Source organism: Microbacterium sp. MMO-35 (assembly GCF_037147555.1).
Classification (GTDB): Bacteria; Actinomycetota; Actinomycetes; order Actinomycetales; family Microbacteriaceae; genus Microbacterium.
This window is the reverse complement of the sequence record NZ_JBBCVH010000005.1, coordinates 1-112510: the sequence shown is the minus strand read 5'-3', so window position 1 is coordinate 112510 and position 112510 is coordinate 1. Positions and strand designations below refer to the sequence as shown.

Annotated in this window: 110 protein-coding genes and 1 pseudogene; 54 read left to right on the top strand and 57 right to left on the bottom strand. The window is 71.3% G+C overall.

What is annotated here, in order from left to right:
• Window positions 1–283 precede the first annotated feature (283 nt).
• Both WFJ01_RS12135 and WFJ01_RS12130 read right to left on the bottom strand, forming a co-directional pair.
• The gene (locus WFJ01_RS12135; protein ID WP_336629157.1) at window positions 284–853 is read right to left on the bottom strand and encodes a hypothetical protein; all 570 of its coding nucleotides are present in this window, start codon (window positions 851–853) and stop codon (window positions 284–286) included.
• Between the two features lie 247 nt (window positions 854–1100).
• Window positions 1101–1685: a TetR/AcrR family transcriptional regulator gene (locus tag WFJ01_RS12130; RefSeq protein WP_336629156.1), complete on the bottom strand. Its 585-nt coding sequence runs from the start codon at window positions 1683–1685 to the stop codon at window positions 1101–1103.
• Between the two features lie 103 nt (window positions 1686–1788).
• On the opposite strand from WFJ01_RS12130, the gene WFJ01_RS12125 reads away from it, so the two are divergent.
• Complete coding sequence (locus WFJ01_RS12125; protein WP_336629155.1) at window positions 1789–2784, top strand: SDR family NAD(P)-dependent oxidoreductase; 996 nt, start codon at window positions 1789–1791, stop codon at window positions 2782–2784.
• Between the two features lie 203 nt (window positions 2785–2987).
• Here WFJ01_RS12125 and WFJ01_RS12120 read toward each other — a convergent pair whose 3' ends face one another.
• The gene (locus WFJ01_RS12120; protein ID WP_336629154.1) at window positions 2988–4589 is read right to left on the bottom strand and encodes an APC family permease; all 1602 of its coding nucleotides are present in this window, start codon (window positions 4587–4589) and stop codon (window positions 2988–2990) included.
• A gap of 356 nt (window positions 4590–4945) precedes the next feature.
• On the opposite strand from WFJ01_RS12120, the gene purL reads away from it, so the two are divergent.
• From purL to WFJ01_RS12030, 18 genes are all read left to right on the top strand, one after another.
• Window positions 4946–7273: a phosphoribosylformylglycinamidine synthase subunit PurL gene (gene purL / locus WFJ01_RS12115; RefSeq protein WP_295033576.1), complete on the top strand. Its 2328-nt coding sequence runs from the start codon at window positions 4946–4948 to the stop codon at window positions 7271–7273.
• An 18-nt stretch (window positions 7274–7291) separates the two neighbouring features.
• On the top strand, window positions 7292–7438 hold the full coding sequence (locus tag WFJ01_RS12110; protein ID WP_251448067.1) for a hypothetical protein: 147 nt from the start codon (window positions 7292–7294) through the stop codon (window positions 7436–7438).
• Window positions 7439–7752: 314 nt separating this feature from the next.
• A complete protein-coding gene (locus WFJ01_RS12105; protein WP_336629153.1) occupies window positions 7753–8772 on the top strand; it encodes a LacI family DNA-binding transcriptional regulator in 1020 nt (339 codons plus the stop codon).
• A gap of 139 nt (window positions 8773–8911) precedes the next feature.
• Entirely contained in the window at window positions 8912–10285 is a 1374-nt protein-coding gene (locus tag WFJ01_RS12100) for an APC family permease (protein ID WP_295033581.1), read from the top strand.
• Between the two features lie 2 nt (window positions 10286–10287).
• Window positions 10288–11889, top strand: a complete 1602-nt coding sequence (locus WFJ01_RS12095) for an amidohydrolase (RefSeq protein WP_336629152.1) — start codon at window positions 10288–10290, stop codon at window positions 11887–11889.
• Window positions 11890–11920: 31 nt separating this feature from the next.
• The gene (locus tag WFJ01_RS12090; RefSeq protein WP_336629151.1) at window positions 11921–12271 is read left to right on the top strand and encodes a TraR/DksA family transcriptional regulator; all 351 of its coding nucleotides are present in this window, start codon (window positions 11921–11923) and stop codon (window positions 12269–12271) included.
• 144 nt (window positions 12272–12415) lie between these two features.
• The gene (locus tag WFJ01_RS12085; RefSeq protein ID WP_251448057.1) at window positions 12416–12862 is read left to right on the top strand and encodes an Asp23/Gls24 family envelope stress response protein; all 447 of its coding nucleotides are present in this window, start codon (window positions 12416–12418) and stop codon (window positions 12860–12862) included.
• Window positions 12859–13050, top strand: a complete 192-nt coding sequence (locus WFJ01_RS12080; protein WP_336629150.1) for a hypothetical protein — start codon at window positions 12859–12861, stop codon at window positions 13048–13050. The genes WFJ01_RS12085 and WFJ01_RS12080 overlap by 4 nt, the downstream gene beginning before the upstream one ends.
• Window positions 13047–13391: a hypothetical protein gene (locus tag WFJ01_RS12075; protein ID WP_336629149.1), complete on the top strand. Its 345-nt coding sequence runs from the start codon at window positions 13047–13049 to the stop codon at window positions 13389–13391. The genes WFJ01_RS12080 and WFJ01_RS12075 overlap by 4 nt, the downstream gene beginning before the upstream one ends.
• Complete coding sequence (locus WFJ01_RS12070) at window positions 13388–13957, top strand: hypothetical protein (RefSeq protein WP_336629148.1); 570 nt, start codon at window positions 13388–13390, stop codon at window positions 13955–13957. Before WFJ01_RS12075 ends, WFJ01_RS12070 begins: the two co-directional genes overlap by 4 nt.
• Window positions 13954–14565 carry a hypothetical protein gene (locus WFJ01_RS12065; protein WP_336629147.1) on the top strand — a complete coding sequence of 204 codons (612 nt, stop codon included), beginning with the start codon at window positions 13954–13956 and terminating at the stop codon, window positions 14563–14565. The genes WFJ01_RS12070 and WFJ01_RS12065 overlap by 4 nt, the downstream gene beginning before the upstream one ends.
• 82 nt (window positions 14566–14647) lie before the next feature.
• Window positions 14648–14887 (top strand): CsbD family protein, encoded by a 240-nt coding sequence (locus WFJ01_RS12060; RefSeq protein ID WP_336629146.1) that lies wholly within the window; start codon window positions 14648–14650, stop codon window positions 14885–14887.
• A 204-nt stretch (window positions 14888–15091) separates the two neighbouring features.
• A complete protein-coding gene (locus WFJ01_RS12055) occupies window positions 15092–15667 on the top strand; it encodes an RNA polymerase sigma factor (protein ID WP_292888229.1) in 576 nt (191 codons plus the stop codon).
• Window positions 15664–16284: a hypothetical protein gene (locus WFJ01_RS12050; RefSeq protein WP_292888232.1), complete on the top strand. Its 621-nt coding sequence runs from the start codon at window positions 15664–15666 to the stop codon at window positions 16282–16284. The genes WFJ01_RS12055 and WFJ01_RS12050 overlap by 4 nt, the downstream gene beginning before the upstream one ends.
• A complete protein-coding gene (locus WFJ01_RS12045; RefSeq protein ID WP_251448033.1) occupies window positions 16281–16631 on the top strand; it encodes a hypothetical protein in 351 nt (116 codons plus the stop codon). The genes WFJ01_RS12050 and WFJ01_RS12045 overlap by 4 nt, the downstream gene beginning before the upstream one ends.
• A gap of 128 nt (window positions 16632–16759) precedes the next feature.
• Window positions 16760–17458: an SGNH/GDSL hydrolase family protein gene (locus WFJ01_RS12040; RefSeq protein WP_292888235.1), complete on the top strand. Its 699-nt coding sequence runs from the start codon at window positions 16760–16762 to the stop codon at window positions 17456–17458.
• A 110-nt stretch (window positions 17459–17568) separates the two neighbouring features.
• Window positions 17569–18450 carry a hypothetical protein gene (locus WFJ01_RS12035; protein WP_336629145.1) on the top strand — a complete coding sequence of 294 codons (882 nt, stop codon included), beginning with the start codon at window positions 17569–17571 and terminating at the stop codon, window positions 18448–18450.
• Window positions 18451–18454: 4 nt separating this feature from the next.
• A complete protein-coding gene (locus WFJ01_RS12030; protein WP_336629144.1) occupies window positions 18455–19450 on the top strand; it encodes a Gfo/Idh/MocA family protein in 996 nt (331 codons plus the stop codon).
• A gap of 63 nt (window positions 19451–19513) precedes the next feature.
• Here WFJ01_RS12030 and WFJ01_RS12025 read toward each other — a convergent pair whose 3' ends face one another.
• The 3 genes from WFJ01_RS12025 to WFJ01_RS12015 all read right to left on the bottom strand — a co-directional run bounded on the left by WFJ01_RS12025 (window position 19514) and on the right by WFJ01_RS12015 (window position 23600).
• Window positions 19514–19756, bottom strand: coding sequence for a hypothetical protein (locus tag WFJ01_RS12025; protein WP_292888244.1), 243 nt, complete (start codon window positions 19754–19756; stop codon window positions 19514–19516).
• Between the two features lie 172 nt (window positions 19757–19928).
• The gene (locus tag WFJ01_RS12020; protein ID WP_336629143.1) at window positions 19929–20876 is read right to left on the bottom strand and encodes a histidine phosphatase family protein; all 948 of its coding nucleotides are present in this window, start codon (window positions 20874–20876) and stop codon (window positions 19929–19931) included.
• Between the two features lie 81 nt (window positions 20877–20957).
• Window positions 20958–23600, bottom strand: a complete 2643-nt coding sequence (locus tag WFJ01_RS12015) for a glycoside hydrolase family 3 protein (RefSeq protein ID WP_336629142.1) — start codon at window positions 23598–23600, stop codon at window positions 20958–20960.
• Between the two features lie 158 nt (window positions 23601–23758).
• Between WFJ01_RS12015 and WFJ01_RS12010 the strand changes: the two genes are divergently transcribed.
• Window positions 23759–26041 carry a glycoside hydrolase family 3 N-terminal domain-containing protein gene (locus WFJ01_RS12010; protein WP_336629141.1) on the top strand — a complete coding sequence of 761 codons (2283 nt, stop codon included), beginning with the start codon at window positions 23759–23761 and terminating at the stop codon, window positions 26039–26041.
• A 43-nt stretch (window positions 26042–26084) separates the two neighbouring features.
• On the opposite strand, the gene WFJ01_RS12005 is transcribed toward WFJ01_RS12010, so the two are convergent.
• The 13 genes from WFJ01_RS12005 to WFJ01_RS11945 form a co-directional block, all read right to left on the bottom strand.
• Window positions 26085–26666, bottom strand: coding sequence for a TetR/AcrR family transcriptional regulator (locus tag WFJ01_RS12005; RefSeq protein ID WP_251444330.1), 582 nt, complete (start codon window positions 26664–26666; stop codon window positions 26085–26087).
• Between the two features lie 10 nt (window positions 26667–26676).
• The gene (locus WFJ01_RS12000) at window positions 26677–27294 is read right to left on the bottom strand and encodes a TetR/AcrR family transcriptional regulator (RefSeq protein WP_251444328.1); all 618 of its coding nucleotides are present in this window, start codon (window positions 27292–27294) and stop codon (window positions 26677–26679) included.
• Between the two features lie 79 nt (window positions 27295–27373).
• Window positions 27374–28723 (bottom strand): MFS transporter, encoded by a 1350-nt coding sequence (locus tag WFJ01_RS11995; RefSeq protein WP_251444327.1) that lies wholly within the window; start codon window positions 28721–28723, stop codon window positions 27374–27376.
• 139 nt (window positions 28724–28862) lie between these two features.
• Entirely contained in the window at window positions 28863–31025 is a 2163-nt protein-coding gene (locus WFJ01_RS11990; RefSeq protein WP_336629140.1) for a CapA family protein, read from the bottom strand.
• Window positions 31022–32062, bottom strand: a complete 1041-nt coding sequence (locus WFJ01_RS11985; protein WP_336629139.1) for a D-alanine--D-alanine ligase family protein — start codon at window positions 32060–32062, stop codon at window positions 31022–31024. Before WFJ01_RS11985 ends, WFJ01_RS11990 begins: the two co-directional genes overlap by 4 nt.
• Window positions 31951–33207: an alanine racemase gene (alr, locus tag WFJ01_RS11980; RefSeq protein ID WP_336629138.1), complete on the bottom strand. Its 1257-nt coding sequence runs from the start codon at window positions 33205–33207 to the stop codon at window positions 31951–31953. Before alr ends, WFJ01_RS11985 begins: the two co-directional genes overlap by 112 nt.
• A gap of 133 nt (window positions 33208–33340) precedes the next feature.
• Complete coding sequence (locus WFJ01_RS11975; RefSeq protein ID WP_336629137.1) at window positions 33341–34834, bottom strand: lipase maturation factor family protein; 1494 nt, start codon at window positions 34832–34834, stop codon at window positions 33341–33343.
• A gap of 141 nt (window positions 34835–34975) precedes the next feature.
• A complete protein-coding gene (locus WFJ01_RS11970) occupies window positions 34976–35584 on the bottom strand; it encodes a DUF305 domain-containing protein (RefSeq protein WP_336629136.1) in 609 nt (202 codons plus the stop codon).
• Window positions 35585–35691: 107 nt separating this feature from the next.
• The gene (locus WFJ01_RS11965; protein ID WP_336629135.1) at window positions 35692–36180 is read right to left on the bottom strand and encodes a hypothetical protein; all 489 of its coding nucleotides are present in this window, start codon (window positions 36178–36180) and stop codon (window positions 35692–35694) included.
• Window positions 36181–36300: 120 nt separating this feature from the next.
• Window positions 36301–37230 carry a glycine betaine ABC transporter substrate-binding protein gene (locus WFJ01_RS11960; protein ID WP_336629134.1) on the bottom strand — a complete coding sequence of 310 codons (930 nt, stop codon included), beginning with the start codon at window positions 37228–37230 and terminating at the stop codon, window positions 36301–36303.
• Entirely contained in the window at window positions 37223–38170 is a 948-nt protein-coding gene (locus WFJ01_RS11955) for an ABC transporter permease (RefSeq protein WP_336629133.1), read from the bottom strand. Before WFJ01_RS11955 ends, WFJ01_RS11960 begins: the two co-directional genes overlap by 8 nt.
• A complete protein-coding gene (locus tag WFJ01_RS11950) occupies window positions 38167–39489 on the bottom strand; it encodes a quaternary amine ABC transporter ATP-binding protein (protein ID WP_336629132.1) in 1323 nt (440 codons plus the stop codon). Before WFJ01_RS11950 ends, WFJ01_RS11955 begins: the two co-directional genes overlap by 4 nt.
• 326 nt (window positions 39490–39815) lie before the next feature.
• Complete coding sequence (locus WFJ01_RS11945; RefSeq protein WP_336629131.1) at window positions 39816–40967, bottom strand: class I SAM-dependent methyltransferase; 1152 nt, start codon at window positions 40965–40967, stop codon at window positions 39816–39818.
• 143 nt (window positions 40968–41110) lie between these two features.
• Between WFJ01_RS11945 and WFJ01_RS11940 the strand changes: the two genes are divergently transcribed.
• The 3 genes from WFJ01_RS11940 (at window position 41111) to WFJ01_RS11930 (ending at window position 44317) form a co-directional block, all read left to right on the top strand.
• Window positions 41111–43135, top strand: a complete 2025-nt coding sequence (locus WFJ01_RS11940; RefSeq protein ID WP_336629130.1) for a DUF5107 domain-containing protein — start codon at window positions 41111–41113, stop codon at window positions 43133–43135.
• 241 nt (window positions 43136–43376) lie between these two features.
• Window positions 43377–43910: an NUDIX hydrolase gene (locus tag WFJ01_RS11935; protein WP_336629286.1), complete on the top strand. Its 534-nt coding sequence runs from the start codon at window positions 43377–43379 to the stop codon at window positions 43908–43910.
• The gene (locus tag WFJ01_RS11930) at window positions 43907–44317 is read left to right on the top strand and encodes a hypothetical protein (RefSeq protein ID WP_336629129.1); all 411 of its coding nucleotides are present in this window, start codon (window positions 43907–43909) and stop codon (window positions 44315–44317) included. Before WFJ01_RS11935 ends, WFJ01_RS11930 begins: the two co-directional genes overlap by 4 nt.
• A gap of 153 nt (window positions 44318–44470) precedes the next feature.
• On the opposite strand, the gene WFJ01_RS11925 is transcribed toward WFJ01_RS11930, so the two are convergent.
• The 3 genes from WFJ01_RS11925 to WFJ01_RS11915 form a co-directional block, all read right to left on the bottom strand.
• On the bottom strand, window positions 44471–45121 hold the full coding sequence (locus WFJ01_RS11925) for a hypothetical protein (RefSeq protein ID WP_336629128.1): 651 nt from the start codon (window positions 45119–45121) through the stop codon (window positions 44471–44473).
• Between the two features lie 312 nt (window positions 45122–45433).
• Entirely contained in the window at window positions 45434–46420 is a 987-nt protein-coding gene (locus WFJ01_RS11920) for a hypothetical protein (protein WP_336629127.1), read from the bottom strand.
• 378 nt (window positions 46421–46798) lie between these two features.
• A complete protein-coding gene (locus tag WFJ01_RS11915) occupies window positions 46799–47821 on the bottom strand; it encodes a hypothetical protein (protein ID WP_336629126.1) in 1023 nt (340 codons plus the stop codon).
• Window positions 47822–48510: 689 nt separating this feature from the next.
• On the opposite strand from WFJ01_RS11915, the gene WFJ01_RS11910 reads away from it, so the two are divergent.
• The gene (locus WFJ01_RS11910; RefSeq protein ID WP_336629125.1) at window positions 48511–51063 is read left to right on the top strand and encodes a helix-turn-helix transcriptional regulator; all 2553 of its coding nucleotides are present in this window, start codon (window positions 48511–48513) and stop codon (window positions 51061–51063) included.
• Window positions 51064–51417: 354 nt separating this feature from the next.
• Here the strand turns inward: WFJ01_RS11910 and WFJ01_RS11905 are convergent, their stop codons facing one another.
• On the bottom strand, window positions 51418–52155 hold the full coding sequence (locus tag WFJ01_RS11905; protein WP_336629124.1) for a M15 family metallopeptidase: 738 nt from the start codon (window positions 52153–52155) through the stop codon (window positions 51418–51420).
• A gap of 256 nt (window positions 52156–52411) precedes the next feature.
• Between WFJ01_RS11905 and WFJ01_RS11900 the strand changes: the two genes are divergently transcribed.
• Complete coding sequence (locus tag WFJ01_RS11900) at window positions 52412–53134, top strand: response regulator transcription factor (protein ID WP_336629123.1); 723 nt, start codon at window positions 52412–52414, stop codon at window positions 53132–53134.
• Window positions 53127–54260, top strand: coding sequence for a sensor histidine kinase (locus tag WFJ01_RS11895; RefSeq protein WP_336629122.1), 1134 nt, complete (start codon window positions 53127–53129; stop codon window positions 54258–54260). Before WFJ01_RS11900 ends, WFJ01_RS11895 begins: the two co-directional genes overlap by 8 nt.
• Before the next feature lie 9 nt (window positions 54261–54269).
• Here WFJ01_RS11895 and WFJ01_RS11890 read toward each other — a convergent pair whose 3' ends face one another.
• The gene (locus WFJ01_RS11890) at window positions 54270–55124 is read right to left on the bottom strand and encodes a helix-turn-helix transcriptional regulator (protein WP_336629121.1); all 855 of its coding nucleotides are present in this window, start codon (window positions 55122–55124) and stop codon (window positions 54270–54272) included.
• 101 nt (window positions 55125–55225) lie between these two features.
• Here WFJ01_RS11890 and WFJ01_RS11885 point away from each other — a divergent pair, with 101 nt between their 5' ends.
• The 4 genes from WFJ01_RS11885 (at window position 55226) to WFJ01_RS11870 (ending at window position 58193) form a co-directional block, all read left to right on the top strand.
• Window positions 55226–55987, top strand: coding sequence for an SDR family oxidoreductase (locus WFJ01_RS11885; protein WP_295033989.1), 762 nt, complete (start codon window positions 55226–55228; stop codon window positions 55985–55987).
• 168 nt (window positions 55988–56155) lie between these two features.
• On the top strand, window positions 56156–56554 hold the full coding sequence (locus tag WFJ01_RS11880; protein WP_251444268.1) for a GntR family transcriptional regulator: 399 nt from the start codon (window positions 56156–56158) through the stop codon (window positions 56552–56554).
• Window positions 56551–57507 carry an ABC transporter ATP-binding protein gene (locus WFJ01_RS11875; protein WP_251444255.1) on the top strand — a complete coding sequence of 319 codons (957 nt, stop codon included), beginning with the start codon at window positions 56551–56553 and terminating at the stop codon, window positions 57505–57507. Before WFJ01_RS11880 ends, WFJ01_RS11875 begins: the two co-directional genes overlap by 4 nt.
• Complete coding sequence (locus tag WFJ01_RS11870; RefSeq protein WP_251444252.1) at window positions 57507–58193, top strand: hypothetical protein; 687 nt, start codon at window positions 57507–57509, stop codon at window positions 58191–58193. Before WFJ01_RS11875 ends, WFJ01_RS11870 begins: the two co-directional genes overlap by 1 nt.
• A 28-nt stretch (window positions 58194–58221) precedes the next feature.
• On the opposite strand, the gene WFJ01_RS11865 is transcribed toward WFJ01_RS11870, so the two are convergent.
• Complete coding sequence (locus tag WFJ01_RS11865; protein ID WP_251444249.1) at window positions 58222–58854, bottom strand: TetR/AcrR family transcriptional regulator; 633 nt, start codon at window positions 58852–58854, stop codon at window positions 58222–58224.
• Window positions 58855–58936: 82 nt separating this feature from the next.
• On the opposite strand from WFJ01_RS11865, the gene WFJ01_RS11860 reads away from it, so the two are divergent.
• Window positions 58937–59215 (top strand): DUF1905 domain-containing protein, encoded by a 279-nt coding sequence (locus tag WFJ01_RS11860; RefSeq protein ID WP_292882019.1) that lies wholly within the window; start codon window positions 58937–58939, stop codon window positions 59213–59215.
• Window positions 59212–59997 carry an alpha/beta fold hydrolase gene (locus tag WFJ01_RS11855; protein WP_336629120.1) on the top strand — a complete coding sequence of 262 codons (786 nt, stop codon included), beginning with the start codon at window positions 59212–59214 and terminating at the stop codon, window positions 59995–59997. The genes WFJ01_RS11860 and WFJ01_RS11855 overlap by 4 nt, the downstream gene beginning before the upstream one ends.
• 48 nt (window positions 59998–60045) lie before the next feature.
• On the opposite strand, the gene WFJ01_RS11850 is transcribed toward WFJ01_RS11855, so the two are convergent.
• From WFJ01_RS11850 to WFJ01_RS11825, 6 genes are all read right to left on the bottom strand, one after another.
• Window positions 60046–60822, bottom strand: coding sequence for a DeoR/GlpR family DNA-binding transcription regulator (locus WFJ01_RS11850; protein ID WP_336629119.1), 777 nt, complete (start codon window positions 60820–60822; stop codon window positions 60046–60048).
• Window positions 60819–61688, bottom strand: a complete 870-nt coding sequence (locus WFJ01_RS11845; protein ID WP_336629118.1) for a class II fructose-bisphosphate aldolase — start codon at window positions 61686–61688, stop codon at window positions 60819–60821. The genes WFJ01_RS11850 and WFJ01_RS11845 overlap by 4 nt, the downstream gene beginning before the upstream one ends.
• A complete protein-coding gene (locus WFJ01_RS11840; RefSeq protein WP_336629117.1) occupies window positions 61685–62686 on the bottom strand; it encodes a 1-phosphofructokinase family hexose kinase in 1002 nt (333 codons plus the stop codon). The genes WFJ01_RS11845 and WFJ01_RS11840 overlap by 4 nt, the downstream gene beginning before the upstream one ends.
• Window positions 62683–63702: an ROK family protein gene (locus WFJ01_RS11835; RefSeq protein ID WP_336629116.1), complete on the bottom strand. Its 1020-nt coding sequence runs from the start codon at window positions 63700–63702 to the stop codon at window positions 62683–62685. Before WFJ01_RS11835 ends, WFJ01_RS11840 begins: the two co-directional genes overlap by 4 nt.
• Before the next feature lie 9 nt (window positions 63703–63711).
• Complete coding sequence (locus tag WFJ01_RS11830) at window positions 63712–64626, bottom strand: SIS domain-containing protein (RefSeq protein ID WP_336629115.1); 915 nt, start codon at window positions 64624–64626, stop codon at window positions 63712–63714.
• 231 nt (window positions 64627–64857) lie between these two features.
• On the bottom strand, window positions 64858–65154 hold the full coding sequence (locus WFJ01_RS11825; protein ID WP_251444214.1) for a chorismate mutase: 297 nt from the start codon (window positions 65152–65154) through the stop codon (window positions 64858–64860).
• Window positions 65155–65229: 75 nt separating this feature from the next.
• On the opposite strand from WFJ01_RS11825, the gene WFJ01_RS11820 reads away from it, so the two are divergent.
• A complete protein-coding gene (locus tag WFJ01_RS11820; RefSeq protein ID WP_336629114.1) occupies window positions 65230–66474 on the top strand; it encodes an AI-2E family transporter in 1245 nt (414 codons plus the stop codon).
• Between the two features lie 51 nt (window positions 66475–66525).
• On the opposite strand, the gene WFJ01_RS11815 is transcribed toward WFJ01_RS11820, so the two are convergent.
• Window positions 66526–66867 (bottom strand): ArsR/SmtB family transcription factor, encoded by a 342-nt coding sequence (locus WFJ01_RS11815; RefSeq protein WP_251444207.1) that lies wholly within the window; start codon window positions 66865–66867, stop codon window positions 66526–66528.
• 97 nt (window positions 66868–66964) lie between these two features.
• Between WFJ01_RS11815 and WFJ01_RS11810 the strand changes: the two genes are divergently transcribed.
• From WFJ01_RS11810 to WFJ01_RS11800, 3 genes are all read left to right on the top strand, one after another.
• The gene (locus WFJ01_RS11810; protein WP_336629113.1) at window positions 66965–68263 is read left to right on the top strand and encodes an NAD(P)-binding domain-containing protein; all 1299 of its coding nucleotides are present in this window, start codon (window positions 66965–66967) and stop codon (window positions 68261–68263) included.
• 21 nt (window positions 68264–68284) lie between these two features.
• Entirely contained in the window at window positions 68285–68695 is a 411-nt protein-coding gene (locus tag WFJ01_RS11805; RefSeq protein WP_336629112.1) for an arsenate reductase ArsC, read from the top strand.
• Window positions 68696–68878: 183 nt separating this feature from the next.
• Entirely contained in the window at window positions 68879–69502 is a 624-nt protein-coding gene (locus WFJ01_RS11800) for a histidine phosphatase family protein (RefSeq protein ID WP_292882049.1), read from the top strand.
• A gap of 157 nt (window positions 69503–69659) precedes the next feature.
• Here WFJ01_RS11800 and WFJ01_RS11795 read toward each other — a convergent pair whose 3' ends face one another.
• The gene (locus tag WFJ01_RS11795) at window positions 69660–71063 is read right to left on the bottom strand and encodes an aspartate aminotransferase family protein (RefSeq protein ID WP_292882052.1); all 1404 of its coding nucleotides are present in this window, start codon (window positions 71061–71063) and stop codon (window positions 69660–69662) included.
• Between the two features lie 18 nt (window positions 71064–71081).
• A complete protein-coding gene (locus tag WFJ01_RS11790; protein WP_292882055.1) occupies window positions 71082–72581 on the bottom strand; it encodes a CoA-acylating methylmalonate-semialdehyde dehydrogenase in 1500 nt (499 codons plus the stop codon).
• Window positions 72582–72671: 90 nt separating this feature from the next.
• On the opposite strand from WFJ01_RS11790, the gene WFJ01_RS11785 reads away from it, so the two are divergent.
• Entirely contained in the window at window positions 72672–74351 is a 1680-nt protein-coding gene (locus WFJ01_RS11785) for a PucR family transcriptional regulator (RefSeq protein WP_336629111.1), read from the top strand.
• A gap of 182 nt (window positions 74352–74533) precedes the next feature.
• Here the strand turns inward: WFJ01_RS11785 and WFJ01_RS11780 are convergent, their stop codons facing one another.
• From WFJ01_RS11780 to WFJ01_RS11765, 4 genes are all read right to left on the bottom strand, one after another.
• On the bottom strand, window positions 74534–74959 hold the full coding sequence (locus WFJ01_RS11780) for a VOC family protein (protein ID WP_251444186.1): 426 nt from the start codon (window positions 74957–74959) through the stop codon (window positions 74534–74536).
• Window positions 74960–75092: 133 nt separating this feature from the next.
• Window positions 75093–75437, bottom strand: a complete 345-nt coding sequence (locus WFJ01_RS11775) for a cupin domain-containing protein (RefSeq protein ID WP_292882062.1) — start codon at window positions 75435–75437, stop codon at window positions 75093–75095.
• A complete protein-coding gene (locus WFJ01_RS11770; protein ID WP_336629110.1) occupies window positions 75434–76828 on the bottom strand; it encodes an NAD(P)/FAD-dependent oxidoreductase in 1395 nt (464 codons plus the stop codon). Before WFJ01_RS11770 ends, WFJ01_RS11775 begins: the two co-directional genes overlap by 4 nt.
• Before the next feature lie 107 nt (window positions 76829–76935).
• Window positions 76936–77403: an Lrp/AsnC family transcriptional regulator gene (locus WFJ01_RS11765; protein WP_251444178.1), complete on the bottom strand. Its 468-nt coding sequence runs from the start codon at window positions 77401–77403 to the stop codon at window positions 76936–76938.
• A gap of 100 nt (window positions 77404–77503) precedes the next feature.
• Between WFJ01_RS11765 and WFJ01_RS11760 the strand changes: the two genes are divergently transcribed.
• Window positions 77504–78952: an aminobutyraldehyde dehydrogenase gene (locus WFJ01_RS11760; RefSeq protein WP_336629109.1), complete on the top strand. Its 1449-nt coding sequence runs from the start codon at window positions 77504–77506 to the stop codon at window positions 78950–78952.
• 244 nt (window positions 78953–79196) lie between these two features.
• Window positions 79197–79967 (top strand): alpha/beta hydrolase, encoded by a 771-nt coding sequence (locus WFJ01_RS11755; RefSeq protein WP_336629108.1) that lies wholly within the window; start codon window positions 79197–79199, stop codon window positions 79965–79967.
• Window positions 79968–80064: 97 nt separating this feature from the next.
• Here WFJ01_RS11755 and WFJ01_RS11750 read toward each other — a convergent pair whose 3' ends face one another.
• The 13 genes and pseudogenes from WFJ01_RS11750 to WFJ01_RS11690 all read right to left on the bottom strand — a co-directional run bounded on the left by WFJ01_RS11750 (window position 80065) and on the right by WFJ01_RS11690 (window position 91926).
• Window positions 80065–80766 carry a type 1 glutamine amidotransferase domain-containing protein gene (locus tag WFJ01_RS11750; RefSeq protein WP_292882076.1) on the bottom strand — a complete coding sequence of 234 codons (702 nt, stop codon included), beginning with the start codon at window positions 80764–80766 and terminating at the stop codon, window positions 80065–80067.
• Between the two features lie 89 nt (window positions 80767–80855).
• Window positions 80856–81725 (bottom strand): LysR family transcriptional regulator, encoded by an 870-nt coding sequence (locus WFJ01_RS11745; protein ID WP_336629107.1) that lies wholly within the window; start codon window positions 81723–81725, stop codon window positions 80856–80858.
• 102 nt (window positions 81726–81827) lie between these two features.
• Window positions 81828–82745, bottom strand: a complete 918-nt coding sequence (locus tag WFJ01_RS11740; protein ID WP_251444163.1) for an ABC transporter substrate-binding protein — start codon at window positions 82743–82745, stop codon at window positions 81828–81830.
• A gap of 52 nt (window positions 82746–82797) precedes the next feature.
• Window positions 82798–83526, bottom strand: a complete 729-nt coding sequence (locus WFJ01_RS11735; RefSeq protein ID WP_336629106.1) for an ABC transporter permease — start codon at window positions 83524–83526, stop codon at window positions 82798–82800.
• Entirely contained in the window at window positions 83523–84245 is a 723-nt protein-coding gene (locus WFJ01_RS11730; protein WP_251444157.1) for an ABC transporter permease, read from the bottom strand. Before WFJ01_RS11730 ends, WFJ01_RS11735 begins: the two co-directional genes overlap by 4 nt.
• A gap of 1 nt (window position 84246) precedes the next feature.
• Window positions 84247–85113 (bottom strand): ABC transporter ATP-binding protein, encoded by an 867-nt coding sequence (locus tag WFJ01_RS11725; protein ID WP_251444154.1) that lies wholly within the window; start codon window positions 85111–85113, stop codon window positions 84247–84249.
• 13 nt (window positions 85114–85126) lie between these two features.
• Window positions 85127–85459: a DUF427 domain-containing protein gene (locus tag WFJ01_RS11720; RefSeq protein WP_292882092.1), complete on the bottom strand. Its 333-nt coding sequence runs from the start codon at window positions 85457–85459 to the stop codon at window positions 85127–85129.
• Between the two features lie 138 nt (window positions 85460–85597).
• Window positions 85598–87016, bottom strand: coding sequence for a dihydrolipoyl dehydrogenase family protein (locus WFJ01_RS11715; RefSeq protein WP_336629105.1), 1419 nt, complete (start codon window positions 87014–87016; stop codon window positions 85598–85600).
• Window positions 87017–87105: 89 nt separating this feature from the next.
• A complete protein-coding gene (locus WFJ01_RS11710) occupies window positions 87106–87723 on the bottom strand; it encodes a hypothetical protein (protein ID WP_336629104.1) in 618 nt (205 codons plus the stop codon).
• A 38-nt stretch (window positions 87724–87761) separates the two neighbouring features.
• Window positions 87762–89030: a hypothetical protein gene (locus tag WFJ01_RS11705; protein ID WP_336629103.1), complete on the bottom strand. Its 1269-nt coding sequence runs from the start codon at window positions 89028–89030 to the stop codon at window positions 87762–87764.
• 143 nt (window positions 89031–89173) lie between these two features.
• A pseudogene (locus WFJ01_RS11700) lies at window positions 89174–89353 on the bottom strand (hypothetical protein); the annotation flags it as partial.
• Window positions 89354–89391: 38 nt separating this feature from the next.
• Window positions 89392–90519: a lactonase family protein gene (locus WFJ01_RS11695; RefSeq protein ID WP_336629102.1), complete on the bottom strand. Its 1128-nt coding sequence runs from the start codon at window positions 90517–90519 to the stop codon at window positions 89392–89394.
• 120 nt (window positions 90520–90639) lie between these two features.
• On the bottom strand, window positions 90640–91926 hold the full coding sequence (locus WFJ01_RS11690; protein WP_251444130.1) for an adenylosuccinate synthase: 1287 nt from the start codon (window positions 91924–91926) through the stop codon (window positions 90640–90642).
• Between the two features lie 189 nt (window positions 91927–92115).
• On the opposite strand from WFJ01_RS11690, the gene WFJ01_RS11685 reads away from it, so the two are divergent.
• From WFJ01_RS11685 to WFJ01_RS11670, 4 genes are all read left to right on the top strand, one after another.
• Window positions 92116–92574, top strand: coding sequence for a nucleotidyltransferase domain-containing protein (locus tag WFJ01_RS11685; RefSeq protein WP_336629101.1), 459 nt, complete (start codon window positions 92116–92118; stop codon window positions 92572–92574).
• Complete coding sequence (locus WFJ01_RS11680) at window positions 92571–92915, top strand: HepT-like ribonuclease domain-containing protein (protein ID WP_295034284.1); 345 nt, start codon at window positions 92571–92573, stop codon at window positions 92913–92915. The genes WFJ01_RS11685 and WFJ01_RS11680 overlap by 4 nt, the downstream gene beginning before the upstream one ends.
• Window positions 92916–93199: 284 nt before the next feature.
• On the top strand, window positions 93200–94105 hold the full coding sequence (locus tag WFJ01_RS11675; RefSeq protein ID WP_336629100.1) for a hypothetical protein: 906 nt from the start codon (window positions 93200–93202) through the stop codon (window positions 94103–94105).
• A gap of 88 nt (window positions 94106–94193) precedes the next feature.
• The gene (locus tag WFJ01_RS11670) at window positions 94194–95156 is read left to right on the top strand and encodes a DMT family transporter (RefSeq protein ID WP_336629099.1); all 963 of its coding nucleotides are present in this window, start codon (window positions 94194–94196) and stop codon (window positions 95154–95156) included.
• On the opposite strand, the gene WFJ01_RS11665 is transcribed toward WFJ01_RS11670, so the two are convergent.
• Together WFJ01_RS11665 and WFJ01_RS11660 are read right to left on the bottom strand one after the other, a co-directional pair.
• Window positions 95153–96460 (bottom strand): acyltransferase family protein, encoded by a 1308-nt coding sequence (locus WFJ01_RS11665; protein ID WP_336629098.1) that lies wholly within the window; start codon window positions 96458–96460, stop codon window positions 95153–95155. The two genes, WFJ01_RS11670 and WFJ01_RS11665, sit on opposite strands and share 4 nt — an antisense overlap.
• Before the next feature lie 72 nt (window positions 96461–96532).
• The gene (locus WFJ01_RS11660) at window positions 96533–97483 is read right to left on the bottom strand and encodes an NAD-dependent epimerase/dehydratase family protein (protein WP_336629097.1); all 951 of its coding nucleotides are present in this window, start codon (window positions 97481–97483) and stop codon (window positions 96533–96535) included.
• A gap of 68 nt (window positions 97484–97551) precedes the next feature.
• On the opposite strand from WFJ01_RS11660, the gene WFJ01_RS11655 reads away from it, so the two are divergent.
• The 3 genes from WFJ01_RS11655 to WFJ01_RS11645 all read left to right on the top strand — a co-directional run bounded on the left by WFJ01_RS11655 (window position 97552) and on the right by WFJ01_RS11645 (window position 99369).
• Window positions 97552–98163, top strand: a complete 612-nt coding sequence (locus tag WFJ01_RS11655) for a TetR/AcrR family transcriptional regulator (RefSeq protein ID WP_336629096.1) — start codon at window positions 97552–97554, stop codon at window positions 98161–98163.
• 42 nt (window positions 98164–98205) lie between these two features.
• The gene (locus tag WFJ01_RS11650) at window positions 98206–98889 is read left to right on the top strand and encodes a type 1 glutamine amidotransferase domain-containing protein (protein WP_336629095.1); all 684 of its coding nucleotides are present in this window, start codon (window positions 98206–98208) and stop codon (window positions 98887–98889) included.
• Between the two features lie 117 nt (window positions 98890–99006).
• Window positions 99007–99369, top strand: a complete 363-nt coding sequence (locus WFJ01_RS11645; RefSeq protein WP_251444107.1) for a DUF4190 domain-containing protein — start codon at window positions 99007–99009, stop codon at window positions 99367–99369.
• Window positions 99370–99379: 10 nt separating this feature from the next.
• Here WFJ01_RS11645 and WFJ01_RS11640 read toward each other — a convergent pair whose 3' ends face one another.
• Window positions 99380–100051 carry a response regulator transcription factor gene (locus WFJ01_RS11640; RefSeq protein WP_336629094.1) on the bottom strand — a complete coding sequence of 224 codons (672 nt, stop codon included), beginning with the start codon at window positions 100049–100051 and terminating at the stop codon, window positions 99380–99382.
• Window positions 100048–101298 (bottom strand): histidine kinase, encoded by a 1251-nt coding sequence (locus WFJ01_RS11635; RefSeq protein WP_336629093.1) that lies wholly within the window; start codon window positions 101296–101298, stop codon window positions 100048–100050. The genes WFJ01_RS11640 and WFJ01_RS11635 overlap by 4 nt, the downstream gene beginning before the upstream one ends.
• A 671-nt stretch (window positions 101299–101969) precedes the next feature.
• Here WFJ01_RS11635 and WFJ01_RS11630 point away from each other — a divergent pair.
• Genes WFJ01_RS11630 through WFJ01_RS11600 form a run of 7 tightly spaced genes read left to right on the top strand, consistent with a single transcriptional unit; the run spans window position 101970 to window position 108513 of the window.
• Window positions 101970–102935 (top strand): AAA family ATPase, encoded by a 966-nt coding sequence (locus WFJ01_RS11630; RefSeq protein ID WP_251444364.1) that lies wholly within the window; start codon window positions 101970–101972, stop codon window positions 102933–102935.
• 31 nt (window positions 102936–102966) lie between these two features.
• A complete protein-coding gene (locus WFJ01_RS11625; RefSeq protein WP_336629092.1) occupies window positions 102967–103923 on the top strand; it encodes a DUF58 domain-containing protein in 957 nt (318 codons plus the stop codon).
• Window positions 103907–104398, top strand: coding sequence for a hypothetical protein (locus tag WFJ01_RS11620; protein WP_295034294.1), 492 nt, complete (start codon window positions 103907–103909; stop codon window positions 104396–104398). The genes WFJ01_RS11625 and WFJ01_RS11620 overlap by 17 nt, the downstream gene beginning before the upstream one ends.
• Complete coding sequence (locus WFJ01_RS11615) at window positions 104389–105375, top strand: VWA domain-containing protein (RefSeq protein WP_295034293.1); 987 nt, start codon at window positions 104389–104391, stop codon at window positions 105373–105375. The genes WFJ01_RS11620 and WFJ01_RS11615 overlap by 10 nt, the downstream gene beginning before the upstream one ends.
• Window positions 105372–106481 (top strand): vWA domain-containing protein, encoded by a 1110-nt coding sequence (locus tag WFJ01_RS11610; RefSeq protein WP_336629091.1) that lies wholly within the window; start codon window positions 105372–105374, stop codon window positions 106479–106481. The genes WFJ01_RS11615 and WFJ01_RS11610 overlap by 4 nt, the downstream gene beginning before the upstream one ends.
• On the top strand, window positions 106478–107350 hold the full coding sequence (locus WFJ01_RS11605) for a hypothetical protein (RefSeq protein ID WP_336629090.1): 873 nt from the start codon (window positions 106478–106480) through the stop codon (window positions 107348–107350). Before WFJ01_RS11610 ends, WFJ01_RS11605 begins: the two co-directional genes overlap by 4 nt.
• A complete protein-coding gene (locus WFJ01_RS11600; RefSeq protein ID WP_336629089.1) occupies window positions 107344–108513 on the top strand; it encodes a hypothetical protein in 1170 nt (389 codons plus the stop codon). The genes WFJ01_RS11605 and WFJ01_RS11600 overlap by 7 nt, the downstream gene beginning before the upstream one ends.
• Before the next feature lie 39 nt (window positions 108514–108552).
• Here WFJ01_RS11600 and WFJ01_RS11595 read toward each other — a convergent pair whose 3' ends face one another.
• Together WFJ01_RS11595 and WFJ01_RS11590 are read right to left on the bottom strand one after the other, a co-directional pair.
• Window positions 108553–109038 (bottom strand): hypothetical protein, encoded by a 486-nt coding sequence (locus tag WFJ01_RS11595; protein ID WP_336629088.1) that lies wholly within the window; start codon window positions 109036–109038, stop codon window positions 108553–108555.
• 728 nt (window positions 109039–109766) lie between these two features.
• A complete protein-coding gene (locus WFJ01_RS11590; RefSeq protein WP_336629087.1) occupies window positions 109767–110990 on the bottom strand; it encodes an RHS repeat-associated core domain-containing protein in 1224 nt (407 codons plus the stop codon).
• 209 nt (window positions 110991–111199) lie between these two features.
• Between WFJ01_RS11590 and WFJ01_RS11585 the strand changes: the two genes are divergently transcribed.
• The gene (locus WFJ01_RS11585) at window positions 111200–111952 is read left to right on the top strand and encodes a Pr6Pr family membrane protein (RefSeq protein ID WP_336629086.1); all 753 of its coding nucleotides are present in this window, start codon (window positions 111200–111202) and stop codon (window positions 111950–111952) included.
• The last annotated feature ends 558 nt before the right edge of the window (window positions 111953–112510 follow it).

Below are 112510 nucleotides of genomic sequence, written 5' to 3'. Positions count from 1 at the left end.
AAGGCGCTGGGTGGCCCCGGCGTCGCCAGGCAGATCTCCTGCGGAGTCGGGGCGCCGCCTCCGGATGCTCCTGGATCGCTGGAACCGCCGTTCGGACCGTTGCCTCCTTCACCTTCGGTCTGGCTATCCGTGATGGTGATGCCGCCTTGATCGGGACAACCGATTACCAACCCAACCTGCCCGCAGCCCATTGGGTGCACACCCGCCACTGCCCCCGAGGGATCGCCGTTGCCCGCGGCGGCAATAGCGAATACGACCAATCCGATCACCACCGACCGAGTTGTCAACATTTCATGTCCAAGCTCTTCGATTCCACGATCACCAGGCCATCCCCAGAGCGCGTGAACTTGACCTCGAGAAGGCCCACTTCCTGCCGGGCACTGGGCGTCACATCAGCTCCCGATGAATCGACGACTCTCGCATCCTTCACATCGAGACAGACTCTTGCCGATACTCGCGATGTCGCGCGCTCGAAACTCGTCCCAGTGAAGGAAATGACTCGGATCGAACCCACAACAACCAGCTTCTTCGTCTCAAGTTGGCGCTGAACCGTGATTTCGTCCTCGAGAGCCGCTCCAGCAAGGTATTGCTGTGGATCTGCATCGGCCTTCCCGTCACGACGTTCATTGCTTGCGTCTGTGTAGTCCCGGTACACCTGCTCCGCCGCTGTGAACGCCTCTGCCTCGCTTGCGAAAAGCGGTGTCGGCGTGGGCTGCGGGGCGGGGTCGGGGGTACAGCCGGCCAGGCCGATCGCGGCGCTGATGAGTACCGCTGCGACGCCCGCGCGTAGCGTCCCAGCCAAAGGGCCTGCGCGTCCGGCCGAGGTTGCGAGAGCTGTGCTCCGAGGTTTCATGCCCACAAGGTAGCCGGATCCGTCGCACGACCTCGGAAGTTATCCACAGGCCGTCATTGCGGAACGGCGTCGCGTTTCGTCCCGCTTCGCTCGCTCAACGACCCCGAAGCTCACCCTCTCAAGCGCCCCCGAAACTCACCCGCTCGAACGACCCCGAAGCTCACCCGTTCGACGACCCGGGGAAAGCGATGCGTTCGACAGCCCCGGGGAAGGCGATGCGCTCAACGTCCGGGGGAAGGCGGTGCGCTCAATGTCCCGGGGTCGGCGCCGCGATTCCTCGCATCACGAGGTCGACGAGCGCATCGACGCGGTCTTCCGTGAGGGGGCGTCCGAGCAGCGCCGCGTACGACGTCGCCGCGACGAACTGGTCGGCGACGACCGCCGCGTCCACGTCCGCGCGCACCGCACCGTCCTCCTGCCCGTGCGCCACGCGGGCGACGATCCACGACACGATCGGATCCGCGAACCGGTGGTTCAAGGCCTCGCCGAGCTGCGGATCCGTGGCGGTCACCGCGATGAGCGCCCGCGCGAGCTCCACGTTCTCGGCGCGGGCGAGATGCTCCGCCGCCGTGGCGAACCATGCGCGAAGGTCGGCGCCGAGGTCGTCCGAGAACGGCAGCATCGCGTCGGCCCCCGGCAGCGCTCCCTCGAGCAGCGCCTCACCCAGGATCGCGGCCTTCGACGGCCACCACCGGTAGATCGTCTGCTTCGAGACCCCGGCCTCCGCGGCCAGGCCCTCGATGGTCACCGCGTCATAGCCGTCTGCGGCGAGCGCGCGACGCATCGCCGCCAGGACGGACTGGCGGGCGTTCTCGCTGCGGGGACGGGGCACCCTCCGAGGGTAGCGAGGTGTACGCTCAGGAATAAGTGGACGCACCGTTGCGAAACCCGATCGCACCCTGGATCCGGATCCACGGCGAACGAAGGAGACACCCATGGCCCTGACCGCGAATTCCTCCATCGGCGACTGGCTGGCCGACCCGACCGGCGGCGAGCTGATCCGCGGGCTGCTCGCACAGTCCGGTGCGAGCGCCGACTCGCTCGCCCCCGTGCTCGGCCTGCCCCTGCAGCAGCTCGTCGTGATGAGCCAGGGCGCGATGCCGCAGTCGGTCGTCGACGACCTCGTGCGCGCCGCGAACGGCGGCGAGATCCCCGAGGACACCGCCGCCACAGGCTGGACCGAGCAGGTCACCCCCGGCCGCTTCTCCGGGAAGACGGTGATCGTCACGGGTGCCGCATCGGGCATCGGCAAGGCCACGGCATCCCGCATCGCGCGCGAAGGCGGCCGCGTCGTCGCCTGCGACATCGCGGCCGAGAAGCTCGACGCCCTGGCCGCCGAGATCCCGGGCATCGTGACCGTGGCCGGCGACCTCACCCAGCAGGACGCGATCGATCGCGTCATCGCCGCGGCCGGCGACCGCATCGACGGCCTCGCCAACGTCGCGGGCATCAACGACGACTTCTCGCCCGCCGGCGAGACCCCCGACGCCGTCTGGGACCGCGTGATCGCGATCAACCTCACCGCGCCGTTCAAGCTCATGCGCGCGGTCCTGCCGCTCATGGAGGCGGCGGGACGCGGATCCATCCTCAACGTCTCGAGCGAGGCCGGCCTGCGCGGCAACGCGTCGGGCAACGCCTACACGGCCAGCAAGCACGGCATCATCGGCGTCACGAAGTCGGCGGCGTTCATGTACGGGCCCAAGGGGATCCGCGTGAACTCGGTCGCCCCCGGCGGCGTCGCGACCGGGATCCCGATGCCGCCCCACATGTCCGAGTACGGATCCGGCCGGCTCGCACCGTTCCAGCAGGCGATCCCCACGGTGGCGACGGCCGAGCACCTCGCCGCGTCGATCACGTTCCTGCTCTCGGACGACGCCGTGAACATCAACGGCGCGATCCTCGCCTCCGACGGCGGCTGGTCGGTGCAATAAGGCAGATCTGCCGGGATCAGCCCTGGCAGAGTCCGGTGTCACGATCAGCACATCGCGTGACGATCAGCACATGTTCTGGCCTGATCCCTGTGCTGATCGTCGCATCGTGTGCTGATCGCGACACCGCCCACCGCCCGCGGCGAAGCGCCGCGGCGGCTGACGAGCGCTGGACCCGCCCGAGGATCCGCGCTCGTGCGCCAGGCTCAGCTGCCGAGACCGTCGTCGAACACCTGCAGCGCCGACGTGTCGTTCGTCGCGTCGGTGCGCGCCAGGCGCTTGCCGCGGAAGAATTCGGGCGACACCTTCGCCTGCACGAACATGAGGATCACGCCGAGCCCGAGCACGGTCACGCCGATGATGCCGACCAACCCCACCCCGCCGATGTTGCTGCCGGATCCCGCCTCCGGATCCATGGCGTCGATCGTCGTCTTCACGAAGACGATGAGCAGCAGGATCCCGCCGATGCCGGGCAGCACGATCTTCATGAGGATCGACCCGAAGCCCTCGCGGAACGCCGACTTGCGGAAGTACCAGGGGCTCGCGAGCGCGGTGACGCCGTAGTAGAAGCAGACCATCATGCCGAGCGCAGTGATCGTGTCCCACAGGACGTCCTCGCTGATGAAGCGCATCACGGCGTAGAACACCGAGGCGACGATCGACGAGAGCAGCAGCGCCACGTGCGGCGACTTGTACTTCGGGTGCACCTTCTTCAGCGACGGCGGCAGCGCCCCGTAGTGCGACATCGCGAGCAGGGTGCGCGCGGGCGAGATGGCCGTCGAGTTGATCGACGCCATCGCGCTGACGAGGATCGCGAGCGAGAGCAGGATCGCCGCCGGTCCCATGACCGGGTGGGCGAGCGCGGCGAAGACGTTCTCGATGATGTCGGGGTTGCCGAGGCCGGTCGGGCCGTCGCCGAGGCCCGCGAAGGCGACCGTCGCAGTCGCGGTGCCGACGTAGAGGACCACGAGGATCGCGACGAGGATCATCGCCGCCTTGCTCTCGGTCGAGAGGCGTCCCTTCGAGGGCTTGGTCTCCTCACCCATGGTGAGCACCGTGTCCCAGCCCCAGTAGACGAAGATCGACACCGCGATGCCGGCGGCGAAGGCGCTGAAGCTCGACACCTCGAACGGGTTGAACCAGCTCAGCTCCGGAAGCTTCGCCTCCTTGTTGGCCGGGTCGGCGGCGCCCACGAACATCGCGACGACGAACCACACCATGACCGCCATCTGGAAGATCACGGTGATGTACTGGAACACCTTGGTCGAGGTCATGCCCCGGTACGAGATGAGCGTCGCGAGCGCCATGAACGCGAGGCACACGGCGATGTTGATGAACTTGTTCGCCGCGAGATCCGCGATCGACGGATCCCCGACGAGGATGCTGATCGACTGGAACAGGAACTCCACGGCGATGCCCGCGAGGTTCGAGAGCACGAGCACGGTCGCGGCGATGAGGCCCCAGCCGGCCATCCACCCGATCCACGGCCCGAACGCCCGGGTCGCCCAGGTGAACGACGTGCCGGAGTCGGGCATCGCCGAGTTCAGGGCACGGTAGCCGAGCGCCACGAGCAGCATGGGGATGAAGCCCATGAGGAAGATCGCGGGGGTCTGATACCCCACTTCGCTCGCCGCCGGTCCGACGGCGGCGGTCAGCGTGTACGCCGGCGCACAGGTCGAGATCCCGATCACGAGTGCACCGAGCACGCCGACCGTGCCGGTCGGCAGGCCCTTCTTGCTGATGCCGGTCACCGAATCGAGCGTCCGCGTCGCCGGATCCGGCGCTCCCTGGTCATACTTCACACTCATGCGAGTCCTGCTTCCTGCGCTCCGTCGCGCACCCCAAGTCGGCACGATGCACTGACGGTGCCGCCCCCCGATTCTATGCTTCGGCTGAATCCGGCGTCACGGGGTGCGGGATCCCGTCGCCTCCTTCGGGGTCACGATCTGCACAGCGCGCGACGATCTGCACAGGTTTCGACCGGATCCCGTGTGCTGATCGTCACGACCTGTACTGATCGTCACGCCCCCGCCGGAACCAGAACCCGGGCGCCCGTCGCACCCGCACGCATCGGCTCGACCGGGGCCCGAACCCCGGCGGATCCGGATCCCCCGCCGCCGGTAGACTGGACCCTGCCCCGCCTCCCCTCGCTCCAGGAGCCCGCGTGACCACCCCGAACACCCCCACCACCCACGTCCCCGACTCCGTCGCCAACGCCGCGGCGACGCCGGAGAAGGAGCAGCCGTACGCGGCGCTCGGCCTCAAGGACGACGAGTACGCGCGGATCCGGGAGATCCTGGGCCGCCGCCCCACGAGCGGCGAGCTGGCGATGTACTCCGTGATGTGGAGCGAGCACTGCTCCTACAAGTCGAGCAAGAACTACCTGCGCCGGTTCGGGCAGAAGGTCTCCGACGAGATGAAGAAGCGCCTCATGGTCGGCATGGGGCAGAACGCGGGCGTCATCGACGTCGGCGAGGGCTGGGCCGTCACGTTCAAGGCAGAGTCGCACAACCACCCCTCCTTCATCGAGCCGTTCCAGGGCGCCGCGACCGGCGTCGGCGGCATCGTGCGCGACATCATCTCGATGGGCGCCCGCCCGGTCGCCGTGATGGACGCGCTGCGCTTCGGCGCGATCGACGACCCCGACACGGCCCGCGTCGTGCACGGCGTCACCGCCGGCATCAGCTTCTACGGCAACTGCCTCGGCCTGCCGAACATCGGCGGCGAGACCGTGTTCGACGCGGTCTATCAGGCGAACCCGCTCGTGAACGCGCTCGCGGTGGGCGTGCTGCGCCACGAGGACCTCAAGCTCGCGAACGCCACCGGCGTCGGCAACAAGGTCGTGCTCTTCGGCGCCCGCACCGGCGGCGACGGCATCGGCGGGGCATCGATCCTCGCCTCCGACTCCTTCGATTCGACCGGCCCGACCAAGCGCCCGGCCGTGCAGGTCGGCGACCCGTTCGCCGAGAAGGTGCTCATCGAGTGCTGCCTCGAGCTCTACCGCGAAGAGCTCGTCGAGGCGATCCAGGACCTCGGCGCCGCGGGCATCTCCTGCGCCACCTCCGAACTGGCCGCGAACGGCAACTCCGGCATGCACGTGTCTCTCGACAACGTGCTGCTGCGCGACCCCACCCTGACCGCTGAGGAGATCCTCATGTCGGAGTCGCAGGAGCGCATGATGGCGATCGTCGCCCCGGAGAAGCTCGACGCGTTCCTCGCCGTCGTGAACAAGTGGGACGTCGAGACCTCGGTCCTCGGCGAGGTCACCGGCGACGGCCGCCTCATCATCGACTGGCAGGGCGAGCGCATCGTCGACGTGGATCCCTCCACGGTCGCCGTGGACGGCCCCGTCTACGACCGCCCCGTCGCCTACCCGAGCTGGATCGACGCGCTGCAGGCCGATGCGGCCGAGCTGCTCCCCCGCGACAACGACCCGGAGGCGCTGAAGCAGCAGTTCCTGGCGCTGCTGGAGAGCCCGAACCTCGCCGACACCCGCTGGATCACCAACCAGTACGACTATTACGTGCTCGGCAACACCGCCCTCGCCTTCCCCGACGACGCCGGCATGATCCGCGTCGACGAGGAGTCGGGCCTCGGCTTCTCGATCTCGACCGACGCGAACGGCCGCTACAGTCAGCTCGACCCCTACGCGGGTGCGCAGCTGGCGCTGGCCGAGGCCTACCGCAACGTCGCCGTCACCGGCGCCGAGCCGACCGCCATCACCGACTGCCTGAACTTCGGATCCCCGGAGAACCCCGAGGTCATGTGGCAGTTCGGCCAGACCGTCGACGGCCTCGCCGACGGCTGCTTCGAGCTCGGCACGCCGGTCACGGGCGGCAACGTCTCGTTCTACAACCAGACCGGCGACGTGCCCATCCACCCGACCCCGCTCGTCGGCGTGCTCGGCATCATCGACGACGTCTCCCGCCGGATCCCGTCCGGCTGGCAGGACGAGGGCCAGAACATCTACCTGCTTGGCACCACCTCGACCGAGCTCTCCGGATCCGCCTGGGCCGACGTCATCCACGGCCACCTCGGTGGCCTGCCGCCCAAGGTCGACCTCGCCGGCGAGAAGCGCCTGGCGGGCCTGATCGGCGCGGCGCGCGACGAGTGGCTGATCTCCTCGGCCCACGACCTGAGCGAGGGCGGCCTCGGCCAGGCCCTCGCCGAGGGCGTCATGCGCTTCGGCGTCGGCGCCCGCGTGTGGCTGACGGAGCTCATGGAGCGCGACGGCGTGGACGCGGCGACCGCGCTCTTCTCCGAGTCGGCCGGCCGCGTGATCGTGACCGTGCCGCGCGAGGACGACGTGAAGTTCCAGGGTCTGTGCGAGGGCCGGGGCTACCCGGTGCTGCGCATCGGCGTGACGGACAGCGCCCCGCAGCTCGAGGTGCAGGACGTCTTCACGATCTCCGTCGACGAGCTGCGCGCCACGGCGCAGGCGACCCTGCCGGCCGCGTTCGGTCCGACCGTCACGGAGCCGGTCGGCGCCTGACGGCCCGCGAGGACGCTCATGAACAGCACTCCCGAGGAGACCGAGGACCTCTCGATCTACAGCGCACGGCGGCAGCGCCGGATCCGCATCACGGCCTGGGTCGTGATCGTCGCCCTCATCCTGGTCGGCGGCGGATCCACCGTGCTCACGGTGCTGCTGGGCTGAGCCCGTCGGCGCCGCTCACCGGGCACCGCGCCTCGGGCGCCGCTCACCGGGCACCGCGCCTCGCGCGCCGTTCTGCAGGGAGGCTCGGCCGTTCTGCAGGGAGGCCTCGCCCTTCGACCGGGCGTCCGAGCCGGAAACAGGGGGGCCGCGGGCGGATCCGGTCCGCTCCCGGCAGACCCCACCCTGCAGAACAGCACCGGGTCCCTGCAGAACGTCCTCCCCGCGCCGGAGACGAGGGCGGCATCGCAGGCCGAGGGCCGAGGTCGCGCCGGCGCCGAGGGCCGCACCCGCCCGCACGGGGTAGGTTCGAGATCATGCGACCCGACCGAGCGGTGACCCTGCAGGACATCGCCGACCGGCTCGGCGTGTCCCGCTCGACCGCGTCGTTCGCGATCACCGGGCGCGGGCGCGTGTCGGAGGAGACGCGCCGCCGCGTGCACGAGGTCGCCCAGGAGCTCGGCTACCGGCCCAACACAGTCGCCCGTCATCTCAAGGGATCGCGGACCGGCATGCTCGCCCTGCGCCTGCCCCCGGACAGCACCACGATGTCGTACTACATGGAGGCGACCTTCGGGATCGTCGAGGAGGCGAACCGCGCCGGCATGACGGTCGTCATGCTGCCCACCGAGCAGAGCGCCGACCGCGCCGACCAGCTCGTCGCCGATGCGGTGATCCTGCTCGACCCGGATCTCAACGACCCCGGCGTGCACGCGCTGCTCGCCGGGCGCCTTCCGGTGGTCACCGGCGAGCCGACCCCGGACGGCCTCCCGGAGCCCCGCGCCTGGGTCACCAGCGAGCACGCGCCCGCGGTGCGCGCGCTCATGGACCACCTCCTCGAACGCGGCATGCGCCGGCCCGCGATGCTCTTCCCCGAGCTGCGCGGCTACTGGGCCCTCACCGTACGCGACGCCTTCGAGGACTGGTGCGCCGACCACGGCATCCGCCCCCGCATCACCGAGCTGGAGCACCCCGCCCCGCCGGAGGTCATCCACGCGGCCGTCTCCGAGCTCGTCGCGACGGACGACGAGGATCCGGTCGATGCGATCGTGACGGTCTCCGACGGCACCGTGCTCAGCGTCGTCACCAGCGCCCAGCAGCTCGGCCGGACGGTGGGCGAGGACCTGCTCGTCGCCGCCCTGGTCGACACCGAGGTGCTCTCCCTCACCAGGCCCTCCATCACCGCGATCGACCTGCACCCGCGCGAATTCGGGCGGCGCTGCACCCTCGCCGCCCTCGCCGTGCTCGACTCCGAGGGCGCCGCCGAGACCGCACCGCGGCACGACGTCGTGCCGATCACCGTGCACTACCGCGACTCCACCCGCGGGCACGCCTGACGACCCCCGAGGCATCAGCCGGACCTGATTCCCGAAGATCCTCTTGTTTTGCTTTATCGATATTGCTACTCTTCAAGCACCTTGACCCTCTGACCCTGGCGGCCGACGGCGATGTCGCGTCCGCTCTTCAGGAGCCCTCATGTCAACGTCCGACGAATCCCTGGCCTCACCGACCGAACTCACCGCGCAGGTCACGGAGGGCCGCTTCAAGCGCGTGCTCGGCGTGCCGTCGCTCGTGCTGTTCGGCCTCGTCTACATGGTGCCGCTGACGGCGTTCACGACCTACGGCATCGTCACCCAGCTCACCGGCGGGCGGGTCGCGGCGACCTACATCATCACGCTCGTCGCGATGGTGTTCACGGCGCGGTCCTACGCGCGGATGTCGGTCGCATACCCGTACTCGGGATCCGCCTACGTCTACACGCAGCAGTCGTTCGGCGGTGCCATCGGCTTCCTCGCCGGCTGGGCTCTGCTGCTCGACTACCTGTTCCTGCCGATGATCAACTACCTCATCATCGGCCTGTACATGGGCAGCAGCTTCCCGGGCGTCCCGACCTGGGTCTGGATCGTCGCGGCCATCGCCGTCGTCACCGTGCTCAACGTCGTCGGCATCGTCTCGGTCGCCCGCGCGAACTTCGTCATCATCGCCGTGCAGACCGTGTTCATCGTCGCGTTCATCGCCCTCTCCCTCGGTGCGGCGGCGGGGCACGGCGTCGACCCGCTCGTCCCGTTCACCGGAGACGGCACGGTCGCCGGCTTCCTCCCCCTGTTCCAGGGCGCGGCGATCCTGTGCCTGTCGTTCCTCGGCTTCGACTCCGTCTCGACCCTCGCGGAGGAGGCGAAGGACTCCCGCCGCACCGTTCCCCGCGCGATCATGATCGTCACGGTCGTCGCCGGCCTGCTGTTCATCCTGCTCACCTACGTCGCCCAGATCGCCTACCCGTCGAACCGGTTCACCTCCGCGGACACCGCGAGCATCGAGGTCGTCGCGTCCCTCGGCCAGCAGTGGCTGTCCACCCTGTTCATCGCGGGCTTCATCGCGGGCAGCATCGGATCCGCCCTCACCTCGCAGGCATCCGTGGCGCGGATCCTGTTCGCGATGGGACGCGACGGCGTGCTGCCCCGCGCCGTGTTCGGCCGCCTGAACAAGCGCTTCGGCACCCCGGTGATCCCGATCCTCATCGTCTCGGTCGTCTCCCTCTACGCGCTCTTCGCCGATCTGCTCACCGTGTCGAACATGATCAGCTTCGGGGCCCTCATCGCGTTCTCCTGCGTGAACCTGGCGACGATCAAGCACTACTTCATCGACCGCGGCGAGCGCCGCGGATGGCAGGCCGTGCGCAACCTGGTGCTGCCCGGCATCGGGTTCGCGCTCACGGTCTGGCTGTGGACGAACCTCTCCGGCATGACCTTCGTCGTCGGCCTCTCCTGGCTCGCGATCGGGTTCGTGCTGCTGCTCGTCGTCACCCGGTTCTTCCGCCGCCCCACCCCGACCCTCGACCTGAAGGAGTGACGGTGATCGACACGATCGTCATCGGAGCGCGGGTGCGCTCGCTCGACCCCGGGACCGCCGAAGGAGCCGACGCCGTCGCGATCGCGGACGGACGGATCGCCGCCGTCGGGCCCCGATCCGAGATCCTTGCCCTCGCCGGATCCGGGACCGAGCTCATCACCCACGCGAGCGCGACGATCGTCCCCGGCCTCGTCGACGCGCACAGCCACCCGATCTACAGCCTCGGGATCGTCCGCGGACTGGCGCTGACCGGCGTGCACACCTATGCCGAGCTCGTCGCCGCCCTCAAACGAGGTCGCGAAGAGCAGGCCGGGCAGGAGTGGTTCCTCGCCTGGGGGCTGGATCCGAGCGCGTTCGAGGGACGCCCGATCGGCAACGCCGCGCTGCACGAGGTGCTCGGCGCCGACCGCCCGGCCTACATCAAGATGTTCGACGCGCATTCCGGCATCGCCTCGGCGTCGGCCCTGGCCCGCGCGGGGATCGACGCTCCGGTGACGCATCCCGACGGATCGGGCGCGGCGGGGGATGAGCACGGCGTCCTCACCGGCCATCTGATCGAGTTCCCGACGATGGAGATCGTGGAGGGGGCGCTCCCCGCCCTGGGATTCGAGGACCGGGTCGCCCAGCTGCGCGGCCTGCTCACCGACATGGCGGCCGTGGGCATCACCGCCGCGCACGTCATGGACCTGCAGGACGACGACGGGCTCGATCTGCTCGCCGCGATCGAGGCCTCGGGCGACCTGCCGGTGCGCCTGCGGATCTCGCCCTGGGTGACGCCCGAGACGACGGATGCCGAGGTCGACGCGCTCATCGCCCTGCAGGGCCGCGGCGGCCGTCGCTACCGGATCGAGGGCGTGAAGTTCTTCATCGACGGCACGGTCGAGGGCGGCACCGCCTGGCTGGCATCCCCCGACGCCGAGGGCGAGGGGCTGGCGTCCGCCTGGGCGCCCGCCGAGGCCTACGCCGCACGGGTGCGGCAGTTCGACCATGCCGGCGTTCCGACGGCGACCCATGCGATCGGGGAGCAGGGGATCCGGTTCGTCGCGGAGACGCTCGCCGCGCTGCCGCCCGGCGGCGTCCCCCACCGCATCGAGCACATCGAGTCGGTCGAGGACGACGTCATCGCGCTCATCGGCACGAGCGGCATCGTGGCGAGCATGCAGCCCACGCACTGCACGCACCATGTGCGCGGCGACGGCTCGGACGACTGGTCGCGGCGCCTCGGTCCGGAGCGGGCCGCGCGCGCCTGGCTGACCGCCGACGTGCGCCGCAGCGGGGCCGTCCTCGCCCTGGGATCCGACTGGCCGGTCGCCGCCTTCGATCCGTGGGAGATCATGGCGGACGCGCAGGGGCGCCGCTCCGTGGCGACTCCGGGATCCGCGCCCGTGCGGGCGGATCAGGCGCTCAGCGCCGCCGAGGCCCTGGAGGGGTACACGACGCACGCGCATCGCGCCGCCGGATCCGACGGCGGCCGGCTCGTCCCGGGCGCTCCCGCGGACCTCGTCGTCGTCGACCGCGACCCGCTGACCGTCTCCCCGGAGGAGCTGCTCGAGGCGCGCGTGCTGCTCACCCTCGTCGACGGGCGGCCGACCGGCGGACACTGACCGGCGGACGCCGCGCGCCTAGGCTGACGCCATGACCGCCGACACCCGCGCCCTGCTGCAGCGGCTCCATGCCGAGGCCGTGGCGCAGGTCGGCGCGGCCGATGCCGCGCTTCAGGCGCTCCTGCACGACCGGGAGGGATCCCATGACGACGACGAGCACGACCCCGAAGGCGTGACGCTGTCGTCCGAGTGGTCCCGTCTCTCCGGCCTCGCCGACGCCGCGACGGCCAAGCTTCGACAGGTCGACGACGCGCTCGTCCGCCTGGACGCCGGCGACTACGGCGTCTGCCTGTCGTGCGGCAGGCCGATCCCCGCGGCCCGGCTCGAGGTGCGTCCCTTCGCGGAGCACTGCGTCTCGTGCGCCGAGAGGCTCGGACGCTGACCCGCCCCCGCGTCCGGATCCCGCCCGGATCCTGTCCGGATCCCGCTTTGCGGAGTTCTCCGAACTTTTTTGTGACGAATCCGTCCCGGCCACCGTCAATGAGGTGACGTCGCAGAAGGCGGCACGACCGAAGGGGAAGAGCACATGGCGAACGACATCACCACCGGCAAGCAGACCGCGCAGACCGCCACGGGACAGACCGTCGCCGGGCAGACCGGCAAGACCACGATCGAGGACGCGGTCGTCGCGAAGATCGCCGGCATCGCGGCCCGTGAGGTCCCCGGCGTGCACGCGCTCGGCGGCGGGGCCGCCCGGGTGGTGGGCGCCATCCGTGACGCGCTGAACTCCACCGATCTCGCCCAGGGCATCGGCGTGGAGGTCGGCGAGCGCCAGGTCGCCGTCGACGTCACGCTCGTCGCCGAGTACCCGGTCTCCCTGCAGGACCTGGCGTCCTCGGTCCGCACGGCTGTCTACACCGCGATGCAGGAGCTCGTGGGCCTGGAGGTCACCGAGGTCAACGTCACCGTGAACGACGTGCACATCCCGTCCGACGACGAGGACGACGAGGCTCAGGAGGCGCGAGTCCGGTGAACGCGAGCATCATCGGCGCCGCCGTGGGGGCGGTGCTGGCGCTGACCTGGGTCGCCTTCGGCTTCTGGGCCTTCCTGTTCGTCGGTCTCGCGATGTTCGCGGGCGTCGGGATCGCCCGGCTCGTCCGCGGCGACATCGACCTGCACGGACTGGTCCAGGCGCTGCGCGGGCGACGCACCTCGTCATGAGCGCGGGGGCGGCGTCCGCGCCGGCACCGGTCCAGCGCGGACGCACGATCCTCACCGCCCGTGCGCTGCACCGCCTCGGGGTGGGCATCGTCGCGGACGCGTCCGGTGCGGATCCCCGCGAGATCGCGCTGCGCTGGACCGATGCGAACGGAGGGCTGCACGCCGCCGTGACGCTGCCGCTGGCGGTGCGCGACGAGCGAGGGCGCACGCTCGAGGAGCGGGGGGCCGAGCTGCGGTCCTCCCTGGTGGGCGGCATGCGGGAACGGGCGGGGCGACGGGTGGACGGAGTGGATCTGCGATTCTCCGGCGTGCGCCGCGAGAAGACGAGGAGAGTGCGATGAACGAGCGGGAGAGGACCGTGGGCCGGCGCCTGCTGCGCCGTGAGCTCCGTGCCGCGCGTACGACCCCCGCGGTCGTCGTCGCCGTGGTGCTGCTGGCGGCCGCCGCCGCGCTGGCCGTCCTGGCCGTGTGGGCCGGGGTCGACGTGACGGCCGCATCGACGATCGGCACCGGCGCCGCGGGTGTGCGGACGGCCTGGGCCGAGCCGTCGTGGCGCGCAGCGATCGCTGCGGGGGCGGCGGTCGTGGGCCTCGTGCTCGTGGTCCTCGCCCTCGCGCCCGGGCATCGCCGCCGGCACGGACGCGTGGCGGAACGGGTGGAGCTCGTCGTCGACGACGGCCTGCTGGCCGACGCCGCGGCCCACGCCGTCGCCGAGCGCTGTGCGCTTCCGGCGTCCCAGGTGTCGGCGACCGTGACCGCGCGCCGGGTGCTCGTGCGCATCCGCCCCGTGAGCGGCGTGCCCGTCGACCGGACGGGTGCGGCCGACGCCGCGGGGCGCGCACTGGGCCGACTGGGCTTCACGGCCCGGCCGGACGTGACGGTCGCGGCAGAGGGGATCGTCGCATGATCTCCTCGACCAGGATCCTGAACCGCGCGCTGCTGCTGCTGGTCGGCCTGGCCGCGCTCGTCGGCGCCGTGCTCGCGGCCCGCCCGCTCCTGCCGGCCGCGCTCGTCACCCCGTGGTGGCAGCCCGCACTGCACCTGATGGACGACGCGGCGGAGGCCGTGGGGTCGTGGCGGATCGCCCTGCCCGGCGGATCCCTGAACGGGACGCAGATCGCGGTCGTGGGCCTCGGCCTCCTCCTCGTGGTCGCGCTGCTCGCGTTCCTCGGGACGCGTCGCCGTCGCCGCGCCCGCACGGTGCTGCGGTTCGCGGACGACGCGGGCAGCACAGCCGTCGACGAGACGATCGCGGACGCGGTGCTCACGGATCCGCTCCGCCGGCGCGCCGACGTGCTCTCCACGCGCACGCGGGCGTACCGCGTCGCGGGAGCGACGGCCCTGCGGGTCTCGGTCGTCCCGCGCTCCGGTGCGGACCTGACCGCGCTGCTGACGGAGGCGCAGAGCGCAGTGGCCGAGTGGGACGCACTGAGCGGCGCGCGGGCGCCGATCGTCGTGCACCTCGCGGACCGGGGCGGTTTCGATCGGCTCCGCTCCTCCGTCCGAGCACGATGAGCACCCGCGCACAGAGACCATCCCGCACAGAGACATCACGACGACCGGCGCCGGACGCGCCGGGTTGAGGAAAGGAACGAGCATGAGTCTGAAGGACAAGGCCGAGGCGAAGGGCCAGCAGATCGCCGGCAAGGCGGAGGAGGCCCTGGGAGAGGCCGCCGGAAACGACGAGATCGCCGATCGCGGCCGTGAGCACCAGGCGGAGGGGCGCCTGAAGGAGGCGGTCGAGGACGTCAAGGAGACGGTCGCGGACGCCGCGGAGAAGGTCAAGGACGCGGCGCAGGACGTCGCGGACAAGGCGGGCCGGTTCTTCAAGAAGTGACCGGCGTCGCCCCGGCCGGAGCCGGCGAACCGAACGAAGAACCGGGGGTCCCTCGGCTTCCTCGTCGTCGGACGGCATCGGGACGGGTGACACGTCGACGCCGTTCCCGCCTCCGCGCGGGACGGCAGGCGATCATGGGGTCCGTGCTGCGGTGCGGCCCCCATGTTCGCGACAGGAACGACCGCCTCGAAGGGAGAGTGATCCATGACCGGCCATGAGGGGAGACCGGCCCTCGACGACGCGGACGACCGCACCATCGCGGGTCGCGCCTCCGACGGGGACGTGGAGGCCTTCGCCGTGCTCGTGCGGCGCTACACCCCGCTCCTGCGCGCCTATGCGCGCCGGATCCTCAGCGGGACCGCGAGCGTGGACGACATCGTCCAGGACAGCTTCATCACGGCATGGCAGCGCCTGCCGGAGCTGGACGACCCGGGACGGGTGCGCGGCTGGCTCATGCGGATCGTCAGCAGGAAGGCGATCGACGAGGTCCGCGCCACACGACCGCACCTGGACCTGGACGGCGTGGAGGGCCTCGAGCTGCCCTCCCGCCCCGGCGACGGCCCCGCGCAGCGCACCGAGCGGCGGGCCGAGCTGACCGCGCTCGCCGACGCGCTGCAGGAGCTGCCCGACGCCCAGCGCGAGTGCTGGGTGCTGCGCGAGATCGGCGGCTGCTCGTACGACGAGATCGCCGAGCAGCTGGAACAGCCGGTGAGCACGGTGCGCGGCCTGCTCGCCCGCGCACGCAAGCACATCATCGTGCGGATGGAGGAGTGGCGATGACCCGCGACGACAGCACAGGATCGCATCCCCTCGGCTTCGAGCCCGAGGATCTCGACGGCCACACCATGGACGAGCTGGCCGACTACCTCGACGCCGGCCGCCGGCCCGCCGACCCCTCGATCGACTCCTCGCCGGGGTGCCGGATCGCCCTCGACGCGCTCGAACGGCTGCGCCGCCTCGGCCCCGCGCTCCTCGACCGGGACACCGCGGCCGAGCCGCAGGCGGACGAGAGCTGGGTCGCCTCGATCATCGGCGGCATCGCCCGGGACGCCAGGGCGGGCCGCCGCATCCCCTTCCCGGTCTCCGAGCCGGAGGACGACCTCGGCATCACGGAGGGCGCCGTGCGCGGACTCGTGCGCTCGGCCGGCGACGCGATCCCCGGCGTCCTCATCGGCCGGTGCCGCCTCGACGGCGACGTGACCGTGCCCGGATCCCCGATCCGGATCGAGGCGGAGGTCAGCGTCCCTTACGGCCGGCCCCTCGCCCCCCTGGCCGAGCGCCTGCGCGCCGAGATCGGCGATCGGCTGCGCGGTCACACCGAGCTGAACATCACCGAGGTCGACATCATCGTGCACGATGTGAGAGACCTGCCGACGGGCGGAGGCGACGAGCGATGACCGAAGACGAAGCCGCCGAGCTGGCGGCGCGCATCGAGCGCGACCTGCTCGCCGAGCCCGGGGTGGCCGTGCTGTACCCCGCGTCCGGCGGCGTCCTGCTGCGCGAGGCGGCGGCGAAGCTCGTCGGCGCCGATGACACGGGCCCCCGCGTCGTGGTCCGCACGGGCGAGCCGGTGCAGGTCGACGTCTCCCTCGGCGTCGACCGCAGCCGCCCGGCCGGCGAGACCGCCCGTGCGGCGCAGCGCATCATCCGGAGCACCGCGTCCGCCGCCGTGCGGATCCGCGTCACGGTCGCCCACGTGGATGCCTCCCCCTCTGCCGGAGCTGACACCCCTCACCCGAGGTGACGATCAGCACAGGATGTCTCGATCGGCACACGAACCGCCGGTGCCGCCTGTGCTGATCGTCGCATCGTGTGCCGATCGCAACAGCGCGGGCGGCGTCGGGCACCGTGACGGACCACCAGAATGGATCCATGACCGCCGACGCCGACGTCCTCGCCCGCGCCCTCGCCGCCGACGCCCCGCTCACCTGGGTGCTGACCGGCGACTCCATCACGCACGGGCTCGTGCACACCCAGGGCGGGCGCACCTACGCCGAGCACCTGCACGAGGTCGTGCGCGGTGAGCTCGGCCGCGTGCACGACGCACTCATCGACACGGCGATCAGCGGCTGGCGGATCGTGCAGCTGCTCGACGACTTCGACCGCCGGGTCGCGACGTGGCGCCCGCAGGTCGTGACGGTCATGATCGGCACGAACGACTGCTCCGACGAGGGCGTGTTCCCGGTCATCTCGCCCGCGGAGTTCGCCGCCTCGCTCACCGCGTTCGTACGCCGGGTGCGCACGCTCGGCGCGATCCCGGTGCTGCTGACGCCGCCCGCCGTCGACGTGCCGAACGCCCCCGAACGCGGCCGGATCGCGGAGTTCGCGCAGGCGACGCGCGACGTCGCCGCGGCCGAGGACACGATCCTCGTCGACGTGTTCGCCCGCTTCGCCGCCCTCGGCAACGGCGGCGTGCCGTGGGGGCTGATGAACGACCCGTTCCACCCCAACGCCACCGGCCACGCCGCCCTCGCCCTCGAGCTCGCCACCGTGCTCGGGCTGGATCCGGTCGACTCGCGCGTGCTGCCGAAGCTGCGCGCCGACGTCGCCGCGGGCCGGCTGAACCCCTAGGCCGCGTGCACCGTCGCGGACCGTCGACGGGAGTCGGATCTGACGAGACCGCTGAGACCCGGCGTCCGTCGATGACGGCGCGGATCCGAGCGGCATAGGCTGAGGGCATCATGGATCCTCTGCAGCAGGTCCTCCAGTGGCTCGGCCACTACTGGTGGATCATCTTCCCCGTCATGGGCATCGCCGGCGGAATCGCGCGACGGTGGGAGATCGGCGCGCGTCGCCGGCACGAGCGCCGCATGGAGACCCTGCGCCTCAAGGGCGAACTCAAGGCCGCACAGTTCGCCGCCCGGGGCGGCGTCGCCCCGCAGCTGTCGCCGCGCCGGGCCGCCGCACAGCAGGAGAACTCCGCGAAGGAGCTGCTGCAGCGGCTGTTCGCCGAGCACGACGAGATCACCGCGCGCTGGCTGGACTATGAGCTCGACGTCGCCAAGATGATCGCGTTCCCCGCGATGAGCGACGGTCGTCAGCCGCTGACGGCGGCGTTCCTGCGCGCAAAGAAGACCGCGGACGCCCTGCGCCCCTCGTCCGCGGACGCCAAGGTCACCGAACAGCAGGTCTCCGAGTACCTCGACGCGGTCGGCGCCTACGCGGTCGCCTTCGAGGTCGCGGAGAAGGACGCGCGGCGCCTGCGCGACTCCACCTTCACCGAGGACGAGCGCAAGCGTCTCGAACGCGCCCAGCACATGCTGAAGGTCGCCGTCGATCAGTCGGCGACCCCGGCCGAGCGCCAGACGGCCTACCGACGCGTTCGCGAGGAGCTCGACGGGCTCATCGACCTCTCCGACGCCGCGGTGGAGAACCTCGAGAAGAAGGTGGCCCTGCAGCTCGAACAGGGCCATGCCGCAGCCCCCGCCGCCTCGGCCGAGGGGACCGCGACGGATCCGGTCGCGCAGGAGGATCCCGCCCCGCTCCCGGAACCGCTGCCGGTGCGGGAGCCGCGCACGGATCCGCTCCGGCAGGCCGCCCCGCTGCCGCGCCAGGAGCCCTGAGCCGATGGCGGAGCAGGCCCCGCTGCGCGTCGGCCTCATCGGCGCCGGCGGGATCGCCGCCGCGCACCTCGATGCCTGGCAGGCGCTCGGCGCCGACTGCGTGATCTCGTCGCGCTCCCGGCCCGAGGCACTCGCGGCGCGGTTCGGCGTGGCGATCGCCGAGGACGCCGAGGCGCTCATCGACCGCGTCGACGTCGTGGGGATCCTGACCCCCACTCCCACGCACCTCGATCTGGCCCTGCGCGCGATCGCCCGCGGCCGCCACGTCGTGTGCGAGAAGCCGCTCGCGACGGGCGCCGCCACGGCCCGGACGATCGCCGATGCCGCGGCCGACGCCGGGGTGCGGCTGTTCCCCGCGCATGTGGTGCGCTACTTCGCGGCGTACCGGCGGATCCAGGAGCAGGTCGCCACCGGGACGATCGGAGCGCTGCGCTCGCTGCGGCTGAGCCGTGCCGGCGCGGGCCCGACCACGGCGTGGTTCTACGACGAGGGCGCGGGCGGAGGTCTCATCCGGGACCTGCTCATCCACGACATCGACCAGGCGCTGTGGCTCGCCGGCCCCGTGGCGTCCGTGGTCGCCCGGCAGGATCCGCCGAGCGTCGACGGCCGCCTGTCGGCCCCGGTGACGGCGTCCGTCGAGCTGCGCCATGGGACCGGGGTGACGACCCGGATCAACGGCGGCTGGCTGGGCGAGGGCGCGCCCGTCCGGACCACGATCGAGGCGACGGGGTCGGCCGGGGTGCTCGCGCACGACAGCGCCGCGGCGGAGGCGCCCGCTCGCGCCGATGCCTCCGGTGCGGACGGCGCCGACGCCGGGTACCTTCCGCCGCAGACGGAGGACCACCCCTACCGCGCCCAGATCGCCGACTTCGCGGAGGCGATCCGCACGGGGCGGCCCGCGCGGGTGACCCCGGCCGACGGCATCGCCGCAGTGGCCGTGGTGGACGCGGCCTACGCGTCGATCGCCGCGGGCGGCGCCGCCGTGCCCGTCCCGGCGTAGGGCGGGCCCGTCCCGGCATAGGCCGCGCCCGTCCCGGTGCAGGGCGCAGCGGCGGTCAGGGGATCAGGATCCGTACGGGGTCCGGTAGTCGAACCACCAGCCGCCGCGGAACGGATAGCAGGAGCGGTGCACCTTCGTCCACGACGAGTTGTAGGTCCGCTCCGCCGCCTTGCACTTCGCATAGGTGCCGTAGGGCCCCATCGAGGTGACGGAGTACGCGTTCGCCGGGATGACCGTCCCGAGCACCAGCGCGCCCGACAGCGCACCCGCGAGAACCAGCTTCCTGCCGAGTCCGAGCTTCTTCATGATCTCCTCCGATCGTCCGGGCGGACGCGTTCCACGTCCTGCGCCGAGCCTCCCGCATGGCGTCCGCGCCGCCAATGGGGAGAACTCCCCATCCTCATCGGCGGCACCGCGCGGTCCCGGATCCGGGCGCAGCGCGGGAGCGGATCCCGCGCTGCGCCCGTGCCGCGTGCGCTCAGGGCTGCGGGTAGTAGGCCTTGCTGCCGACGGGGCCGTCGATCGTGAAGGATCCGTTCTTGTAGATCACCTTCGTCACGCCGAGGTTCGGCACGCCGGCCGGCGGCATCGTCGGGGCGGCGCCCGTCGTGTCGCGCATGTCCGGGGCGCCCGCGAAGCACGAGATCGAGAGGCCGCTGGAGACGACGAACACGGTCTTGTCGTTCTTGTTCACGGCCTTGGTGGCGATCTCGGTGAGGGCGTCGGTCATGCGCGCGTCGACATCCGAGCAGTCCTCGGCCGGCAGACCCAGCTCCGGGGCGTCGGCGACGGCCTTGATCGCCGTCATCATCCCGTACAGGCCGTGCTGGGCGATCGCGATGCCCTGCATCGTCTGCCACCCGCCGTTCTGCCCGTTGGCGTCGGCCGGGGCGAGCGGGGCCGCGTCATGGTCGATCGTGTAGCCGAGGTGCTCGGTCGCGGCCGTCCACAGCTCCTTGTTCTCCTTGCCCTCGTACTTGCCGAAGTTCACCTCGCGCAGCCGGGCGTCCTGGGTCACGGTCAGCTTCGACTGCCCCGCGCCCTGCAGCGCATAGGTCGCGGTCTCGAAGTGCCGCTTCCCGTCGGCCGAGTAGGCGGCGGCGAACCGGCCGACGGCGGCGGCGAGGTTCTTCCCCACGGCGGCGGCGAGCGGACGCCCCTCGTCGAGCTTGCCGACCGGCGCCGTCGCGATCGGCTTCGTGCCGACGAGCAGCGGCGAGTCCGACCAGCCCTGCACCGTGTCGGTCTGGTTCAGGATGGTGCGGCCGTGCCGGGTCAGGTAGATCGTGACGACGCGGTCCGGCTTGCTGTTGCCGGCTCCGACGGCGGTCGACGGCTGCGCGGCCGCTGCCGAGACGGCCGTGAGAGTGGTCGCCGCGAGCAGCGCGGCGGTGACGGCCGCGGTGCGGATGATGCTCTTCTTCATTCTTCTTCTCCTTGAGGGTGGAGGATCCGGGCGCGACGGTGCACCCGGATCCCGTTCGGGGGTCTTGCGCGGATCGGCGGCTCAGAGGGCGAGCGGCGCGCTCACACGGATGTCACGGGATGAGGCTCCGACCCGGATCTCGGCGGTGCCGGCCGCCGGCGCCCAGCCGTGCGCGTCGACGTCGTAGTAAGAGACGGTCCTCCGGGGGATGCGCACGGTGACGCGCTCGGAGCCGCCGGCGTCCACCCGCACCTTCGCGAACCCGGCGAGCTGCTGCGGCGGCATCGGCACGGGGGCGACGACGTCGCCCGCATAGACCTGGACGACGACCGCTCCCGGGCGCCCGCCGGTGTTGCGCACGGTCACGGTCGCGGTGCCCGCCTCATCGCCGTCCGACGGCACGACGACGAGATCCTCGAACTCCCACGTCGTGTAGCCCAGGCCGTGCCCGAACGGGAAGGCGGGCTCCAGGTCGTGCGCATCGAACGCGCGATACCCGACGAGCACCCCCTCGTCGTAGTGCACCCGGCCGTCCACCCCCGGATAGGTGCGGGCGTCGCGGGCGGGCGTCTGCGAGAGGGCGACCGGAAGGGTCAGCGGCAGCCGTCCGCCGGGCTCCGCAGCACCGGTGAGCACCCGTGCGAGCGCATCGCCCTGCGCCTGCCCCGGATACCACGCCTGCAGCAGCGCGGCCGGGTCCGCTCCCCACCCCGTGACGTCGACGGGCGCACCGGTCATCAGCACGACGACGGTGCGCGGGTTCGCCGCGAGCACCGCGCGGATCAGGTCGTTCTGGCCGCACGGCAGCTGCATGCTCGGGCGGTCGTCGGCCTCCGCCTCATAGCTGCGCACGACGACCACGGCGACGTCGGCGGCGGCCGCGGCCTCGGCCGCGCGCGCCACGTCGGGCGAGAAGACCCCGGCCGGCGGCACCCAGCCGAGCCGCAGCTTCGCCCCGAGCAGGAACCCCTGGGAGGGGTGGTCGGCGGCATAGGACATCCGGATCCCGTAGGCGCGCCCGGCCTGCAGCCGCACGACGACCTCGTCGACCGAGACGTCGGGCTGCCCGCCGTCTCCGCCCCAGCCGTACGGGCGGGGCTCGTCCTCGGCGGGGCTCTCGGCGACGGCCTCCGCCGCCACGAGGTCGATCAGGGCGTCCGTGTCGGCGACGACCTCGGCGGATCCCGATGCCGCCACCACCCTGCCGTCGAGCTCGAACGTGTACGAGCCGAGCGTCGTGATGACGAAGCGGTAGGAGCCCGTGACCGGCACCGTCAGGGTTCCGGTGTAGCGCGCCGACATCTGCGCGTTCAGCTCCGTCGGGAGCTTCTCGTACCGGGCCGACGCGGCGTTGAAGCCGGGGAAGTTGTGGAAGCCGTGCATCAGCTCGACCTGGCCGTCGATCCGGGACACCAGCGGTTCGCCGTCGAACGAGGGGTTCGCCCAGTACTCGGCGTGCAGGCCGACCTCGCCCGAGGGCGCGCGGAAGAAGCTCGAGCCGATGGGGTCGGCCCCGGGCAGCAGCGCACCGGGGGTGACCGGATCACTGCCGTGCTCCACGACGATGTCGACCTCGTCGCCGAGCGCGCGACGGAGCCCGTCGAGGGGCGACACGCCACGGGTCGGGTTCACCTGGGAGCTGCCGCCGCCCTGCGCGCTCCAGGCGTCGACGTCGGGGCCGATCAGCGCGACCCGGCGCACGCCGCGAAGCGGCAGGATCCCGTCGTTGCGCAGCAGCACCATGCCGTCCTCGGCGATCGCCTGGGCGACGTCGTGGTGCTGATCGACGGCGAACTCGGCGACCCCCACGGGGTTCTCCGCCTGCCCCATCCCGATCAGGGGACGCAGGATGTTGCGCACCTTCTCGTCGACGACGGCCTCGCTCACGCGTCCGTCGTGCACCGCGGCCAGCAGCTGGCCGCCCCAGAAGCCCTCGTTCGGCTGCTCCTGGTCGAGTCCCGCGTTCGCCGCCTCCGCCGTGGAGTGGTTGGCGCCGTAGTCGCTCATGATCCAGCCCCGGAACCCGAAGTCGTCGCGCAGGATGTCGCGCAGAAGCTGCGGATGCTCGCACGCGTAGTCGCCGTTGAGGCGGTTGAACGAGCCCATCATCGAGGCGACCCCGCCCTCGCGGACGAGCGCCTCGAACGGCGGCAGATACAGCTCGTGCATGGTGCGCTCGTCGATCACCGCGTCGACGCTCGACCGGTGGTCCTCCTGGTTGTTGATCGCGTAGTGCTTGGCGCAGGCCTGCACGCCCTGGTCCTGGATGCCGCGCACAACGGCGACGCCGATCGCCGACTGCAGCAGTGGGTCCTCCCCGAACGACTCGAACGTGCGCCCTCCGACGGGCACCCGGGCGATGTCGACGGCCGGTCCCAGTGAGACGTTGTGGTCGGTCGCCCGGCATTCCACCCCGATGACCGTGCCGTAGGCGGACGCCTGCGCCGGATCCCAGGTGGCGGCGAGGGCGATCGGCGCCGGCAGCGACGTGGCCTTGCCCCCGTGCACGTCGCCCTTGTTGATCCGCACCCCGGCCGGTCCGTCCGCCATCTGGATGTCCGGGATCCCGAGCCGCTGCACTCCTTCGGCGAAGAAGCCGAAGTTCCAGTTCAGGTCGCCCGTGACGAACGCGACCTTCTCCTCGAGCGAGAGCTGCGCGAGGATCCCCTCGACGCGCTCGTCGGTGGCTGCGGAGTCCCAGTCGGCGCCGGACTTCTCAGACATGTCACCCTCCATCGGGCCTGGCGCATCGCCTCGTTGCGATGCGCGAATGGCACCGAGTCTGGCGTCAATACCTAAACGAGTCAAGTATTCGATCGCGATGAGTCGAACAATCCCTTAATTGCTTAGGTTTTCGATTCGGCTATGCCAGGATGAGCGCCATGACCGCGCCCCTGCCGTTTCAGGACCCTTCGCTGCCGACTGCCGTGCGGGTGGCTGATCTTCTGGGTCGGTTGTCGGTGGAGGAGAAGGTGGGTCAGATGTTGCAGCTGGATGCGCGGGATGATCTGGCTGATCATGTGCTGCGTCGTCATGCGGGGTCGGTGTTGCATACGTCGCCGGAGCGGATCGTGGAGGCGAACCGGTTGACGGCGCTGACGCGGTGGCGGATCCCGTTGCTGGTCGGGGAGGACTGCATTCACGGGCATTCGTTCTGGCCCGGGGCGACGATCTATCCGACCCAGTTGGGGATGGCCGCGTCGTGGGATCCGGTCCTGGTGGAGCGGGTCGCGCGGGCGACGGCGGAGGAGGTGTCGGCGACGGGGATCCATTGGACGTTCTCGCCGGTGTTGTGCATCGCCCGGGATCTGCGGTGGGGGCGGGTCAGTGAGACGTTCGGGGAGGACCCGTTCCTGATCGGGGAACTCGCGAGCGCGATGGTCCGCGGGTATCAGGGGGAGGGTTTGGGGGATCCGACGGCGGTCCTGGCGACGGCGAAGCATTTCGCGGGGTACTCGGAGACGCAGGGCGGGCGGGACGCGTCGGAGGCGGATATCTCACGCCGCAAGCTCCGGTCGTGGTTCCTGCCGCCGTTCGAGCGGGTCGCGCGGGAGGGGTGTCGCACGTTCATGCTCGGGTATCAGAGCACGGACGGGGTCCCGATCACGGTGAACGACTGGCTCCTCTCGGACGTGCTGCGCGGGGAGTGGGGGTACACGGGCACGTTGATCACGGACTGGGACAACGTGGGCCGGATGGTGTGGGAGCAGAAGGTGCAACCCGACTACGCCCACGCCGCGGCCGCCGCGGTCACCGCGGGCAACGACATGGTGATGACGACCCCGCACTTCTACGAAGGGGCATTGGAGGCCGTGCAGCGGGGGATGCTGTCCCCGGACGCGTTCGACACCGCCGTGACCCGCATCCTCACCCTCAAGTTCGACCTCGGCCTCTTCGAGAACCCCCGACTCCCCTCCGAACAGCTGCCCGCGATCGTCGGATCCCCCGCCCACGCCGAACTGAACCTCGACATCGCCCGCCGCTCCCTCGTGCTGCTGCGCAACGAGGGCGAGCTGCTGCCGCTCGCCGGCGGGTTCGCAGCGGATCGGGCGGGCCGGTCGTCGGGCGGAGACCCCGCCCCGCGACGGATCGCCGTGCTGGGCCCGCTCGCGGACGACGCGCAGACGCAGCTCGGCGACTGGGCGGGCGGATCCGGACAGGCGGATTGGATCGACGGGCAGCCCCGCGAGATGATCACGACCGTGCTCGACGGGATCCGCCGGCACGCCCCGGAGAACTGGAGCGTCACGCATGCGCGCGGCGCCGACATCCTCACGCTCGCTCCCGACCCGGCCGGCGCCGCCTTCCCCGACGGGCAGCCCCGCCCGCCGGTGGTGTCACCCGCCGCCGTCGACGAGCGCCTCCTCGGCGACGCCGTGACGGATGCGACGCGCGCGGACGTCACCGTGGTCGTCGTCGGCGACCGGATCGAACTCGTCGGCGAGGGCCGCTCGACCGCGACCCTCGAGCTCATCGGCGCCCAGAACGCCCTCCTCGACGCGGTGGCCGCGACCGGGACGCCGATGGTCGTGGTGCTGATGGCGTCGAAGCCGCTCGTGCTGCCGCCGTCGGCGCGGAACGCGGAGGCGATCGTCTGGGCGGCGAACCCCGGCATGCAGGGCGGCCGTGCCGTGGCCGAGCTGCTCCTCGGACTCATCGAGCCGCAGGGCCGGCTGCCGATCTCGTTCGCCGCGCACGCCGGTCAGCAGCCGACCTACTACAACCAGATCCGCGGACAGCACGGCGACCGGTACGCCGACCTCACGCAGGATCCCCCGTTCGTGTTCGGCGAGGGCCTGTCGTACACCTGGGTCGAGTACGAGGATCTCGTGCTCGACGCCGAGGAGCTCGCACGCGACGGCGTGCTCGGCGCGGAGATCACGCTGCGCAACGTGGGCACCCGGCCGGTGCGCGAGACCGTCCAGGTGTACGTGAGCGACCTGATCACCTCCGCCAGCTGGACGGATCAGGAACTGAAGGCCTTCCGCCAGATCGACCTCGAGCCCGGCGAGGCGCGGCGGATCCGCATCGAGCTCCCGGTCGCCGACCTCACGATCGTCGACGCCACGGGCCGGCGCGTGGTCGAACCCGGCGAGTTCGAGCTGCGGATCGCCCGCTCCAGTCGCGACGTCTGGGCGCAGCGCGCCCGTTTCGCCGTGCGGTGACGCCCGATCCGGCGACGCACGGCGCCGGTGCGGGGAACGCCGATCAGGCGGCGTGCGAGACCGCGACGATGCCCTCCCAGAGGCGGCGCAGGCGGGCCACCATGTCGACCGCGTGGTCGTTGAGCCACTGCAGCTGCAGGCCGTCGGCGGCCGCCACCAGCAGGTCGACCGCGGCCGAGACGTCGACCGCGGGGCCGATCGTCCCAGAGTCCTGGGCGCGATGGATGACCCCGGAGAGCCCGTCGCGCAGCCACGCGTACCGCTCGAGGAAGAAGGCGTGCGCGGGATGCTCGGGGATGCTCGCCTCGGCGGAGAACTCCACGTACAGCCTCACCAGCCCGGGCACTTCGGCGTTGTGCGCGATGACGGCGAAGAAGCCCTCGATGGTCGGATCCGGCGCGAAGAACATCTCGTGGTCGCGGATGTCCCGCGCGCGCAGCACCTCTTGATACAGCTCCTCGCGCGAGGCGAAGTGATGCATGAGCCCGGCCTGGGTGAGACCGACGCGCTCGGCGATCTCACGGTTCGACGCCTTCCGGCATCCCTTCACCGCCACCACTTCGAGCGCGACGGAGAGGATCTCCTCGCGCTTCGCCGCCCCCTTGGCATACGGGCCCCGCTTCACGCATGCCAGACTACGTGTTCGCGCCCCGGTCCTCGTCGAAGGACGCCGCGCAGAGTGCGCGCCACAGCTGCCGAAGACGACCAGCCATGTCGACCTCCCTGTCCAGCAGCCACTGCACCTGCAGGCCGTCGGCTGCCACGATCATCTGTTCGGCGATGTCGGGGGCGCACGCCGCCGATCCCATCTCCCCGGACTCCTGGGCGATCCGCACGTCGCCGGTCAGCGCCTCCCGCAGAGCGGCATACCGCTGCCGGAAGAACGCGCGCGAGGGGTGCCGAGGATCTCCCGCGACCTCGGCGGAGTACTCCGCGAACAGCTGCACGAGCCCCGGCACCTGCTGGTTGTGCTCGATCACGGCGATGAATCCCGCGATGCCGACCGGTGCGCGCGCGAACAGCTCCTCGTCGTGCTCGTCACGGGCCTGGATGATCGCGCAGAACAGCTCGTCGCGGGAGCGGAAGTGGTGCATGAGCCCCGCCTGGGTCAGTCCGACCCGGCGGGCGATGTCGCCGATCAGCGCACCGCGGCCGCCGCACTCGGAGATCACCTCCAGCGCGGCATCCAGGATCTCGGAACGTCGCAGCACGCCCTTCGCGTACGAACCGCGCGCCCGCGTCTGCTCGGTCATGGCCTCCCCCTTGCCTCGTCCCGGTCGCCGACGACGAACGGGCCGAGGGACATCGATGTCCCTCGGCCCTGTCGTCGCGCTACTTCACCTTCTTGATCGGGAAGATGACGACCGCGCCTATGAGTCCTGCGACCGCGCAGAGTGTGAACCACACGGTGTAGTTCGATCCGTTGGCCCCGCCCGTGCCCAGCAGCACGAAGCCTCCGATCATCGGCGCGAGGGTCTGCGGCAGCGCGTTCGCGATGTTGAGCACGCCGAGGTCCTTGCCGGAGTCGTCCGGGTTCGGGAGGACGTCGATCACGAGGGCGAGGTCGACCCCGACGTAGATGCCGTACGCCGCCCCGAGGAACAGCTCGAGGATGTAGTAGGACGGGATGTCCTGGACGAAGATCAACGCGAAGGTGCCGACCGCGAAGAGCGCCGTCGCCACCCAGACGAAGACCTTGCGCTTGCCGATCTTGTCGGAGAGCATGCCCGCGAGCCAGGCGGTGACCACCAGCGCCCCCGTGTACACCAGGGTGGTGTTCGCGATCAGGAGCCCGATCTCCTGTTCCGGGACCTTGAGGTGGTTGATCAGATACCCGAAGCGGAACGCGGTGAAGCCGAAGGACGCGAACGTGATGAGGAACCGCGACCACCATGCCAGCGCGAAGTCGGGCTCCTTCACCGGGCTGACCCAGATGGTCTGCAGGATCTCCCCGAAGCTCATCCGCGGAGGACGCACCGGGAGCACCTTGTCTGGCAGCACGAAGGCGAAGACGATCATCGCCCCGATCGCGAGGATGGACGGGATGACGAAGACGATGAAGAGGTTGAAGGAGAACCAGCCGGCGACGTAGACGCCGCCCACGATGCCGGCGTTCTGCGCGATGCCGAGCGCCGCCGTGATCTTTCCTCGCTGGAACTTCGGCACCTGATCGGCGAGAGTGGCGACGAACGGCGCGAGGGTCATGTTGGCACCGAGCTGCGCGATCGCCCAGCCGACGGTCGCGATGAGGAGGCTCGTGCCGGTCGCCATGAAGACGAAGCCGATCGTCATGATGATCGTGCCGAGCACGATCCAGATCCGGCGTCGGCCCCATCGGCTGGTCGTGCGATCGGAGACACGGCCGAAGATGACGTTGGCGAGCGTCGCGAAGAGGGCTCCCACGCCGCCGAGGATCGCCTGGGCGGAGTTCAGGCCGGCGCCCGTGTTCTCCACGGCGCCGATGTGCTGGAGATCGAGGATCTTCAGCCCGATCCCGACGATCGCCGGGCCCAGCAGGGCCACGAAGAAGATGAACTGGGCGACGATCAGCCAGAAGACGAAACTCTTCTTCGCGGGCTCCGTCGGCTCCTGAAACCAGTGGTGCTCATGCGAGCCCAACGTCCTGCTCGCCGCGGTCATCCCGGATGGATTGCCCGCAGCGGATCCGCTGACAGAACTCATACCTGCCTCCTTTGGCCGGTCGAGGAGGAGAGCGGACGCCACACTGCGCCGCCAGGGAGCTCCGTCCCTCGTGCGTGAAAACCTATACGCTTCAGGTTTCCGCCGCAAGAAGATTTCCGCCGCACGGGGTCGCCGGGTCTCACGGCATCGTGATCACGCCGTCCGCACCGACCGTCACCGCGTTCGCCCCGAAGTCCCGGCGTCCGCGCTGGTCCATGAGCTGCGCGGCCCCTCCCGCGGGATCGGGCAGCGGGATGCCGTCCGCATAGTCGAACCGGACCGACCGCACCTGACCGGCGACCACGGTCCCGTCCGCACGCATCCGGATCGAGAGGTACGCGCCGTAGCGCGTCGCCGGATCCTTGCCGAACACGCCTCCGCCGCCGAAGTTGCCGAGGCTGTAGGCGATGAGGCGGCCGTGGTACCACTCCATCCCCCGGAGCACGTGAGGGCCGTGCCCGAGGACGAGGTCGGCCCCGGCGTCGACCGCCGCGTGGGCGAAGGCGACCGGATCCCCGCGATCCTCGCCGTACATGGACTCCCTGCCCGGGGTGACCACGTCGGCGTTCGGCCCCTCCGCCCCCATGTGCGCCTGCACGATCACGATGTCGGCCCGCGCGGCAGCGGCACGGACGACCGAACGCACGTGCCGGAGGTCGGTGACGCGAGTGAAGTCCTCGTAGGGCGCGAAGCCGATCATCGCCACGGTGACCTCTCCGATCCGCGAGAGGACGATCTCGTCGCGACCCCCCACGGCGCTGATCCCCGCGGCGGCGAGAGTCGCCCGGGTGTCGTCGTAGCCGGCCTGTCCGAAATCACAGCTGTGGTTGTTCGCGAGGTTGAGGATGTCGAAGCCGCGGAGGCCGGCGACCGAGGCGGGATCGCTGCGGAAGGCGAGGCAGTCCGGATCCTTCCCGCACTTGTCGTACCCCGTGTCGGGCGAGATCGCCTGTTCGAGGTTGCCCGTCACGATGTCCTCGGTGAACCAGGGGCGCATCCCGTCGAGATGGCCGGCCCCGCCATCGGAGGGCACCGAACGACTCGCGTCGTAGAGCAGGATGTCCCCGGTCGCGCCGATGCTCACCTCGCCGGCGTGCTGCGCGGGCCGGTACGGGGTCGTCGACGCAGGGGCGGGCAGCGCGACCGCCCCGGTCGCGGCGATGCCGACGGCCACGAGCCCCAGCACCGCGACGGGTGTGCGCCACGGGAGGCGACGGGACGGCGACTCCGCGACGCGGTGCCCCGAGCCGCTTCTCGCGGAGGGGCGACGCCTGGGCAGGTCGAACAGCCACGACAGCCTGTCGCGCGTGATCAGCGCGCCGATCCCGACGCTGACGGCGATGACCGCGGCCGTGAGGACGACGGGCAGCAGCACGGCCGCGGCCAGCTGCACCGGCCGTCCCGCGTCCGACACCGGCTGCGCCACGAGGGCATCGGCGAGCGCGAGCACGGGCATGTGGATCACGTAGATCTGCAGCGTGCGCGTGCCGAGCCGGGCCAGACCGCGCCCGAGCCGGGGCACCCTCGCCAGTAGCGGCGCCCAGGCGATCCCCGCCCCGACGCCGAGGAGGGCGAGCGCCGGCCACACCCCGGGAACATGCTCCACGCCGGTCGCCCGCACCACCGCGAAGGCGCCGAGGTAGAGCACCGCCCCCGCGCTCGCGAGCAGAGGGCGGCGGCGGGCGGCGAACCCGATGATCCGCCGCGAGAAGGTCGTGCCGATGAGGAAGAAGAGCAGGTTGGCGAGCAGCGATCCACGGTTGCTCACGACGTCGACGAGTCCCGCGCCCACGGCGATCGTCAGTGCGGCGGCAGCGGCCAAGGGGATCCAGGACGGCAGGCGACGCAGCCCCTTCGCGACGAGGAAGTAGAGGGCGAGCGCGTAGAGGTACCAGGCGTTCGGCGGGCTGATCGCGATCGCCTCGACGAACTCCGCGACGGATCTCGGGATCAGAGTCGGGAAGTCGGGGAACGCCCACATCGTCACCATGTGGATGAGCGTCCAGAGGAGGTACAGATACAGGAAGCGCACGACCCTGCTGCGGAAGACCGAGGCCCAGGGCCGGGCCACGGCGTTCGCGGCGAAGCAGCCGGAGATGAGGAAGAACAGGGGCATCCGCACCGGGTAGGTGATGTCGGCGATGAGCCCCCAGGCGCCGGGGATCGGGATCCCCAGCCTCCAGTCGATCGTGAGGTAGCTCTTCATCACGACGTGCCAGAACACGACGAGGACGATCAACAGCCCCTTGGCGGTGTCCGCCCAGTCGAGCCGGGCTCGGGGCGCCGGCCCGACAGCCGTCACGCGGCGGGTCCTGACTCGCTCGGCGCGGCGGAGCGCCGCGCCGTTTCCTGCTCCTCATCCTGAGCCGGCGGTTGTGCGGCGTCCAGGAGCTCGGCGATCAACCCGGTGTAGTCGAGACCCATCGCCGCGTACATCAGCGGCACCTGGGAGAGCTCGGTCATCCCCGGCGTCGTGTTCACCTCGTTGAGCACCGGGCCTTCGGCGGTGAGGAAGAAGTCGAAGCGCGCGACCCCGGCGCACCCCAGCGCGTCGTAGAGCCGCGTCGCCGCCGAGCGGACGGCCGCCTCGTCGGCGGCACCGATCGGCGCGGGCACCGTGAAGCGCGCGCTGCCGTCGTACTTCTCCGTGGCCCCGAACACGTCCCCGGGCGCCACGGAGATCTCGAGCGTGGCGCCGACGCGCAGCCCTCCGCGCCGGTCACGGAAGACGGCGACGTCGATCTCCCGGCCGGTGACGTACTCCTCGATCAGCACCGGGTCCCCGAAGGCTCTCGCTCGGTCGACGGCGTCGACGACCCCATCGTGATCCGCGACGACGAAGACCCCGTTGCTGGATCCGCCGCTCGCGGGCTTCACGACGAAGGGCGGAGTGAGACCGTCGGTCACCACATCGGGTCCGGATCCGGATCCGGATCCGATGAGACGCGCGCTCGCCGTCGCGATCCCGAGCGACGCGGCGAGCAGCTTCGTGGCGTGCTTGTCCATCCCCAGGGCGCCGGCACGGACCGGAGATCCCGCGAAGGGGACTCCGCACAGCTCGAGCAGCCCCGCGATCGAGCCGTCTTCCCCGCGGGCTCCGTGCAGCACGGGGAACGCGGCGTCGCAGCCGGTGAGGAGCTCGACCGCGCGATGGGCGGGCAACGCGGCGTCCTGCTCGTCCCGCCAGGTGCCGTCCTCGCCGATGGTGAGCGGGACGGCGGTGTGCCTCAGCGCGCGGACAGCGCGCGTGACGCCGGCCGCGGACGCGAGGGAGACCGCGTGCTCGTCATTCGCGCCGCCTCCGATGACGGCGATCCGGCGGCGGGTGTGCTGAGGCATCGTGGCTCTCCTGGTGGGGGCGTGGGACGGGGGGATGCGTCGAGGGTGCGACGGATGCGGGAGGCGCGGGCGCCGACGCCGGTCACGATCTCGTGCTCGATCGTGCGCGCCCAGGCGGCCCACTCGGCGACAGTCGGCTCCCCGTCCCGGCCGGGACCGAAGACCGTGACGCGCTCGCCGGGCCGCAGCAGCAGGTCGCCGGTGTCGACGACCACCATGTCCATCGAGAACCTGCCCACCAGCGGTCGTCGCTCGCCACGCACCAGCACCTCTGCCCTCCCCGAGGCCGCGCGCGGGAGCCCGTCGGCGTAGCCGAGCGGCAGCAGCGCCAGGCACGTGCGGGATGGGGTGACGAAGTCGTGGCCGTAGCCGACGCCGGTGCCCGCCGGGGCCTCACGGGAGGACACGACCGTCGAGGTCAGCGTCAGCGCCGGCCGCAGGTCGTCGGTGGTGCGGGACGGATCGATGCCGAAGAGGCCGGCACCGATGCGATGCAGGTCGTACCCGGCCGCCGTGCCGGTGAGCGTCGCGGCCGTGGCGGCGAGGTGCAGGAGATGCGGGCGCAGGCCGCGCCGACGTGCGGTCCGGATCGCGTTCTCGAACACCAGGCGCTCGCGCACGTTCTGCTCGTTCCGCGGGTCGTCGGCACAGGACAGGTGTCCCATCACGCCCACCACACTCAGGGCCCCCACGGCCTCCTGCGCGCGTGCGAAGGCGCACAGCGTCGCCCACTCGCGCGGCGGGCAGCCGTCGCGGCCCGTGCCGACGTCGATGTGCAGATGAAGACGGGCCCGGATCCCCGTCGCACGCGCTGCCCCGGCGATCACGGAGAGCAGCTCGAGGTGCGGGACCGCGAGATCGATGCGCGCGCGCAGCGCCGACTCGACGTCGGCGTCGGGCGTGTTGAGCCAGCTCAGGATCGGAGCGTCGACGCCCGCTCGACGCAGCGCGAGCGCCTCTTCGATGCTGGTCACGCCGATCGATCCCGCACCCGACTCGAGCACCGAGGAGGCGATGTCCCCGTGCCCGAACGCGTCCGCCTTGAGGACCGCCATCAGCCGTCCACCGGTCAGGGCATGGAAGCGCGCGGTGTTGTCGCGGAGCGCATCCTCGTGGACGACGAGTTCCGAAGCGGGCGATCGCATGGTTCGAGTCAACCGACGCCGGGGTTGCCGGGGCGTATGCGGTTATCGATATGCGGACGATATGCGCACGCCCCCGGACGGCCGTGTGCCTCCGGTGCCGTCGGCGCCGGGAGCGGGAGCACGCGCCCCGCTGTTAGTCCTCGCCCAGCGACATCGGCCTCGCCACGACCCGGCGGCGGTCGCGCACCCACACCCGACCGCTCTCGCGGTGCTCGGCACGGGTGGTGAACCGGTAACGATAGGCGACGGCGCGCACCTGCGCGGGCCGGGCGCCGTCGAACGGATCGTGCCGCAGCAACCGGAGCGTCGGCGGATCCGCCTCGAGCAGTCGCACCAGCAGCATCGCGAACCAGTCCTCGTACAGGCGCCCCAGCGGCAGGAACCACATCAGCCAGTCCAGACGCAGATGGTAGGGCGCGAACTGCGCAGGGACCCGGTGCAGATCCCCGGGCTTGCCCTTGAATCCGTACTCGCGCCACTGCCCGCCGACCGGATCCGGATCCGCGTCGGGCAGCATCGTGCCCTCGACGACGATCTCGATCCGCTCCTTGGTGACCGTGCCGAACGCGCCAAAGGCGTTCGCGAGCTGCCAGCGGTTGAACGAGGCGTTCATCGCCTGCCGACGCGAGAACAGGTTGCGCACCGCGGGAACCGAGAGCCACACGTACAGCGCTCCGACGCCGGTCGTCACGACGACCCAGGGCAGCCATTGCCCGCCGATGATCCACGGCGGCGCGGTGACCGCATGGCGCGGGGAGCCCGAGGGGATCCCGACGGCCGAGAACGCGAGCACGATCGTCGCCCAGTTCAGCCACGCGAAGTTGCCGGTGGACACGAGCCACAACTGGGTCGCGATCACGACGCCGGCGCCCGCGGCCCCGATGATCGCGGGGACGGGGCCCGGGATCCAGAGTCCGAGGATCGGCGCGAGCAGCAGCCACGGGGCGGCAAGCTGGGCGACGTGGTTGCCGACCACCTCGAGCCGGTGGAACCACCGCGGCAACAGGTGCGCCTGCCGGCTGAGCGGGCCGGGCATGGGCTGGGTCTCGTGGTGGTACATGAGCGCGGTGAGGTCGCGCCACTCACTCCCCCCGCGGATCTTGATCATGCCGGCGCCGAATTCGAGCCGGATCACGAGCCACCAGAACAGCACGATCACGACCGTCGGTGGCGGCTCGGAGGCGGATCCGAGGAACGCGGCGAGGAACCCCGCCTCGAGCAGCAGCATCTCCCAGCCGAAGCCGTAGAAGGTCTGCCCTATCGACGAGATCGACATGTACCCGAGCCACAGCAGCAGGAAGCACGCCATCGGCACCCAGGGCGGCGCCAGCTGCGGGAGGCCCACCACGAGCGTCGCCGACAGCACGATCCCTGCGACGCACAGTGCGACGAGCCGCCGATCGGTGTACCGGATGCGCAGGAACAGGGTCGGGCGCAGCAGCCGTCGGGCGCGAGCGGAGTTCCCCGCCCAGGCGAGCAGCTCGGGCGCGGGCAGCAGCCCGTGCTCGCCGAGCAGCGCGCGGAACTGGTTCAGCGTGCTGACGAACGCGACGAGGTAGAGCGCTGCGATGCCCCGCTGGAGCACCTCCCGCGCGAAACCGAAGTCGACCGCCGCGAAGCCGTCCATACCGGAAGGCTACGCGCGGCCCGCGGATCCGGACAGGCCGACGACATCCGCCCACCGTGGCTCGCCGGTCGCGGCGTGCGGCGATCCGTCCGGATTCGACGCAGACCGCGACCAGCGAGCAGGGCGGCCCGGCGGCGGACGTCAGAGCTGCGCCAGGAGCTCCTTCATCTCGGCGATCTCCGCGGTCTGCGCGGTGATCACCGTGGCCGCGAGGGCGAGGGCGAGGGGGTCCTGGCCGTCCGCCGTCTCGGTGCGGGCCATGGCGACCGCGCCCTCGTGGTGCACGATCATCTGCTGCAGGAACAGCTTCCCGGCCTCGCCGCCCGGCGCCGTCTCGAGCGCCGCCATGTCGGTCTCGCTCATCATGCCGTCGCCGTGGCCCATGGATCCGGGCGCCGCCGACGGCACTCCCCAGTCGGCGAGCCAGCCCCGCATGGTGGCGATCTCAGGAGCCTGCGCGGCCTTGATCCTGGTGGCGAGATCGGTGACGCGGGCGTCGACGCCGGTCTTGGCGAGGAGCATGTCGCTCATGTCGATCGCCTGCTGGTGGTGGTCGATCATCATGGTCGCGAACATCGCGTCAGCGTCGTTCGCGGATCCCTGGGTCGTCCCGGCCCCGGGAGCGGTCGCGCCGTGCGACATCCCGGACATCCCGGAGTGATCGGTCGAGGGAGCGCAGGCGGTGAGGGCGACCCCGGCGAGGGCGATGGTGCCGATCGCGAGGGCGCGGGGGAGGGTGCGGATGGTCATGGTCTCTCTGCTTTCGTCGTCGATGGCGCGCCTCGCCGGACGGCGGGCGCGGAGTCGCTCGGGGGCGTCCGCCGGATCAGGGATCTCGGGGGCGCACCGGCGTCGACTCATCTGCGACTGATGCAGAGCAGGGAGATGCTCGGAGGGCGCGGATCCGCCGGGTCGTTCGCCGCGGAGGCGACGACTGGCGCGGCGGGCGCAGGCCGGAGGTCCTCCGCGGGCGGCCCCGGCACCGCGGCGGGAGCGACCGGGGCGAGCACGCACGATGACGCCATCGCGGCGTGCTCGGCGCAGTCCGCGCAGCCATGCGCGGGGGCGGCGAGCGCGGGGTGATCCGCGGACGCGGCGCTGCTCCCGGACGACGGCTGCGCGGGCGCGGCGACCGCCGGATGCTGCGCCTCGTCTGCGGCGAGTCCGACGGGGACGGCGCCGGCCATCGGCACGTGGTGCGGGGAGGTCTCCCCCGCCGCCATCGGCGCCCCGTGACCGGCGAGCACGTGCATGCCAAGCAGGCCGGCGATCACCGCGGCGACGATGAGCAGGATCCGCAGCGACCACGCCGGCGACGTGCCGCGGTCCTGGATCCCATACCCCACGGGGGTAGAGCATACCCGCTCGACTCCCGTGGGGTATGGGATCCCGGACTGTGCGACGTCGTTTCGCCTCGGTCGGCCGCTCCGCGCCCGTCCTCGCTCAACGACCCCGAAAGTGCCGGCTCACTTCTGCATCCAGTCGAACTGGCCGCCGTACTTCTGGATCCAGGCGTCGATCGCCTGCGGCTCCTTGCCCTCGCCGAACTGGTTCACGACCATGTCCTCGAGCGACCCGTACTGCGCGTCGTCGAGCGTGATCTGCCCGATCAGCTTCGCCGCGTCCGGGTGCTTCTCGGCGAAGCCCTTCGCGCCGAGGAAGTGCAGCCCCTCGGGCTTGCCCATCGCGCCCTTCGGATCCTTGAGGTCCTTCACGGGGAACGCGCTGTTGGCCCAGAACGGACGCCACAGGGTGACCGCGATGTCCTGCTTCTTGTCGGTCGCCGATTTCAGTTCGGTGAGCATCGCCGCGGTCGACGACGTGACCAGCTGGTACTCGCCGTCGAGGCCGTACTCGGGCATCATCTTCTGGGTCTGACCGGTCAGGCCCGCCCCGGGCTCGATGCCGATGATCTTGCCGTCGAACCGGGATCCCGCGCCCTTGAGCTGATCGATCGAGTCGATGTCGGTGTAGGTCGGCACGGCGATCGTGAGACGGGCGTTGTCGTAGTAGGTGCCGAGGTCGTCGATCGAGCCCTGGTACTTGTCCCGGTACGCCTTCTGGGTGACCTCGGGCCAGGCCGACGGGAAGACGTCCACATCGCCCTGCGACAGCCCCGCGTACAGCGGGCCGGCATCGGAGAGCGTCTGCATCTTCACGGCGTAGCCGAGCTTGCCGAGCTGGTCCTGCAGCAGATACGCGGTGCTCAGTCCGTCGGTCCAGCTGGGCAGGAACCCGATGGTGATCGTGCCCTTGTCGCCCTTGCCCGCGTCGTTCGCCGGGGCCTTGCCCGCCATCTCCAGCGTGCCGCCGGCGCCGTCGCTCGCGCATCCGGCGAGGGCGAGCACGGCCGCGACGCCGAGCGCCGCGAGAGTGGTGATCCTGCTCTTACGCATGCTGCAGCTCCTTCTCCTCGGCGGGTGCTTCCGGGCTCTGGGCGACCACGACCGTCGATGCGGCCTGGCGACGCGCGGCGCGACGACGCGCCAGCATCCCGAGCAGCGAGTCGGGGTGCTCGCCGAGCGACCCGAGCGACGCGGTGACCCGGTCGAGGAAGACCGCGATCAGCACGACGCCGAGACCGGCCTCGACGCCCTTGGCGATGTTGACCGTCGAGATCGCCTCGACCACGAGCTTGCCGAGACCGTCGGCCCCGGCCATGCCCGCGATGACCGCCATCGACAGCGCGAGCATGATGACCTGGTTGACGCCGGCGAGGATCGTCGGCATCGCCAGCGGCAGCTGGATCCCGCGCAGGATCTGGGCCGGTGTGGCGCCGAACGACTGCCCGGCCTCGACCGTCTCGGAGTCCACTCCGCGGATGCCGAGCTCGGTGAAGCGCACGCCCGGGGGCAGGGCGAAGATGACCGTGGCCACGAAGCCCGGCACGACTCCGATGCTGAAGAACACGATCGCGGGGATCAGGTAGACGAAGGCGGGCATCGTCTGCATGAAGTCGAGCACGGGCTTGAGCACCGCACGGACGGTGGCGTTGCGCGCCGACCAGATCCCCAGGGGGATCGCGATCAGCACGGTGACGAGACCCGCGACGAGCACGAGCGCGAGAGTCTGCATCGCGGGGACCCACAGGCCCATCGCGACGATCACCCCGAACGAGAGCACGGTGCCGATCGCCAGCTTCCACGAGCGCACGAGCCAGGCGATGAGCGCGGCGACGATGATGACGACGTAGAACCAGGGCATCAGCAGCAGGAAGCTCAGACCGTCGACGAGGAACGACACGACGGTCGAGACCACGTGCAGCAGGCCGTCGAGGTTGGCCTTGATCCAGTCCACCGCGACGGCGACCCAGGATCCGATGGGAAGGACGTTCATCGGGTGACCTCCTCGGTCGGCGCTTCCGGCGTGGTCGGCGAGGCTCCGGCGGCGGGGGCGGTCCACCCGTCGTCGAGCACGGCGTCGACCTCCGCCTGCGGCAGCGGCAGCACCGGCAGGTTGATCTCGCCCGTGGCGCCGGCACCGGGGCCGAGGGCAGCGAGCAGGGTGATGCGCGGGATGACGCCGACGAGGCGCCCCTCCGCGTCGGCCACGGCGAGCGGCAGCGGCGACTCCACGGCGGGGATGAACAGGTTCATCAGGATCTCGTCCTCGTCGACCACCTGGGCCGCGGGCTTGAGCACCGAGGTGATCCTGCTCTCGCCGCGACGGATCAGCTTGACGACGTCGCGGTCGGTGACGATGCCGACGAGCTTGCGATCGCGGCCGACGACGTAGGTCGCGGACATGAACGCATCGCGCATCTGCTTGAGCGCGGTGCGCGGTCCGGCGTTCTCGGAGACCACCGGACGCGGGCGCTCCATGACGTTCGCGGCGGTGAGCACGCGGGCGCGATCGACGTCCTGCACGAACTGCTCGACGTAGCTGTTCGCGGGGTCGGTGAGGATGTCCTCCGGCGTGCCGATCTGCACGATGCGGCCGTCGCGCATCACCGCGATCCGGTCGCCGAGGAACATCGCCTCGTTCAGATCGTGCGTGATGAACACGATGGTCTTCTGCAGCTTCTGCTGCAGTTCGAGCAGCTGCTCCTGCATCTCGCGGCGGATGAGCGGATCCAGTGCGCTGAACGCCTCGTCCATCAGCAGGATGTCGGTATCGGCGGCGAGCGCACGGGCGATGCCGACGCGCTGCTGCATCCCGCCGGAGAGCTCGGACGGCAGCTTCTCCCCCTGCCCGTCGAGGCCGACGAGGGTGAGGATCTCCGCGGCCTTGGCGAGACGCTCGGCCTTGCCGACGCCCTTGAGCTCGAGCGGGTACGCGACGTTCGCGGCCACGGTGCGGTGCGGCAGCAGGGCGAAGTGCTGGAACACCATCGACACGCGGTCGCGGCGGATCTCGCGCAGCCGCGAGGCCGGGATGCCGGTGATCGGGTCGCCGGCGACGAGGACGGAGCCGTCCGTCGCCTCGTGCAGCCCGTTGAGCATGCGGATGATGGTGGACTTGCCGGATCCGGACAGTCCCATGATGACGAAGATCTCACCGCGGTTGACGGTGAAGCTCGCGTCGATGACGGCGGCGGTGCCGGCGTCGGCGACCTCGGATCGGCTCTCCCCGGCCTTCAGCCTGCGGATGGCCTGGTTCGGGTTCCTCCCGAACACCTTGAACAGATGACGCGCTTCCAGAGCGGTTTCGGACACGTTTCCCCCGCGGCCTCACCCCGGTGGGGAGGCCTGCATCGGTCTCGCCCGGGTGATGATCACAGGGCCGTTTCGAAGGGAGCCATGCCGGCGGCGCAGGAGGAGGATTTCGGATCCTCGACAGAGATCATCGACCGTACGCCCACGCCTCTTCGTGCACAGCAGAATCGAAAGAAGGACGCGGCCGCGGACTGGTCTTGGGGCCATAAGGCCCGCATTCCAACGTAACGACATCCTGATCCGGAGGCAAATCCGCGGCCGACGACCGAGGGTCGGGGGTCGCGTCCGGACCCATCGATGCCCCGTCGGGCACGGCCGCAGGGCGGTCAGCGCCGGACCGACCTCGTCACCGTGAACTTCGAGGTGCGGACGAGCTGCACGGTCTCGCCGACCGCCGCCGACAGCGCCCGGCGATGGTCGAGGTGGGAGTTGAACACGGTCCACACCTCGCCGCGCGGACGCAGCATCCGCGCGGCCGCGTCGATGAGGCGACGCCCGGCCCCCTCGTGCACACTCGCACCCAGGTGGAACGGCGGATTCAGCAGCACGAGATCCACGGAGCCGTCCGGGATCCCGGATCCGGCGTCGTCGAGCGTCACGGTCACGCGATCGGCCACGCCGTTCGCCGCCATCGTGGCGCGCGCCGAGCGCACCGCGGCCGCCGACCGGTCGGTGGCGACGACCCGCGCCCCGGGGAGCGCGAGGGCCAGCGACGCGGCGAGCGCGCCCGTGCCGCAGCCGAGATCGACGGCCGTGAAACCGTCACCGCGGTCGAGGGCGACGAGCTCCGCCGTGCGGTCGCGCATCACGTCGAGCAGCACCCGGGTGCCGATGTCCACTCGGTCGGCGGCGAACGCCCCGCCGTGCGCGCACAGGGTGAGCCCGAACTCGGGGTGGGTCCTCGACATCGGGAAGGGAACATCCTGCGACACCGGACGCGGTTCGGACGCGACGATCAGGCGCGACTTGCGCTCGCCCCGCTGCGGCTGCACCCGCGCGAAGAACCGTGCGAGCACCTCGTTCTGCGCCAGGGTCATGTGCTTCACCCGGCCGCCGGCGAGCAGCACCGCATCGGGCGCCGCCCAGCGCGCGACCGCGTCGGCGATCTCCTCGAGCTCGGCGAGCCCCTTGGGCAGCTGCAGGAGCACCAGCCGCGCGCCGTTCAGCAGCTCCGCGTCGAGCTCGTGCGGCGCGAAGCCGCTCAGCCCGAGCGCATCGGCGTTGCGGGCAAGGGCGCGGCGCCCGGTGACTGGATCCTGGTGCACGCGCACGCCGTCGAGACCGGCCGCGACGAGCGGGAGCGTGAGCGCGCCGTACCCGTCGCCGATCACGGCGACCGCGGATCCGTCGATGCCTCGGTGCGCGGCGTCCGCCAGGGCCGCGGCGACGAGCAGCTCATCCGTCGCGTCCCAGGCCTGAAGGTTCGGCGCCTCGACGTCGGGGAACCGGCGCAGGCGCGCAAACGGGAACTCGGGCACCCGCCCAGCGTACGCGGGCCCCTCCGAGTCGTCTCCCTGAGCACGGTCAATAGGTCGTGCTCAGGGAGACGACTCGGAGGGGCGGAGCGGTCCGGATCCGATTCCTTCCCCGCGCACAGCCCCGACGGGGATACTGGATCCTGATGAGCGCAACGTTGACCGTCACCCAGGTCGTCCTCCCCACCGCCCCCGTCGGATCCCCCAATCCCCTCCCCGCGATCGCCGCCATGCCCCAGGCGCCCTACGAGGCCGCCACCGACGGGCTGCCCGCCGAGATGGCGGCGAACATCCGGTACGGACAGGTCTCCACGATCCACCCGTATCTGATCCAGGACGGCTACGACCGCGACCGCACCCCGGCGCCGATGCGCGTCGCGGTGCTCGAGAACGATCAGGTGCGCGCCGAGTTCGCCCTCGACCTGGGCGGGCGCCTCGTGCGCCTCCTCGACAAGACGACGGGCCGCGATCTGGTGTATCGCAACGCCGTGCTGCAGCCCGCCAACCTGGCCCTGCGCGACGCCTGGTTCTCGGGCGGGGCCGAGTGGAACATCGGCATGCGCGGGCACTGGCCGCTCACCGCCGATCCGCTCTACGCCGCCGAGATCACCGGTGCCGACGGCGAGCCGATCCTGCGCCTGTGGGAGTACGAGCGGGTGCGCGGACTGATCCTGCAGATCGACGCGACCCTCGAGGGCGCGGCCCTGCACGTGCGCGTGCGGGTACGCAACCCGCGCGATCGCGAGACCGGGATGTACTGGTGGACCAACATCGCCGTCGCCCAGACGGCGCAGAGCCGCGTGTTCGCCCCCGCGGCCCACGCGTACATGACGGGCTACGACGGCACCCTCGGGCGGGTCGACCTGAACGCGGCCGACCCGCGCTTCCCCGCCACCGCGCCCGCCGCGGCGGATTACTTCTTCGACCTCGCGCCGGGACTGGCGACGGCGGAGGTCGGCGGCGCCCCTGCGGCGCGCCCCTGGATCGTCGCCGTCGACGGCGACGGCTCCGGCCTCGCGCACGTCTCGACCGCGCCCCTCATCGGGCGCAAGCTCTTCGTCTGGGGCGATACCCCGGGCGGGCGACGCTGGTGCGACTGGCTGGGCGGCGAGACCGGCGCCTACTTCGAGATCCAGGCCGGGCTCGCGGCCACGCAGTACGAGCACCTGCGGATGCCGGGCGGCGCGACCTGGGAGTGGACCGAGACGTTCCTGCCGCTCCAGCTCTCGGATCCGCGCCTCGACGGCGACTGGGACGAGTCCGTCGCCGAGGTGGGCGGACAGGTGCTGCGCGCCGCCGACGCCATCGGATCCGCCGGCGTCGCGCGGCTCGAGGCCGCCGCCGACATCGCACCGGACGCGCTGCTCTCGGTCGGGTCGCCGTGGGGCGCGCTCGAGCACGAGCTCGCCGCTCGCAGCGGTTCCGCCTTCGCCGCCCCCGCCGGGGTGCGCTTCGTGCGCGACGGCGAGGAGGGCGCGTACTGGGCCGCGCTGCTCGACGCCTCTGCGGCACGGGCCGAAGCCGGTGGCACGGCGCCCGACGGATCGGGAGGCCACGGGAGCATCGTCGAGCCCGACCCGCTGGAGGCCCCCGCGTCCTACGTCACGGGCGACGAGTGGGATCATCTGCTCGCCGAGGCGCCCTCCACCTGGCTGACCCACTACCACCGCGCCGTCGCCGCGCACGCCCGCGACGAGCACGGCACCGCGATCTCGCACTACGAGGCGTCGCTGCGGCATCGGCGCAGCCCCTGGGCGCTGCGCGGGCTCGGGATGGCGCTGCGCCAGTCGGACGGCGGCACCGCCGCGCAGGCGCAGGGCATCAACCGGCTCGCCGAGGCGCGCGACCTCGCGCCCGACCTCGCACCGCTGACGCTCGAGCTCGCCGAGGCCCTGCTCGCCGACGGGCGGGCCGAGGAAGCAAGCACGCTCCTCACGACGCTGCCGGCCGAGCTGCGCGCCCTCGGGCGCTTCAAGGTCGTCGAGATCCGCGCCGCCCTCGCCCTCGGGGATACGGAGACCGCGGGCCGGATCCTCGAGGAGCAGTTCGACGTGCCGAACCTCCGCGAGGGCGAGCTGAGCATGTCGGCGCTGTGGCACGAGGCGTTCCCCGGTCGCCCCGTGCCGTCCTGGTACGACTTCGAGATGGCGCCGGAGGGCGCGGAGGGCTGATCGCCGGCACGGCTCGCCGTGAACGATCCTGCGGGAGGGCGCACCGGAGACGGGGCAGGTAGCCGAATACGTGGTTCTGCGGATCGCGATCGACTCGCACACGAGAGAACGTGGTTCTGACTCCGTGCGCCTCGCCCTGGGACGTCGCACGGAAGTCACGGACTCCGGGGGGAGCGAGAGGGGCGGCAGCCTTCCTCTCGGGCGTCGAAGAACACGAGCATAAGAGGTCAGCAGCGTGCACATGGAGAGCGTCGTCGACGACATCCGGGGGCTTCCGGCTTCGGCGGAGCGGGACGCGTTCCTCGCCTTCCTCAGGGAGACGGGCGCCGCCGCCCTCTGGCGAGACGACGGCGGGCAGCATCTGACCGGCTCCTGCTTCGTCTTCTCTCCGGATCTGGCTCGCGTTCTGCTGTGCTTCCATCGCAAGGGCCGGTTCTGGGTGCAGTTCGGCGGCCATCTCGAACCTCGCGACGCGACGATCGCCGACACGGCGCTCCGCGAGGCGCGCGAGGAGTCCGGGATCGAGGATCTGCAGTTGTGGTCGACGGAGATCGTCGACCTGGACCGGCACGAGCTGCACGGCGGGTTCCGATGCTCCGCCCACTGGGACATCGCCTTCGCGGCGATCGCGGACCCCGACGCAGCCCTCGTGGTCAGCGACGAGAGCGAGGACCTCGCCTGGTTCGCCGTCGGCTCGCTGCCGCGGGACACGCCGGAGGGGCTCGCGACGCGGCTGCGCGCCGCCGCTCGGGCGATCGCGCGGCGCAGATCATGACGGGCTCCACAGACGGTGATCGCCTGTCCGGGCAATCCGGGCGCCCGGACACAGAACACGCCGCAGAACCCGTGCCTCACGAAACGCCACGTGCGTCCTGGCGGTTCGGTATCGCTTGCCTGGCCTGCCTGCTGCTCTGGGGCGTCGACATGTGCCTCGGTGATCTGACGGCAGTCAGGGGCGACGCGCTCAGCAACGTTGCGGGCAAACCGATCGCGACCGCGGCACTGTTCGGGATGATCGGCTGCTACTTCGCGATGATCGTGTGCAGCTGGCGCGTGAAAGCACTGAAGGTCCGGAACTACACGATGCTCGTGCTCGGGTTGGTCGCGGTCCTCAACCCGATCAGCGCTCTCGTCCTGTACGGGGTGATGCTCTGCGGCTGGGCCGGATGCGTCATGTCCTGAGGTCTCGGGATGCCCCGCCCGGCCAGCGGCCCCGGCCGCCAGGACGTCGTTGACCGCTGCGCCCGTGCGATCCGCGGAGCGCCGGCGCGGTGCACTGCGTCCCCGGCGACCCGGACGTCGGATGCCTCGCGATGACACCGTCCCACCGGCCCATCAGTCGACCAGGCCGTCTTCGTGGGCTCGACGGGCGAGGTCGAGGCGGGTCTTCGCCGGCCGGCCGATGGCGACGTACTTCTCTTTCACGCGGCTCAGATACTTGCGGGCCGTGTCGGGCCGGACACCGATCGTGGCGGCGATCTCATCGATCGAATGCCCGACGGCATAGAACTCGAGCACCTTCGTCTCCTGCTCCGAGAGGCGGGGCGCGGTCGGAGCCATCCGCAGCGCCGCCAGAGCCCGGTCGGTCATCGCAGGCTCGCCCGCGAGCACCCGCCCGACGGCGCGCACCAACTCGACCTCCTCGTCGACCTTCGACACCACACCATCCACGCCCTCGTCCAGGATCCGCTGGGTCGCCCCGCGCGGATGCAATGACGACATCAGCAGCACCCGCACACCGGCTTCGCGCAGCGCGCAGACCGCCGCGCGATCCCGCGCCCCCAGTCCCGGCCCGAGCAGCTCCGTGACGAGCAGATGCGGCCACCCGGAGCGTTCCCGCCCACGCATCCACGCCATGAGGGCGAGCACCGACTCCCCGGCGAACACCACATCGAGACCTGCGTCGCGGTGCAGCAGCTGTGCCGTGCGATTGCGTTGCAGCACGTGGGGCTCGACGACCGCCACCCGCCGGGCCCTCGCGCTCATGAGCGCTCTCCTAGGTCACTATGCGCGCGACGAACAGCTGTTCTGTCGGCGGCGGCACTCGTACTTCCGGCGTGAACGGGCTTTTCTCTCGGCGAAGTCAGGGCGATGAGATCTGGGTCGCCTGTGGCGATCGCGATGCCGATCACCACAAGAAGGAGCAGCCCGTAGGCGATCGCTCCGATGAGGAGTTCCACGATTCCCGCCCTCGATCTTCTTCGCACCCAGACCCGAGAACTCTTCGGGACAGTTGCTTCGTCGGAAGTCCCGCGCCACTGCACCGGTCACAGGTTCGTGGCGCGGGATCGGTGATGGTCACGACCAGCGGACGGTCACCGACCCGTGTCCCCTCGAGCCCGTGGTGATGGTGCTGGTCAGAGTCACGATCGCGCCGGCCGTTCGCACGAAGTTGGATCCGGCGCCACCTCCGCCGCCGGCACCACTGGTCAACTGCACGTCCCAGACGACGCCGCCGCCACCGCCACCCGCGTATCCGCCGCCTCCACCACCACCGCTTGCCCCGTTGTCGGCGGCGGCGGGCTTCGCTCCGTTGCCTCCTGCGCCGCCCGTGGTGCCGCTGGTCGTGGTGCCTGCGGTGCCGTTCTTGTTCTCGAGCAACCCTGTGGCGATTCCCCCGGCACCCGCGGACGCGCCGCTCGCGGCGCGGCCACCGCCTCCGAACGCGCCGCCGCCCCGTGAAGCGTCGGTCCCCGCAGTCGGTGTCAGGCCACCGAGGCCTCCGACACCGGCGACCGCGCTCTGGCCGCCCGCCTGTGAGTTGCCGTCGCCGCCACCACCGCCCGCGACGACGAGCAGCTGCCCACCCGTGGTGATCGCCGATCCCGCGCCGCCGTACCCGCCATCGACGAGCCAGGTCCCGCTGCTGTTCATGTTGTAGCGGTTGGCGCCCAGGCCACCGCTCCCGAAGCCCGCGGGGGCGACATTGACCTTCGTGGATCCGCGATCCCAGCCCCTCTGCCCGGCGACCAGCTGCAGCACCAGAGGATTGCCCGTCGGCGCGATGGTCCCGGTGATCAGTGCCCCTGCCGCCGCATAGTTCCAGCCGCCGCCTCCACCTCCGAGTACGGAGAACTCGATCTTCGTCGCGCAGGCGGGGATGGTGACCGTCTGAGTGGCGGACGCGGCGTCGGTCGCGGTGATCGTCACCGACCCCGGAGCGCACGACTTCGACGCCGCTCGCGCCGGCGCCGCCGTGGCAGCGGCGATGACGGGCACCGACCACGCCGCACCCTTCACCAGGGTGCGACGCGAAAGCGTTCGGTCATTGTCAGGATTTGCCATCTAGATCTCGTTCCTATCTCAATAAGTGGGAGGATCTCTCGCTCCCGCCGGCAAGCAAGGGCGCGGAGCCCTCAGTTCCGATCAGGGAGGGAAAACAGACGCGCATCGCCCATCGTGTGGAGTGTCGGGCCACGGGGCGGACGCAGGCCAGGAGCGATTCTGACCCGGGCGGTGGCGCAGAAGATCCTGCGCAGGCGCACTTCAGTACCGAACGTGTCGTGCTTCAGTGTCCGGAGTCGCCCGCACGGGGAAGAGGTGCCACGAAGTGCGTGCCGAGCCACCGCCGAGGACGTCGTTTCGCGCTCAGATCTGCTGCACGGATAGGAGATCCCGCGCCACTGCGCCGGCCACGGCTCAGTGGCGCGGGATCGGTGATGCTCACGACCAGCTGACAGTGACCGAGCCTTGTCCCCTCGAGCCCGTTGTGATGGCGCTGGTCAGCGGCACGACCGCGCCAGTAGTGCGCACGAAGTTGGATCCAGCACCACCGCCTCCACCACCACCGGTGTTCGACACTGCGTAAAAGACCACCCCGCCGCCGCCACCGCCGGCGTATCCGCCGCCACCACCACCACCGCTTGCCCCATTGTCGGCGTCAGTGGGCTTCGCACCCTGACCCCCTGCGCCGCCAGTCGTACCGCTGGTGGTAGTGCCGGCCGTGCCGTTTGCTTTCTGGATCGGGCCGATGATGATCCCTCCGGAGCCGGTAGCGATTCCTCCAGCCCCCGCGGTCGCGCCGCTCGCCGCGCGACCACCGCCTGCGATCGCTGCCCCCGGCACACCGTTGGCATCCCCTGAACCGCTGCGACCATCAGCCGGCGTTGAACCTCCGTCGCCTCCGTAACCGACGGTCGCGTCATGGCTGCTGCTCGACTGTGCGTTGGCATCGCCGCCACCACCGCCCGCGACGACGACCAGCTGCCCACCCGTGGTGATCGCCGATCCCGCGCCGCCGTACCCGCCATCGACGAGCCAGGTCCCGCTGCTGTTCATGTTGTAGCGGTTGGCGCCCAGGCCACCGCTCCCGAAGCCCGCGGGGGCGACATTGACCTTCGTGGATCCACGATCCCAGCCCCTCTGCCCGGCGATCAGCTGCAATGCCAGGGGGGTGCCCGTCGGTTTGATGGTCCCGGTGATCAGCGCGCCGGCCGTCCCGCCCTGACCACCGCCTCCACCTCCGAGTACGGAGAACACGATCTTCGTCGCGCAGGCCGGGACGGTCACCGTCTGGACGGCGGACGCGGCATCGGTCGCGGTGATCGTCACCGACCCAGGAGCGCACGACTTCGACGCCGCTCGCGCCGGCGCCGCCGCTGCAGCGGCGATGACGGGCACCGACCACGCTGCCCCCTTCACCAGGGTGCGACGCGAAAGCGTTCGGTCATTGTCAGGATTTGCCATCTAGATCTCGTTCCTATCTCAACAAGCGGGAGGATCTCTCACTCCCGTCGGCAGGCCAGGAGCGATTCTGACTTCCGCCACGACGGGGCCCGTCCTGCGCGGGCACGCTTCAGTGCCGAACGCGTCACGCTTCAGTGATCGGGGTTGCCCGCACGGTGAAGAGGTGCCGAGAAATGCGTGCCGAGCCCGCGCCGAGGACGCCGTTTCGCGATCGGATCTGCGCTCTTCGTCGTGGGGATGTCGTGACGGCGTTCGGGCCGCCTGATGATCCGCCGTTCCGCAGCTTCAACAGCGCCGCCGCCAGTCTCGGCAGCCGGCCCTCGTCTCGAATATCTGCCCGTACGGCAGCTCTTGCTACTGCAGCGGATGCCGCTCCCTACTGAGATCGAGGTTCGTGACTGCTGAATCACATCATCATGCGCCGCAGCGGTGCTTCGACGTGGTTCTCTTCAGAAGGAGTTCTCTCCTCCCCGAGAGCTTCCACCACGCCGTTTAGTAGCTGGGCCTATTCGGCGCGCCGGGCGCCCGGCGCGGCGGGTGATGCGCCACAACAGGCGCACCACCCGCCGTCCCTTTCCCCTCGTCGATTCGAAGGACGATGCGAGTTGCGCAGGACGCATTCTTCACCGCCGATCGCAGTGGTAACCTCGCCCAATGGGGGTCTCGACCTCATGAGACAACGAGAAGCCATGATCGTCCGCGAACGCAGCCTTGCAACGGGGTTGGACATCGTCGCAAATGGTGCGGACTTCGATGTGGTCGGAGTCCGAGGGGCGGGCAAGACCACCTTTCTGAGCCAATTGTGCTCGAAATTGATTCAGGAAGACTGGAAGGTCGTTTCCCTCCGCGGTGTGGCGTCACTGCGAAAACACCCCTTGGCGGCTTTGCGCCTCGCTGGACTGACTGGTGCGAAGGACCAGCTCGCCGCATCGCCGATCGATATCATCGCCGACGAACTGCGCCGCAAGACGCAAGACGCGAGATCGGTCGTCGTCATCGATGACTGGGACGATCTCGATGAGGCGTCCTGGGGCGTTGTCGACTGGGCTCGACGCGAACACGGCTTCTGCGTCGTTCGAGCCCGCTTGAAGGGCCTCCGCGCGCGCCATACGCCGAGCGGATTGACGGCTTCGTCCCTGGGTTTCCCCGTTGTCGTCGAACTGGAACCGCTCCGGATCGAGGAGCTTGAGCAGGTGATCAGCTTGCGACTGCATGCGCGGATCGAGACGATCACGATGGGTGAGCTGTATGCGGCATCCGGGGGCATCGTCGGACTCGCGTCCAGCCTCGCTGACACCGCGGCACGCGAGGGCCGAATCGAACTCATCGGCGGCGAATGGGTTGCAGTGGGGGAGGTGTGGTCTCCCGCTCTGCGCACTGTTGTCGAAGGACATCTGGAAGATCTCCCTGCAGAGATGCGCGATGCCTTGGAGATGGCCGCGCTTCTGGAAGGCAGCGACGCCGAAACTCTCCGAACAATCGTCAGTCGCGAGGCTCTTGAGTTTCTCGAGGAGCGCGCGCTCGTGCGATTGTTGCCGTCCGGGGCCGGCCAGCTGATCTCGGTCACGCCACCGATACTGGTCGACTATTTTCACCACGAGCCGGACAGGGCTCGAAAACAGAGACTGACCGAGCGTGTATCGGCATCGGGCTTGCCCGCACTGCTGGACCTCGCGCACATAAGCCCCCCGACACCGGCCGCTCACTCTGAGGATCGCGCGTCCTATTCGCGGCTGATCCTGGAACGAGACCGGAGAACTCGCATCGCCTCGGAAAGCGAGTGGCGCAGATCGCCGAACCCGACGACGGCCGCCCGGTACATACGCTGCTTGCTCAAGCAGAACGCCGCCGAGAGCATCGTTTTCGAGGTCATGAGCGGCACAGATCGTTCTCTCGGGGATGCGGCCGGCCTCGCAGAGTTCGCGGTCGTATGCGCGCAATGGCGCGCCTATTCATTGCGAGACCTTGATGGCGCATTTGCGGCCTTGCGAGAAGCAGCGACCTGCGTAGGCGTGTATCAGCGCGCTCTCGATGCCGCCTCCGTGATGATCGAGACCGATCTGCGCGCGGTACCGGAGGACTTCCTCGCTCGGCTGGAGATCACGCCAGACCTCCCGGCGGAGGTGGAAGCCGCGGTGAAGACCGCGCAGATCGCCGTGTTCAGCGCACTCGGGCGCTTTGGCGAGGCCCGGGGCGTGCTGGATTCCATGCCTACGCCGCTGCCGAACGGACCCCGCTTCGCACCTCATGTGCTTTACGGCATCAATCTGCTCGGGTTGGGCGATCACTCCGGTGCCGTGTCATGGGGCACGCGAGGCGTCGATGAAGCCCTTGCCTGTTTCGATGTCGAATCGGCTCGCTCTCACGGGGCCTTCACCGCGTTCGCTCAGGCCATCTCGGGTGACTACGCGGCAGCTCAGGGCATTCTCGACAGAATGTTCGCCGGTGTCCCCCGGCTCCCCTTCCCCCTTCTCACGGAACTCACGTTGCTGAGCGTGGCCGCATCGGCTGCCGTACGCCGTGGCGATGTCGCTCTCGCGGAGCGACATGCTCAGGAACTCGCAAAGTTGTCCCCGAGCAGCCCCTACCTCGACCAGGCTCTCGTGTGGGCTCGCGTTCACCTGCTGTCCTTTCAGGGACGACCGGACGAGGCCGCGGACCTTGCTTGGGAGGTATCCGGCACTCTCTGGATCCGCGGTGCGCGATTCCTCGCCGTCTTGCTGTCTCTCCTCGCGCTCGAGATCGTGCCGAACACGGAGCGGACCACGGCGACGATCGAGCGCTGCCGGCAGATCGACGACGACTTCGTGGCCCCTCATCTGCGTTTCATCGTCGCTCGGGATGCGCGCGACCCGGAACAGCTCGTTGAGGCCGTGCCTGCACTGCTCTCGACCGGCCGCAAGGGCATAGCGGTGGTCGCATTGGAGATCGCCGAGGAGATCTGGATCGAACGCGGCGACACCGATCACGCTGGTACTGCGGCGGCACGCCGAAGGGCGCTGTTGGATCGATTGGGGCGAGAGGGTGCTTACACCGTCCGCTTCAGGGCCACGGAGTTGAAGCTGACCGATCGCGAGACGGAGATCGCGCTTCTCGTCGCGGCCGGCCTGACGAACCCGGAGATCGCGACTCGGCTGGTGTTGAGCGTGCGAACGGTGGAAAGCCACCTTCATCGCATGATGCGTAAGGCGAGAGTCAACTCGCGACAGGAACTCAGCGTCCTCGTGCAGCGCCGCGCATAGCGCGGCCCCGATCTCGGCAGCGTCGGCCCCGACATCGGAGACCACGACAGGTGGTGTGGTGATCAGGCACACCACCTGTCAGACCGGTGAAGGGACGGTCTCGCACAGCAGTCTCGGGTACTGGCTGTGCGGTCGAAGCTCCGGGGAGGAAGGCTTCCTGCAGAACATAACCACATCACCTCCGACGAGGGAGTCGCTGCAGTAGTCAGGGGTCGGCAATTGGGTGCCGGGGCGCGACGGGTGCCGCACGTCACGGTCAGGACGTGGGGGATAAGGACTTCCCGCAGAGTAGCCACGCATGCGGGCTCGGGCCTGGACGCCGAGCACCCGCGAGTCCGATGCCCCCTCACCCCCTCACCCCCTCATGCGCGGATCCTCCGTCGGATCGCGGAACATCGGCGGGCATCCCGCGTCGACCGCAGAGGGACTGAGCTCGAAGTGCCAGGCCTCGTTGTCGTAGGTGCGGCACAGGCCGAACTGCGCGCCGTGGCGGTTCAGCCAGTCGGCGGCGTCGTAGGGCGAGATGTCGACCGCCTCCCCCTTCACGTGCTGCGACGTCTCGGGGGTGCCGACCCAGCGCGCGGCCTCCTCCGCCGAGCCGTAGGTGCGCACCGCGTCGCGCAGCAGCCAGGACTGGTACGCCTTCGACCGCCAGCCTCCGCCGACCCGCAGATCCAGGCCGTCCTCGGCGGCGGCCGCGTGCGCGCGGTCGAGCGCCTCGCGGAGAGCCGGGTCCAGCCGCGCGACGGCCGGGGCCGCCGTGTCGGACAGGGCGAGCGAGTCCCCGTCGGCGATGTAGCCGTCGTCGGCCGTCGGCTGCCCTCCGCTGCACGCGACGACGGATCCCGCCTCGCCGGTGCCGGTCGGATAGTCGGGCCGCGTCGCGACGGCCGCGGTGACCACCGCAGCGGCGATGCCGGCGACGATCGCAGCCAGCACCAGCAGCGTGGCGACGAGCCGGAACAACCGGGGGCGGCGTGCGGCATGCCGGGGCGCGGCGGGGCGGGCGCCGACCGGCGCGGCCGGACCCCGGATCCCGTCCGGCGCGGCGCCGGGACGCAGGGTCTCATTCGGTCTCGTCGTGGTGTCCATGCCTCCACTCCATCGGCGCGGACGTTGCCGCACCGTACGCGCTTTCGCATACGCTCCCGATACACGCCGGTGCGTAGGGTGCGACTATGCCCCTCTCCTCTCCTCCGCGGTGGCCTGCCCTCGCCTCGCGGCGTCATCGTCCGTCGCCGCGCCACGGCGCGCCCGCCTCCTCCACCGCGCGACCCACTAGGCGAACGGCGCTCCCGCGCACTGCTCACGACGTTTCCGGAACACGTCCTCGGCCTAGGCTTCTCGCATGCGCGTGCTGATCGTGGAGGATGAACCCGCCCTGGCGGGAGCGGTGCGCGATGGGCTGCGACTCGCGGCGATCGCGGCGGACACCGCGGGCGACGGGCATCTCGCCCTGGAGCTGCTGGACATCAACTCCTACGACGTCGCGGTGCTGGACCGGGACATCCCGGGCCCGAGCGGCGACGACATCGCGCAGGCGATCGTCGCCTCCGGATCCGGCCTGCCCATCCTCATGCTCACGGCGGCCGATCGCCTCGACGACAAGGCGAGCGGCTTCGAGCTCGGCGCCGACGACTACCTCACCAAGCCGTTCGAGATGCGCGAGCTGATCCTGCGGATCAGGGCGCTGGCGCGGCGCGCCCCGCGATCGACACCTCCCGTGCACGAGCTGGCGGGCATCAGGCTCGACCCGTTCCGCCGCGAGGTGTACCGCGACGGGCGCTACGTCGCCCTCACCCGCAAGCAGTTCGCCGTGCTGCAGGTGCTCGTCGAGGCGGGCGGCGGGGTGATCAGCGCCGAGGAGCTGCTCGAGCGCGCCTGGGACGAGAACGCCGACCCGTTCACGAACGCCGTGCGGATCACCGTGTCGGCGCTGCGCAAGCGGCTCGGCGAGCCCTGGGTGATCCTCACCGTGCCGGGCGCCGGCTATCGCATCGACTTCGACGGCGCCCGCGACGCGACGGCGGCCGAGGATGCGACGCTGCCGGAGCGTGCCGGGAATGCCTGAGGCCCCGTCGAGCGCCGCGCTCCCGCCCCGCCCGGTCCGCACCGTCGGACTCTCGGTGCGATGGCGGCTGACGCTCAGTTACGCGGCGCTCGTCGCCGTGACCGGAGCCGTGCTGCTCGGCGTCGTCGCGCTCTGGCTGCTGCGCTACGTTCCCGACGGCACCGTCTACAACACCGACCCGATCGACGGCACAAGCTGGGCGCCGAACCGCAGCGACATCATCCGCGCGTTCGTGCCGCCGGCGACGTGGGCGCTGCTCGGACTCATCGCGATCGGCGTGCTCGGCGGCTGGCTCCTCGCGGGGCGCGTGCTGCGCCCGCTCGCGCTCATGGCCGAGACCGCTCAGGCCGTGGGCGACGGCGACCTGGACGCGCGGATCGCGCTGCCGGGCCGGGATGACGAGTTCCGTCGCCTCGCCGACGTCTTCGACGGCATGCTCGATCGCATCCAGCACGACATGCAGCGGGAACGACGGTTCGCCGCGAACGCGTCGCACGAGCTGCGCACCCCGCTCGCGATCACCCGGGCGGTGCTCGACGTGGCCGAAGCGGATCCGGATCCGGATGTCCCGCAGCTGCTCGGGCGCCTCCGTGCCGCGAACGAGCGGGCCATCGCGCTGACCGAGGCGCTGCTGCTGCTCGCCCGGCTCGACGCGCGGCCGCCCGCGCGCGTCCCCGTCGATCTCTCGCTCGCCGCGGAGGGCGCCGTCGAGCTGCTGCACGAGGTCGCCGCGTCACGCGAGGTGCGGCTCGACGCGACGGGCGACCCGGTCATCGTCCGCGGGGATGCGGCGCTCCTCGATCAGCTCGCCCTGAACCTGGTGCAGAACGCGCTCGTGCACAACCTGCCCTCGGGCGGATCCGCCACCGTGCGCACGCTCCGTCTCGGCGGACAGGGCGCGCTCGTCGTCGAGAACACCGGAGACCGGCTCGACCCTGCCGTGGTCGCGACGCTGGTCGAGCCGTTCCAGCGCGGCGCCGGGCGCGCCCGCGACGGCGCGCACGGCGGATCCGGTCTGGGGCTGGCGATCGCCGGCTCGATCATCGAGGTGCTGGGCGGATCCCTCGCGCTGACCGCCAGGCCCGACGGCGGCCTGCGCGTCGAGGCGACCTTCCCGCTGGCCTGAGATCCGGATTCAGCGCTGCTCTGCCGCGGCCTCGAACCGCTGCGCGCCGATCACCGACAGCAGCTGCAGCTTCTGCCAGCCCTCCGTGCGCGGCGGGGCCGTGAGCACGAGCAGCGCCTGCGACTGGTCCTCCGTGAAGAGCGCCTGGCAGTCGAGCTCGATCGGGCCGAGCTCGGGGTGCACCAGGGTCTTGTGGTCCTCGAAGCGGAAGGCGACCTCATGCCGCTCCCAGAGCGCGGCGAACTCCGGGCTCTCCGCCTGCAGCGCGCGCACGAGCTCGCCCGCCCGCGACCGGGCCCCCATCGCGCCGTACGCGGCCCGCAGCCCCGCGACCTGGGCGCGGGCGTGGCGCTCGTGATCGGCCTCGGGATAGACCGCACGGGCGCCGGGGTCGGTGAACCACCGGTAGACGTCGCTGCGGGCGAGCCCGGTGCGCGCCGACGGATCGCCGAGCAGCGCCTGCGCCATCCGGTTGGCGACGAGCGTCTCGCCCAGGTTGGACAGCACGAGCGCGGGGGTGTCGTCGAGACGGTCGAGCACCCGGAGCAGGGCCGGCGCGACGTGCGGCAGCGTGCGGTGCCGGTCCGGCGCCGAGTGCCCCGCGGTGCGGAACAGGTAGTCGCGCTCGTCGGCGGTGAGCCGCAGGGCTCGAGCCAGGGCAGCCAGCATCTGCTCGCTCGGCTGCGGGCCGCGCCGCTGCTCCAGGCGCGTGTAGTAGTCGACGGACATGCCGGTCAGCTGCGCGACCTCCTCGCGGCGCAGGCCCGGCGCCCGGCGGCGCGCACCGGCGTGGAGGCCCACGTCGTCCGGACGCAGCGCCTCCCGGCGGCGGCGCAGGAAGTCGGCGAGGGCGATGCGGTCCATGCGTCCATTCTCCGGCGGAAGCGGAACCGCAACCAGGGATCGCGGATCCCCCGATCGCCCGGTCTCTTATCGCGGGAGCGGATCCCGCCGAGCCTGGATCCATGAACATCTCCGGAAACACCGTCTTCATCCCCGGCGCGACGAGCGGCATCGGCCTCGCGCTCGCCCTGCGCCTGCAGTCCGCGGGCAACACCGTGATCATCGGAGGACGCCGCACCGACCTCCTCGCCCGGCTCGCCGCCGAGCACGGTTTCGGCACGGTGCGCATCGACACCGCCGACCCCGAGAGCATCCGCACGGCCGCGGCCGAGGTCGTCACGGCGCATCCCGAGCTCGACGTGCTCATCGCGATGGCCGGCATCATGCGGGTCGAGGACTGGCGCGGCGACGGCTTCCTCTCCGATGCCGAGGAGATCGTGACGACCAACCTCCTCGGTCCGATCCGGCTCATCGCGGCGCTCATCGGGCACCTGCAGACCCGTCCGTCCGCCACCATCGTCACGGTGTCCAGCGGACTCGCGCACACCCCGCTGCGGGTCACCCCCACCTACAACGCGACGAAGGCCGCGATCCACATGCTGTCCGAGTCGATCCGGCTTCAGCTCGACGGCACGGGCGTCTCGGTGCTCGAACTCGTGCCGCCGGCCGTGGCGACCGAGCTCATGCCGGGCCAGAGCGAGAGCCCGTTCGCGATGCCCCTGGACGACTTCGTCGACGAGACGATGGCCCTCATCGAGGCGCAGCCCGACGCGCACGAGATCCTCGTGGAGAACGTGAAGTTCCTCCGTTTCGGCGAGGTGCGCGGCGACTACCCGCAGACGGTCGCGACCCTGAACCGGCTGGATCCGCACGGCGACGCCTGAGCGCCTTCTCCTCCGCCCGCCGAGCAGCCGTGCCCCCGGCTGCTCGGCGGGGATCGTGGCGCTCCGCCGCCGGAGGATGCCCCCCATCGCGGAATCGGCCTTGACATCTCCTCGGTTCAATGGTTCATTAGTCGAGTAACTAACCGATAGACCACAGCGAGGATGTCCGTGATCGACGAAGGCAGGCCCCTCTTCCTCCAGATCGCCGAGACGATCGAGGATTCGATCGTCGACGGCACCCTGGCCGAGGAGACCCAGGCTCCGTCGACGAACGAGCTCGCCGCGTTCTACCGGATCAACCCCGCAACCGCTGCGAAAGGAGTGGCCATGCTCACCGACAAGGGCGTGCTCGTCAAGCGCCGCGGCATCGGCATGTTCGTCGCCGCCGGAGCCCGCGACATCCTCCTCGGCGAGCGCCGCACCGCTTTCGCCGAGCGCTACATCGACCCGCTGCTCGCCGAGGCCCGCACGCTCGGTCTCGGACCCGACGACCTGTCCGCCCTGCTGAGCGAGCGCGCCGCGAACGCCGCGCCCCTCGCCGCACGCACCGAAGGGAACCGCGCATGACCGCCGTCATCGAGGTGTCGAACCTCACCAAGAGCTACCGCGACAAGCTCGCGCTCGACCACGTGTCGCTGTCGATCGAGTCCGACACGATCTACGGACTGCTCGGCCGCAACGGCGCCGGCAAGACCACGCTCATGTCGATCCTGACCGCGCAGAACTTCGCGACCTCGGGCGAGACGCGCGTGTTCGGCGAGGAGCCCTACGAGAACGCCCGCGTGCTGAGCCGGGTCTGCTTCGTGCGGGAGAGCCAGAAGTATCCCGACGACGCGGCGCCCGTCCACGCCCTCCGCGCCGCCCGCCTGTTCTTCCCGAACTGGAATCAGGAGCTCGCCGATCGCCTGGTCGCCGAGTTCCAGCTGCCGATGAAGCGCCGCATCAAGAAGCTCTCCCGCGGCCAGCTCTCCGCGGTCGGCGTCATCATCGGCCTCGCATCCCGGGCGGAGATCACGTTCTTCGACGAGCCGTACCTCGGCCTCGACGCCGTCGCCCGGCAGATCTTCTACGACCGCCTGCTCGAGGACTACGTCGAGCACCCGCGCACGATCATCCTGTCGTCCCATCTCATCGACGAGGTCGCGAACCTGATCGAGCGCGTGATCGTGATCGACGACGGCCGGATCCTCCTCGACGAGGAGACGGACGCCCTGCGCGGACGGGCCTCGACGGTGGTCGGCGATGCCGCGACGGTCGACGCCTGGACCGCGGGCAAGGAGGTCCTGCATCGGGAGTCCCTCGGCCGGGTGGCCTCGGCGACCGTCCTCGGGCGGCTCACCGCGGAGGAGGAGGCGGGCATCGTCGACGCCGGGCTCGACCTCGCGCCGGTGTCGCTGCAGCAGCTCGTCGTGCGGCTCACCCAGCACGCGGGAGGCGGCGAGGGCGTCGCCGACGCGGAGGCGACGCGCGTTCCGGACCGACGCTCGAGTACCGATGCACTCACGAAGGAGGTGCGCTGATGTCCCGGATCCTGAAGGTCGTCCGACTTCAGCTGGTCAACAAGCAGACATGGCTGTGGATCCCGCTGATCATCCTCGCCGCGGCGCTGACCATGTCGATCATCATCTCCGCGATGATCCCGGTCGATGCGCCGAAGTACGGCGGAGCCGGGCAGGCGCCGCTGTGGTACTTCTTCGCACTCGGGCTGCAGGCCCTGACGCTGACGTTCCCGTTCTCGCAGGCGCTGAGCGTCACGCGGCGCGACTTCTTCCTCGGCACGCTGCTCACCGCGGCCGGCGGAGCCGTGCTGCTCGCCGTCGTGTTCCTGCTCGGCGGATGGATCGAGGACGTGACGCACGGCTGGGGCGTCAACGGCTACATGTTCCGGCTGCCCTGGGTGTGGGAGAACGGCCCCCTCGCCGCCGCACTGACGTACTTCGTGCTCGCGCTGCTCCTGTTCCTGGTGGGCTTCACCGGCGCGACGATCTACAAGCGCGCAGGCGGCATCGCCATCACCGTGGTCGGCGTCGGATTCGGGGCGGTGCTGGTGGGGCTGGTGTTCCTCGTCACGCGCTTCGGCCTCTGGGGGCAGGTGGGAGCGGGCATCGCGTCGCTCGGCGCCCTGGGGCTGGCCCTGTGGGGTCTGGTCGCGATCGTCGCGCTCGCGGGGATCTCCTACCTCGTGCTGCGGCGCGCGACCCCCTGAGCCTGCCGACCAGGAAAGGGCCCGGCCGTCAAGGCCGGGCCCTTTCTGCTGCGCCGTAGGCGGCGAAGAACGTGTCGAGCGCGGCGTCCACGTGCGCGGGGATGAGCTCGGGGGCGAGCGCCGCCGCATCACCGAGCAGCATGGCGCGGTTGATCGGCTCCCCCATCACGAGCCAGTTCAGCTGGGTCGCGGCCTGCTCGGCATCGTCCGCCCGGATCACCCCGGCGGCGTCGAGCTCCGTCACGACCGCCGTCAGCGCGAGGATCGCACGCCGGGGTCCGAGTTCGTAGAGGGCCGCAGCGAGTTCCGGTGACCGCCGCAGCTCGCCGATCACCAGCCGCCGCAGGGCCAGGATGCGCGGCGCGAGCACCGCGCCGAGCTGCGCGACGAGCAGCTCGTGCAGGCCGTCGCGCGCCCGCGAGGCATCCGGGAACCGTGGCGCGGGCTCGAGCACCGAGGCGCTGGCGCCCTCGGTCTGCGCCCGGACGATCTCCAGGAACAGGTCGCGCTTGCTGCCGAAATGGCTGTAGAGGGTCTGCTTCGCCACGCCGGATTCCTGCGCGATCGAGTCCATCGTGACCGACTCGTATCCGGTCGCGAGGAACTGCCGTTCGGCCGCGGCGAGGGCGGCGGCGCGCTTGGGCTGCGAACTCGGTCGCATCCGATCACCTCCTTGCGTAAATCATACTCGCGAGTCTAGTATCCAAAACAAGACTCATTGGTCTAGAAAGTGGAGGTGTCCCATGGCGGAGAATTCCGCTCTTCAGTTCGACGCCCGTCTTCGCGTGGCCCCCGAGGCCGCCTCCTGGACGGTGTTCGACGTCCCGGGGTCGCGCGCGTTCTTCGGCACCGGGAAGCCGGTGCGGGTGACGGGAACCATCGACGGCCACGCCGTCGCGATCACCCTGATGCCGGTCGGCAACGGCGCGCACGTCGGCCCCGTCAAGGCCGCCACCCGCGCGGCGATCGGCAAGGCCGCCGGCGACCTCGTGCACGTGCGCCTGGACGGACCGGGGGCATGATGCGGGTGCGCACGGACCTCGGCGACGACGTCGGCGTCGAGCTCCACGGACCCGACGGCGCACCCGCGGTGCTCTTCGTCCAGGGCGCCGGACTCGATCGCGCGGAGAACCCCGTGCCGTCCGAGACGGCGCGACTGCTCGCCGCGCGCGGATTCCGGGCCGCGGTGCCCGACCGCCTCGGGCGAGGCGACTCGCCCGCATCCGGTCCCGTCGAGCAGGAGCGCGAACTCGTGGCGATCGCCGCGGTCGCCGCCGCTCTGGGCGGCCCGGTCGTCCTGGTCGGGCACTCGTCGGGGTGCACCCTGGCGATGCTCGCCGCCGGCCGGATCCCGGAGCTCGCCGGCCTGGTGCTGTGGGAGGCCCCGCTGGGCCAGTTCGCCGAGGGGGCGCCCCGATGGTGGGACGGCGTGCACCGCGCCATCGACGAGGGCGATCTCGAAGGGGCGATCGTCCGCTACATGGTCGGCATGCCGCCGGAGTGGATCGAGGTGCTGCGCGCCTCACCGCAGTTCCCCGCGCTCGTGCACAGCTGGATCCCGGACGGCACCGCCCTCGCCGAGGTCGAGGCGCGCTCCCCGGGCGCCTTCCTCGCCGACCTCCCGGCTCCGGTGCTCGCCGTCGTCGGAACGGAGACCTTCCCCGGCATGCCCGAGGCGGCCGCCGCCCTCGCCGCAGCGGCCGGGAACGGGACCGCCGAGGAGATGCCCGGCGCGTGGCACGAGTGGGAGCCCGCGGCGATGGCGGACCGCCTGGCGCGGTTGCTCGCCGAGACCGCCCGTTGAGGCGGGCGGGTGCCGGCGCCGTCCGGTGGAGCCCGGCGGATCCGGCGCTCAGCCCGCCTGCACGACCTCGTAGCCGGCGTCGCGGAGCGCGGCCTGATCCGCGGCCGCGACGCCGTCGTCGGTGAGCAGCATCGGGAACAGCTCGGGTCCGCCGACGGCGGCGAACGCCGACGCCCCGATCTTCGAGGAGTCGGCGACGATCACCGCACGACGGGCGCGGCTCGCCATCAGCCGGTTCACCGCCGCCTCGCGCTCGTCATGGGTGCTGGCGACGCCGTCGGCCGAGATCGCGTTCACGCCGATGAACGCGATGTCCAGCGCGATGCCGGCGAGCAACTGCTCCACGAACGGCCCCACGAGCTCGTAGCTGCGGGAGTGGATCACGCCGCCGGTGACGACGACCTTGATGTCGGGCCGCGTGGCGAGCTGGGCGGCGATGTTCACGGCGTTCGTCACCACGGTGAGTCCCTGGTCGGCGAGATCCTCCCGCGCGGCGAGCGCCGTCGCGATCGCCGTCGTGGTGGTGCCCCCGGAGAGGCCGACGACCGAGCCGGGCGTGACGAGTGCGGACGCGGCCTGCGCGATGCGCTCCTTCTGCGACGTGCGCTGGTGGCTCTTGTAGCGGACGGGCAGCTCGTAGGCGACGGACTGCGCCACGGCGCCGCCATGGGTGCGGGTGAGCAGGCGGCGCTCGGACAGGCTGTCCAGGTCGCGGCGGATGGTCGCGGCCGAGGCGTCGAAGCGCTCCGCCAGCTCCTCGACCGCCACGTCGCCGCGCGCGGCGAGCAGGTCGAGGATCGCCGTGAGCCGGTGGGCGCGGTTCACGAGGCGTCCTGGAGTGCGAACAGGCGCAGCAGTCGTGCGGCCTCGCCGGCGACCGCATCCCGGGCGGGCGCGAGGTACTTGCGCGAGTCGACGAGCCGCGGGTCCTCATCCAGCCGCTGACGGATCGCGCGCGTGAAGAAGCCGTTCAGGTGCGTGGACACGTTGATCTTCGTCATGCCGGCGCGCACGGCGGCAGCGATCGCCTCGTCGGGCACCCCGCTGGAGCCGTGCAGCACCAGGGGCACGTCGGCGCCGTCTTCCCCCGCGCCGCGCAGCGCGGTACGGAGCCGGGCGACGAGGTCGAGGTCGAGTGCGGCGGTGCGATCGGTCATCGCGTGCGAGGAGCCCACCGCCACCGCGAGCGCATCCACCCCCGTCTCCGCCACGAACGCCCGCGCCTCCTGCGGATCGGTGCGTACGCCCGGCGCGTGGGCGCCGTCCTTGCCGCCGACCTCGCCGAGCTCGCCCTCGACGTAGACCTCGGCGGCGTGCGCGCGCTCGACGACCTGCGCCGTGAGCGCCACGTTCTCGGCGTAGTCGAGCTTCCCGCCGTCGAACATCACGGATCCGAACCCGAGCGCGATCGCCTCGTCGACGAGCTCGGGCCGCTCGGCGTGGTCGAGGTGGACGGCGACCGGAGTCGCAGCCCGGCGGGCCACGGCGAGAGTGGCGAGCGCGATCGGCTCGAGGCCGCCGTGGTAGTCGGCGCAGTTCTGCGAGATCTGCAGGATGACGGGCAGGCCGGCCTGGGCGGATGCCGAGACGAGCGCCTCGGCCGTCTCCAGGTGGATCACGTTGAACGCGCCGACGCCGGTGCCGCGGCGGGCGGCGTCGTGCACGAGATCGCGGGCGGAGACGAGGGTCATCGGGGGTCCTTTCCGGGGACGACGGGGACGGGGCGCGCGGACCAGGGGACCCGGTGCAGCGCGGTCAGCGACGGGCTGTCGACGAGGACGCCGGCCTCGAGGTCGGGCCAGGACGGATGGATCTCGCCCGCGAGCGGCATGAGCACCGCCGCCGACCAGGCGGTCGCGCGGCGCAGCAGCACGCTCGGATCCTTCTCGCCCCGGGCGAGCAGGACGGCGCAGGCGGCGACGGCGGCGTCGCCGGCTCCGGTCGGGTTGCCGGCGAGCGGTTCCGCGAGGCGGGCGCGCACGATCACATCGCTCGTCACGGCGAGCATCCCCTCCGCGCCCCGGGAGAGCAGGACCAGGGATGCCCCGCGGTGCAGCAGCTCGCACGCCCCCGCCACGGGGTCGGGGATCCCGGTCGCCTCGGCGAGCTCGGCGGCGTTGGGCTTGAGCACGGTCGCACCGGCATCGGCGGCGGAGAGCAGCGCGGGCCCCGAGGTGTCGGCGATCACCGCGGCCCCGGCCTCGCGGCCCAGGCCGATCAGCGCCGGCAGCAGGTCGGCGGGGGCCCCGGGGGGAAGGGAGCCGGAAAGCACCAGCACCGGGCGCCCGCTGCGCGCCGGAGCCGTGTCCAGCGATCGCCGCACCGCCTCCTTCAGTGCATCCCACTCGGCGGGGGCGGGGTTCAGCCCGCGTTCGTTGACGATCGTGGTGTCGCCGAGGTGCGCGTCGACCAGGGCGATGCTGCGGCGCGTCGCCCCCTGCACGGCGATCAGCTCATGCGGCACCCCGGAGGCGGCGAGCTCGGCCGCGAACTCGTCTCCGGTCGGTCCGCCGACGGTGGCCAGGGCGCGCACGGGGGCTCCCTGCGCGTGCGCCACCCGGGCGACGTTCAGGCCCTTGCCGCCCGCGCGGGCGACACCGGTGTCGGCACGGTGGGTTCCGCCGGGCACGATCCGATCGACGTGCCAGGTGAGATCCAGTGCCGGGTTGGGCGTGACGGTCACGATCATCCGAGGCTCCTCGCTCGCAGGGCCGCCCCCAGGATCCCGGCGTTGCCCAGCAGCTGCGCGGGCACCAGCTCGGGGATCCGGTGGAAGCTGAGTCGCGCCTTCAGCCGCGCGCGGAGCTCGTCGAACAGCGCCCCGCCCGCGCGCGACAGCCCGCCGCCGATCACGACCGCCTGGGGGGCGATGACCGCGGTGAGCTGCGCGATCGACAGGGCCAGGGCGTCGAGCGCCTCCTCCCAGACCGCGGCGGCGGCTTCGTCCCCCGCGCCGGCGAGCGCGATGACCTCCTTCGCCCCGTCGACCGCGACGCCGGTGCGCTCGGTGTAGCGCCGGGCGATCGCTCCGGCCGAGGCGATCGCCTCGAGGCACCCCCGGGCGCCGCACGCGCACAGCGGCGCGTCCGCGACCGGCGAGTGGCCGACCTCGCCGGCGTAGCCGCCCGAGGTGAACGGCACGCCGCCCAGCAGCAGGGCGCCGGCGATGCCGGTGCCGATGATCAGCACGATCGAGTCGGGGTAGGGCCGGGCGCCGCCGAGCACGTGCTCCGCCCAGCCGCCCGTGCGCACGTCGTGGTCGAAGGCGACGGGCAGCCCGAACGCCTTCTCCGCGATCTGCCGGATGGGGGCGTTCCGCCAGCCCATGTTGCTCGCGAACACCCCGACCCCGGCGACCTCGTCGACGATGCCGGGGACGACGAGACCGACGGCGACCGGATCCACCTCCGGGTGCTCCTCGCGCAGCTGCGCGCCCAGCTCGACGAGTCGAGTCACGAGCCGCTCCGGCAGGTCGGCTCCGGGCTCGGGCGTCGGCGTGCGACGCAGGCCGAGCATCGCCCCTTCGGCATCGAACAGCGCCGACTTGATGTCGGTGCCGCCCACGTCGAAGGCGAGCACGGGTGCGCCCGCCCCGAGCTCAGCCGCCTGCGCGAGCGGATCCCCCGACGCGTCGGTGACCACGTCGGGCACGGCACGCGCCGCCGCGGCCGCGTCGTGCGCCGCGTCGCCGAAGGCAAGGGTCATGGCGGGCCCTCAGTCCTCGAGGATGACCGAACGGGTGAGGTTGCGCGGCTCGTCGGGGTTGAGCCCCTTGGCGAGCGCGCGGTCCAGCGCCACCCGGTGCAGTCGCGCGAGATCGGCCATCGGGTCGATCGGGTGCTGCACCCAGCGACCGCCCGTGGCCGCGACCTGCGCGTCGAGCCCTTCCGGCGCCGCGCCGAACTGCCAGGTGACGCGGCCGGGCGCGGCGATCGCGATCGGACCGTGGCGGTAGTCCATCGACGGATACGACTCGGTCCACGACTGCGACGACTCGCGCATCTTCAGGGCGGCCTCGTGCGCGAGCCCGATCGTCCAGCCCCGGCCGAGGAAGGTGTACTGCTCGGCTCCGGCGAGAGAGGGGTCGACGTCGGCGATGGCGACGCGGGCGTCGGCGATCGCCCCGGTGAGGTCCTCCCCGAGCGAGGCGCGGAACAGCGCGAGGGCCGTCGTCGCGAAGCGGGTCTGCACGACGGACTTCTCGTCGGCGAACGGCAGCACGATCGCGTCGTCGACCATGCCCACGAGAGGGGAGGTCTCGTCGCCGATCACGCCGACGATGCGCGGAGCGGATCCGGATGCCTTGAGCTGATCGACGAGCTCGAGCACCTCGGTCGTCGTGCCGGAGCGGGTCAGCGCCACGACGGCGTCGTAGCCGCGGTCCAGGAACGCCTCGCTGGCGGCGTAGGCGTCGGTGATCCCGAAGCCGGCGCGCTCGCGCAGCGCGGCGTAGGACTGGGCCATGAACCACGACGTGCCGCATCCGATCACGGCCACCCGCTGCCCCTTCGCCGGCAGCAGCGCCTGCTCGGCGGTCATGCCGACGGCGCGCTCCCAGGTGTCGGGCTGCGAGTCGAGCTCCGCGCGCATGTGCGCACCGGGCGCGAGGGTCTCGTTCGGGTCGGTCATGCGTCCTCCTCGGCGATTCGGTCCGCAGAGTGCGCGACCATGCATGATCTTACGTCAAAACGATCATGTTCCGTCATGCAGATTTCGGATCCGGATCCTCCCGGGCAGCACGATCACCCATCCAGGAGCGATGTCCGCCCCGGAAGCGCACCCCGAAGGGCGTCCCGAAGGGCGTCCCGAAGCGGCCCTCGCACCGTGAGACGGGGAACCAGGCCGCGCCGGGCGGCGCGCTCAGCGCGACTCGGCGGCCTCCGTGTGGTGCCGGATCACCTCGGCGACGACGAAGTTGAACCACTTCTCGGCGAACTCCGGATCCAGATGCGCCTCCTCCGCGAGCGCCCGCAGCCGGGCGACCTGCTGCTCCTCGCGGCCCGGATCCGAGGCCGGCATCTCGTGCTCGGCCTTCAGCACGCCGACCTGCTGCGTGCAGCGGAACCGCTCCGCGAGCATGAAGATGAGGGCGGCGTCGATGTTGTCGATGCTGGCGCGCAGTCGCAGCAGTTCGGTGCGGGGATCGGTGGCGGTCATCGGGGGCTCCTCACCGGACGGCGGACGTGCGATCCCTCCGACGATAACGCCTCCCCGCCCCCTACAGTGAAAGCCATGAGCCGCGAAGAGCGCACCCCCGAGGAGGCGGCGCACGAGACCGCCGCGACGCCCGCCGGCACCGGCACGGCGACCGCCGAGGACGGCACGGCGACCGCCGCACCGACCGCCGCACCGACCGCCGACGACGGCGGGATCACCCCCCGCCGGTTCGTCGAGGCCGCGCCGCCGCGCGCCTCGTTCTGGACCCGCATCGACCGGCCGTTCGGCTTCGGCTTCCTGGTGACCCTCGGCGGCCTCGGCGCGATCCTGCTCGGCCTCGCGCTGTCGAACCTGTCGACGGTGCTGATCTACATCGCGTTCGCGCTCTTCGCCGCCCTCGGTCTCGACCCCGCGGTGCGCTGGCTCGAGAAGCGCGGGCTCTCCCGAGCCTGGTCCGTCGTGGCCGTGATCGCGGCGCTCGCCCTCGTGCTGGTCGTCATCGTGCTCGCGATCCTGCCGACCGTCATCGACCAGATCGCCACGTTCGTCACCGGGATCCCCGCCACGATCCGCAACTTCACGCACACCGAGTTCTACGGCTGGCTCGAGAATCAGTTCGGGGTGGGGCTGAACGACCTGGTCACCGAGGTGCAGAAGTTCCTCAGCGACCCGACCCGGATCGCGCAGATCGGCGGCGGCGCGCTGCAGATCGGCACGGGCATCGCCACCGGCATCGCGACGGGCATCTCGGGCGGCCTGATCGTGCTCGTGCTGACCCTCTACTTCCTCGCCACCCTGCCCTCGATGAAGTCCGGGCTCCTCCGTCTCGCTCCCGCGCGAGACCGCCGCAGCGTCGACCGCATCACCGAGCAGATCACCGAATCGGTCGGCGGCTACGTGATGGGCATGGTCGGCCTGGCCTTCATCAACGCCGTGATCGTGTTCGTGCTGTACCTCGTGCTCGGGCTGCCGTTCCCGCCCCTCATGGCGACCGTCGCGTTCCTCATCACGCTGATCCCGCTCGTCGGATCCGTGCTCTTCTGGATCATCGGCACCGGCATCGCCCTGTTCAGCTCGCCGGTCATGGCGCTCATCTTCGCGGCGGTCTACGTCGTCTACATGCAGGTCGAGGCGTACGTCATCACCCCGCGGGTGATGAGCAAGGCGATCGCGATCCCCGGCTCGCTCGTGGTGATCGGCGCCCTCGTCGGCGGCACTCTGCTCGGACTGCTCGGGGCGCTCATCGCGGTGCCCGTGACGGCGTCGATCCTCATCATCATCAAGCAGGTGTGGATCCCCCGGCAGGACGCCCGGGTCTAGTCGGGCCCTGCCGAGGCCGAGACCCGCCCCGACCGCGCCCTCAGCCGCGCCTCAGAGCGCCCGCAGCGAGGCGGCAGCGCCGTCCAGCGCGCCCTCGGCGATCGCGAAGTAGGCCCACCGCCCGCGCTGCTCGCGGGTGACGAGCCCGGCCTCGGCGAGCAGCTTCATGTGGTGCGACACGGTCCCCTGGGAGAGCCCGACCGGCGCGGTCAGGTCGCAGATGCACGCCTCGCCCCCCTCGCCACCCGCGATGAGCGACAGCAGCTTGACCCGCGTCGGATCCCCCAGCGCCTTGAACACCCGCGCGATCCGCTCGGCCTCCTCCGCTCCGACACGGGGCTCACGCGCGGTGGCGCAGCAGGCGTCGGTCTCGATGGTCACGGGGAGCGTCATGCACGCAGTCTTTCACGTATTGACAAACATCGATAGATGTCCGACGGTAGTCGTATTGAAGTCTTTCAATGGATAAGCGCCGAGCCGAGGAGTACCGATGTCCGAACCGCCCGTCGTCGTCGTGGGCGCCGGCCCGCAGGGGCTCGCCGCCGCCGCGCATCTCGTCGAGCGCGGACAGGAGGTGGTCGTGCTCGAGCGCGGCGCCTCCGTCGCCGCCGCGGTGGCGGAATGGGGTCGGGTGCGGCTCTTCTCCGGCTGGCCCGAGCTCGTCGACGGCGCGGCGCAGCGCCTGCTGGAGCGCACCGGCTGGGTCGCGCCGGACTCCGGGTACCCGACCGGCGACGAGTGGATCGACCGCTACCTCGCGCCTCTCGCCGCAGCGCTGGGCGACCGCGTCCGCACCGGCCTGACCGTGACGGGCATCACCCGCGCCGGACGCGACCTCGTGGTCGACTCGGGTCGCGCCGAGGCGCCGTTCCTCGTGCACACGCTCGATGCCGACGGCGGCGAGGGTCGCCTCTCCGCACGGGCCGTGATCGACGCGAGCGGCACCTGGTCGCAGCCGAATCCGGCCGGCGCGGACGGCCTTCCCGCACTCGGCGAGCGCACCGCGGGCGACCGCGTCTCGTACCGCATCCCGCACGACGTCTCGTCGCACGCGGGGACGCACGTGGTCGTCGTGGGCGCGGGCAACTCGGCCGCCCACGCGGTGCTGCGACTGACGGAACTGGCCCGCACCGCGCCGGGCACGCGGGTGACCTGGGTGCTGCGGCGCGGCAGCACGGGCTCGGTGTTCGGCGGAGGCGCGGGCGACGGCCTGCCCGAGCGCGCCGCCCTTGGGATCCGGGCGCGGCGGGCGATGGAGAAGGGCCTGGTCGAGGTGGTCACCGGGTTCCGCGTCGCCGAGCTCCGCCCTCACCCCGAGGGAGTCTCGGTCGTGGCGGACGACGGTCGGGAGATCCCGGGTGCCGGCCACGTGTTCGCCCTCACCGGGTTCCGTCCCGACACCGCGTTCCTGTCCGAGTTGCGGATCTCCCTCGACCCCGCGCTCGAGGCGGTGTCCGGCATCGCCGCGGAGATCGACCCGAACATCCACTCCTGCGGATCCGTCGGCGCGACGGGTGCGCGCGAGCTCGCGCATCCGGAGCCCGGGTTCTTCATCGTCGGGGCGAAGAGCTACGGCCGCGCGCCGACCTTCCTCGCCCTCACCGGCTACGAGCAGGTCCGCAGCGTCGTCGCCCACCTCGTCGGCGACCACGAGGCCGCGTCGCGCAACGAGCTGGTCCTCCCGAGCACCGGCGTGTGCGGAGGATCCGGCGACTTCGACGGCACCGCCGACGGCTGCTGCGCCGCCCCCGTCCTGCAGATCGGCGCCCGCCCGGTCGCCGTAGGCTGAACCCGGAATCCGAGGAGACGCATGACCGCCGAAACCGCCCCCGCCGTCCTGTTCGTCTGCGTGCACAACGCGGGCCGTTCGCAGATGGCCGCCGGCTTCCTGCACGCCATCGCCGGAGACCGGATCCAGGTCCGCTCCGCCGGCTCCCTGCCCGCCGACGAGATCAACCCCGTGGCCGTCGCCGCGATGGCCGAGGTCGGCATCGACATCGCCGCCGAGCAGCCGAAGGTCCTCACGACCGAGGCCGTGCAGGATTCCGACGTCGTCATCACGATGGGCTGCGGCGACGCCTGCCCGTTCTTCCCCGGCAAGCGCTACGAGGACTGGAAGCTCGACGACCCCGCCGGCCAGGGCATCGACGCGGTGCGGCCGATCCGCGACGAGATCCGCCGCCGGATCGAGGCGCTCGTCGGGGAGCTGCTGCCGGCCTGAGCCGGATCCCCGCCGCGGTGCTCCCGCGCTCCCGTCGCAGAACGCCTCTGCTCCCGTCGCAGAAAGTGTCGTCGTGGCGCCCTGATGGCCGCAGTTTCTGCGACCGGAACGGACCGGGCGACGAGACCGACCCGGCGTGGTGGCCGTCGGTCTGAGTCCCGCACGCGCTCGTAGGCTGGATCCATGACGCGCATCTGGGTGGTCCGGCACGGACAGAGCATGCTGAACGCGGCGGAGCGGATGCAGGGCTGGTCCGACGCGCCGCTCACCCCCCTCGGCCGGGATCAGGCCACGGCCCGGGGTCTCGACTTCGCCGCCGCCGGGATCCGGTTCGATGCGGCCTTCTCGGGCGACGGCATCCGGCATCGCGAGACCGCGGCGCGACTGCTCGACGCGGCCGGATCCGGCCTGCAGGCGAGTTCGGATCCGCGCTGGCGCGAGCTGTGCTTCGGCGGGCTCGAGGCGGTCCGCGCCCGCAGGTTCGTCCGGCTCATGCAGGCGCACGTCGCAGCGGACAATCCGTTCTTCGCGACGCTCGACGCCCTCGCTGAGCAGGATCCGCTCGCCGAATCCCCCGCCGACGTGGCCCGACGCGCGACCGAGGCGCTGCACGACGTCGCGGGAGCCGGATCCGAGGTGCTCGTGGTCACGAGCGGCATCACGATCCTGACGCTGCTGCACGGCCTCGGCGCCGACCTCTCGCACCTCACGATCGGCCCCGAGAACCTGTCGGTCTCGACCGTGCTGCGCGTGGACGACGGCTGGCGCGTCGACCGGGCCGCGATGCCGGATCCCGTCGCGGTCTGACCGTCGTCGCCCCGGAACCGGGCGCCGCGGCGGGCAGCACTCCCGCGCGGCAGGCCGACCGGATTCAGGCCGGACAGCCGCAATGCGGAGGGGGAGCCGCGGATTTCCGCGGCTCCCCCTCCGGCATGGACCGATCCAGCCTGAATCCGGTCGGGCCTCAGACGGTGTACCCGTCCGCGACGTCGAGAGCGGCGTCGATCGCGGAGAGGCCGCGCACGAGCTCGTCCTCGGTGATCACCAGCGGCGGGGCGATGTGCGTGCGGTTGAAGTGCACGAACGGCCACACCCCGCCCTTCTTCGCGGCGGCGACGAAGGCGCCCATCGGCGCCGCATCGGCTCCTGCCGCGTTGAACGGCACGAGCGGCTCGCGCGTCTCCTTCGAGCGCACGAGCTCGACCGCCCAGAACAGGCCCTGGCCGCGCACCTCGCCCACGCTCGGGTGCTTCTCCCGCCATCCCTGCAGGGTCGGCTCCACGATGCGGGACCCGAGGTCGCGCACGCGCTCCAGGATCCCGTCGCGGCGGAACACCTCGAAGGTCGCGACGCCCGCGGCGCAGGCCAGCGGGTGCCCGGAGTAGGTGAGTCCGCCGGCGAACGGCACCGTGTCGAACGCGGAGGCGATCCGGTCGGAGATCACGACGCCGCCGAGCGGGACGTAGCCCGAGTTCACGCCCTTGGCGAAGGTGATGAGGTCGGGCTTCGCGTCGAACGCGTCGACGCCGAACCACTCGCCCAGGCGACCGAACCCGACCATGACCTCGTCGGCGATGTAGACGATGCCGTACCGGTCGCACAGGTCGCGCACGCCCTGCAGGTAACCGGGCGGCGGCACGAGCACGCCGTTGGTGCCCACGACCGTCTCGATGATGATCGCGGCGATCGTCGTCGGGCCCTCGAGCTGGATCGTCTGCTCGAGGTGCTCGAGCGCGCGCTGCGACTCCTGCTCCAGGGTCTCGGAGTGGAACGCCGAGCGGTACAGGTACGGACCGAAGAAGCGCACGGTGCCGTTGTCGACGGTGTCGTTCGCCCAGCGCCGCGGGTCACCGGTCATCGAGATCGCCGTCGCGGTGGAGCCGTGATAGCTGCGGTACATCGACAGCACCTTGCGGCGCCCGGTCACGGTGCGCGCCATGCGCACCGCGTACTCGTTGGCGTCGGCGCCGCCGTTGGTGAAGAACACCTTCTCCATGCCCTCGGGTGCGACCTCGGCGATGAGCCGGGCCAGTTCGCCGCGCACGTCGTTCGCCATCGACGGCTGGATCGTCGCGAGCCGGCCGGCCTGCTGCTGGATCGCGGCGACGAGGTCGGGCTGCTGGTGCCCCAGGTTCAGGTTCACCAGCTGGCTGGAGAAGTCGAGGTAGGCGTTGCCCTGGTAGTCCCAGAACGTGGATCCCTCGCCTGCGGCGACGGGCACCGGGTCGATGAGCGCCTGCGCGCTCCAGGAGTGGAACACGTGCGCGCGGTCGTCGGCGCGCACCTGCGCCTCGGCCTCGGCGGCGGGGAGCGCGTGCGCCTCGCCGTGACGGTCGATCAGGCGCGCGGTGTCGGTGGTGACGGTCATGATCGGGATCCTTCCGCGTCAGTGGTTGCTCGGGAAGCCGAGGTCGACCTGCGCCGGCGTGTGGTCGGGCCAGCGCGTGGTGACGACCTTGGAGCGCGTGTAGAAGTGGATCGACTCGGGTCCGTAGATGTGCGAGTCGCCGAACAGCGAGGCCTTCCAGCCGCCGAACGAGAACGCGCCGATCGGCACGGGGATCGGCACGTTGACGCCGACCATGCCGACCTCGATGTCGAACTCGAACTCGCGGGCGGTGCCACCGTCGCGGGTGAAGATGGCGGTGCCGTTGCCGAACTGGTGCGCGTTGATGAGCTCGACCGCCTCCGCGTAGCTGCCCACGCGGACGACCGAGAGCACCGGACCGAAGATCTCGTCCTCGTACAGCTTCATGCCCGGCTTGACGTGGTCGATGAGGCTGATCCCGGTGAAGAAGCCGTTCTCGTCGAGACGCTCGCCCGCGGCGATCCGCTGCGTGCCGTCGATGAGCACGGTGGCGCCCTCGGCGGCGGCTCCCGTGACGTAGCCCTCCACGCGGTCGCGGTGCTCGCGGGTGACCAGCGGACCCATCTCGCTCGCCGCGTCCGTGCCGTCGCCGATGCGCAGGTTCTGCACCTTCTCGGTGATCGACGCGATGAGGGGCTCGGCGACATCGCCCACGGCGACGAGCACCGAGACGGCCATGCAGCGCTCGCCGGCGGATCCGTAGGCGGCGGAGACCGCGGCGGCCGCGGCGCCGTCGATGTCGGCGTCGGGCATGACGACCATGTGGTTCTTGGCGCCGCCGAGGGCCTGCACGCGCTTGCCGTTCGCGGAGGCGCGCTCGTAGATCGACTTCGCGATCGGCGTGGATCCGACGAAGCTGACGGCCTTGACGTCGGGCGAGTCGAGCAGGGTGTCGACCGCGACCTTGTCGCCGTTCACGACGTTGAGCACGCCGTCGGGAAGCCCCGCCTCCTGGAACGCCTTGGCGAGCCAGATCGCCGCGGACGGGTCCTTCTCGCTGGGCTTGAGCACGACCGTGTTGCCGCACGCGATCGCCGAGGCGACCATCCACAGCGGCACCATGACCGGGAAGTTGAACGGGGTGATGCAGGCGACGACGCCGACCGGCTGCTTGACCGAGTGCACGTCGACGCCGCGCGCGACCTGCTCGGAGTGCTCGCCCTTGAGCAGGTGCACGAGACCGGCGGCGAACTCGACGTTCTCGATGCCGCGCGAGACCTCGCCGGCAGCATCGGAGAGCACCTTGCCGTGCTCGCTCGTGACGATGGCGGCGAGCTCGGGCGTGCGCTCGGCGAGGATCTGGCGCAGGCGGAAGAACACGTCGGCGCGCTTGATGAGGCTGGTCGCGCGCCACGCGGGGCCGGCGGCCTTGGCTGCGGCGATCGCCTGCTCGACCTCGGCGACGCTCGCGAAGGCGACGGTGCGGTGGGCCTCGCCGGTGGCCGGGTTGTAGACCGGTCCGGTGCGCTCGGTCTCGCCGGCCTCTGCGCCGTTGATGAAGTGGCGGATCAGGGTCACGCTGTGCTCCTCGGGGTGGGGATTCGGACACTCTGATCGACGGCGTCCGCGGGCTTGTCCTCCTATGCTCACAGCGGAGAGGATGGATCCATGCCTGCAGATCGTCTGGACTTCGTCACCGATCGGACAGATCGTCCGGAAGCGTTCGAGCCCGGTCTCCCGACCGTCGCCGACGCGCTCGAGGTCGCCTCGCTGCAGGCGGGGATCCCGGAGGTGCTGGCCGGATCCGTCGACGTGCCGGTGCGCTGGGTGCACGTCTCCGACAGCGAGCGCGTCGCCGCGCTGCTCGACGGCGGAGAGCTGCTGCTCACCACGGGCGCCGGGTGGCCGGGCGGCGCGGATGCGCTGACCCGGCTCGCCGATGAGTTGGCCGACGCGGGGCTGGCGGGGATCGTGCTGGAGCTCGGCACCCGGTTCGCCGTGGTGCCCCCGGCGCTCGTCGCGGCATGCCGCGCCCGCGAGCTCGCCCTGGTGACCCTGGACCGCGAAGTGAAGTTCGTCACGGTCACGGAAGAGGTGCACCGCCGGATCATCGCCGGCCAGGTCGAGGCGCTCCAGGAACGGCAGCGCCTGCACGAGCTGTTCACCGGGCTGAGCCTGCGCGGCGCTCCGGTCGAGATCGTGGTGCGCGAGACAGCGCGGGCGCTCGGCGCTCCGGTCGTGCTGGAGGACCTGGCGCACGAGCTCGTGTTCGCCGACACCGCGCACCGCCCCGAGGCGGAGGTGCTCGCGAGCTGGACCTCGCGGTCGCGGCGCCTGGATCCGGAGTGGACCCGGGTTCCGGTCGCGGCGCGCGGCACCCGCTGGGGCGAGCTCGTGGCCCTGCCGGGGCCGCCGCATCCTGCGGGCCGCGCGACCGTGCTCGAGCAGGCGGCGACCGCGCTGGCCCTGTCCCGCCTCGCCGACGGCGAGGGCGCGTGGTCACGGCTGCGCGCGGAGGGACTGATCGCGGCCGTGCTCGGCGAGCGGTACACGACGGTCGCCGACATCGAGGCCCGGCTGGAGGCATCCGGGTTCCCCCTGCGCGGGCGCGCGCTGCACGTCGCCGTGGGCCGCCGCGAGACGACCACGGCAACGCGCGACGATCGGCACACGATGAGACGATCGGCACACGGATCCGGCGAGAACCCGCGCCGATCGGCACAGGCTGTGCAGATCGTGACGGACCCGTTGGGGCGCAGCGCGGATCCGACCGGGCGCGGCACGATTCCGGGCGGCCGCGGCGCGGACCCGGCCGGCCGCGCCGGCGGCGACGACGTCCGCACCCTGAGCGCCGACATCGGCGAGGAGCGGATCCTGCTCGTCTCACTCCCCGCCGGATCGCGGATCCCGGAGTCCCTGCTCGCGGAACTCGGATCCGGCGCCGCCGGCGACCCCTGCGCCTCGACCGGCGAGCTGCTCGCGGCGATCCCCGTGGTGCGCCGGCTGGCCGGGCAGGCCGCGCCGGGGGAGCTGCTTCGCGTCGCCGATCGGCCGCTCGCGCGCCTCGCCGCCGAGCTCAGCGGCGACCACCGCCTGCAGGAGCACAGCGCGCGGCTGCTCGCCCCGCTCATCCGGCACGACGACGCAACCGACGGCGACCTGCTCCGGGTGCTGCGCGCGATCGTCGCGCATCCGGGCAACCGCACCGCCGCCGCGGCCGCCTCGCACCTGTCGCGCTCGGTGTTCTATCAGCGCCTCGACCTCATCGCGGATCTGCTCGGCGCCGACCTCGACGACGGCGAGACCCTGTCCGCGCTGCACTTGGCGCTGCTCGCCCACGGGCGCTGACCGGCCCGCGGGCGCTGACGCGCCACGGGCAACCAGCGCGGCAGCCAGCGCGGGCCACCCTGGCACCCGGCAACCTGCGCGGCAGCCCCCTGCACAATTCAGGCCAGGACCCGCGATCCGGGCCGATTCCGGCCGTACGTCGCACCACCGGATCCATGCAGCCTGAGTTGTGCGCGCCGGTCTCAGCCGGCCGGGTGCCCGCCGCCCATCACCCGCTCCACCATCTCGGGCGAGGGCTGGCCGAGCGCGATGATGTTCTCCTCGCTGTCGCTGAACCACGCGGCGCGCTCGTCCCCCAGATCGGCGATGCCGTCGACGGTCTTCAGCCCGGGGAAGTCGTACTCGTGGAACTCGACCCCGCGGGCGCGCAGCGCCGCCGCGTCGCGCTCGATGTCGTCTGTCACGAGGTTGAGCGCGGTGTTCTGCGCGGTGCCGGCGAAACCGGTGAGGTACACCAGCACGACGGTACCGCCGACGTCGTAGAACACGTTCCCGGACTCGACATCGACCTCGACCGGATCCCGGTCGAGCACGTCATGCCACCAGCGCTTGGCGCGATCGAGATCCGTCGCCGGAAGGACGGCCGTCGCCATGAGTTTCTCGAACATGATGAGCCCCAGCTCCGGGGTGCGGTCATCCTCGCGTCGGCCCAGCACAACGCCGCGCCGCTCGGGCGCGCGAATGATTTCCCCGCGCTGATCATATTCCCGGATCCGTCGCCCGGGAAGGCCTCGCAGAGCGTCAGGCGATGTAGACCTTGCGCAGCGTCTCCGTCACGGTCCAGGTGGTGCGCATGCCCTCGGCGAGACGGACGACGGATCCGGGGCCCACCTCCAGCGGCGGCAGAGACGGCTCGTCGAAGGCGATCGTCGCCCGGCCGGAGAGCACGACGAACAGCTCGTCGGCCTCGGTGTCGGTCGCGGTGCCGGGGGTCATCTCCCAGATCCCGATCTCGCGGTCGCCCGTGTCGTCGAGCACGGCGATCGCCGTGGTCGGCGACCCGGCCACGACCTCGTCCGCGGGCAGCGGCGCGTGTGCGAGGCCGAGGTCGGCGACCGCGGTTCCGGCGGCCGGCAGCGCGGTCACGAGTCGAACCCCATGCCGACGGCGTCGAGCGCCTTGAGGAACAGGTTGCGGCGCCCCTGGTTGTGGTCGGCCTGGTTCATCGCCGCGCGCACGAGGTTCACGCCGATCGACGCCGCCGGCTCGGGCGGGAACGGGATCGGCTTCTCCCGCACCATCTTCAGGCGGGTGCGCTCGGTGTCGAGCCCGGCGAGCTGGTCGAGCATCACGTCGGCCGCGAAGCGCGTCGCGCCGACGCCCAGCCCGGTGAACCCGGTCGCGTAGGCGACACGGCCGCCCCGCGCGGTTCCGAAGAAGGCGCAGAACCGGCTGCAGGAGTCGATCGCGCCGGCCCAGCGGTGGGTGAAGCGCAGCCCCTCGAGCTGCGGGAACGTCGTGAAGAAGTGCGACGCCAGCTTGCGATAGCTCTCCGGGCGCTCCTCGTACTCCTCGCGCACCTTGCCGCCGAAGTGGTAGACCGCGTCGTAGCCGCCGAACAGGATCCGGTTGTCGGCGCTCAGCCGGTAGTAGTGGAACTGGTTCGCGCTGTCGGCGAGACCCTGGCGGTTCTTCCAGCCGATCGCCTCGTACTGCTCCGCCGTCAGCGGCTCGGTCATCAGCTCGTAGTCGTAGACGGGCACGGTCATCAGCCGGTTGCGCTTGAGCAGCGACGGGAACACGTTCGTCGCGAGGGCGACCTGGTCCGCGACGATGGTGCCGTTCTCCGCGGTCACCGTCTGCACGCCCTTTCCGCTGAGGCCGGTGACGCGGGTGCGCTCGAAGATCTGCACGCCGAGCTCTGCGGCCACCCGGGCGAGCTCGAAGGCGAGCTTCGCGGGGTGCACCATCGCGCACCCCTCACGGTCCCAGGATCCGGCGAGGTAGGTGGGCGAGGCGACCTCGGCCTGCACGGCCGTCTGGTCGAGGAAGCCGTCCCCCTCCATCCAGGCGACCTGGTGCGGCTCGACGGCCACCGCCAGCTGCCCGGTGCGCTCCCAGTCGACGTCCATGCCGTAGCGCTCGACGGTCTCCTGGATCCCGTCGAGGTTCTCGAGTCCGAGCCGCTCGAGCGTCTCCATCTCGTCGGGCCAGCGGTTGTGCCCGTTCTCTTCGCCGTGCGTGAGGCTCGCCTCGCAGAACCCGCCGTTGCGGCCCGAGGCCGCCCATCCGACCCGGTTCGCCTCGAGCAGCACGACGCGGCGCTGCGGGTCGCGCTCCTTGGCGCGGATCGCCGTCCACAGTCCGGCGTAGCCGCCACCGACGATCGCGAGATCGGCGCGCACCTCGCCCGACAGGGCCGGGTAGGCGGTGCGCTCGACGTCGTCGAGCCAGAAGGCCGCGTGCGCGGTGTTCTCGAGGGAGCGCTCGATGACCGAAGCGCTCGGCTGCCGTCGTTCGAAGACGGTCGTTCCCATGATGGTTCCTTGTCCGGGAGGAGGTGGGGGTCTTTCGCCGGGGCGCGCCGCAGCGCCCCGGATGCCGCGGTGCGGCCGGGTTCGGGAGAGCGGGCAGGCTCAGCGGATCAGCGCGTGCCCCAGTTGTAGAGGTCCTTGTGGAGCCCTGCATAGAGGAAGCACTCGGTGTGCGAGACGCCCTCGATGGTGCGGATCTGCGTCGCGATCAGCTCGAGCAGATCCTCGTCGCTCTCGCAGATGGCCTCGGCGAGGATGTCGAAGGATCCGAGAGTGACATTGACATATGCGATCTCCGGAATATTCGCGATCGCCTCTGCCGCGACACGGGGATCGCCGTCGACGCGGATGCCCAGCATCGCCATCCGGGAGAAGCCGAGCTGTCGAGGATCCGTGACGGCGACGATCTGCACCACGCCGCTATCGGTGAGTCGCTGTACGCGCTGGCGAACAGCTGCTTCACTGAGACCGACCGCACGTCCGATCTCGGCGTAGGGTCGACGGCCGTCCTCCTGGAGCAGTTCGATGATCCGCTTCGAGACGTCGTCCAGCACCGGCACCTTCGGCTTCTCGCTCATATGACGATTTTGACACTCTCAGACTATCAACGCAACTGATTTCGCAGATTCGGATCCTTTTTCCTTCCGATTTCGTTGATCCTGTCCTATTCTGTTCACCATGCAGAGCACCCTGTCTGAAGCCGCACTGTTGCAGAACTTCATCGGCGGCCGCCTCGTCGCCGCCCACGGTGAGGGCCGCATGGACCTCATCGACCCCGTCACCGAGCAGGTCTACGGCCAGGCGCCGATCTCGGATCAGAGCGACATCGACGCCGCCTACGCCGCCGCGGCCGCCGCCTTCCCCCTCTGGCGCGACACCACCCCGGCCCAGCGGCAGCTGGCGCTGTTCCGGATCGCGGACGCGATGGCCGCACGCGCCGAGGAGTTCGCCGACCTGGAGTCGCAGGACACGGGCAAGCCCCGCGCGAACCTCGTGGCCGACGAGATCGACCAGTCCGTCGACCAGCTGCGCTTCTTCGCCGGGGCCGCGCGGAGCCTGGAGGGCCGCGCCGCCGCGGAGTACATGGCCGGGCACACCTCCTACGTGCGGCGCGAGCCGATCGGCGTGATCGGCCAGGTCACGCCGTGGAACTACCCGCTCAACATGGCCGTGTGGAAGATCGCCCCCGCGCTGGCGGCGGGCAACACGGTCGTGCTCAAGCCCGCGGAGTCGACCCCGCTCACCACCCTGCTGCTCGCCGAGATCGTCGCGGAGCACACGCCCGCCGGCACGCTCAACGTCGTGCTCGGCGATCGCACCACCGGGGCCGCCCTCGTCGCGCACAGGACGCCGCAGATGGTCGCGATCACGGGATCCGTGCGAGCGGGCATGGCGGTCGCCGAGTCGGCGGCGGCCGACGTCAAGCGGGTGCACCTCGAGCTCGGAGGCAAGGCGCCGGCCATCGTCTTCGCCGATGCCTCCATCGCCAAGGCCGCGGAGGGCATCGTCACCGGCGCCTTCTTCAACGCCGGTCAGGACTGCACCGCCGCGACCCGCGTCATCGTGCACGCGTCGGTGCACGACGAGCTGGTGAAGGCGCTCGTCGAGCGGGTGCGCACGCATGCCCGCACCGGCGCTCCGCACGAGGACGGCGTGTTCTTCGGCCCGCTGTCGAGCGCGGCGCAGCTCGCGCAGGTGCAGGGCTTCGTCGACCGCCTGCCCGCGCACGCGGTGATCGAGACCGGCGGCAAGCGGCAGGGCGACACCGGCTACTTCTTCGAGCCGACGATCGTCTCGGGCATGCGCCAGGACGACGAGGCCGTGCAGAACGAGATCTTCGGACCGGTGCTCACCGTGCAGTCCTTCGAGGAGGACGACGAGGCGCTCGCGTTCGCGAACGACGTCCTCTACGCACTGGCGGCGTCGGTATGGACGACCGATCACACCCGATCGCTGCGCTTCTCCCGCGACCTCGACTTCGGCTGCGTCTGGATCAACACGCACATCCCGTTCGTGTCGGACATGCCCCACGGCGGCTTCAAGCACTCCGGCTACGGCAAGGACCTGTCCCAGTACGGCTTCGACGACTACACGCGCATCAAGCATGTGATGAGCGCGCTCGACTGAGGTCGGCGGTGTCCCGCTCGGGCCGGCACGGGTCGCGGATCGGATCCACCGGGCGGGATCCGATCCCGCGCGACGGGGCTCGACGGACAGCGGATGAGGTGCTACTGTCGCCTACGCCGTGCTGGCACGAGAACAGGAGGTGGTCCCCATGAACGAATCGACGTGGGTGCTCCTGATCGGGGTCACGGTCGGACGATAGGTCGTCCGGGAGCGCCCTGCATGCGCACTCCCGAAAGGCACGACCATGAACTCCACCTCTGAACTGACCTTCACAGCCCTGCGGCAGCGCGACGACGACATCGTCGAGCGCGACTTCACGCTGGACGGGATCCCCGGCGTGCTCTGGCTGCCGGGATCCGCCTCCGCCGAGCACCCGGTCCCGCTGATCCTCCTCGGCTACCCGAGCGGGCCCGGGCTCGACCGGATGCGCCCGCGTCTCGACGGCCGCGCCCGCGCCTCCGCCGATCTCGGCTTCGCCTCGGTCGCGCTCGAGATGCCCGGCAACGGTGCGCGGCCCGCGCTGCCCGAGCTCCAGGGCGCCCGCGCCGACCTGATGCGCGCGCTCGACGCCGGCGAACGGCCCGGCGAGGACGTCATCGACCGGCTCGTGCTGCCCCTCGTCGAACGGACCGTGCCCGAATGGCAGGCGGCCCTCGACGCGCTGCTCGCCCTGCCCGAGATCGGCGGACCGGTCGCCTACTCGGGCGGCGTGCTCGCGATCGGCATCCGGCTCGCCCGGGTCGAGCCGCGCATCGTCGCCGCCGGCCTGTTCGCCGGCAGCTACGTGCCGCTGAGCATGTTCGACGAGGCCCGCGCCGTCACGACCCCTCTGCACGTGCTGCTGCAGTGGGACGACGAGGGCAACGACCGGCAGCGCTCGCTCGACGTGTTCGACGCGTTCGGATCCGCCGAGAAGACGCTGCAGGCCAACCTCGGCGGGCACACCGGTGTCCCGGCCCACGCCGGCGAGGACGCCGGGAGGTTCTTCGCCCGGCACCTCGCGCCGCAGAGCTGAACCAGGTCCCGCGAGACCCGCGATCCTGCATGAGATGCCACGCCTGGCGCCAGATCTCATGCGAGAAGCGGTGTCTCGCGGGATCCGCGGCTCGGGCTCAGGCGTTCAGCGCCTCGAGCAGCGTCTGTGCGACCGCGTGGCTGGACTGCGGGTTCTGGCCGCTGATGAGGTTGCCGTCCCGCACGACGTGCGAGCTCCAGGGGGCGCCGCCCTCCACGGTCGCACCGCGGTCGCGCAGCGTCGTCGCCACGAACCACGGGGTGTTCTCGCCGAGCCCGCCGGTGGTCTCCTCCTCGTCGGTGAAGACCGTGAGGGTGCGACCCGAGAAGGCGAACCGGCCGTCGGGCGCCGTCGCGCTGAGCAACCCCGCCGGCCCGTGGCAGAACGGCGCGATGAGCAGCTGCGCAGCATCGGCGGCGACCAGGAGACGCCCGAGATCCTCGTCGAAGGCGAGGTCGGCCATCGGACCGTGGCCTCCCGGAAGCACGACGGCGGCGAAGTCGGTGGCGACGATGTCGCCGAGAGCGGCGGGCGCCTCCAGGTCGGCCCGGATCGTCTCCAGGTAGGCCCGGAACTCCTCGACCCGCGTCGCGTCGCCGACGACGTCGGCATTCAGCGATCCGGGGTCGACCGGCGCGGGGCGTCCACCGGGCGTGGCGATGAGGACGTCATGACCGGCGCGGGTGAGCTCCCGGTGCGCGACGACGAGCTCCTCCGCCCAGAATCCGGTGGGGTGCGCCGTTCCGTCGGCGAGGGTGAGGGAATCGGCCGCGGTCACGGCCATGAGGATCTTCGACATGTGGGTCCTTTCGACACGTCCATGCTCCTCCGCATCAGCGGCACGCCCCCATCGGATGATCGAACCCACCGATCGGGATTCCGGGGACCTCAGGCGATGATCCGCCGCAGGGCCGCGGCGACCGCGGCGACCTCCGGGATGCGCTGCGCTTCTCCGCTCCTGGTGGCGAGGTACAGCGTGTTCAGTGGAGCGACCTGCGGCTCGTCCAGCGCGATGAGCGCACCGTCCTCCAGGTCCTCGTCGACGAGGTAGCGGGGCAGCACCGACATCCCGATGCCGTCGAGCACCGCGCGACGGATCCCGCGGAGGTCGGGGATCACCGCCGCGACCCGCAGTCCGGAGGGAGGACGGTCGAAGACGCTGCGCCAGTACCGACGGATGATCGGCAGGTTCGCCGCGTACGCGACGACCGGCACGTCCTCCGGGATCCCGCCCGCCCAGGAACGAGCGGCCACGAGGACGAACTCCTCGTCATAGAACGGTTCCGCCGTGACACCCTCGCGCCCCGGCGGAACCGCGCTCACCACGAGATCGAGCGCGCCGCCGACGAGCGCGTCGAGAAGGTCCGGGGGGAGCCCGAAGGTGAGGCGGATCGGCCCGCCCGCGGCGGCGAGCAGTTCAGCGAGGCGTGGCACGACCTTCACCGAGAGGATCTCCGCGGCGCCGCCGACATGCACCGTGCGCACCGGGTCGCCGCCCAGAGCCGGCGACAGCAACGCATCCTCGATCGCGTCGACATGCGCGGCCACGCGTCGCGCCAGCTCGAGGCCCTTGGCCGTCGTCGTCACGCCGGCTCGCCCGCGTTCGAACACGGGGAATCCCACGACGGCTTCGAGCGCCTGCACATGCGCGGAGACGGTCGCCTGCGAGAGCCCGAGCAGGTGCGCCGCACGGGTGAGCGATCCCACCCGGTGCACCGTGACGAACGTGCGCAGATGGTCCAGGCTCGGAGCGGTCACGTCCGCCACTGTACGCGGCACGCGGCCGCGGCGCTCCGCGATCCCGGACGCAGGACGGCCCCGGGATCCGCTCCCGGGGCCGTCCTCGTCCGAGGCCGGAGCTCAGCTCAGGCCCTGCTCCTTGAGCCACGCCTTGGCGATGTCGGTGGCCTGCTTCTTGTCGGCCGTGCTCTGGACGTTGAGCTTGACCAGCTCGTCCGTCGTGAGCTTCGCGCTGACGGCGTTGATCGCCTTCGAGACCTTGTCGGCGACGCTCGCGCTCACGATCGGCACGACGTTCGACGGCAGGATGAGGTTCTTCGGATCCTTCAGCGCGACGAGGTCGCCCTTGGCGAAAGCCGGATCCGCCGAGTAGATGTCCGCCACCTGCACGGTGCCGGCCTGCAGTGCCTCGAGCGTGGTCTGGCCGGTCGCGGAGAACGCGAGATCCACGCCGTAGTCGGTCTTCGCCGCGGCAGGGCCGTAGGGGCGCTTCTCGAACTCCGGCGCGGCGCCGACGGTGACCGGCGCGGGCATCTTCGACAGGTCGCCGATCGACTCCAGACCGTACTTGTCGGCATTGGCCTTCGTCACCGTGTAGGTGTCCTGGTCGGCGGCCTTGGCGTAGTCCAGGGCGGTGAGCCCCGACGGCAGCGCCTTCTTCAGCGCGGCGTAGACGTCGTCCGAGCTGTTCGTGTCGGCCTTGCCGCCCAGGTACTCCAGCAGGTTGCCGGTGTACTCCGGGAACAGGCTGATCGCCCCCGACTTCACGTCGGGCATGTAGGCGTCGCGCTGGCCGATGTTGAACTTGCGATCGACCTTCATGCCGTCCTTCTCGAGGGCCTGCGCGTAGATCTCGGCGATGATCTCGTTGGAGTAGTAGGCCTGGGACCCGATGACGATCGTGTCGGAGGAGCCGGATCCGTTCGTCTCGGTGGGCTTGTCGAGCGGGTTGCTGGAGCCGCAGGCGCTGAGCGCCAGGGCCGCGGCGACCGCGACCGACGCAGCGGCGGCGATGCGGGTGATGCGGGCGGTGAACATGGTGTGCCTCTCTTCGGTGGGGAGTCCGTGCTGTGGTGAGGGTCGATGCAGGTCAGGTGCGGGCGGCGCGCAGGGCGCTCCGCCCGCGGGGTTCTTCTCCGGAGCGTGCGTCGCCGGCGCGGACGCCCGCCGGCACGGCGGCCCGCTGGGCGATGGCGAACAGCAGGTCGGCGATCAGCGCGAGCGCCGCGACGAGGAGCGCCCCGGCGAGCACCTGGTCGAACCGGCCGAGCGGGATGCCCTGGATGATCGGGTAACCGAGGCCGCCGAGGTTCACCCAGGCCGCGATCGTCACGGTCGCGATCACCTGCAGGGTCGCGGCGCGCAGACCGCCGATGAGCAGGGGCAGCCCGAGCGGGAACTCGACCCTCCAGAACACCTGCCACGGCGTCATCCCCATCGCCTTCGCGGCGTCGACCACGCGCGGATCGATCGCCTCGATGCCGGTGTAGGCCCCGGCGAGCAGCGAGGGGATCGCGAGCAGCACGAAGGTCACGAGAGCCGCGGCAGGCACCTGCAGCACGCCGAACAGCAGCACGAGCAGGATCAGCAGTCCGAACGAGGGGATCGCCCGCGCGGCGCCGGAGATCGCCACGGCGATCTCGCGCCCTCGCCCGGTGTGCCCGATGACCCAGCCCGCGGGCACCGCGATCACGGCGGCGACCAGCACCGAGGCGAGCGTGTAGAAGAGATGCTGCCCGAGCAGCACCGGCAGTGCGTAGGATCCGGTCCACTGCTCGGGGTCGAGCAGCCAGCGGATCGCGTCCACGAAGAGGTTCATGCGGCGACCTCCTCGGCGACGACCTCGCCGTCGACCCCTGCGGAGGCGCCGAGCGCGGAGGAGGCGACGCGCCCGCGGCGCTTCGCGGCGGCGCGCTGCCACGGCATCACCAGCCGGCCGATCAGCACGAGCAGCAGGTCGACGACGAGCGCCAGGACGATCACGGCGAGGACGCCGGCGAAGACCTCTTCGATGAGGCGTCGATCGAGCCCGTTCGTGAAGAGATAGCCGAGGTTCTGCACGCCGACGAGGATGCCGACGGTCGCGAGCGCGATCGTCGAGACCGCGGCGACGCGCACGCCCGCCAGGATGACGGGGCCCGCGAGCGGAAGATCGACGGTCCAGAACCGCCGTCCGGAGCCGTAGCCCATGGCGGTCGCGGCCCGGCGCACGTCGGCGTCGACCGAGTCGAGCCCGTCGGCGACCGCCCGCACCAGGATCGCGATGTTGTAGATCGTCAGGGCGACGACGAGGTTCGTGGGACTGATCGCGGAGTAGCCCAGCAGCGCCGGCAGCAGGATGAGCAGCGCCAGGGAGGGGATCGTGTAGAGGAGGCCGGTGAGCACGATCACGGGCCCGCGCACCAGCCGGTAGCGCCAGGCGATCCATCCCAGCGGCACCGAGACGACGACCCCGAGCACGAGCGCGATCACGCTCTGCTGCAGGTGAACGGCGGCGAGGCCCACGATGAGCCCGAGGTTGTCGATGATCCAGGTCATGTCAGTCGACCTCGTCGGTCGCGCGCGGCGGATGGGCGTCGAGGAGGTCGGCGGGCGACTGCACGAGGGTTCCCTGCGCCCGCCCGTCGGCGTCGACGACGACCGTGCCGTGCGGCGTCTGCTTGAGGTGCAGTGCGCGCCGACCGCGGTCCGCGCCGATGAACGCCGCGACGAACTCGTCCGCGGGCGCCGTGAGGATCTCGTCCGGGGTGCCCTGCTGCACGATGCGCGCGGCCCTGTCGAGGATCACGATCCGGTCGCCGAGCAGCAGCGCCTCGTCGATGTCGTGCGTGACGAAGACGACCGTCTTGCCGAGCTCGCGCTGCAGACGCAGCAGCTCCTGCTGCAGCTCGGTGCGCACGATCGGGTCGACGGCGCCGAACGGCTCGTCCATGAGCAGGATGTTCGGGTCGGCGGCGAGCCCTCGGGCCACCCCGACGCGCTGCTGCTGCCCGCCGGAGAGCTGGCTCGGGTAGCGCTCCGCGAGCGCCTGATCGAGCCCGACCGTGTCGAGCAGCTCGCGTGCGCGCTCATGCGCCTCGCGCCGGGCGACGCCGTTCAGGCGCAGCACCGTGGCGATGTTGTCGATCACGCTGAAGTGCGGCAGCAGTCCCGAGTTCTGCATCACGTAGCCGATGCGCCGGCGCAGCGCCACGGGATCCCCGTCCAGAACGCTCACGCCGTCGATCTCGACGGCGCCCGAGGTCGGCTCGACCATGCGGTTGATCATGCGCAGCAGGGTGGTCTTGCCGGAGCCCGACGAGCCCACGAGCACGGTCGTCTGACGGGCCGGGATGACGAGGCTGAAGTCATCGACCGCGCGGGTGCCGTCGGGGAACGTCTTGGTGACGGAGCGGAACTCGATCATCGGCCGCGCGCCCTCAGGGGAGGGATCCTTCCTGCGGCACGTCGCCCTCGCGGATCTCCACGGCGCGGTCGAACGCGACGTAGCCCGAGAAGTCGACCCCGACCCGCTCGATCGCGGTCGGGTAGGGGTGCGGATACGCCCACGCCAGATCCTTGTGCTCCTGCTCGTTCACGCGCAGCGAGTAGTACTGGCACTCGCCCTTCCACGGACAGGTGTACGGCGTCGGGCTCTCCTGCAGCACGCCCTCGGTGATCGAGGTGGGCGGGAAGTACCGGTTGCCCTCGATGATCACCACGTCTGAGTCATCCGCGTTGGCGATGATCCGTCCTTCGAATACTGCTTGCATGCTCGTCCCTCCTCGGGAATCGATGCGACACGTTCTTCTCGGCGTGCGGCGCCGCGGCGCCCTTCCGACAGTAGGCCAAGCCTCCGACATCGGGAACAGCCACGTCGCGTTCCGGATTCCCGGCGCCGGATCCGGGGCTCAGGCAGACGCCCGGCCGTAGGCCTCCAGGAGGCGCAGCCACACCTCGCTCATCGTCGGATACGACGGCACCGCGTGCCAGAGCCGCGAGAGCGGAACCTCGCCGACGACCGCGATCGTCGCGGCGTGGATGAGCTCCGCGACATCGGATCCGGCCAGGGTCACCCCGAGCAGCACCTGCCGGTCCTCGTCCACGACCATGTGCGCGCGGCCCTGATAGCCGTCGGCGTGCAGCGACGCGCCGGCGACCGAGGAGAACTCGACCTCGACCTCGCGGACGCGGTGCCCCGCCTCACGGGCAGCCGCGGCGGTGAGGCCCACGGCCGCGACCTCCGGCTCCGAGAACACGACCTGCGGCACCGCGGCGTGGTCCGCCGTCGCGACGTGCCGCCCCCAGCGCGCGTCGTTGACGGGCTCGCCCTTCGCGCGGGCGGCGATCACGTCGCCCGCCGCGCGCGCCTGGTACTTGCCCTGATGCGTGAGCAGCACGCGGCCGTTGACGTCGCCGACCGCGTACAGCCAGTCGACGCCGGGCACGCACAGGGTGTCGTCGGTGCGGATCCATCGGCCCGCCGGCAGGCCCACCGTCTCCAGGCCGATGTCGCCCGAGCGCGGCGTGCGACCGGTGGCGACGAGGATCTCGGCGGCGCGCACGTCGCCGCCGTCCGTGCTCACCGTGACCCCGTCGGCATCCCGGGCGACGCTCTTCGTCACGACGCCCGTGCGCACGTCGACGCCGAGCGCACGCAGGCCCTCGGCGACGAGTCCGGCGGCGAACGGCTCGACGGATCCGAGCAGCCCGCTGCGGGCGAGCACCGTGACCTCCGCGCCGAGCGACGCATACGCCGTGGCCATCTCGACGGCGACCACGCCGCCGCCGATGACGACGAGCGAGGCCGGGATCTCCTCGGCGCTCGTGGCCTCGCGGCTGGTCCACGGATTCGCCTCGTGGAGTCCCGGGATCGGCGGGATCGCGGCATCGGATCCGGTGCTGACCGCCACGGCATGACGGGCGGTGAGGGTGCGCACGCCGCCGTCTGGCGCGGTGACGGCGACCTTCCGCTCCCCGCTCAGGCGCCCGTGCCCGCGGACGAGGTCGATTCCGGCCGAGTCGAGCCAGGCGACCTGGCCGTCGTCCTGCCAGTGGCTCGTGAAGGAGTCGCGCCGGTCGAGCACCGCACGCACGTCGAGCTCGCCGGTGACCGCCTCGGCCGCGCCGCCGACGTGCCGGGCCGCGCGCAGCGCCTGCGGCGAGCGCAGCAGCGCCTTGGAGGGCATGCAGGCCCAGTACGAGCACTCGCCCCCGACCAGCTCGCCCTCCACGATCACGGCGGTGAGTCCCGCCTGGACGGCCCGGTCGGCCACGTTCTCCCCCACCGGGCCGCCGCCCAGCACGATCAGGTCGTATTCGTCGGTCATCTGCGCTCCGTTCGTCGTGCTTCGTCGGGACGGGTCCGTCCCACCCTCCCAGACCCGGGTGGCACGGGCGTCGCATTCTTACGGGATCGTCAGGATCCCGCCCCCTGTCCGGAGGTGACCACCGACGGATCCAGCACCTCCACGACCAGCGGATCCTCGGGACCCGCGCCCCGGATGCGCCACACGCGCACCGTCGCGCCCACCCCCGGCACCTCCGTCTGCAGGAGCATCCGGGATCGTGCGGTGGGGCGCTCCCAGACGGCGGACGACACCCCCGTCGCCGTCTCGACGGCGAGCTCGAAACGGTCGACTCCGCCGTCCTCGATCGTCGAGACCGTGCGCGCGACGACCGTGCCGTCGACGCGCTCGATGCGGCCCGACGCTTGACGCCAGCAGGCGAGCGCTCGCACCCTCAGGGCGCTCTTCGCCAGCGCCCCGGCGAAGACGAACCAGAGCACCACGACGAGTGCGGCGATGAACGCGGTGAACAGCACCGAGAACCAGACCCCGGGGGTCGGCGTGGTCCAGAGCGGGATGAGCGTCCCCGCACCGACGGCGGTCGCGAGCAGGAGGAGCACCACATACACCGCGCGGGCGCCCGGCCGCATCGCGCCTCGGATCGGGAGATCGGCCGGCGGGACGGGATCCGGCCAGCGCGGGAGCAGCACCACGACCTGGCCGACGGACGCCGAGGGCGGAGGGGTCATAGCGCGAGTCTAGGTCGCACGGGTCCGCGCGTCACGGCTCAGCGGCAGGCGGCCGCCTTGTCGATGAGCTCCTGGGGAGGGGGTCCGTAGGCCTGGGTGCCGTTGCCCTCGTCGGTGAAACCCATGCTGATCGCCCACGCGGTCGCCCAGGCCTCGACGGTCTGCGAGTTGGTGGTGTCGTACATCCCCCAGCACTTCGTCGTGATCGCGTGCCCGACCTCGTGCGCGACGAGCGCGTGGCTCGAGGGGCCCGGCCAGTCCTCGGCGACCGAGTTCGACAGCCGGATGGTCGCGTACTGCCCCCAGGTGGTGGGCCAGACCGTCTCACCGGAGAGATAGCCGTTGTCGCCGCCGAGGTCGTTCACCCGGTCCGCCCACTCGAAGTCGAGCAGCACGCCCGGCGCGAGCCCGCGCGCGAAGTCCTCAATCTCCTGGCGCGCCCCCTGAAGCGGGCCGGCTTCCGCGGCGAGCGTCGCGGCGTGCCCGTCCCGCACCTTCTGGATGCTCGCCGCGTAGTCGCGGAAGCCCTGGGCCACCTCCTCGTCGAACGAGGTGGTCGCGACCAGTTTCGCGGCGAGGTCGCGCATCGCCAGGACGCCCGCGTTCGGCGAGGGCCGGTTGTCGTTCTCGATCTGGGCTGCGAGGCCGCCCGCCGCGTTGGCCACCGCCACCCCGGTCTTGTCGAGCGCACTCGTCGCGGATCCGAGCTCCTCGGACGAACGGCCGAGCGCCGACCCCAGCGTGCGCATCGCCCGCGAATCCGCGTCGAGCCGCGCGGTGCGCGCATACAGCTCCCAGAACCAGAACGGCTTGGCGCCGGGTTCCGGCACCGGTGTCGCGCTGAGCGACATGGCCGCGGCCGACGCCTTCTGCGCCCGGTCCCGCGCTGCCGTGAGGGCGGCGCGGTCCGCGTCGCCGACGAGTGCCGGATCGGTCACCGCCAGCAGCGTGTCGGCGGCGCGGGCCGACTCGTCGTCGACGGCGCGGACGCGATCGTTGTGCGTCGCCTCGTCGCTCTGCGTCGACACCGCAGAGGCCAGCCCCGTGCGCGCCTGGTCGTAGCCGAGGTTCGCGGTGAGCTGCAGCACCGTGGCGAGACCCGCGAGCAGCAGCACTCCGGCGACCGACAGCGACCAGGCCAGCACGGCCCGACGTCGACCCCGGAGAGCCGGTGTCTGCGGCGCGGGGGCGTGGAGCGCGGCGTGGTCGTATGCGGTCGCGTTGGCCGGGCCCGCGGATCCTCCCGCGGTCGTGAAGTCATGCCCGCCGTCCGGCGTGCCGGCGACGGCATCAGGTGTGCCCGGCACCGGAGTCGATCGTCCCTCGGCCACGTCGCCCCCCTGACCTCGCGTCACTGCACTGCGGAACCCGTCCGGCACCGCTGCGTCTCAGGATAGGGCCTGGCGGGTGCGGGTCCGTGCGCCCCTCGGGATCGGCGCCGCGGCGGCCGTCACAGCCGCGGGTCGATCGGGTCGGACTCCAGCGCAAGCACCCCGAACACCGCCTGATGCACGCGCCAGAGCGGTTCGCCCGCGGTGAACCGATGCAGGGCCTCGATGCCGAGCGCGTACTCCCGTGCGGCGAGCGAGCGCTTGCGGCCGGTGTCCCGATCGCGCAGTCGGGCGAGCCGATCCTCCAAGACGGCGGGGCCGGCCGACGGATCCGGCCTCAGCGCGCGAGCAGCAGGTGCGTCGGCGCCGGGGCGGGAGTGCGGTGCCGGATCCGGCCCGGGGCCCCGGTGCGCTCGTCGAGGTCGAGCACGCTGATCTCGTCCGAGCGCTGTCCCGCGACGAGCAGCGCGCCGTCGTGCACGAGATGGTGGCGGGGCCAGTCGACGCCGGCGTCGGCGAGCGCGAGGGGCTCGACCCGCTCGCCGGATCCGCGCACCCGGAGCGCCGCGATCGTGTTGCTGCCGCGCACCCCGGCGTACAGGGTCTCGCCGTCGCGGGAGCGGCTGAGCTCGGACGGATAGTCGTGTCCGGGCGTCGCGATCGCCGAGACCGCGGTCGCGGCGATCAGCCCCCAGCGACCCTCGCGGTCGGCGGCCAGCGTGAACAGCTCGCACGAGTACTCGGTGACGACATGCAGGTGCCCGCTCGGATGCACGACCATGTGCCGCGGGCCGGATCCCCGGGGCAGCACGACCTCGTGGTCGAGCGCCAGCCCGGACGCCGCCGGACGCCAGATCCGCACGAGGTCGTAGCCGAGGTCGGTCGTCGCGACCCGCCCGTCGGGCAGGAACGCGGCGGCGTGGGCGTGCGAGACCCGGGGGTCGCCGTTCGGGTCGAGGCGGTTCGGATCCGAGGCATAGGGGTCGACGGCGGCCGCCGGATCGCCATCGCCCTCGCCGGACGCCTCGTCCGAATCCTCGCCGAACAGGGCCGCGCGCAGTTCGGCCGCCCTGTCGCGCGCCGCCGGCACCAGCCCGCCGTCGGCGTCGAGCCCGATCCGCACCACGCGGCCGTCGCCGTAGCAGCTCGCGACGAGGAACCGTCCGTCGGGGGCGACCGCCAGATGGCACACGTACTGCCCGGCCGCCACCGGACGACCGACCGGGCGCAGGGCACTCTCACCGGTCCGCGCGAACGCGGCGACCTCGCCGGATCCCTCGAGCACCGCGTAGACCACGTCGAGGGTCGGATGCTGTGCGAGCCAGGACGGCGACGGGGCGGGCGCCACCGCACCGCGGTAGGCGAGCGTCGTCGGACCGTGTCCCTCATCGACGGCGAGCAGCCCGATGCCGTCAGCCGGTCCCTCCATGTCGACGCCGTAGCCGCCGACCCAGAATCGCGTCATCGCTCCCTCACTCTCTCGTCGAGTGCACCCGATGCTGTCGAGTGCACGGGTCGTTCACTCCGATAGCCCGTGCATTCGGCAGCCTTCCGTGCGCTCGGCACGCCGTCCGTCCCGCGGGTGTCAGTCGACGAGGTCGTGCCGGACGACGACCTGGTCGCGCTCGGGGCCGACGCCGATCACCGAGATGCGCGTGCCGGACATCTTCTCCAGGGCGAGCACGTAGTCCTGGGCGTTCTTCGGCAGCTCCTCGAACGTGCGCGCGGAGGAGATGTCCTCCTGCCAGCCCGGGAAGTACTCCAGGATCGGCTTCGCATGGTGGAAGTCGCTCTGGTTCACGGGCACGTCGTCGAAGCGCACGCCGTCGACGTCGTAGGCGACGCACACGGGGATCTGGTCGAGTCCGTCGAGGATGTCGAGCTTGGTGAGCACGAGGTCGGTGATGCCGTTCACGCGCGTCGCGTACCGCGTGATGGGGGCGTCGTACCAGCCGACGCGGCGCGGACGCCCGGTCGTGGTGCCGAACTCGAAGCCGCGCGCGCGCAGCCAGTCGCCCTGCTCGTCGAAGAGCTCGGTGGGGAACGGACCGGATCCGACCCGCGTCGTGTACGCCTTGACGATGCCGACGATCCGGTCCAGGCGACCGGGACCGACGCCGGATCCCGTCGAGGCGCCGCCCGCGGTGGCCGACGACGAGGTCACGAACGGATACGTGCCGTGGTCGACGTCGAGCATGGTGGCCTGGCCGCCCTCGAACACGACGACCTCGCCGCGCTGCAGGGCGTCGTCGAGCAGGTGCCCGGTGTCGGCGACCATCGGACGCAGCCGCTCCGCGTAGGAGAGCAGGTCGTCCACGATCTCGTCGACGGCGATGGCGCGGCGGTTGAAGACCTTCACCAGCAGGTGGTTCTTCTGGTCGAGGGCCCCCTCGACCTTCTGCCGCAGGATGTTCTCGTCGAAGAGGTCCTGCACGCGGATCCCGACGCGGTTGATCTTGTCGGCGTAGGCCGGGCCGATGCCGCGGCCGGTGGTGCCGATCATCCGCTTTCCGAGGAAGCGCTCGGTGACCTTGTCGAGGGTGCGGTGGTACTGGGTGATGATGTGCGCGTTGGCGCTCACCTTCAGCCGGGACGTGTCGATGCCGCGGGATCCGAGCGCCTCGAGCTCGTGGAACAGCACCTCGAGGTCGATCACGACGCCGTTGCCGATGACCGGGGTGACGCCGGGCGAGAGGATGCCCGAGGGCAGCAGGTGCAGGGCGTACTTCTCGTCGCCGACGACCACCGTGTGTCCGGCGTTGTTGCCGCCGTTGAACTTGACGACCCAGTCGGTGCGCTCGCCGAGCAGGTCGGTGGCCTTGCCCTTGCCCTCGTCGCCCCACTGGACGCCGACGATCACGATTCCTGGCATGGGTGCATCCCCCTTGGGTGCGGCCGGTGGCCGCCGTGCTTTTCGCCGGGATTGCACCGGCGGATGAGCTGGCCCGATCGGGCGGGGCCAGTCTATCGGAGGGGGTCCGGGCCGCGTTGCGCGGCGGATCCGCTGTTGATCCGAACGCCTCGGAGTCCAATACTTGTACAGGGAGATGTACAAGGAGGAATGATGGATGTCAGCTCGGTGGCCGACGCCCGCATCGGCCTCTCGCGTGCCCTGGCGGCCTTCCGCGACGACCCCGACGCCGATCCCGTGGTGATCGGCGCGCACCGGCGTCCGGAGGCGGTGCTGCTTTCCTACGAGCGCTTCCTGCATCTGGATCCGCAATCGCGCAGCATCGACCTCGCAGAGCTGCGGCGGTACGGATCCGTGCTCGAGCGGTTGGCCCGCGTCGCGCATCTTCGAGAGGTGCGCGTGTTCGGTTCGATCGCGCGCGGCGAGCAACGGGCGGGGAGCGATGTCGACCTGCTCGTCACCCCCGACGCCGACGCCACCCTGTTCGACATCGCGCAGTTCGAGCTCGATGCGGAGACGGTGCTCGGCGTGCCCGTCACCGCGCTGCCGAGCACCTCGGTCGACGCGACGCGCGACGCCCGGATCCTCGCCGAGGCCGTTCCGCTGTGAACGACGACGAGCGGATCGGCCGCTGGCTCGAAGACCTGGCGCTGATCCTCGACCGGGCCGCGGCCCTCGCCGAACGCGGGGAGGAGGACTTCCATGCGGATCCGGCGTTGCCGTTGGCGTTCGAAGCGCTGTCGAACCGCGTGGGCGATCTCGCGAAGCGGCTGATCCACGCCGATCCGGAGCGTTTCCGGCGATCGGAGTGGCGGGCGGCGGCGCGGCATCGGGACTTCGTCGTGCACCACTATGACCGCCTCGACGAGGCACTGCTGTGGCAGACCGTCACCCGAGGGTTCCCCGAGCTCGCCGCGATGGTCGATCAGGAGCGCCGCGACGCTCGCTGAAGCGCCGCCTCTTACGCACCAGCCCGCCCGCCGCGTCGGCCGCACCTCCCTCGCCGAGGCGTACACCGGATGACCGCGGGGCAACGCCTGACGCTGAGTGCTCGCCCTCGCTTCGGCATCCCGCTGCGAACCCCGTCGATTCGGCCTGTTCGTCGGCGAACCCGCTCAAAGCGCGCGGGTCCGACCGAGTTCGCGACGGGGGAACATCGACGGCGGCCGGCCGATAGGGTGAGATCCGCAGCGACGCGCCGTGTCGATCGGGAGCAGCGCTGCCGGAGACACCGATGACAGAGCCGACGGACCAGCCGCCCGCGGGCCCACGGGCCGCGCCCGCCGCAGCCACGCGGCGCGAAGCGCGCCTGCATCGCGAGGAGCAGACGGCGCAGCCGTCGGCGGGGCCTCTGCTCGCCGCACCGCTGACGGTTCCCCCGGCGAAGCCCGGCTCCCCGTTTCCGGTGCCCCTGCCTCTTCCCTCCGCCGCCCCGATCGAGCCCGCCGCGACCGCGCCCCCTCGGCGGCGGACGGCGCTGTGGATCTCCGGAGCGGCGGCGCTGCTCTGCCTCGCCCTCGGAGCGACCGGGCTCTCGTTCCTGCGCACCCCGGACGGCCCCGCGGCGATCGGTCCGGACATCTCCGCCCCGGCCGCCCCGAACCCCCTCGTCGAGCGCGGTCTCGAGAACGGGGGCCCTCCGGCGCCCGCCGTGACATCCGCCCCGGCGATGCCCCCCGCGACGAGCGCCCCGCCCGTCCCCGCCGTGGCGTCGCCGGCGCCCGGAACGCCCTCCGCCGACGAGGGCCCCGTAGCGTCCCCGACGCAGGCCCCGCCCGCCCCGGCTCCCGTCCCCGCGGTGCCGTCGCCGGACCCGGCGCCGCCCGCGCCGACGCCTGCGCCACCGGCCCCCGCGCCGCTCGCCTTCACCGGGATCGTCGCGAATCAGACCGTGAACCTGCTCGGGATCAGGATCCTCAGCAGCTACACGCTGATGCTCTCGGGCCAGCCCGGCTCGACCGCGGCGGTCACGTACGGCGGCGCGGCGGCGGGATCCGTCACCTTCGACGCGGCCGGTCGTGCGTCGATCACCGTCGGCGCCGGGGCGATCGACCTCGGGATCGGGAATCCGATCATCACGGCCGTCTACACGGACGGCACCCCGGGCGCACCGATCCAGGCGCGACGCGACGCGATCTGACGGCGCCGCCGGCGCATGGCGGGATGTCGGCGGGCGATGGCTGTCGCCGGTCTCGACCGATGTCGGCGGCCCCTGCGACGATCGGAGGATGGCGGAGACCACGGCAGGACCGAAGCGCGAACCGGCGGACGGCGCGGGCGCCCTCGTCCCCCCGCCGCGCCGCAACGGGGCCCTCGTCCTGACGGCGGCCGTGGTCACGGTCGTCCTGTGGGCCTCGGCGTTCATCGGGATCCGCGGCGCCGGCCCGCATTTCGACCCGGGCGCGCTCGCGCTGCTGCGCATGGCGGTCGGGACCGTGGCGCTCACCGTCATCGCGCTGCGCCGCGGGATCCGCCTGCCGCCGCGGCGGCACTGGCTGCTGGTGGCCGTCTGGGGCGTCGGCTGGTTCTGCGTCTACAACCTCGCACTCAACGCCGCCGAGCACACCCTCGACGCCGGCACCGCGGCGATGGTCGTCAACCTGGCACCGCTCATGGTGGTCGTCTTCAGCGGGTTGTTCCTGCGCGAGGGCTTCCCGAAGCCACTGCTGATCGGGGCGCCGATCGCCTTCGGCGGAGTCGTGCTCATCGGCCTGAACTCCTCGACCAAGAGCGGAGCCCTCGACATCGCCGGTCTTCTGCTCGCCCTGCTCGCCGCAGTCATGTACGCCGGCTGCACGCTGCTGCAGAAGCATCTGCTGAGCCAGGGCTCCGACGCGACCACGCTCACCTGGCTCGGTGCGGCGGCCGGCACCGTGGCGCTGCTGCCCTGGAGCGGCAGCCTCGTCGGGGCGCTGCAGACCGCGCCCCTCGACGCGACCCTGTGGGTGGTGTACCTCGGCATCTTCCCGACCGCGATCGCGTTCACGACCTGGGCGTACGTGCTGCAGCGCAGCACGGCCGGGCAGACCTCCGCCACCACTTATGTGGTGCCCGCGATCGCGATCATGCTGTCGTGGCTGATCCTCGGCGAGGTGCCGACGCCGCTCATGTTCGTCGGCGGCGCGCTCTGCCTGCTCGGCGTGCTCGTGACGCGCCTGCGCCGGCGCCCGCCCGCTCAGGCGCGGCCCTAGGCGAGACGCCCGGCACGGCCCCCGGCCAGTCGCAGAGCCCCGAGCACGAGCACCGCGCCCACGACCCATGCCGAGGGAGAGGATCCGCCGACGAGGATCGTCACCACCCCCGCGACTCCGGTCAGCGTCGCCCCGGTCGCCCGCATCCGGCCCGCGCGGGCCGCGGCGGACTCGCGGGCGGCCTCGCGCCTGCCGGTCACCGCGACGACGAGCGCGACGGCCACCAGCACCGCGGCGAACCAGAGCGGTCGGCTCGCCCACCAGGCGGCGGTGAGCGGTGCCGGCAGGCCGACGTGCGCGAGCAGCAGGATCCCGGCCAGGGCGATCACGACGAGCATGTGCCAGGAGTAGATCGTCATCGCCCGGCCGTTCACCCACGAGACCACGGCGGCCGCGCGCGGACCCGCGACCGCCGCCCGCAGTCGCGGACGCAGCGCGAGGAACACCGCGGTCTGCGCGACGCCCACGACCACGAGGATCGCCATCGGCGGGTTCAGCGCCGCGATGAGATCGGCGGGCGCCGCGCCGGTGAGGATGAGCACGGCGGCGGCGCCGGCGGCGACCCCGGTGACCGCGAGCAGCGCTCCCCGCCGCAGGCGGTCGAGGGATCCGTCGGCGACCGCGAACCCGAGCTGCTGCAGCAGCAGCCACACGAACACCATGTTCAGCAGGCCGATCGCGGTGACGCCCGTCGCACCGCGCACGATGTCGACGGCGACGACCCCCGCGGCGAGCGCGGCGAAGGTCAGCGCGCGGTGGCGCTCGTGCAGTCGCACCATCACGGGCACCAGCGCCGAGCAGCCGAGATACACGCCCAGGAACCAGAACGGCTGGCCGATCCGGAATCCCGCCGTGGCCACGACGTCCGCCGGCACCCCGGCGACGACGAGCGCCGCGAGCAGCACGGCGGCAGCGATGATCGCGCCCACCGCGGGGATCAGCAGCCGGCGCACACGCCCGGCCACGTAGTCGCCGGCGGTCGCGCCCTTCGCCCGCTGCCGCGTCCACTGCGTGTACGAGGCGAAGCCGCCCAGCACGAAGAACAGCGGCATGATCTGCAGGATCCAGGTGAGCGGGGCGAATCCGTCCCAGCCCTCCATCGCGTTGCGCAGGATCGGGGATCCGTCGGCGGCGACGCTCACTCCGGCCATGAGGGCGTGCAGGAGCACGACGACGCCCAGCAGCAGGGCGCGCACGGCATCCACCGCGGTGTCGCGTGCGGGGCGGGCTCCGGCAGGGGTGACCGGAGCGGACGGCGCGGGCGCGACCGCGGCGACGGGGAGAACGGGGGTGAGGAGTGCCATTCCCCTACGGTCGCGGGCAGGTCTGCGCCTTCGCGTCCCGCTGCGGAGCCGGATCCACCCCCTACCGGAGTATCACGATGCTCGGTTCTCCCGGCGCGACGCCGCTTCCGCGTGGATCGTTCGCAGCCCTTCGGCATACGTCGTCACCGGGAACTCCGGGAAGCGGGCCAGGAACTTGCCGGAGTCGAAGAGATTGTCATGCCGATAGCGCGGCAGGAGCTCCTGCAGCTCGCGCACCTGCGGGCTCACCATGCCGCCGGTACGGAGCAGCCATTCCGGCACCACCGTGTACCCGGAGGAGCGGTCGAAGGCGGCCGCCGCGAGGTCGGCGAACTCTCGGTAGGCGGGTCGCTGCGGATCGACGGGCAGGTGCCAGGTCTGCCCGTACGCGTCGGGCGTGCGGCCCAGCAGGGCGAGCGCGCGGCTCGCATCCGGGGTCCAGATCAACGAGCGCCTGCGGTCGTCGCGCACCGGCACCAGCGGGCGCTTCCCCGCCGCGAGGCGATCGATCACCAGGGCGTTGGTCACGCTCTGCGTGCGACCCGGGCCGTAGAACTCCGGGGCGCGGGCGATCAGGACCGGGATGTCGCCGCGCTCCATCTCGTCGAGCACCATCCGGGCCATCGCGGCGCGGACGCGCCCCTTGGGACCGACCGGCTCGAAGGGCGTGTCCTCGGTCTGCACCCGGGCGTCCTGCGGATACATGTAGGTGTTGTCGAAGTAGGCGAACCGGGCTCCCGCGGCCTTCGCGGCGTCGAGCGCGTTGCGGAGCATCGTCGGGAACCGCGCCTCCCAGAGCGCCGTGTCGGCGGGCAGACCGGCCGTGAAGTAGACGGTCTCGCTCCCCGCCACGGCGGATCCGGTCTGCTCGGCGTCGAGGAGGTCGGCGCTGCGCGTGTCGTCCGCTTCGTTGACCTTTCGCGGGGTGCGGCTGACCAGCCGGAGCTCTCCGGCGCCCGCGCGGTCCAGTTCCCGCGCCAGCTCGATCGCGATCTGACCATTCGCCCCCAGGATCGTCTGCATCCCTGTCCCATCGCCTTCCGTGCGCTATGTTTGCACCGCACACATGATCGTAGAGAGGGAAGTGTTCAGTGTCAACTTCCGAGAAGTCCTACCACCACGGCGACCTGCGGGCGGCGCTCCTGACCGCGGCGATCGCGTCCCTGGAGGACGGCGAGCAGCTCTCGATGCGCGCCGTCGCCCGCCGGGCCGGAGTCTCTCAGACGGCGCCCTACCGGCACTTCGCCGATCGTGCGGCGCTGGACGCCGCGGTGGCCGTCGAGGGCTTCACCGACCTCACCGGCGATCTCTCCGACTGTCTCGCAGCTCTGGCCGACGACGCGACCGCGGTCGACGTGCTCAGCGCCCTCGGCGTCGCCTATGTCGGATTCGCACTTCGCCGCCCCGCCGTGTTCCGTCTCATGTTCGGCAACGAGTGCGACCCCGCCGACGGCGAACGCGTCCAGGCCGCCGAGCGACTGCACGCCCTGCTCGGCGGCGTCACCGAGCGCCTGTTCCCCGGCATCCCGTCTCCGGCGATCGCGACGGGCATGTGGAGCGCCGCGCACGGCCTCGCCTTCCTGCACCTGGACGGGAAGCTCCGCCCCGAGCCGTTCGACGAGGTCGCCGAGCGGGTCCGCGCGACCATCGGGGCGCTGCTCGCAGCGGGTTCTGCCGCGAGAGTCCCGGCGTCCGGATCCTGATCCGCCCACCACGCGAGAAGACAGCCTCCGAGGAGAAGAAGAATGACCGCCCGCATCCTGCACGTCGTCACGAACGTCGCACACTACGACGACCCGACCCACCCGACCGGGCTGTGGCTGTCCGAACTCGCCCACGCCTGGGAGGTGTTCGAGCAGCACGGCTTCGAGCAGACCCTCGTGAGTCCTGCCGGGGGGCGGGTGCCGCTGGAGCCCCGCTCGCTGAAGTTCCCCGCCTACGACAAGGTCGCGAAGGCCTGGCACGAGGACCCCGCCCGGATGGCGCTGCTCGAGGACACCCTCAGCCCGGAGCAGGTCGACGCGGAGGCCTTCGACGCGATCTTCTTCACCGGCGGGCACGCCGTGATGTACGACTTCCCCGGCAGCGAGGGCCTGCAGCGCATCACCCGCGAGCTGTGGGAGCAGGGCAAGATCGTCTCCTCGGTGTGCCACGGATACTGCGGGCTGCTCGATGTCCGCCTCAGTGACGGCAGCCTCCTCGTCGAGGGCAGGCACCTCACCGGCTTCGCCTGGCGGGAGGAGATCCTGGCGGGGGTCGACAAGCTCGTCCCCTACAACGCCGAGGAGGAGATGAAGAAGCGCGGAGCACTCTACGAGAAGGCGCGCCTCCCGTTCGTCGCGTACGCCGTCGCCGACGGGAAGCTCGTCACGGGCCAGAACCCCGGATCCGCCAAGGAGGCGGCGCGGAAGGTCGCCGCACTGCTCTGACCCGGTGTCGCAGGGCTCTGAACCGGTGTCGCAGGTTCGCGACGGCGGGCACGGGTTCCGCCCGGGTGCGCTAGGAAGGAGGGGCAGGAACACGCAACACGCAGACCAGGGGGAATCATGACCTATCCGCAGGACCCGCAGCCCGGACCGCCGCCGTATCCGATGGCGCAGAATCCGGCCGGAGGTCCGTCGTACTACCCGATGCCCGTCTATCTCGCGGCGCCCGAGCCCAAGGGCATGAGCATCGCGTCGATGGTCCTCGCCCTCGTCTCGATCGTGTTCGGGTTCACGTTCCTGGTGCCGATCGCGGCGCTGATCCTGGGGATCGCGGGTCTGCGCAGAGAGCCTGCGGGCCGGGGCATGGCCCTGACGGGCGTGATCATCTCGAGCCTGATCCTGCTGGTCTGGGCGATCATCGTCGTGTTCGTCCTCGTCGTCGGATTCTCGGCGCTCGGCATCGCTGTCTCCCAGACGAGCTGAGCCTGCGGCGTCACCCCGCGGGCGCCACCAGCCCCGCGTCATAGGCGAGGATCACCGCCTGCACCCGGTCGCGCAGCCCGAGCTTCGCGAAGACACGGCTGACGTGCGTCTTCACGGTCTGCTCGGCGAGGAACAGGTCGGTCGCGATCTCGCGGTTCGACAGCCCGCGGCCGACGAGCACGAGGATCTCGTGCTCGCGCTCCGTGAGGCCCTTCAGCCGCAGCTCGGCGCCGTTCGTCCGGGGTCGGCTCTCTGCGAACCGCTCCAGCAGCCGCCGGGTGATCCGCGGAGCGAGCAGCGCGTCCCCGGCCGCGACCACCCGCACGGCCTGCACGAGCTCCTCGGGCAGGGCGTCCTTGAGCAGGAACCCGCTGGCGCCGGCCTGCAGCGCCTCGTGCACGTACTCGTCGGCATCGAAGGTGGTCAGCACCAGCACGGCGGGCGCCGCACGGCCGTCTCGCTCCGCCGCAGCGAGGATCCGCCGGGTCGCCTCGATCCCGTCCAGGTTCGGCATCCGCACGTCCATGAGCACGACCTCGGGGCGCAGCCGCCGGGCCTCGTCGACCCCCTCGGCACCGTCGGACGCCTGCCCGATCACGTCGATCCCGTCCTGCGCCTGCAGGATCGCGGCGAACCCCGCCCGCAGCATCGCCTGATCGTCGACGATCAGCACCGTCGTCATGACCGCTCCTCCCTCGGGATCCGCACCTGCAGCACGAATCCGCCGTCGTCCTGGGCGATCGCGTGCACCGCGCCGCCCATCGTCGCCACCCGCTCGCGCATTCCGCGGAGTCCGTGCCCGCCCCCGTCCGCGCGTGGTTCGGCGGGCCCCGCCGGGGCCGTGTTGCGCACGCGGATCCCGAGCTCGGCCGGCGTCTGCGTCCACACCACCTCCGTGGCGGCGCCCGGGGCGTGCCGGGCGACGTTGCTCAACCCCTCCTGCACCACGCGGTACGCGGCGAGGCCCAGGATCGGATCCTGCTGCTCCCGCTCCGTGAGCTCCCACGTCCCGCGCTCGGACACCGGACCGAGGTCGCCGGCCCGCGCGATCAGCTCGGGGACGTCGGCGAGGCCCGGCTGGGGCGCGTGCTCGGCCTCCCCCTCCTCGTCGCGGAGGAGCCCGAGGATCACGCGCATCTCCTTCATCGCCGACCGCGCCGTCGCCGCGACCTCGTCGAACTCCGCGGCGGCGTCGGGCGGAAGATCGGGCATCCGGTAGCGCGCGCTCGCGGCGCGCACCTGGATCGCCGACATCCCGTGCGCGACGACGTCGTGCAGTTCGCGGGCGATCCGCGCCTTGTCCTCGACGGCCTCGCGGCGGGCCAGCTCGACGGCCGTCGCCGCACGCTCGGCCCGCAACTGCGCACGCAGCAGCGACCAATTGCGGATCCCGACGCCGACCAGGACGGCGCCGAGGGTGACGGCCGCGAAGACGACGAGGTCGGCGATCGTACGGCCGTCGTCCGCCTTCACGGGCGCGTCGACGGCGACCATGACGGCGGAGAGCACGCTGAACGCCCACCCGGCAGCGGGCAGCCACCAGCGCGCCCGGAGCGCGACGCCGATCCACACCAGCGTGTTCGCCACGATCGTGGACACGGCGATCGGCCACGGCTGATCGGGGGTCGCTGCGGCCAGCCCGGCGAGCGCGTTGCCCGCGATCAGAGCCAGCAGGGTCGCCCACACGGGCGCGAACAGCGCGAGCACGATGGCCGCGGCCTGCACGAGCGACAGGATGAGGGCCGCGGCGAGCGGAATCCGGTAGAGCGTGACGCCCAACGAGACGGCGACCGCCAGCTGAGCCAGCGCGCACGCGATCGCGAGGGCCCAGATCGCGAGGTTCGCACGCCCGGGCGCCACGCGCAGGGCCAGGATCCCGAACCGGCGGCGCGCCGGACGTCGACGATCCTGCCGATCCTCGACGGTCATGCCGCCCCCTCTCCGCGGTCGAATGCGGTCGGATCCACGCTACGACCTCACACCGCCCGGCACGTCACCCCGTGGTATCGGTCTCCGGGGGTACGGGAGGGGGCGGGCGGCAAAGCCGGGCGGGGAGCGCCGAATGCACGGGAACGCGCCCACCGCACGGCGTGTTCACGCGCGGATCCGGTGCACTCGGCAACAACCCGTGCGGTGGGCGATCGCACCGTTCGGGGCCCGGGCTGCACGGATGCGCCGCCCCCGGGGCATGGGGAGTCCTCCCCATGCCGCACAGGCGGCGGGCGCGGCCTCGGCGGTTACGCTGGCAGAGGTGCGCGTGGTCGACGCGCGACACGGACCAGGGGGAGCTGCACGTGAGCCAGAACAACGACGCGGGATCGTTCGCCGCGCAGACGCCGCCTCCGCCCGCGGCCACGGGCGCCCCGATCATCCCTCCGGCGCCGCCGATGCCGCCCGCACCGAGCACGCGTCGCGAGCAGGCCGCCGCGACGGCCGCGCCCTCCGCTCCCCCCGCAGCCCCGACGGCACCGGTGCCCGGAGCGGCGAGCGCCGCCCCCGCGTCCACCGCTCCGGCCGCACCCTCCGTCCCGCCGGCGTCCACCGCCCCGGCGACGCCCGACGTCCCGACCGAGCCGAAGCCCGCCCCGACCGAGGCCGAGATGGCCCGCGCCCGCGAGATCCTCGACATCGTGTCGAAGGCGTACTCCGCCCGCATGGTAGGCCAGGAGCGCCTCCGCACCAGCCTGCTGCTGGCGCTCATGGCCGGCGGCCACATCCTCCTCGAGTCCGTGCCGGGCCTGGCCAAGACCACGGCCGCGAGCACCCTCGCCGATACGGTCAAGGCCGACTTCAAGCGGATCCAGTGCACGCCCGACCTGCTGCCCAGCGACATCACCGGCACGCAGATCTACGACGCGGCGAACGGATCCTTCCGCACGGTGCTCGGTCCGGTGCACGCGAACTTCGTGCTGCTCGACGAGATCAACCGCTCCAGCGCCAAGACGCAGTCGGCGATGCTCGAGGCGATGCAGGAGCGGCAGACGACGATCGGCGGCGAGATCCACAGGGTTCCGCGCCCGTTCCTCGTGATCGCCACGCAGAACCCGATCGAGCAGGAGGGCACCTACGAGCTGCCCGAGGCGCAGATGGACCGCTTCCTGCTCAAGGAGATCGTCGAGTACCCGAGTCCCGCCGACGAGCTCGAGGTGCTCGCGCGCATCGACTCCGGTGCTCTGGATCCCGACCGGCATGCCGAGACGACCATCTCGCTCGCCGAGGTCGAGCAGCTGCAGGACATCGCGTCGCGGGTGTACGTGGATCCGGCCATCCGCAATTACATCGTCTCGCTCGTCTACGTCACCAGGAACCCGGTTCCGTACATCGGCGAGACCCTCGGCGGGTACATCAAGTACGGCGCGAGCCCGCGCGGATCCATCGCGTTCCTGCAGGCGTCGCGCGCTCTCGCCCTGCTCGCCGGGCGTTCGTACGTGATCCCCGAGGACGTCCGGAACCTGCGCCATCTGGTGCTGCGCCACCGCGTGCTGCTGACCTTCGAGGCCGAGGCGGAGAACGTGCGCAGCGAAGACGTCATCGACGCCGTGTTCGGCGCCGTGCCCACCCCCTGACCTTCGACAGGCTCAGGAACCGGAGGACACCATGGCCAGCCTGCTGACGCCGGTGAAGGGCAAGCTCTTCATCGACTCGACGCGCAAGTCGACGCACGCGCTCGACGGCGCCTACGCGTCACTGCTGCGCGGGCACAGCCTCGACTTCGACGACCTGCGCGCCTACGAATACGGCGACCAGATCCGCGACATCGACTGGAAGGCGACGGCGCGGCTCGGCTCCGCCGTCGTGCGCCGGTCGCTCGCCACCCGCATGCACACCGTGCTCTTCGTCGTCGACACCGGCCTCTCGATGGCCGCTCTCGCGCACGACGAGCGGCCGAAGAAGGATCTGGCGATCCTCACGGTCGGCGTGCTGGGGCTGCTCGCCCTGCGGCACGGCGACGACTTCTGCCTCGTGAACGGCGACGCCGACGGGGTGCGGCGGCGCGAGATCGGCCGCAGCGAGGCCGCGCTCGAGCACACGCTGCGCCAGATCGACCGCGCGGTCGGCGCCGCCTCCGTCCCGAGCGACCGCGACGCGCTGCTGTCGTACGTCGCGCGCACGATCTCCCGGCGCATGATCGTCGTCGTGGTCACCGACGACGCCCCGGTGTCCGACGAGACGGAGCGGCTGCTGCGGCGCCTGCGCGTGCAGCACGACGTGCTCTGGATCGCCCTGCACGACGCGGATCCGGTGCTCGCAGCGCGCCCGGCCGGTCCTTCGCGCGCCGCGTCCTCGCTCGACGCCCCCGCGGGCAGCGCGTCGCCGCGCCTCCCGCAGCGCGCACGTCGCGACGTCGCCTCGCACTGGGCGATCCCCGAGTTCCTGCAGGGCGACGCCGAGCTCGCCGCCGAACTGCAGGCGGCCGACGCCGCCGACGCCGCGCGCACGCGGGAGCTGCTGCGGCGTCTGGAGATCACGCACGTCGCCCTCGGCGCACAGGACGAGGCGGTCGCCGGTCTCCTCGCGATGCTGGATGCGAGGTCTCATGTCCGGCACCGATGAGCTGTACCCGCCGGCCCAGTACGGCGGGGGCTGGATCCTGCTCGCGATCGGCGTGCTCGTGCTGCTCGCCGGAGCCGCGTGGCTCGTGATCGTGCTGACCCGACCACGCCGCGCGGTCCCCGTGGCTGCCTCCCCGGGCCCGGTCCCGTTGCTCACCGCCGACGTCGCGACCGTGCTGCGCCAGGAATACCTCGGGGCGATCGCGCAGATCGAGGCCGACTACCGCGCGGGGGCCACCGACGCCCGTCGCGCCAACCTCGATCTCAGCCGCACGGTGCGCGGGTTCGTCAACGAGTACAGCGGCATCGAGGCGCCGGTGCTGGCGCTCGACGACCTGGTGCGCCTCGGCGTGCACCCCGCGCTCATCGACGCGATCGGACGCAATTACTATCCGAGCATCTTCCGGCGCACCGCCCCCATCGACCCGCTCGTCGGCGCCGAGGCTGCCCGCACGGTGGTGACGACGTGGTACTAGCGAACGCCTGGATCCTGCTCGCTGTCGCCGGCGCGCTGCTGCTCGCGATCGCACTCGGCGTGCTGCTCGGGCTGCGCGGGCGCGGCGGCGGATCTGCGGACCACGGCGCCCCGATCGCCCGGGCCGAGCGCATCCGCGCGCTGCCGGCGTTCCGTCGCGCGGTGCGGCGGCGCCAGGCGGCGCTCGCGGGGATCGTCGCCCTCGGCATGCTCGCGGTGGTGCTCGCCGGCGTGGTCGCGGCGCGACCGGTGGCGCAGAAGACGATCCAGCCGGTGTCGACCAACCGCGACATCATGCTGTGCCTGGACGTCTCCGGATCCATGACCGATGTCGACAAGGAGATCGTGTCGATCTTCGACAAGCTCGCCGACGGGTTCAAGGGCGAGCGCATCGGGCTGACGATCTTCAACAGCTCGGCCGTGCAGGTCTTCCCTCTCACCGACGACTACGCGTTCATCCGAGAGCGCCTGCGCAGCCTGATGAAGGGCTTCGACTACTCGACCGCCGTGCCGGAGCAGTGGGTCGGCACGATGAACGGCGTGGGCGCCTCGCTCATCGGCGACGGCCTCGCCTCCTGCGTGATGCGCTTCGACCACGCCGACCAGCAGCGCGCCCGCTCGATCATCCTCGCCACCGACAACGAGCTGAACGGATCCCCGATCGTCACGCTGCCGGAGGCGGCCGACTACGCGGCGTCGAAGAAGATCCGCGTCTACACGATCAATCCGGTCGACGGCATCGACCAGCAGGGCTCACAGGGCCTGGCCGACGCCGCCGCGGTGACGGGCGGCAAGGCCTACGCGCTGCGCGAGACCACGACCGTCGGCGACATCATCGCGCAGGTGCAGAAGCAGGAGGCATCCCAGCTGAAGGGACAGGCCACCGTCATCTGGACCGACGTGCCGCAGTTGTGGATCGCGGCGCTCACCATGCTCGCCCTCGGCTTCGTCGTGCTGCTGTGGAGGGTGCGCCTGTGATCCTCCAGCCCGTCATCGCACCGTTCCTGGTGATCCTCCTCGTGCTGCCCGTGCTGGGCGCCGCGGTGTGGATGCTCGTGCGCAGCGTCTCCTCCCGAGGCGCACAGCAGGGGGTCGTCGAGCGAGGACGCGCGGAGCGCGCCCGAGACGAGACGCGGTCGTCGGCGGGGGCCGGCGCGGGCCCGGTCCTGTGGATCCTCCGGATCCTGCTCGTGCTGGCCTGCGGCGTGCTGCTGCTGCGCCCGAGCGTGCCCGGAGGTCAGGTTCGCACCCTCGCGTCGGCCACGGATGTGGTGATCGCCGTCGACACCACCGCCAGCATGGTCGCCGAGGACTGGGACGGCGCGCAGGGATCCACCGCCTCGGCCGGTGACATCACCCGCCTGGCGGGCGTGCGGGAAGACGTGCGCCGCATCGCGGAGGCGTACCCCGGCGCCCGGTTCGCGCTCATCACGTTCGACGCGAATGCCGTGCTGCGCCTCCCTCTGACCACCGACACCGGCGCGCTGATCTCGGCGGTCGACGTGCTGCAGCCCGAGGTGACCCGGCAGTCGAAGGGCAGCTCGATCGGCATCGCGAACCAGCTGCTCGCGCAGACGTTGCAGAGCGCGCAGAAGGCGGCACCCGACCGCGCGCGGATGGTCTTCTACCTCGGCGACGGCGAGCAGACCGTCTCGACCTCGCCCGAGTCGTTCGCGACCTCGAAGAAGCTCGTCTCCGGCGGCGAGGTGCTCGGCTACGGCACGGCGAAGGGCGGTCCGATGCGGGAGACCACGGGCGCGCTCTCGGGCTCCGGCGACTACATCCAGTACCAGGGATCCGACGCGCTCAGCCGCATCGACGAGAAGAACCTGCAGCAGATCGCGGGCGAGCTCGGCGTGGGCTACGAGCATCGCACGGCCGAGAAGAAGGCGCAGCTGCCGCCTGCGCCGACCTCGACCACGGCGTACCGGGAGGACGACCCGCTCACCCAGCCGACCGACCTGAGCTGGATCGTCGCGCTCGTGATCGCCGCGCTGCTGTGCGCCGAGATCACCCGGGCAACGATGCTGATCCTGCGGATGCGCGGGCTCTCGGTGCGACCGAGGCAGGGAGGTGACGCATGAGCCACGTCCTCCCCGCCCCGGCCGAGTCTTCGAGCGAGCACCCCCACCCGGGGTCGTCGAGCGAGGACGCCGCACGCGACCGGGACGGAACGCCGCTCGGTCGGAGTCGCGATGTCCCGTCGCTGCTCCTCGCGGCGAACCGGCGTCGCCGTGCCGTGCGCCGCTGGATCGCCTGGTGCTCGCTCCCGCTGATCCTCGTCGCCGTGCTGTTCGTCGGAAAGCTGGTGAGCCTGTACGCCTTCGCCTATCAGTCGATCACCGCGTACGTCGCCGGCGACTACACCGGGTCGGTGAGCGCGGCGGAGAACCTGAACCCGGCGAACTGGTTCGAGCCCTACAAGGCGCCGTTCGACCAGGGCGTGGGGCTCGCGGAGTCGGGCAAGCTCGCGGCAGGGCAGAAGAAGTTCGAGGAGTCGCTGAAGCTCGCGCACGGACTCGAGGTGTGCGCGGTGCGGTTCAACCTGGCGCTGGTGCTCGAACGTGAGGGCGATGCGGCGGCCGACGATCAAGACCACGTCACCGCCCTGGAGTTCTACGCCCGGGCGCTGCAGGTGAACGCGGAGCGCCCGAAGGAGTGCGACAGCGAGCAGGCGCAGCAGCAGTCCCCGGATCCCCAGCGCGATATGAGTCAGTCGAACAAGGACCAGAAGGATCGGCTGCAGCAGAAGCAGCAGGACGAGCAGCAGAAGCAGCAGCAGGATCCGCAGCAGAACCCCGACCAGAAGCAGGACCCGCAGCAGCCGACGCCCGACCCGAGCAAGCTCGACGAACTGCAGAAGAAGCTGCAGCAGGGCGAGCAGGAGCGACAGCAGAACCAGCAGGGCGGCACCGACGACGGCGGCAGCAGCGGGACGGACAAGCCATGGTAGAGCGCAGCGATCCGCCCCGGTACGTGTCCGACTCGACCGGAGCCCCGCCGATGCCGCCTCCCGGCGGCTACCGCGGCGCGCGCCGCGCGCTGCTCGGTCCCGTGGTCGCGCCGGTCCCGGGGTCGGCGAACGGCACCGCAGGCCCGGCCCCCTTCCCGGGGTCGTTGAGCGAGGACGCCGCAGGCGACCGAGACGAAACGCGGCGCCCCGGCGAGCGCACCCCGTCGCAGAAGAAGCGGAGCCCCCTCGGCTGGATCGCCCTCGCGGCGTCGATCGTCTTCGTGATCACGTCCCTGATCCTGCTCGCGATCGGCGCGGCCGACGCCTTCCTCGGCGCGACCATGCTCGTGCTGCAGCTCGTGGTGCTGGGCCTCGCGGTCGCCGCGGTCGCGACCCGGGCGGGCCGTGCGCTCGGTGCGATCGCCCTGACCATCTCCCTCGTACTCAACGTCGGCACGATGGGGGCGCTCAGCGCCGTGCGGGTCGCCGCGACCGGATCCTACGACGGGCACAAGACCGAGAAGCAGAAGCTCTGGGAGGCGTACCCGGGCATCAAGGACAAGGATCCGAGCACGTTCCTGAACCAGCAGTCCCTGGAGGGCCTGCAGGCGCTGGCCGACGAGACGATGACCGACGTGCGCACGCAGCTGACGGCGAAGTACGGGCTGCAGTGGGTGAAGTCCGCCGACGCCCAGGAGCGCCCGGAGCGCAACGGCTACGGCGGCGAGTCGATGCTCGTGCGGTTCGCGTCGGACACCTGGGCGACGACGACCCCCGTCACCGGGTACGCCCACAAGCTCGAGGTGATGCGGACGATCGAGTCGATCATCGTGCAGCACGGCTGGCGCGGCATGGTCGCGTTCAACGACCCGGCCAGCGGTGTGGATCCGACGATGATCTCGAAGATGTACGGCGGCGCGACGCCTCAGACCCAGGTGGACTGGGAGTGGTTCAGCGACGACGAACCGGATCCGGGCTGGTTCTACGCCGACATCACCGACCTCGCGAACGATGTGACCGGTGAGTACCGCACCTCGCGCGAGCAGACGTCGCAGCGCACCGGAGAGCCGCTGGAGGGCCTGCAGCTCGCGATCGTCGGCCGCTACATGCTGAGCGAGAAGAAGGCCGCCGAGTTCCAGAAGGCGCTCACGAAGTACCCCTGAGCGATGGGATCCGCGGGCCGCGCTGTTGCACGGTCGAGGTCAGAGGATCCAGAGCGTGGTCGCGCCCGCGGCCCACGTCCAGCTCGCCGGCACCTTCAGGTGGAGCTCCTGGGCGAGTCGACGGAGTTCGATCGCCCTGGTGTCGACCACGGCCGGCACCGGTGCCGGCGCTTCCAGGGACGCGACGTCGATGCCCTCGGCCGCGGCGCCCGCCTCGACGGAGCCGTACCTGTCGATGAGCTGCGCCCGCTGTGCTTCCAGTTGCCGGAACGCCTCCGGCGGCACCTGCAGAGGCCGCGGTCCTGGAGCGTTCGGTGCCTCGAGCGACGTGCCGATCTCCGGGTAGGGCCACGGCGCGAGCGGATACGAATCCCCCTCCGGTACCTGCGGCTCGTCGGGTATGACCGGCTCAGAAGGAAGCGCAGGCAGGTCGCCGATGTCGATCGGCGGCGGCGTCTCGTCGGCGAACGCCGGACTCGCGACCGCCGCGCCAAGCACGACGGCGCCGCTCGCGACCACAGCCATGGCCACTCGTTGAACACGACGCATCGGCACCTCCATCACCCAGCGAATCCCAAGGATATGCCAAGGGTTCGCTCAGGATCCAGTTCCGGAGTCACACCACCCCTTCCGCTCCGAGCGTCTGCACTCGCGCCATATTCATCGGCCCGGCTGCCTACCTCTGCTGACCAGTCGCCTACGAATCCCCATTCCTATCACCCCAACGAGCGAGATCAGACGCTGCACGTTCGAGGATCCAGTCATAGTAGGCAGGCTCCGCGACGATGTCGGAGAGAACGCGTCGCGCGGCAGGCATATCCCAATCCATGACGGCCTCCGCCACAATGATCCGCACCACGGGCGAGGGGTCCTCGAGCAAGTCGTCCAATGCCGCTCGCCCTGACGCACTTGCCTTGAGTCTTTTCAGCCGGTCGGAGACTTGGGCCGAGGAACGAAATGCCGATGAATCGCCGCCGAAGGACAGCAGCCGATCGGCCACGTCACGCAGCTCTCGAACATCTTGCTCGTTTCTCACGTGCAACGGCACCAGCGGGCTATGACCGATCGATCGCCGTCTCGCCCTCACAAGTTCCTCAATGGCCTGGACCACTAATAACAAGATGGGGAGAACGACAAACGCCGAGATCTTCGCCGCTACCGTTGTCGGAGGTATAACCACCACTATGACAATGATGACCGCGCCGATCGCGAGCCTTCGAAAGAAGACCCGAAGAAAGTTGGCAGTCGGTCGGTCAGTATGCAATCGTTCTCCCCCCAGCGGCGCGCCTATTCGCGAGAGTTATGCTCTTTGTCACCCAAGTTGAGGAAATGGCCGAAGCCGCACCTCGCACTGTCTCCGCTGCGCCGAACCAAAATGCCGCATCGTCCGCTTTTGACGCGGCGTTATTGAACCCCTGCCACCCCGTCCTGGTGTTGAACTTCCTCGTCACCTTTCGGGCGGTCAAGGTGCGCGCCGTGGCAGCCGCCGATTTGGCAGCTCGCGCCGCCGCGCCCAATACCCCACCTGTCGCACCACTGAGAATGTCTACGACACCTTCCGGGCGCCCGGTACTCACCCGGTACACCCCCATCCCGACACTAACGGCGGCGCCCACAGCACCAACTATCGCGCACACTCCACAAACAAGTGCAAATAGCCCAACCACACCAGCAACAAGAAGGCCATTGTCAACAATGGACTCCCGAAGCGCCTGAAGGCCGGTAAGGTCGTTGGCGTTGACGGGGTCAGTTGGGTAATTGTAGGCATTATCGACGCCACCTTCGACCGAGTCGACCTGCAAGAACCGGCCAAGCGCGGGGACATAGAGTCTGGCACCCATCTCGATCACCAAGGTGGACCCAGCGGACTCGGCCGGCTTCAACGCGCTCTGATGCCATAGTGTGTCACCGGACACTTGCGCCGCGTCATCCGTCGCGGGCGTACCCAGTGCGAAGGTGGCAGGGTCAACGGGTTGGCCGAACGGATCCCACATCAGCATGGCGCCCGTCGTGGTGCCGGTGCGGGTGATGAGCCCGTGGCCGAGGAGATCGGGGAACGACCACGTGACCGTGGCCCCGACCGCCGTCCGGCTCAATCCGCCCGGCAGCGTCGCACTCGTTGCGACCGTGCTCCCGGCGATCTGGCCCCATGCCGCGTCTCCGGGACCGGCATACAGGTACTTCGTCGTTTTTGCTGGGTCCGCCCCCGCCGGGCCCACCGTGCGAGCGGCAATCCGTCCGGTCGCATCTCTCGCAATGCTGACGGTCGTGCCGTCAGCATACGTCGTACCGACGTGCTGGCTTGACGCGTCGTAGACAAAGGTCATGTCCGCGAGCTTGGTCGTGTTTCCATGCGGATCGTCCGGCGCATCGGGCCCCTCCGGCGAGACCACCGATCCCGCGACCGCCGTCGCCGAGGCAGACTCGGCGAACAACACCCCCACGACCAAAGCGAGAACAGCCACCACGAACAGCACCGCTAGACGAGCCCAGCGAACCACAGGCACTCCACGAATCCGGGCCGTCGGCATTGACGGCGCACCCAGCGAATCCTAAGGCTATACACACCTGACACCGATATTTGACCAATCGGACCTTTGAGGTCACTTTCCGCGGGACGCCGAGCGGAACCGGCCATCCCCCGTTGCGGCCCCGGCCGCCCGGGCCGCCCCGCTATCGTCAAGGAATGCAGACCCCCGCGCGCGATGGCGCCGTGTCCCGTCCCGCCCGATTCGCGATCGCCACGAAGCCGTGGGCGATCGTGCGGCTGGTCGGGGCAGCAGCGATCCTGGCCGCCGTGATCAACCAGCTCGTCGTGACGATGGGCAATGCGCTGCACGCGACGACGCCCTACGGATCCCACCTCCCGACGATCGTGGCGAACTTCCTCAGCTTCTTCACGATCGAGTCGAACATCTGGGCCGCGGTGATGCTCGTGATCGTGGCGGTGTGGAGCCTTCGCCCTTCGGGAGCATCGGGGACCCTCTCGGAAGAGCCGGAGCCGCGCGGGATCGCGATCCTGCTCGCGTGCGGGTCGACCTACATGATCGTCACCGGCATCGTCTACAACACCCTCCTGCGTGGCATCGAACTCCCGCAGGGTTCGACCGTGGAGTGGGCCAACGAGATGATGCACGTGGTGGGGCCGCTGCTGATGCTGGCCGACGTGCTCCTCGCGCCGCGTCGACGCCGCCTCGGCTGGGGCGTCGTCGCCATCACCGCGATCTTCCCGATCGTGTGGGCCGTGTACACGCTGGTGCGCGCGAACCTCATCATCAACCCCCGCACGGGCGCCCGCGGCTGGTACCCCTACCCCTTCCTCGACCCGGCGAACGTCGGCGGCTACGGCGGCGTCGCCGTCTACATCGCGGCGATCGCCGTCGTGATCATCGCCGTGGGCGCCGGTGTGGTCTGGGTCTCGCGCAAGCGCGGCAGCTGACCGCGCCGCGCGCCGATCCCCCACCGCGGGAGCGTGTGCCCTGGTCCTCGGCCTCGCCGGACACGCCATGGTCGAGACGTTCTCCGTGCTGACTCGACTCCCCGACTCGAGCAGACTGACGGCCGCGCATGCCGCACGATTGATCTCTCGGGAGTTTCCGGGCTCCGTCGCGCTTCCGCCGAGCATCGCCGTCGGCGCCGTGCCGCTCTTCGCCTAAGCGGGGATCGCCGGCGGCGCCGTCTACGACGAGACGGGCTGGTCGGCCTGGCCGCCAGGACGGAGGGGATCACCTTGCTCTCCTGCGATCGCCGAGCTCTGTCGACCTATGCCGCCCTCGGCGTCGACGTCCGCCTGATCTGACTCGGCTCCGCCAGCGACGCGGCCATGCCAGGTCTGCCGCCGATCCCTTCAGGTCGCGATTTCTCCCTCCAGGTCGCAGTTTCGGTTCTTCCCCAGCCACCGGAAGGACACTTATCGCGACCCGAGCGGATCCACCGCCCCCGCAGATCCCTTCAGGTCGCGATTCCTCCCTCCAGGTCGCAGTTTCGGCGCTTCCCC

Coding starts and splice junctions, on each gene's coding strand:
- WFJ01_RS11970 (WP_336629136.1), bottom strand. CDS start 35,584: ATGACCATCCGCACCCTCCCCCGCGCCCTCGCGATCGGCACCATCGCC.
- WFJ01_RS11985 (WP_336629139.1), bottom strand. CDS start 32,062: ATGCCTCAGCACACCCGCCGCCGGATCGCCGTCATCGGAGGCGGCGCG.
- WFJ01_RS11920 (WP_336629127.1), bottom strand. CDS start 46,420: ATGGCAAATCCTGACAATGACCGAACGCTTTCGCGTCGCACCCTGGTG.
- WFJ01_RS12000 (WP_251444328.1), bottom strand. CDS start 27,294: ATGACCGAGCAGACGCGGGCGCGCGGTTCGTACGCGAAGGGCGTGCTG.
- WFJ01_RS11835 (WP_336629116.1), bottom strand. CDS start 63,702: ATGACCCTTGCCTTCGGCGACGCGGCGCACGACGCGGCCGCGGCGGCG.
- WFJ01_RS11810 (WP_336629113.1), top strand. CDS start 66,965: ATGTCCGAACCGCCCGTCGTCGTCGTGGGCGCCGGCCCGCAGGGGCTC.
- WFJ01_RS11625 (WP_336629092.1), top strand. CDS start 102,967: ATGGCCAGCCTGCTGACGCCGGTGAAGGGCAAGCTCTTCATCGACTCG.
- WFJ01_RS12030 (WP_336629144.1), top strand. CDS start 18,455: ATGGCGGAGCAGGCCCCGCTGCGCGTCGGCCTCATCGGCGCCGGCGGG.
- WFJ01_RS11755 (WP_336629108.1), top strand. CDS start 79,197: ATGAACTCCACCTCTGAACTGACCTTCACAGCCCTGCGGCAGCGCGAC.
- WFJ01_RS11780 (WP_251444186.1), bottom strand. CDS start 74,959: ATGTTCGAGAAACTCATGGCGACGGCCGTCCTTCCGGCGACGGATCTC.
- WFJ01_RS11710 (WP_336629104.1), bottom strand. CDS start 87,723: ATGACCCCTCCGCCCTCGGCGTCCGTCGGCCAGGTCGTGGTGCTGCTC.
- WFJ01_RS11635 (WP_336629093.1), bottom strand. CDS start 101,298: ATGACCGTCGAGGATCGGCAGGATCGTCGACGTCCGGCGCGCCGCCGG.
- WFJ01_RS12075 (WP_336629149.1), top strand. CDS start 13,047: ATGAGCGCGGGGGCGGCGTCCGCGCCGGCACCGGTCCAGCGCGGACGC.
- WFJ01_RS12120 (WP_336629154.1), bottom strand. CDS start 4,589: ATGAGTGTGAAGTATGACCAGGGAGCGCCGGATCCGGCGACGCGGACG.
- WFJ01_RS11890 (WP_336629121.1), bottom strand. CDS start 55,124: ATGGACCGCATCGCCCTCGCCGACTTCCTGCGCCGCCGCCGGGAGGCG.
- WFJ01_RS11795 (WP_292882052.1), bottom strand. CDS start 71,063: ATGACCGTCACCACCGACACCGCGCGCCTGATCGACCGTCACGGCGAG.
- WFJ01_RS11955 (WP_336629133.1), bottom strand. CDS start 38,170: ATGAACGTCCTTCCCATCGGATCCTGGGTCGCCGTCGCGGTGGACTGG.
- WFJ01_RS11840 (WP_336629117.1), bottom strand. CDS start 62,686: ATGATCGTGACCGTCACGCCCAACCCGGCACTGGATCTCACCTGGCAC.
- WFJ01_RS11765 (WP_251444178.1), bottom strand. CDS start 77,403: ATGAGCGAGAAGCCGAAGGTGCCGGTGCTGGACGACGTCTCGAAGCGG.
- WFJ01_RS11715 (WP_336629105.1), bottom strand. CDS start 87,016: ATGACCGACGAATACGACCTGATCGTGCTGGGCGGCGGCCCGGTGGGG.
- WFJ01_RS11940 (WP_336629130.1), top strand. CDS start 41,111: ATGAGCGCAACGTTGACCGTCACCCAGGTCGTCCTCCCCACCGCCCCC.
- WFJ01_RS11870 (WP_251444252.1), top strand. CDS start 57,507: ATGTCCCGGATCCTGAAGGTCGTCCGACTTCAGCTGGTCAACAAGCAG.
- WFJ01_RS11910 (WP_336629125.1), top strand. CDS start 48,511: ATGATCGTCCGCGAACGCAGCCTTGCAACGGGGTTGGACATCGTCGCA.
- WFJ01_RS12070 (WP_336629148.1), top strand. CDS start 13,388: ATGAACGAGCGGGAGAGGACCGTGGGCCGGCGCCTGCTGCGCCGTGAG.
- WFJ01_RS11660 (WP_336629097.1), bottom strand. CDS start 97,483: ATGCAGACGATCCTGGGGGCGAATGGTCAGATCGCGATCGAGCTGGCG.
- WFJ01_RS11650 (WP_336629095.1), top strand. CDS start 98,206: ATGACCGCCCGCATCCTGCACGTCGTCACGAACGTCGCACACTACGAC.
- WFJ01_RS11925 (WP_336629128.1), bottom strand. CDS start 45,121: ATGAGCGCGAGGGCCCGGCGGGTGGCGGTCGTCGAGCCCCACGTGCTG.
- WFJ01_RS11670 (WP_336629099.1), top strand. CDS start 94,194: ATGGCGGAGACCACGGCAGGACCGAAGCGCGAACCGGCGGACGGCGCG.
- WFJ01_RS12055 (WP_292888229.1), top strand. CDS start 15,092: ATGACCGGCCATGAGGGGAGACCGGCCCTCGACGACGCGGACGACCGC.
- WFJ01_RS11995 (WP_251444327.1), bottom strand. CDS start 28,723: ATGAGTTCTGTCAGCGGATCCGCTGCGGGCAATCCATCCGGGATGACC.
- WFJ01_RS12040 (WP_292888235.1), top strand. CDS start 16,760: ATGACCGCCGACGCCGACGTCCTCGCCCGCGCCCTCGCCGCCGACGCC.
- WFJ01_RS11645 (WP_251444107.1), top strand. CDS start 99,007: ATGACCTATCCGCAGGACCCGCAGCCCGGACCGCCGCCGTATCCGATG.
- WFJ01_RS11875 (WP_251444255.1), top strand. CDS start 56,551: ATGACCGCCGTCATCGAGGTGTCGAACCTCACCAAGAGCTACCGCGAC.
- WFJ01_RS11860 (WP_292882019.1), top strand. CDS start 58,937: ATGGCGGAGAATTCCGCTCTTCAGTTCGACGCCCGTCTTCGCGTGGCC.
- WFJ01_RS11770 (WP_336629110.1), bottom strand. CDS start 76,828: ATGGGAACGACCGTCTTCGAACGACGGCAGCCGAGCGCTTCGGTCATC.
- WFJ01_RS12010 (WP_336629141.1), top strand. CDS start 23,759: ATGACCGCGCCCCTGCCGTTTCAGGACCCTTCGCTGCCGACTGCCGTG.
- WFJ01_RS11975 (WP_336629137.1), bottom strand. CDS start 34,834: ATGGACGGCTTCGCGGCGGTCGACTTCGGTTTCGCGCGGGAGGTGCTC.
- WFJ01_RS11685 (WP_336629101.1), top strand. CDS start 92,116: ATGATGGATGTCAGCTCGGTGGCCGACGCCCGCATCGGCCTCTCGCGT.
- WFJ01_RS11640 (WP_336629094.1), bottom strand. CDS start 100,051: ATGACGACGGTGCTGATCGTCGACGATCAGGCGATGCTGCGGGCGGGG.
- WFJ01_RS12125 (WP_336629155.1), top strand. CDS start 1,789: ATGGCCCTGACCGCGAATTCCTCCATCGGCGACTGGCTGGCCGACCCG.
- WFJ01_RS11720 (WP_292882092.1), bottom strand. CDS start 85,459: ATGCAAGCAGTATTCGAAGGACGGATCATCGCCAACGCGGATGACTCA.
- WFJ01_RS12090 (WP_336629151.1), top strand. CDS start 11,921: ATGACCGCCGACACCCGCGCCCTGCTGCAGCGGCTCCATGCCGAGGCC.
- WFJ01_RS12035 (WP_336629145.1), top strand. CDS start 17,569: ATGGATCCTCTGCAGCAGGTCCTCCAGTGGCTCGGCCACTACTGGTGG.
- WFJ01_RS11750 (WP_292882076.1), bottom strand. CDS start 80,766: ATGTCGAAGATCCTCATGGCCGTGACCGCGGCCGATTCCCTCACCCTC.
- WFJ01_RS12085 (WP_251448057.1), top strand. CDS start 12,416: ATGGCGAACGACATCACCACCGGCAAGCAGACCGCGCAGACCGCCACG.
- WFJ01_RS11855 (WP_336629120.1), top strand. CDS start 59,212: ATGATGCGGGTGCGCACGGACCTCGGCGACGACGTCGGCGTCGAGCTC.
- WFJ01_RS11595 (WP_336629088.1), bottom strand. CDS start 109,038: ATGGCTGTGGTCGCGAGCGGCGCCGTCGTGCTTGGCGCGGCGGTCGCG.
- WFJ01_RS11730 (WP_251444157.1), bottom strand. CDS start 84,245: ATGACCTGGATCATCGACAACCTCGGGCTCATCGTGGGCCTCGCCGCC.
- WFJ01_RS11845 (WP_336629118.1), bottom strand. CDS start 61,688: ATGACCCTCGTCTCCGCCCGCGATCTCGTGCACGACGCCGCCCGCCGC.
- WFJ01_RS11900 (WP_336629123.1), top strand. CDS start 52,412: ATGCGCGTGCTGATCGTGGAGGATGAACCCGCCCTGGCGGGAGCGGTG.
- WFJ01_RS11600 (WP_336629089.1), top strand. CDS start 107,344: ATGGTAGAGCGCAGCGATCCGCCCCGGTACGTGTCCGACTCGACCGGA.
- WFJ01_RS11935 (WP_336629286.1), top strand. CDS start 43,377: ATGGAGAGCGTCGTCGACGACATCCGGGGGCTTCCGGCTTCGGCGGAG.
- WFJ01_RS11690 (WP_251444130.1), bottom strand. CDS start 91,926: ATGCCAGGAATCGTGATCGTCGGCGTCCAGTGGGGCGACGAGGGCAAG.
- WFJ01_RS11960 (WP_336629134.1), bottom strand. CDS start 37,230: ATGCGTAAGAGCAGGATCACCACTCTCGCGGCGCTCGGCGTCGCGGCC.
- WFJ01_RS11695 (WP_336629102.1), bottom strand. CDS start 90,519: ATGACGCGATTCTGGGTCGGCGGCTACGGCGTCGACATGGAGGGACCG.
- WFJ01_RS11895 (WP_336629122.1), top strand. CDS start 53,127: ATGCCTGAGGCCCCGTCGAGCGCCGCGCTCCCGCCCCGCCCGGTCCGC.
- alr (WP_336629138.1), bottom strand. CDS start 33,207: ATGCGATCGCCCGCTTCGGAACTCGTCGTCCACGAGGATGCGCTCCGC.
- WFJ01_RS11820 (WP_336629114.1), top strand. CDS start 65,230: ATGAGCCGCGAAGAGCGCACCCCCGAGGAGGCGGCGCACGAGACCGCC.
- WFJ01_RS11815 (WP_251444207.1), bottom strand. CDS start 66,867: ATGACGCTCCCCGTGACCATCGAGACCGACGCCTGCTGCGCCACCGCG.
- WFJ01_RS11885 (WP_295033989.1), top strand. CDS start 55,226: ATGAACATCTCCGGAAACACCGTCTTCATCCCCGGCGCGACGAGCGGC.
- WFJ01_RS11930 (WP_336629129.1), top strand. CDS start 43,907: ATGACGGGCTCCACAGACGGTGATCGCCTGTCCGGGCAATCCGGGCGC.
- WFJ01_RS11830 (WP_336629115.1), bottom strand. CDS start 64,626: ATGACCGACCCGAACGAGACCCTCGCGCCCGGTGCGCACATGCGCGCG.
- WFJ01_RS11740 (WP_251444163.1), bottom strand. CDS start 82,745: ATGTTCACCGCCCGCATCACCCGCATCGCCGCCGCTGCGTCGGTCGCG.
- WFJ01_RS11675 (WP_336629100.1), top strand. CDS start 93,200: ATGACAGAGCCGACGGACCAGCCGCCCGCGGGCCCACGGGCCGCGCCC.
- WFJ01_RS12100 (WP_295033581.1), top strand. CDS start 8,912: ATGTCAACGTCCGACGAATCCCTGGCCTCACCGACCGAACTCACCGCG.
- WFJ01_RS11760 (WP_336629109.1), top strand. CDS start 77,504: ATGCAGAGCACCCTGTCTGAAGCCGCACTGTTGCAGAACTTCATCGGC.
- WFJ01_RS11585 (WP_336629086.1), top strand. CDS start 111,200: ATGCAGACCCCCGCGCGCGATGGCGCCGTGTCCCGTCCCGCCCGATTC.
- WFJ01_RS11915 (WP_336629126.1), bottom strand. CDS start 47,821: ATGGCAAATCCTGACAATGACCGAACGCTTTCGCGTCGCACCCTGGTG.
- WFJ01_RS12110 (WP_251448067.1), top strand. CDS start 7,292: ATGAACAGCACTCCCGAGGAGACCGAGGACCTCTCGATCTACAGCGCA.
- WFJ01_RS11725 (WP_251444154.1), bottom strand. CDS start 85,113: ATGATCGAGTTCCGCTCCGTCACCAAGACGTTCCCCGACGGCACCCGC.
- WFJ01_RS12135 (WP_336629157.1), bottom strand. CDS start 853: ATGAAACCTCGGAGCACAGCTCTCGCAACCTCGGCCGGACGCGCAGGC.
- WFJ01_RS12045 (WP_251448033.1), top strand. CDS start 16,281: ATGACCGAAGACGAAGCCGCCGAGCTGGCGGCGCGCATCGAGCGCGAC.
- WFJ01_RS11800 (WP_292882049.1), top strand. CDS start 68,879: ATGACGCGCATCTGGGTGGTCCGGCACGGACAGAGCATGCTGAACGCG.
- WFJ01_RS11620 (WP_295034294.1), top strand. CDS start 103,907: ATGTCCGGCACCGATGAGCTGTACCCGCCGGCCCAGTACGGCGGGGGC.
- WFJ01_RS12015 (WP_336629142.1), bottom strand. CDS start 23,600: ATGTCTGAGAAGTCCGGCGCCGACTGGGACTCCGCAGCCACCGACGAG.
- WFJ01_RS11865 (WP_251444249.1), bottom strand. CDS start 58,854: ATGCGACCGAGTTCGCAGCCCAAGCGCGCCGCCGCCCTCGCCGCGGCC.
- WFJ01_RS11665 (WP_336629098.1), bottom strand. CDS start 96,460: ATGGCACTCCTCACCCCCGTTCTCCCCGTCGCCGCGGTCGCGCCCGCG.
- WFJ01_RS11735 (WP_336629106.1), bottom strand. CDS start 83,526: ATGAACCTCTTCGTGGACGCGATCCGCTGGCTGCTCGACCCCGAGCAG.
- WFJ01_RS12105 (WP_336629153.1), top strand. CDS start 7,753: ATGCGACCCGACCGAGCGGTGACCCTGCAGGACATCGCCGACCGGCTC.
- WFJ01_RS11605 (WP_336629090.1), top strand. CDS start 106,478: ATGAGCCACGTCCTCCCCGCCCCGGCCGAGTCTTCGAGCGAGCACCCC.
- WFJ01_RS11630 (WP_251444364.1), top strand. CDS start 101,970: ATGGCCCGCGCCCGCGAGATCCTCGACATCGTGTCGAAGGCGTACTCC.
- WFJ01_RS12025 (WP_292888244.1), bottom strand. CDS start 19,756: ATGAAGAAGCTCGGACTCGGCAGGAAGCTGGTTCTCGCGGGTGCGCTG.
- WFJ01_RS11785 (WP_336629111.1), top strand. CDS start 72,672: ATGCCTGCAGATCGTCTGGACTTCGTCACCGATCGGACAGATCGTCCG.
- WFJ01_RS12020 (WP_336629143.1), bottom strand. CDS start 20,876: ATGAAGAAGAGCATCATCCGCACCGCGGCCGTCACCGCCGCGCTGCTC.
- WFJ01_RS11905 (WP_336629124.1), bottom strand. CDS start 52,155: ATGGACACCACGACGAGACCGAATGAGACCCTGCGTCCCGGCGCCGCG.
- WFJ01_RS11825 (WP_251444214.1), bottom strand. CDS start 65,154: ATGACCGCCACCGATCCCCGCACCGAACTGCTGCGACTGCGCGCCAGC.
- WFJ01_RS12065 (WP_336629147.1), top strand. CDS start 13,954: ATGATCTCCTCGACCAGGATCCTGAACCGCGCGCTGCTGCTGCTGGTC.
- WFJ01_RS12060 (WP_336629146.1), top strand. CDS start 14,648: ATGAGTCTGAAGGACAAGGCCGAGGCGAAGGGCCAGCAGATCGCCGGC.
- WFJ01_RS11805 (WP_336629112.1), top strand. CDS start 68,285: ATGACCGCCGAAACCGCCCCCGCCGTCCTGTTCGTCTGCGTGCACAAC.
- WFJ01_RS12050 (WP_292888232.1), top strand. CDS start 15,664: ATGACCCGCGACGACAGCACAGGATCGCATCCCCTCGGCTTCGAGCCC.